This window comes from Streptomyces sp. WAC07094 (genome assembly GCF_036320405.1).
GTDB classification, from domain to species: domain Bacteria; phylum Actinomycetota; class Actinomycetes; order Streptomycetales; family Streptomycetaceae; genus Streptomyces; species Streptomyces lannensis.
Genome location: NZ_JAVMJZ010000001.1, coordinates 7,886,521 through 8,000,251, shown reverse-complemented (window position 1 = coordinate 8,000,251; position 113,731 = coordinate 7,886,521). Strand labels below are relative to the sequence as shown.

The following is a 113,731-nucleotide window of genomic DNA, read 5'->3' as shown; positions in this document are numbered from 1 at the left end:
GCGGGCACGTTGCGCCGCAGCGGGCGCGGCCGTCCAGTCGTGACGGTCACCCATCCCGAACCTCCTTAGGTAAGCCTTGCCTAAGTTATCGGAGATCGGGGCGCACGCCAACCGGCCTGGACATCCGAAGGGTGCTCGTCAGCGCTCGAGGACGCCCAGCAGCGCGCGGGCGCACAGATCGCGCACCTGCTCGCGGGACAGTTCCGCGCCGCGCAGCCACTCGAGACACACAGCCGTCGTGAACGCCAGCCAGCCGCGGACGGCGACTTCGAGATCCGGCCGCTCCTGCGGCACCGAGCCGAACTCGGGATCGGCCGCGAGAGCGGCCAGGATCTGCCGCTCCTGTGCCGCCAGCGACTGCCGATAGACCTTCCGCACGGCCTGGTCCCCCGCCGCGTCCGCACGATGGAACGCCCGGAAGCCGTGCGCGTGCTCGGCGACGTACGAAAGAAACGTGTCGAGACCGGTGGTGAGCTGCTCGCGCAGCGGGACCCCGGGGGCGGCCGCGGTCATCCGCAGCATGCGGGCGCTCTCCCGCTCCACGACCGCCGCGAAGAAGTCCCGCTTGGTCGGGAAGTAGTGGTAGAGCAGTCCGCGCGAGACACCGGCGATCTCCGCGACCTGCTCGATCCACACGTCGTCGTACGGGTTCTCCGAGAACAGCCGCGCTCCGACCGCGAGGAGCTGCTCCCTGCGCTCCCCGGTGCTGAGCCGGCGACGCGTGCGCTCCCCCTGGTTCGCGGCCATGCCCGCACTGTACTTGACGCCGGTTCAGCAACGGGACCACACTGAACCGCTATTGAACCCATGTACAACACGCGCGGGACGGGTGCCACGTCCTCCGCATCGAGGGAGCCGCACCATGGCGCAGACGACGGCGACCGCGCTGCCCAAGGGGTTTCGCGGGGCGGAACTCGGCTGGCCGGAGCTGGAGCGCATCCCTCATCCGCCGCGCCGGATCCCGCTCGTCGGCGATGTGTTCGGCGCCGACGTCCGTAGGCCGGTGCAGGACTCGATGCGCTACGGCCGACTGCTCGGGCCCGTCTTCCGGCGGAAGTTCTTCAGCAGGGAGATCGTGTTCGTCTGGGGCGGAAGCCTGGCGGCCGACCTCGCCGACGAGTCCAGGTTCGCCAAGCATGTCGGCCTCGGCGTCGCCAATCTGCGGCCCGTCGCCGGGGACGGGTTGTTCACCGCGTACAACCACGAGCCCAACTGGCAGCTGGCGCACGACGTCCTGGCTCCCGGATTCAGCCGTGAGGCCATGGCGGGCTACCACCCGATGATGCTGGACGTGGCCGAGCGTCTGACGGGCCGCTGGGACGCGGAGCGGTCCGCGGGCCGAGCCGTGGACGTGCCCGGCGACATGACCAAACTGACGCTGGAGACCATCGCGCGGACCGGCTTCGGTCACGACTTCGGCTCCTTCGAGCGCGCCAGGCCGCACCCGTTCGTGAACGCCATGGTCGGCACGCTCACGTTCGCCCAGCGGCGCAATGTCGTCCCCGGACCGCTGACCCCCCTGCTGCTGCGCGGCGCGGCCCGGCGCAACGAGGCGGACACGGCCTACCTCAACCACACGGTGGACGAGGTGGTGCGGACCAGGCGGACCACCCGCGGCGAGGGCGACCTGCTCGACCGGATGCTGGAGACCGCCCACCCGGTGACCGGGGAACGGCTCACCGCGGAGAACGTCCGGCGCCAGGTCATCACGTTCCTGGTCGCCGGCCACGAGACGACCTCGGGGGCGCTCTCCTTCGCCCTGCACTACCTCTCCCGGCACCCGGACGTCGCCGCACGGGCCCGCGAAGAGGTGGACCGGGTCTGGGGCGACGTGGACCGCCCCGGTTACGACCAGGTCGCCAGGCTGCGGTACGTCCGCCGGGTCCTCGACGAGTCGCTGCGGCTGTGGCCGACGGCTCCCGCCTTCGCACGCGAGGCACGTGAGGACACGGTCCTTTACGACACGCATCCGATGCGACGGGGCGCCTGGGCACTGGTCCTGACGACGATGCTGCACCGGGATCCGCAGGTGTGGGGTGCCGACGCGGAGCGGTTCGATCCCGACCGGTTCGACGCGAAGGCGGTACGGGCGCGGGCCGCGCACACCTTCAAGCCCTTCGGCACCGGGGCCCGGGCCTGCATCGGGCGGCAGTTCGCCCTGCACGAGGCGACTCTGGTGCTCGGCCTGCTGCTGCGCCGCTACGAACTGCGACCCGACCCCGGCTACCGGCTGCGCGTGGCCGAGCGGCTGACGCTCATGCCCGAGGGACTGCGGCTGCACCTCGACCGCAGGGCCCCCGTGGCGCGGACCCCGGCCGCCGTCGACGATCCGTCGTCACAGGCGCGCTGTCCAGTGACCGGGGCGCGAGACTGACGGCGGGAGCCTGGTGCCCACGCCGCCCCGGGCGGCGTTGACCTGAGGCTGCGTCAGGAAGAAGGCACCGGTCAGATCGGCGTCGGTGAGGTCCGCGTCGCGCAGGTCGGCTCCTATCAGATCCGCCCCGCGCAGGTCGGCACCCGTGAGGTCGGCCGCTATCAGACAGGCGCCCCGCAGATTCGCGCCCCTGAGGTCGGCGCCCTTCAGACGGGCACCGGCGAGATCGGCGCCCCGCCGATCCTTGACACGCCGCGCGCCCCCCGAACGGGCCAGCTCACTGACGTGCAGCAGCAGCACATTGACCTCCTGCCGATGCGCGCCCACGTCCAACTCCCCCAGTTCTTCGGGGGACAGCGCGGTGAGCCGTTCCGTCCTCTCCAGCATCCGGCGCAGGTCGCCGTGCACCGGGCGCACGGCGGGCATGCTCCGCGCCTCGGTCAAGTACCAGAGCATTTCGTGCAGTTGGCGCACCACGGCGAAGACGTCGTACATCCGCCGGGCGTGCTCCCGTCCTCCCGACCGCCAGTCCTGGCCGCGGAAAACGACCTGCGAGACCTTCTGTCCGGCGCCGAAGCAGTCGTAGACGGTACAGCCGGAGAAGCCGCGCGGCCGCAACTCGGAGTGGACACCGCAGCGGAAGTCGTCCTGGAGGTTCCGGCAGGGCGTGCCGGCGTCCTTGTCGACGGGGAAGTCGGCCGAGCGCGCGAAGGGCAGCGCCACACAGCACAGCGCGAAGCAGTTGCCGCAGTCGGCACGGAGTCCGGACGGGCCGACGGAGGTGACGTGCATGCCGTCCACCCTAACGACCCGGTCCATCGCCGCGGAAACCGTTTTCGGCGCCCCGGCGGAACGCTCACGAGGCCCGGGACCGCGCCCTCGACCATGGGCGCGTGTGACCCCGGAGTCGGCGTACACGCAGACCAAAGTCGTCCGCGGCCTCCTCGGATCCCCTTCGGGCACGCCCGGTACGTCGAGGGGCGAACGGCGCCGTCACCCGGGTACTGACCCGCCACCGTACTGCCGGGACGGGACGCCGCTCGCCCGGCGGGTGCGCCGTCGCCCTGCCCCCCGGCGGGCGACGGCGCGGGCCTGCCGCCGCACACATCACTGCGCGGCGGTGTCCGATCCGCCCGATCAGACAGCCGCGAAGTCCAGCCGCTCCAGCCGTTCCGGGTCCGCCAGGATGTAGATACCGGTGATCCTGCCGTCGACGACGGTGACGCCCATGACCGACATGGGCCGGCCCTCGAGCGCCATGACGAGCCCGATCGAACCGTTGACCAGCGCGAGCCGGGCGTGCTGAGCGTACTGGCGGAACATGAGCGCCCCCTTCGCCACGGTCGCCGCGCCGCGCGCCACCTTGGAAGCGGCCAGGCCGGTGACCAGCGGGCCGGAGTCGGCGCGCAGTACGACATCCGGGTCGAGCACGGCGACCAGGGCGTCGAAGTCACCGGCGCGCGAAGCCGCGAGGAACGCCTCGACCGCCTCGCGCTGGCGCCCGAGGTCCGGATCGGCTGCGGGCTCGGCGCTCTGGACCCGGTGGCGGGCACGGCTGGCCAGTTGCCGGGTCGCGGCGGACGTGCGCCCCGCGATCGGGGCGATGTCGTCGAACGGAACGGCGAACATGTCGTGCAGGACGAACGCCAGCCGCTCGGCGGGCTCGAGTGTCTCCAGTACGACGAGGAGGGCGAGTCCGACCGAGTCGGCGAGCAGCACCTCCTGTTCGGGGTCGACACGCTCCACAGGGGTGATCACGGGGTCCGGGACGAAGCTCTCCACCATGGGATCCTCACGCCGCGCGGTGCGGGAGCGCAGCATGTCGAGGCAGATCCGGCCGACGACGGTGGTGAGCCACCCTGCGAGGTTCTTCACCTCGCTCACGTCGGAACGGCTCAGCCGCAGCCAGGTCTCCTGGAGGGCGTCGTCGGCCTCGCTGAGTGATCCCAGCATCCGGTAGGCCACCGCCCTGAGATGCCCGCGGTGCGCCTGGAAGCGGTCCGCCAGCAGTTCTTCGTCGTCCATCGATCCCCGTTTCGAAAAGCCGTCCTCGTGGGCGCCGTCACGATCAGAACACGGCACCGGCACTCAGTCGAGGCCGCCTGCGGACGGCGGCCGAAAAGCCCGAGCCGCCGGGGCCGGTTCGCCCACAGCGCTCGCTCATGGTCTGCGTCCGGGAGGCCGTCATCGAATACGGGGACCGTGCCGCGCCGGAACGTCGCGGCGGCGACGGCCGCGCAGCCGTCCCGGAGGTCGTCGGGGTTCGGCGACGGCGGCGAGGGCCCGCCGCCGGTCGTCGGGCATGGACTCGAGCCGGGCGTTCTCGGGCTCGATCATGTCCACAGCCCGACGCCGCCTCGCCGAAGGCCGGTCGGGTGTGTGATGAACGGCCGCCGGAGAGCGGGGTGCGGCCGTTCACCGAGCGATGTGCCCCGGCCGCGTCAGACCTCGTCCCGGCTCAGTGCAACCAGCCGGTCCAGGACCCGGGGTCCGCCCGCACGGACGCCGTCGTGCTCGAACTCGTCGGTGATCCAGGTGCGCAGACCGCGGATCGAACGGGCCGTCCCAAGGGCGTGGGCGGTGTCGACGTACATGTCGTCGTGGTAGACCGCCGCGGCGACGGGCACCTCGTTGACGGCGAGGCGGGACGAGTCGTACAGCGGCGACCAATCGGTGCGCTCCGCGAGCAGGTCCGCGGTCTCGCGCAGCGGGCGCAGCGCCGGATCGTTGTCGAACGTCCACGGGTGCACGGACTCTCCGGTGAAGAGCACCGGTCCGTCGCCCGACAGGGCCTTCGCCGCGTCGAACTGCGGGAACTCCCCCCGCACCCGCTCCGCCGCCCAGGCGGTGGGCCGGTCGTCCTGGCCGTAGCTCGCCTCGTGGACCAGCGCGTAGAGGGGGTGGGCGGCATAGGAGAGCAGCCCGTGCACCTCCTCCTGGAAGGCGTCGGAGAGCGCAAAGCCCTGCGCGGTGCGGACAAAGGCGTCCTCCAGCAGGAAGTGGAGGCGGTGGCTGCCCTCGCTGCCGCCCAGGAGGATGCCGAGGGACTGGAAGGCCTCCGCGGTGAGGCGGTAGCCGCTGTTCAGGACGGGCTCGTGCTGGAGCAGGTACTCGACGATACGGCGAACCCGTTCGACGTCCTGCGGATAGCGGGCGTAGTGGGCGGCGACCTTGCGCTCGATGCGCGGGTACGCGGCACGGTAGACGTCGTCCGCGTGTGCGTCGAGTGAGGGCAGGCCGCCGGTGATCAGGGCGGCTCGCAGACCCTCGGGGGCCGCGGCGAGGTAGTTCACGGTGCAGAAGCCGCCGAAGCTCTGCCCGAGGACCGTCCACGGGGCACCGCCGGTGATCTGCGGGCGAATGGCCTCGCAGTCGCGGACGATGGAGTCCGCGCGGAAGTGCGTGAGGTAGTCGGCCTGCTCGCGGGGACCGCCGCGCAGCGGGAGCGTCTGCCGGTTGGCCGGCGTGGAGGCGCCGGTACCGCGCTGGTCGAGGAGGAGGACGCGGTACTCCTCGAGGGCCCGTCCGAGCCAGGCCTGCTGACCGATGAAACGATTCGCCCCGAAGCCGGGGCCGCCCTGGAGATAGAGCAGCCAGGGCAGGTCGGCATCCACCTTGGCACCGGCGACGACCTCCCGGGCGTAGAGCTCGATCGTCTCTCCGCCCGGGTTGTCGTGGTCGAGGGGCACGGTGAAGCGACGGTCGGTGAGGACGACGCCGGGCTGGCGATAGCTGAGGCTCAAGGGTGCTCCCGGGACGAACGATTTCAAGGCCGCGTCCCAGTTCAGCACATGGTCCTGTGGGGTCGGCGGCCGGGATCAAGAAAAATCACTACTGACCGGCCGCTCAGCCGGAATCGTGACACCCCACGGGGACCGGAACGCCCCGGGGGCAGCCGCAGGGGACGGGTCGGAACGGGGTTCAGCGCGCCCCGAGGCTGGAGCGGCGCACCACCAGCTCCGGCTGGAGCACGACCCGCCGGTGCTCGTGCGCCCGGACCCCGTCCTCCGCCTCGGTCTCCTCCAGCAGGAGTTCCGCGGCGAGCGCGCCCATGGTGACCGCGGGCTGCCGCACGGAGGTGAGCGGCACCGCCGCCGCGGCGGCGAACTCGATGTCGTCGTAGCCGACGATGGCCAGTTCCTCGGGCACGCTCACACCGGCGGCGTAGAGGGCCTGGAGGACACCGAGCGCGAGCAGGTCGTTGGCGCAGAACACGGCGGTCGGGCGGTCGGCGAGCCCGAGGAGGCGGGCACCCGCGTCCCGCCCTGCGGCGACGTCGAGCCGTTCGGTCGGCAGCTCCCGCAGTGCTTCGGGCCCGAGTCCCGCCTCCGCCAACGCGTTCAGGGCCCCCGTGCGACGGTCCCTGACCTGGTTGAGTCCGGGCGGACCGCTGACGTACGCGATGGAGCGGTGCCCCGCGTCGACGAGATGCCGGACGGCCAGCGCCCCGCCCGCCACGTCGTCGACCGAGACCGAGCACTCGGTGGCGCCCTCGGCCACCCGGTCGACCAGGACGAACGGGATACCGTGACGCCGGAACGTCTCGATGTTGCGCCCGGACGCGTCGGCGGGGGTGAGCAGCACTCCCCGCACCCGCTGCTCGGCGAAGAGCGACAGGTAGTCGGCCTCCTCCGCGGGACTCTGGGCGCTGTTGCAGACCATCACCCCGAGTCCCGCCTCGCGTGCTGCCCGTTCGGCGCCGCGTGCCACGTCCACGAAGAAGGGGTTGCCCATGTCGAGCACGAGCAGCCCCATGATGCGGCTGCGTCCCGCCCGCAGCTGCCGGGCCGACTCGCTGCGCACATAGCCGAGCCGGTCGATCGCGGACTGCACGCGGGCACGGGTCTCGGACGCGACCGTCTCGGGCCGGTTGATGACGTTCGAGACCGTACCCACCGAGACTCCGGCGGCGCGGGCGACGTCCTTGATACCCACCGACTGGGCCATCAGGCGGGGACCTCCATGAAGACGAGGGGCGGCAGGCAGGCCTTCACATTACCGTCACCGCCCCGTAGGAAAGAGCCGGTCACACGGGGCACGCGGCGGCCGTGACCGGGAGCGGGCCACCGGACCTCTCCCGGGCGTCCGCCTGCCGCCCCCCCTCGTCGGCCCCGTCGGGACCGAGGTCCGGCGTCCTCCCCGGCCTCGGGGAGGACACCGGACGGCAGGGGCGTCGTCTCGGCCCGGTGCTCCGCCGATCGATGCGTCAGGCGAGGTGGAACACCTCGCTGAGGGGTTTCATCGCCTCGTCGGGGCGGGCGCCGTCGAGCGACTCGAAGTACGGGGCCATGTCCGCCTGCCAGCGGGTGTTGACCTCGGTGGCCTCCATACCGGCGACGGCCGCCGAGAAGTCCTCCGTCTCGAGATACCCCACGAGCAGACCGTCGTCGCGCAGGAAGAGCGAGTAGTTGCGCCAGCCGGTGGCCGAGAGCGCTGCCAGCATCTCCGGCCACACGGCGGCGTGTCGTTCGCGGTACTCGGCGATCCGGTCCCCACGGACCTTGAGGAGGAAACAGACGCGCTGCATGAAGTACCGCTCCCGGATCAGAAGTTGAACTGGTCGATGTTCTTGGCGTCGAACACGGTCGGCTTGCCGAGGGTGATCACACCGTCCTTGCCGATGGTGTAGCTGCCCATCCCACCGGCGGTGAAGGTCTCGCCCTCCTTGCCCGTGATCTGTCCGGACGCCATCGCGACGGCGGTGCGGGCGGCCAGCTCGCCGAGCTTGGCCGGGTCCCACAGCTCGAAACCCTCCACCGTGCCGTTCTTGACGTACTGGCGCATGTCGTTCGGGGTGCCGAGACCGGTGAGCTTGACCTTGCCCTTGTACTTCGACCCGGACAGATACTGGGCCGCCGCCTTGATGCCGACGGTGGTCGGGGAGATGATCCCCTTGAGGTTCGGGTACTGCTGGAGCAGACCCTGGGTCTGCTGGAAGGACTGCTGGGCGTCGTCGTTGCCGTAGGCGATCTTGACGAGCTTGACGTCCTTGTACTTGGGGTCCTTGAGCTCGTCCTTCATGAAGTCGATCCAGGTGTTCTGGTTCGTCGCGGTCTGCGCGGCGGACAGGATCGCGATCTCGCCCTTGTAGCCGATCTGCTGGGCCAGCAGCTGCACCTCGGTGCGGCCGAGGTCCTCGGCTGCGGCCTGCGAGACAAAGGCGTTGCGGCACTCCGGCTTGGTGTCGGAGTCATAGGTGACGACCTTGATGCCGTTGCTCATGGCCTGCTTGAGCGCGGTGCAGAGCGCGCCCGGGTCCTGGGCGGAGACGGCCATCGCGTTCACCTGCTGCTGGGTGAGCGTGTTGACGTAGCTGACCTGGCCGCTGGTGTCGGTGGCGCTGCTCGGGCCCACCTCCTTGTACTTCTGGCCCAGTTCCTCCAGCGCCTTCTTGCCGCCGCTGTCGGCCGAGGTGAAGTAGGGGTTGTTGACCTGCTTGGGCAGGAAGGCGACGGTCAGCCCCTTCTTCAGGGCGGCGTTGGGGTCGGCCTTGCCGGCCGAGGCGGCGGAGCCGCCGCCCGAGTCCTTGACGTCGTTCTTGGTGGTGCCTCCGCAGGCCGTGGCGGCGAGCGCGAGGGAGGCGACGGCAGCGACGGTCACACAGGCACGACGGATCGATGTCTGGCGCATGAGGCGAGATCCTTTACGAGGGTGAGCGGAGTGACGAGGTCGGTGTCGAGGCGGCTTGGCGGCCCGCCCTCGCGACGGCTAGCCGGCGTGCGACCCGGGGGCCGAGCACGGAGACGACGAGCAGTACGCCGGTGACGACGATCTGCGACTGGGCGGAGACGTTCATGAGGCTCATCACGTTCTGCAGCGCGCCCAGCAGGAAGACCCCGGCGATCGCGCCGCCGAGCGTCCCCTTGCCGCCGTCGAAGTCGATGCCGCCGAGCAACACCGCCGCGACGACGGAGAGTTCGAGTCCCGTGGCGTTGTCGTAGCGGGCACTGGCGTAGTGCAGCGCCCAGAAGACACCGGTGAGCGAGGCCATGAACCCCGTGGCGGTGAACAGGATCAGCTTCGCCCGCCTGACCCGGATGCCCGCGAACCGGGCGGCCTCCTGACTGGCGCCGACCGCGAACAGGGACCGGCCGAACGGCGTGGCGTGCAGAACGACCACCGCGATGCCGAGCAGGACCAGGAAGGGCAGGAACGCCTGCGGGAGGAAGCTGTCCCCGATGCGCCCGGCAGCGAAGTCCAGGTACTGCGTGGGGAAGTCGGTCACGGCGTCGGAGCCGAGCACGATCTGCGCGATGCCCCGATAGGCGGCGAGGGTGCCGATGGTGACGGCGAGGGACGGCAGGCCGAGCCGGGTCACCAGCAGGCCGTTGACCAGTCCGCACACCACACCGAGCACCAGGCACAGCGGGATGATCGTCTCGATCGCCATGCCCTCGTTCCACAACTTGCCCATCACGGCGCCCGACAGGCCCGCTGTGGAGGCGACCGACAGATCGATCTCCCCCGCGACAACGAGGAGCGTCATCGGCAGCGCGATCAGCGCGATCGGCAGCGTGTTGCCGATCAGGAACGAGAGGTTGAGGGCGTTGCCGAAGCCGTCCACGAGGGAGAACGACAGCAGCAACAGGACCAGGAGAAGCGCGCCGACAACCGTGTCCCAGCGGACCGCGCGCGTCAAGGAGTCAGGCATGGCGGGCGTTCCTCTTCTTCAGGGCCAGGCCCACGCGCAGCGCGACGACACGGTCGACCGCGATGGCGAGCAGGAGCAGGATGCCGTTGATGGCGAGCACCCAGACGGAGCTGACGCCGAGGGCGGGCAGCACGCTGTTGACGGACGTCAGCAGCAGTGCGCCGAGCGCCGCGCCGTAGACGCTGCCGGAGCCGCCGGTGAAGACGACGCCGCCGACCACGACCGCGCTGACGACGGTGAGTTCGTAGCCGCTGCCGGTGCCGGAGTCGACGTTGCCGAACCGGGCCAGGTAGAGCGCGCCCGCGAGTCCCGCGAGGGCGCCGCAGAAGGTGTAGGCGGCCAGGATCCGCTTGCGTACGGGGATGCCGGCGAGCCGTGCGGCCTCGGGGTTGGAGCCGAGCGCGTACAGCTCGCGTCCGCTGCTGAAGTGCTTGAGGTAGTAGGCGGTGCCGACGAGGATCACCAGCGCGATGAGGGCGAGCCAGGGGATCGCCGCGATGCCTCCGGAGCCGAAGTCGACGAACCCGCCCGGGAGATCGGCCGCGGTGATCTGGCGCGCGCCGACCCAGATGGAGTCGATACCCCGGACGATGTAGAGCGTGCCGAGGGTGACGACGAGGGCCGGCACCTGGCCGAGGCTGACGAGCAGTCCGTTCAGCAGCCCGAAACCGATGCCGAGAAGTACGGCGAGGACCAGCCCGATCACCGGGTTTCCGCCGCCGTGCAACCAGGTGCCGGCCGCAAAGGCGCTGATACCGAGGGTCGAGCCGACGGACAGATCGACGTTCCGGGTGATCACGACCAGGGACTGGCCGGTGGCGACCAGCACGAGGATGGTCGCGTTCAGCAGCAGGTCCTTGATGCCCTGCTCGGAGAGGAACTCGCTGTTGCCCAGCTGGGTGACGACGATCATCACCAGGAAGACGACGAGGATGGCGAGTTCGCGCATCTTGAACACGCGGTCGACGAGCCGGGTGCCGCTCGACTTCGGCACGTCGGCGGTCGGGGCGGGGTTGGGTACGGTCACCGTCATGCGTCCGGCCTCCCGGTGAGCAGAGGGGCCCTCTTGTCGGCTGTCATGCGGCGGCCCTCCCGGTGGCTGCGGCCATCACCGTTTCCTCGGTGGCCTCGGAGCGCGGGATCTCGGCGGTGAGCCGTCCCTCGTGCATGACGAGCACGCGGTCGGCCATGCCGAGGATCTCGGGCAGGTCGGAGGAGATCATCAGGACGGCGACCCCGTCGGCGGCCAGTTCGCCGAGCAGCCGGTGCACCTCGGCCTTGGTACCGACGTCGATGCCGCGCGTCGGCTCGTCGACGATCAGCACCTTCGGGCCGGTGGCCAGCCACTTGGCCAGGACGACCTTCTGCTGGTTGCCGCCCGAGAGGGTGGAGACGGCGTCGGCGATCCGGGCGTACTTGACCCGCAGCTTGACGGCCCAGTCCAGGGACCGGCTGCGTTCGGCGCCGCGGTCCACGAGTCCGGCCCTGACCGTCGTACGCAGCCCGGTCAGGCCGATGTTCCGCTCGATGGACATGTCCATCACCAGGCCCTGGGCCCGCCGGTCCTCGGGGACGAGCGCGAGTCCTGCGGCCATGGCCGTGGAGGGCGCGCCGTTCGTCAGCGCCCGGCCGTCGACCTCGACCTCGCCCGCGTCCCACCGGTCGACGCCGAACACGGCCCGGGCCACCTCGGTGCGGCCGGCACCGACCAGTCCGGCTAGACCCACGATCTCCCCCTGCCGCACGTCGAAGGACACGTCGGTGAACACGCCTTCGCGGGTCAGCCGGCGGACGCTGAGGGCGATCCGCCCGGGCTCGACGTCCTGCTTGGGATACAACTCGTCCAGGTCCCGTCCCACCATCCGGCGGACCAGGTCGTCCTCGGTCATCCCGTCCAGTGGCTCGCTCGCGATCCAGGCGCCGTCGCGCAGGGTGGTGACGCGCCGGCAGATCTGGAAGATCTCCTCGAGCCGGTGGGAGATGAACAGCACCGCCGCGCCCTGCTCGCGCAGCGTGCGGACGACACCGAAGAGCCGGGCCACCTCGCTGCCGGTAAGGGCCGCGGTCGGCTCGTCCATGATCAGCACCCGGGCGTCGAAGGACAGCGCCTTGGCGATCTCGACGATCTGCTGGTCGGCTATGGACAGGCCGCGAGCCGGGCGCTCCGGGTCGAGTTCGACGCCGAGGCGCCGCATCAGGGCCGCGGTCGCCGCGTTCGTCGCCTTGTGGTCGATGCGGCCGAGCGCCCGCTTGGGCCGGCGGCCCATGAAGATGTTCTCGGCGATCGAGAGGTCGGGAAAGAGCGTCGGTTCCTGGTAGATCACGGCTATGCCGGCGTCGCGTGCGTCGCCCGGGCCGTGGAAGACGACCGGCTCGCCGTCCAGCAGCACCTGGCCGGCGTCCGGCCGATGCACTCCGGCGAGCGTCTTGATGAGGGTCGACTTGCCCGCGCCGTTCTCGCCGGCGAGGGCGTGCACCTCACCGGGGAACAGTTCGAGGGAGACGTCCCTGAGGGCGCGCACGGCGCCGAAGGATTTGGAGATGCCCTTGAGCGCCAGCACCGGGGACGGACCCGCGTCGGACGGGTGGGTCATGGAAGCTCCTCGACGACGTCGGCGGGGACATCCCTCACTGCGTCGTGAAAGGTTTCAACTCGGTTGCCGGGACGTTAGGCGCGCCGACCATGTCACGTCAATGGGGTCGCATCGAAAAACTTTCGATAGCCAGAGGTCGCCGCACGGTCTTCGTAGGCATCAGCTGCCGGAAGGCTTGACACCTCCGGGGAGGACTCATAGCTTCGCTCCCTGAATCGTTTCATGCAGCATGCTTTCAACTGACGCCTCAGGAGCCCCGAAGTGACCGAGCTCGCCGCGGTGAAGGCCGCTCTGAAGACACTGGCAGTCGAGACGCCGTCATGGGCGTATGCGAACTCGGGCACACGCTTCAAGGTCTTCGCGCAAGCGGGGGTGCCCCGCAATCCGCGCGAGAAGCTGGACGACGCCGCGAAGGTGCACGAGTTCACCGGTGCGGCGCCGACGGTGGCCCTGCACATCCCGTGGGACAAGGTCGACGACTACGCCGCTCTGGCGCAGTACGCGCGGGAGCGCGGTGTGACGCTGGGCGCCATCAACTCCAACACCTTCCAGGACGACGACTACCGGCTGGGCAGCATCTGCCACCCGGATCCGGGCGTGCGCCGCAAGGCCGTCGACCACCTGCTCGAGTGCGTCGACATCATGGACGCCACCGGCTCACGGGATCTCAAACTCTGGTTCGCCGACGGCACCAACTACCCCGGTCAGGACGACATCCGGGAGCGTCAGGACCGGCTGGCCGAAGGTCTCGCCGAGGTCTACGGACGACTCGGCGACGGACAGCGCATGCTGCTGGAGTACAAGCTCTTCGAGCCGGCCTTCTACTCGACCGACGTCCCGGACTGGGGCACCGCCTACGCCCACTGCCTCAGGCTCGGTGAGAAGGCCCAGGTCGTCGTGGACACCGGTCACCACGCTCCCGGCACCAACATCGAGTTCATCGTCGCCACGCTGCTGCGCGAGCGGAAGCTCGGCGGGTTCGACTTCAACTCCCGCTTCTACGCCGACGACGACCTCATGGTCGGTGCCGCCGATCCCTTCCAGCTGTTCCGCATCATGTACGAGGTCGTCCGCGGTGGCGGGCTCGGTCCGGGCGTCGCCTTCATGCTCGACCAGTGCCACAACATCGAGGCGAAGATCCCGGCCATCATCCGTTCGGTGATGAACGTGCAGGAGGCGACGGCCAAGGCGCTGCTCGTGGACCGGGACGCGCTGGTCGCGGCACAGCGCTCCGGTGACGTCCTCGAGGCGAACGCGGTGCTGATGGACGCGTACAACACCGACGTACGCCCTCTCCTCGCCGAGGTCCGCCAGGAGGTCGGCCTCGATCCCGACCCGATCGCCGCGTACCGGCGCTCAGGCTGGGCCGAGAAGATCGCGGTGGAGCGGGTGGGCGGGCAACAGGCCGGCTGGGGCGCCTGAGGCTCCCGGTCGCGACCCGACGCACCACACCGGGCGGGGCGCCGCGGCTCGTCGGGCCGACCCGACCCACCCCTACGGGAACGCCCGGGGCTCCTCGGGCCCACCCGGCACACCCGGCGCAGGACTCCCAGCACTCCCCCGGCCGACACCACCCGCCGGACGGAACGCCTCGCGCGGTCCCGTCCGTCTCCCGGACGACGTGGCATGCCGCGTGCGGAGTAATCGGCGCGGTGCTCCGTCCCGTCGTGTCAGGCTGTGGTGCTGTCGATCACGGTCGAGTCGGGAGGCCGCGGTGTACCGCTCGGGTGAGTGGCTGGGTGAGCGGATCCGCCGCGGTCGGTGGGCGGACAGGCACTTGTGATGGCCGGTGACAAGGAGGGGAAGGAGTCGAAGGAGCCCGGGCTTCCCGCCCTCCGCCTGCGTCTGCGCGAAGAGCTGGGCCGGATCGACGAGCAGTTGCGTGCCCTGCTCGCCGCGATGGACCGGCTGCAGGGCCTGCTGGACGCGGTGGTGGCCATCAGCCGCGAGGTGGAACTGCATGCGGTGCTGCACCGTATCGTGACCACCGCCATGGAACTGGTCGGTGCCCGGTACGGGGCGCTGGGTGTGCTCAACGAGTCCGGGGAGCACCTGGAGGAGTTCATCACCGAGGGTCTCACGGAGCAGGAACGTGCCGACCTGGCCGCCGTCGGCCTGCCGCTCGGTGAAGGTGTGCTCGGATATCTGATCCACCACCCCGAACCGCTGCGGATCGACGACGTCTCCGCGCACCCGGCCTCAGCCGGATTCCCCCCGGGCCATCCCCGCCTGCACACCCTGCTCGGGGTCGCGATCACCATTCGCGGCCGTATCTACGGTGATCTCTACCTCTCCGAGCGGCACGACGGACAGTCCTTCGACGTACACGACGAGAACATCGTGCTGGCCCTCGCCAGCGCGGCCGGTATCGCGATCGACAACGTCCGCCTGTTCGAACGGGTGCGCTCCGCGTCCGAGCAGTTCCAGCGGCTGCTCCTGCCGACCCTGCCCGATCTGCGGCCCTTCACCGCAGCTGCCATCTACCGGCCCGCCGCCGAACCCAGTCGTCTCGGTGGTGACTGGTACGACGCCATCCTGCTCCCGGACAACGTGGTGGCCGTCGTCATCGGCGACGTGGTCGGCCACGACATGCACGCCGCGGCCACCATGGCCTGCACCCGCAACATGTTGCGGGCCCTGCTCTTCGACCGCCGCAACCCGCCGGGGTCGGTCCTCGCCCACCTCGACCGCATCCTGCAGGCCGTCACCGACCCACCCGTCACGACGACGTGCCTGGCCCGCATCGAACCGGAAGGCGCGGCGTGGCGGCTGAACTGGAGCACCGCGGGCCACATCCCACCGCTGCTCCTCACCCCCGACCGGCGAACGGAGTATCTGTTCGCCGAGCCCGGGCTGCCCCTCGGGGTGGACACCGGCGAGCCCCGCCCCGAACACACCCATCCGCTGCCCCCGGACACCACCGTGGTGTTCTTCACCGACGGGCTCGTCGAGCATCCCGAACATCCCATCGACGAAAGTCTGAACGAGCTCGCCGCGCTCGCCGCCTCCCACGCCGATCTGCCCCTGGAGGACTTCGTCCAGGCCCTCGCCGACAGCCACCCCAGCGACGGGCACGACGACATGGCCATCCTGGCCATCAGGACGCCCAGGGGCTGAATCCCGCCGTGCGGTCCTGACCCCGCACACGGCCGCCCGCCGTCGACGTGGTGCATCCGGCGCCGGGGACGGACGATGGAGATCGGGGGTGAGCCGATGGGGAGACCTCCCGATGAGTGGCGTGCGGCGTGAAAGGCTCCGGCGCGGTGGCATCACCGCCCTGGAGATCTGCGCCGTGGCCGCGCTGTACTACGCCGTGGGCAGGCTGGGCCTCCTCCAGCAACTGGTGCGCGGACAGGTCACCCCGCTGTGGCCGTCGACCGGCATCGCGCTCGCCGGCCTGCTGCTCCTCGGCCGCAGGATCTGGCCCGGCATCGCGCTGGGCGCGCTCCTGATCAACCTGTGGCTCGGACCGTCGCTGCCCGCCGTGCTCGCGATCGTCGCCGGGAACACGCTCGCCCCTCTCTGCTCGTACGCGCTCCTGCGCCGTGCCGGTTTCCGCACGGAGATGGACCGGCTGCGGGACGCCCTCGCCCTGGTCTTCCTCGGTGCGCTCACCGGGATGCTCGTCAGTGCGACGGTGGGCAGCGTCACCCTGCTCCTCGCCGGTGTGCTGTCGGCCCAGGGGTTCTGGCCGACCTGGTCGGTCTGGTGGACCGGCGACGCCATGGGCGTCCTGCTGGTCGCCCCCGTGCTGCTCGTCCTCCGCTCGCTCCGCCGACCGCGGTCCGTTCCTGCGGCCCGTTGGCTGGAGGGGGCCCTGCTCGTGGCGGCGACCGTCTGCGTGGGCTTTCTCCAGACCAGCCCCGTTCCGCTCCTGTTCCTGGGCTTCCCGGTGCTGATCTGGGCGGCCTTCCGGTTCCAGCGGGCAGGGGCCGCACCCTGCGCACTGGCGCTGTCGACCTTCGCGATCGTCGCTGCCGCGGAGCGAACGGGCCCCTTCGCCGCGCACAACCTGCTCACGAACATGATCACGTTGCAGGCGTTCAACGGCTCCATCGCATTCACCGCGCTGCTCCTCGGGGCGGCGGTCGGCGAGCGCAATCAGACCCAACACGACATCCAGCAGGCCTGCAGCCAGCTTTCCGACATGGTCGACAGGATCGCGGCGGACGAGGGGCACCGAGGTCGTCCCGAGGGCGGGAGCAGCGAGGGCCGCGGCCCCTGACGGGTCCGGGGCGACGCGGCTCGAGTCCGGCGCTCACGGTACGCCCACCGTCGCGATCTGACGCCGCAGCCGTAGGCCTTCTCGTTCCTGTACATGAATCGTTTCATGCAGAGTGCCGAGCGATGTCCGTTATGTCACCGACGGGGGGCTTGCCGGCACCCCGCCCTCGAACAGACGGCGGCCGTCCGCCGACGACCGATGTCTTGACGTCGGACCCGGACGGCCATTACGTTCCTGAAACGATTCAAGCCGTCCCACCGGAGGACCGAGAAGCCATGGCACCTCACCCCGAAGCCGCCGCCCTCCTGGCCCGCTCCCATCGGCTCGGCGCCGATCCCCGCAACACCAACTACGCCGGTGGCAACGCCTCCGCGAAGGGCACCGACCGCGACCCCGTGACCGGTGGTGACGTCGAGCTGATGTGGGTCAAGGGGTCCGGTGGCGACCTCGGCACCCTCACCGAGGCGGGCCTGGCCGTATTGCGGCTCGACCGGCTGCGGGCGCTGACGGAGGTCTATCCGGGCGTCGAGCGCGAGGACGAGATGGTCGCCGCATTCGACTACTGTCTGCATGGAAAGGGCGGCGCGGCCCCCTCCATCGACACGGCCATGCACGGGATGGTCGACGCGGCCCATGTCGATCATCTGCACCCCGACTCCGGCATCGCGCTCGCCTGCGCCGCCGACGGGGAGAAGCTGACCGCCGAGTGCTTCGGCGACACGGTGGTGTGGGTGCCGTGGCGGCGCCCCGGCTTCCAACTCGGCCTGGACATCGCCGCGGTGAGGAAGGCCAATCCGCGGGCCGTCGGGTGTGTTCTCGGCGGGCACGGCATCACTGCCTGGGGGGACACCTCCGAGGAGTGCGAGCGCAACTCGCTGCACATCATCCGTACCGCCGAGGCCTTCCTCGCCGAACACGGAAGGCCCGAGCCGTTCGGACCGGTGATCGAGGGGTACGAGGCACTGCCGGAGGCGGAGCGGCGGGAGCGGGCGGCGGCCCTGGCCCCGCACATCCGTGCCGTCGCCTCCCAGGACCGGGCTCAGGTCGGCCACTTCACCGACGCGGACGCCGTCCTCGACTTCCTCGCCCGTTCCGGGCACCCGCGTCTGGCCGCGCTCGGCACCTCCTGCCCTGACCACTTCCTGCGGACCAAGGTCCGGCCGCTGGTCCTCGACCTGCCGCCGACAGCCCCGCTCGAGCAGGTGACGGCCCGGCTGAAGGAGCTGCACGCCGCCTACCGCGAGGAGTACGCGGCCTACTACGCGCGGCACGCCCTGCCGGACTCGCCCGCGATGCGCGGTGCCGACCCGGCGATCGTGCTCGTGCCGGGCGTCGGCATGTTCTCGTTCGGCAAGGACAGGCAGACCGCCCGGGTGGCGGGCGAGTTCTACGTCAACGCGATCAACGTGATGCGCGGCGCCGAGTCGGTGTCGACGTACGCGCCGATCGAGGAGTCGGAGAAGTTCCGCATCGAGTACTGGGCGCTCGAGGAGGCCAAGCTCCGGCGGATGCCGAAGCCCAGGCCGCTCGCCACCCGGGTGGCACTGGTGACGGGCGCGGGCAGCGGCATCGGGAAGGCGATCGCGCACCGCCTGGCCGCGGAGGGCGCGTGCGTGGTGGTCGCGGACATCGACGCCGACAGGGCCGCCGCCGTCGCCGAGGAACTCGGCGGCGCGGACAGGGCCGTCGCGGTCACCGTGGACGTCACATCCGAGGAGCAGATCGGCGAGGCGTTCAAGGCGGCGGTGCTGGCCTACGGCGGAGTCGACCTGGTGGTCAACAACGCCGGGATCTCCATCTCCAAACCGCTCCTGGAGACATCGGCGAAGGACTGGGACCTCCAGCACGACATCATGGCCCGGGGCTCCTTCCTCGTCTCGCGCGAGGCGGCCCGGGTGATGATCGCCCAGGAACTGGGCGGGGACATCGTCTACATCGCTTCCAAGAACGCCGTCTTCGCCGGCCCCAACAACATCGCCTACTCGGCGACCAAGGCCGACCAGGCACATCAGGTACGGCTGCTGGCAGCGGAGTTGGGCGAGCACGGCATCCGCGTCAACGGTGTCAACCCCGACGGTGTGGTGCGCGGCTCGGGCATCTTCGCGGGCGGCTGGGGCGCCCAACGGGCGGCCGTGTACGGGGTGGAGGAGGAGAAGCTCGGCGAGTTCTACGCCCAGCGCACCATCCTCAAGCGGGAGGTGCTGCCCGAGCACGTGGCGGCCGCGGTCTTCGCGCTGACCGGCGGGGACCTCACCCACACCACGGGACTGCACGTCCCGGTGGACGCCGGCGTGGCGGCCGCGTTCCTTCGATGAGTGCGGCCGTGAAGTCGTACGCCGCGGTCGACCTGGGCGCCTCCAACGGGCGTGTCATGGTCGGCCGCGTGGGCCCGGGCACCCTGGAACTCAGCGAGGCGCACCGGTTCCCGAACCGGCCCGTGCGGGTCCCCGAGGGGCTGCGCTGGGACATCCTCGCGCTGTACGCGGGTGTTCTCGACGGGTTGCGCTCGGCAGGCCGGGTCGACTCGGTCGGCATCGACAGCTGGGCGGTCGACTACGGCCTCCTGGACGCCGACGGCGCCCTGCTCGGCAATCCGGTCCACTACCGCGACACCCGCACCGAAGGGGCCGCGGAGAAGGTGTGGGCGACGGTCCCGCCCGGGGAGCTGTACGCCGCGACGGGGTTGCAGTACGCGCCGTTCAACACGCTCTACCAGCTGACGGCGGCGCGTGACACGCAGCAACTGGACCGGGCGAGGAGGCTGTTGCTCATCCCCGACCTGCTGATCCACTGGCTCACCGGCGAGCAGGGCACCGAGCTGACCAACGCGTCCACCACTCAGCTCATCGATCCCCGGACCCGGGACTGGTCCTACGACGTGGCGAGCCGTCTCGGCATCGATCTGAGCCTGTTCGCCCCGTTGCGGCGGCCCGGCGATCCGGCAGGTGTGCTGCGTCCCGAGGTATTGGAGGAGACCGGTCTGGCCGGCCCCGTTCCGGTGACGACGGTCGGGTCCCACGACACGGCGTCCGCGGTGGCCGCCGTACCGGCCGCCGGTGAGCGGTTCGCCTACATCTGCACCGGCACCTGGTCCCTGGCCGGACTCGAGCTCGCGGCTCCGGTGCTGACCGAGGCGGGCCGCGCCGCCAACTTCACCAATGAGCTGGGGCTGGACGGCACCGTCCGCTATCTGCGCAACATCATGGGACTGTGGCTGCTCCAGGAGTGTCTGCGGGAGTGGGGCGAGCCGGACCTGCCCGCGCTGCTGTCCGCTGCCGCAGGCGAGCCCGCCCTGCGGTCCGTCGTGGACGCGGGGAACGCGGCGTTCCTCGCCCCCGGGCGGATGGCGGCACGTGTCGCCGAGGCGTGCCGCGCCTCCGGTCAGCCGGTGCCGAACTCTCCGGCCGAGATCACCCGCTGCATCCTCGACTCCCTCGCACTCGCCCACCACCGGGCCGTCGCCGATGCCCAGCGGCTCGCCGACCATCCGGTCGACGTCGTGCACATCGTCGGAGGGGGAGCCCGCAACGCCCTGTTGTGCCAGCTGACCGCCGACGCGTGCGGGCTGCCGGTGGTGGCCGGCCCGACGGAGGCCGCGGCTCTCGGCAATGTGCTGGTCCAGGCACGGACCCACGGACTCGTCGGCGACCGTGCCGGGATGCGCCGACTGCTTGCCCGCACGCAGCGGTTGACGCGGTACGAGCCACAGGGCGACACGGGTCCCTGGCGTGATGCGCAGGCCCGGATCGCCACGCCGTGAACCGGGGTCTCGCCCAGACCACGCATGCCGATTACGCTGCACTCATCCGATGATCGACCACAAGGAGCCGCGATGCGTGTCGCCCTGTTCCTGACCTGCGTCAACGACACGCTCTATCCGAACACCGGGCGCGCCGTGGTGAAACTCCTGTCCAGGCTGGGCGTTGAGGTCGACTTCCCGATGGCGCAGACCTGCTGCGGGCAGGCGCACTACAACACGGGGTATCGCCATGAAGCGGAGCCGCTCGCGCTGAAGTTCTCCGATGTCTTCCGGGAGTACGACGCCATCGTGACACCCTCGGGGTCGTGCGGGGCGATGGTGCGGGAGCTGTACCCGCGGATGGGTGAGCGAGCGCGTGCGGAGGGGCGCGGAGAAGCCGTCGCGACCGCTCTGGCACCCGTGGTCCCGAAGACCTACGAGCTCACGGAGTTCCTCGTGGACGTGGTGGGCGTGACGGACGTGGGCGCCTACTACCCCCGCCGGGTCACCTACCACCCGACCTGTCACGGCCTGCGGAGCCTGGGCCTCGGCGACCGTCCCGAACGGCTGCTGCGGGCCGTCGAGGGACTGGAACTGGTCGAGCTGCCGGGCGCCGAGGAGTGCTGCGGTTTCGGTGGCACCTTCGCCCTGAAGAACTCCGATGTCTCGGCGGCCATGGGCGTCGACAAGGTGCGCAACGCCGAGTCCACGGGCGCCGAGACGCTGTGCGCGGCCGACAACTCCTGCCTGATGCACATCGGCGGGACGATGGCCCGGCTGCATGTCGGGATGCGCCCTGTGCACATCGCGGAGATCCTGGCGAGCACGAAGGGGGACCCGCTGGTATGAGGACCGTCGTCCGGGTGAAGGGGCTCATCGCATGAGCGGGACATTCGTCGGGATGCCGTCGTTCCCCGAGGCCGCGCACGCGGCGGTCGGCAACAAGACCCTGCGCGGGAATCTGCGGCACGCCACTCACACCATCCGGGCCAAGCGCGCCAAGGCGGTCGCGGAGCTGTCCGACTGGGCACAGCTGCGGGAGGCGGGCCGGCAGATCAAGGACCACACACTGCGTCATCTGGACCGCTATCTGATGCAGTTGGAGGAGGCGGTCACCGCCGCGGGCGGCACCGTCCACTGGGCGGCCGACGCGGACGAGGCCAACAGGATCGTCACCGGACTGGTCAAGGCGACCGGCGAGTCCGAGGTCGTCAAGGTCAAGTCCATGGCCACGCAGGAGATCGGCCTCAACGAAGCGCTGGAGGCGGAGGGCATCCGGGCGTACGAGACCGATCTCGCCGAGCTCATCGTGCAGTTGGGCAAGGACCGCCCCTCCCACATCCTGGTCCCCGCGATCCACCGCAACCGCGGCGAGATCCGCGACATCTTCCGCTCCGAGATGGGCGAATGGGGGCGCCCGGCCCCCGACGGGCTGACCGACACACCCGCCGAACTGGCCGAGGCGGCCCGGCTGCACCTTCGTGAGAAGTTCCTGCGCGCCAAGGTGGGCATCTCCGGTGCCAACTTCATGGTCGCCGAGACCGGCACGCTCGTGGTGGTCGAGTCGGAGGGCAACGGTCGGATGTGCCTCACCCTGCCAGAGACGCTGATCTCCGTCGTGGGCATCGAGAAGATCGTGCCGACCTGGCGGGACCTCGAGGTGTTCCTGCAGACACTCCCCCGCTCCTCGACCGCGGAGCGGATGAACCCGTACACCAGCATGTGGACGGGTACCACGGACGCCGAGACGGCCGACGGCCCCCGGGCCTTCCATCTCGTCCTGCTGGACAACGGCCGCACCGACACGCTGTCCGACCAGGTCGGACGCCAGGCGCTTCGCTGCATCCGCTGCTCGGCGTGTCTCAATGTCTGCCCGGTCTACGAGCGGGCGGGCGGCCATGCCTACGGGTCGGTCTACCCCGGCCCCATCGGCGCCATCCTCAGCCCGCAGCTGCGAGGGACCGAGAGCGAGATCGACGCCTCGCTGCCGTACGCGTCCTCGCTGTGCGGGGCCTGCTACGAGGTGTGCCCGGTCGCCATCGACATCCCGGAGGTGCTGGTGCATCTCCGGGAGCGGGTCGTGGAGGGCGGGACCGTGACACGGGCGGGCAACAAGGTCGTGCTGAAGCCGGCGAAGGGCCATGCCGCCGAGCGGGCGGCGATGCGGGCCGCACGCTGGGCCTTCGGCCACCCGGGCGCGCTGCGCTCGGGCCAGCGTCTCGCGTCGCGCTCGCGCCGCTTCCTGCCGCGGACCCTTCCGGGGCCCGGCAGGGCCTGGAGCGCGAGCCGGGAGCTGCCCGCGGTGCCGGCCGAACCGTTCCGCGACTGGTGGCAGCGTACGCACGGAGGGCAGGAGGCAAGGTGAGCAGCAGGGATCTCGTCCTGGGCCGGGTACGGCGCGCGCTGGCGGACACGGGCAGGGACGACACGCCGTACGAGCAGGCGATGTCCCGTGCCTATCTGCGGCGGCACGGCGACCGCACCGTCGAGGAGACCGTGGACCTCCTCGCGGAGAACCTGGCGGACTATCGCGCGATCGTGCACCGCAGCGACACGGAGCACCTCCCGGCGCTCCTCGCCCGGCTGCTTACCGCCCGGGGCGCACACCGGGTCGCCGTGCCGCAGGGGCTGCCGCCCGGCTGGCTCTCGGGCGTGGAGCAGGTCCCCGACCGCGCCGAGAGCACCCCGTACGAGCTGGACGGTGTCGACAGCGTGGTCACCGGTTGTGCGGTCGCCATCGCCGAGACCGGCACCATCGTGCTGGACGGCTCGCCGGACCAGGGCCGGCGCCGCATCACGCTCGTCCCCGACCACCACATCTGCGTCGTGCGCGTGCCCGGGCAGGTCGTGTCGTCCGTGCCCGAGGCGCTGGAGCGTCTCGACCCGGCGCGCCCGCTCACCTGGATCTCCGGGCCGTCCGCCACGAGCGACATCGAGCTGGACCGGGTCGAGGGGGTGCACGGTCCGCGCACCCTGGAGGTGGTGCTGGTGAGCGAGGAGTGACCGGCGCCGTTAGCGTGAGGGAATGATCCGGTTCGAGGAGGTCACCAAGCGGTATCCGGACGGCACCACGGCCGTGCGGGACCTGTCCTTCGCGGTCGCCGAGGGCGAGCTGGTCACCCTCGTCGGACCGTCCGGTTGTGGCAAGACGACAACGATGATGATGGTCAACAGGCTGATCGAGCCGACCTCGGGGCGGATCTTCGTGGACGGTGAGGACGTCGCGGCCGTCGACCCGGTGCGTCTGCGGCGGCGGATCGGCTATGTGATCCAGCAGGGGGGCCTCTTTCCGCACCGCACGGTTCTCGACAACACGGCGACCGTGCCCTCGCTGATCGGCTGGAAGAGGGCCAGGGCCCGGGCGCGGGCCGCCGAGCTGCTCGATCTGGTCGGTCTGGATCCGTCGACGTACGGGCCGCGCTATCCCGACCAGTTGTCGGGCGGCCAGCGGCAGCGCGTCGGCGTGGCGAGGGCGCTGGCCGCGGACCCGCCGGTGCTGCTGATGGACGAGCCGTTCGGGGCGGTGGACCCGGTGGTGCGGGAGCAGTTGCAGGACGAGTTCCTGCGGATGCAGGCGGCCGTCCGCAAGACGGTGCTGCTGGTCACGCACGACATCGAGGAGGCGGTCCGGCTCGGCGACCGGATCGCGGTGTACGGGCAGGGGAGCATCGAGCAGTTCGACACGCCGGGGGCGGTACTGGGCGCGCCCGCCACGTCGTACGTCGCCGACTTCGTGGGCGCGGACCGCAGTCTGAAGCGGCTTTCCGTGACCCGGATCGAACCGAGCGACCTGGCACAGCCACCGGTCGCACGCCTCGACGAACCCGCCGCACGGGCCGCGGACCGCCTGCGCGCGGAGGGCTCCCGCTGGGCCGTGGTGCTCGACGCCGTGGGCGATCTGCACGGGTGGGCCGGGGCCGGCGAACTCGGTACGGGCGGCCTGGTCCGCGACCACGCCCGCCGGATGAACGCCTGGGTCCCGGTCGGCGCCTCGCTCAAGCAGGCCTTCGGGGAGATGCTGCAGCACGACGCCGGGTGGGTGGCGGTGCTGGACGGGGCGCGCTTCCTCGGTGTGCTGACCCCGGCCAAACTCCATGAGGCGCTGCGCCGCTCGGTGGACGCGGATGCACGGGGCGTCCCGCGGGGGGAGGTTCGGTTCGAGTCGGTGGCGGACGCATAAAGGGCTCATGGAGGTGCGCCGTGTCATCGAGGGTGCGCGGCTGAACGGCGTCGGACCTCAGGGCGGCGAGCGAACCGTGAGGAGCGTCCTCGGTCCGGAGACGACAAAGGGCAAGGGGATCACTGCCCCTTACCCTTCTCAACGTATAGCGCACGGGGGGCCTTGCCGCAAGGCCCTGGTCGTACTGCAGAATCTCCAGCCGCGCACGGCTGCGGCTGTGCGCACCGCAGGGCTCCGCACAGCGGCCCGGCGGGAATGCACCGGATCGAATGGGGGATTTCTGTGATCGACGTGATCATCGCCGGCGGCGGACCGACGGGCCTGATGCTGGCCGGCGAGTTGCGGTTGCACGGCGTGCACGCGGTCGTTCTGGAGAAGGATGCCGAGCCGACGAGGGTCGTCCGCTCGCTCGGACTGCATGCGCGCAGTATCGAGGTGATGGACCAGCGCGGTCTCCTGGACCGGTTCCTCGCGCTCGGCAAGCAGCATCCGGTCGGCGGCTTCTTCGCCGGTATCAGCAAGCCCTCACCGGAGCGGCTGGACACCGCGCACGGTTACGTCCTCGGCATCCCGCAGACCGTCACCGACCGCCTGCTGGCCGAACACGCCGTGGAGGTCGGCGCCGAGATCCGCCGTGGCTGCACTTTGGTGGGGCTGAGCCAGGACGAGGACGGGGTGACCGTCGAACTGGCCGACGGCACACGGCTGCGCTCGCGCTACCTCGTCGGCTGCGACGGCGGCCGCAGCACGGTACGCAGACTGCTCGGCGTCGGCTTCCCCGGCGAACCCAGCCGGGTCGAGACGCTGCTGGGCGAGGTCGAGCTGACCGCCCCGCCCGAGGAACTGGCCGCCGTGATGGCCGAAGTCCGCAAGACCCAGTTCCGGTTCGGGTTCATGCCCCTCGGGGACGGGGTGTTCCGGTTCGTCGTGCCCGCCGAGGGCGTGGCCGAGGACCGCTCGGTGCCCCCCACCCTCGAGGAGGTCAGAGAGCAGCTCCGGGTGGTCGCCGGCACCGACTTCGGTGTGCACTCGCCGCGCTGGCTGTCGCGCTTCGGCGACGGCACCCGGCTGGCCGAACGCTACCGGGTGGGCCGGGTGCTGCTGGCCGGCGATGCCGCGCACGTCCACCCGCCGACGGGCGGGCAAGGACTCAACCTCGGTATCCAGGACGCGTTCAACCTCGGCTGGAAGCTGGCCGCCGAGGTCGACGGCTGGGCGCCGCGGGAACTGTTGGACAGCTACGAGACCGAACGGCGCCCCGTGGCCGCCGACGTACTGGACAACACCCGCGCGCAGATGGAGCTGATGTCCCTCGAGCCGGGAGCCCGCGCGGTGCGCAAACTGGTGACCGAGCTGATGGCCTTCGAGGAGGTGAACCGGTATCTGACCGAGAAGATCATCGCGATCGGGATCCGCTACGACTTCGGCGCGGGCCATGAACTGCTCGGCCGGCGACTGCGGGACATGGGACTGAAGCAGGGGCGCCTCTACGAGCGGATGCGCGCCGGCCGCGGGCTGCTGCTCGACCGGACCGGCCGGCTCTCGGTGGCGGGCTGGGAGGACCGGGTCGACCATGTCGTCGACGCCGCCGAGGAACTGGACGCACCCGCCGTGCTCCTGCGTCCGGACGGTCATGTGGTCTGGGCAGGCGACGACCCCGAGGAGCTGCTCGGCCGACTGCCGAAGTGGTTCGGTGCACCCACCGCCGTGTGAGCCGATCGGAACGACCGTGGACGCGGGCTTTCGCCGTACTGTCGGGAGGAGTTCGCGTCCACGACGCGCTCGACCGCCCCGGGAGGTCCCGGGCCCGGCGCCGTGGTCCGGTCGACCCTCGGAGGCCGCCGGACGCCGGAACGAGGCGCCGCGGCACGCCATGTGACGCATGACACATGACAGCGTGCAATTTTTACCCTGGGCAATGATGGATCGGAGCGACCGCTACGTACTCACTGGCATTACAGCCGCTCGCTCCTGGAGACAGCATGCCCATATCCCGCAACATGGCCGGAACCGTCTTCGTGGCCGGTGCGCTGGGCCTGACCCTCACTGCCCTCGCCTACCCCGCCATGCTCGGTGTCCAGACGACGTCCAGCTCCCCGGACCGCGTCATCGCCAACACCCGTTACGGCCCGCTCACCGAGGCGGACCGCGACTTCGTGGTCAAGGTGCGTGCCGCGGGACTGTGGGAGTACCCCCTGGGCGAGATCGCGCTGAAGAAGGGGGCGTCTCCGGAGATGAAGGAGGCAGGCAAGCATCTGATCGTCGGGCACGCCGGACTCGACGCTATGTGCCGCAAGATCGCCCCCGAGTTGGGCATCACCCTCCCGAACCAGGCGAGCCCGCAACAGCAGCAGTTCGTGGCGACCTCGGCGGCGGAGAACGGGAAGCAGTTCGACATCACGGCCGCCAACATCATGCGGGTGACCCACGGTCAGATCTTCCCGGTCATCGCCAAGATCCGCGGGACCACGAAGAACACCCTGGTGCGTCAGCTCGCCGACCTGGCCAACGACACCGTGCTCGACCACATCACCATGATGGAGAAGACCGGTGTGATCAACTTCGATCAGGTCCTCTTCCAGGAGACCACCCCGCCCAAGCTCCCCAAGGACCAGATGACGCCGCCCCCGCCCCAGGCGGGCGAACCGATGGTCGTCCTCACGCCGCGCCCCGACCTGAACGTGAACACCGCCGCCCCCAGTCCGGCTCCCAGCCCGACGGTCGGCTGAACCAGGAGCCCTGCGCCGGACGCCCGAGCGGGGTCAGGCGTCGTGCGCGGGCGACGGGTCCGCCCAGCCGAGCGGATGCGGCTCCGCGTCGGCCGCGCCGGGAACGGGCGGCTCTCCCCCGGCCTCGTTGAAGACGGTCAAGGCCTCGATGAGCGCCGCCCGTTGCCCTGGCGCGAGCTGTGCGACGATCGCGGCGATCTCGGCACGTCGCCTGGCGGTGACGTCGTCGACGGCCTTCCGCCCCTCGTCGGTGAGCCGCAGCAGCGTCTCGCGGCGGTTGTCGGGGTTGGTCTGCCGGTCGGCCAGACCGGCGGCGATGAGGCGGTCGACCATACGCATCGCCGTCGAGGGTGCCACCTGGAGCAGGTCGGCGAGCGCGACCAGCTTGGTGGCACCCTGCAGGGCCAGCACGACCAGCATGCGGAACTGCGGGAGTGTGACCCGCTCCTCGACCTCGGCCAGGGAGCGGGCCGAGACCGAGACCAGGAGGCGGGACGCGGTCAGGACCGCACGGGTGACCGCGTCGACATCGTCCATGGCCCCCGCTCGGGTCTCGCTCTGCGGCATGGCTCCTTTCTACCGCGCCGCACGCACCGCCCCCTCGCCCGATGGGAACAGATTTTCCTTCCGCATGACCTGCTCACGACCGGCCGGGCGGCATCGGCGCGTCACTTCAGCAGGCCCTTTTCCTGCAGATAGTTGCGCGCCACGTCCTCGGGCAGCCGCCGCCAGCTGTCCACCTGCCGGTTCATCGACGCCAGGTCCTGCGTGGTGAGTACGGGGGCCAGGGCGCCGAGCGCCTTGGCGACACGTGCGGTGCCCGCGCGGGCGCGGTTGACGACCGGGACGACGTAGTCCGCGTTCTGCAGATGTCTGTCGTCGGCGAGCAGCACGAGTCCGAACTCGTCGAGGGTCGCGTCCGTCGTGGTGGTCAGCACCATCTGGTCCCGCCCGCTCTGCACGGCCCGCTTCGCCTGGACCGTCCCCACGCCCTTGGGGTCCACGGCCGTGATGTCGATGCCGTACGTCTTCTTCAGGCCCGGTGCGCAGTACGGTCTGCGGACGCACTCGTCGCCCGCCGCGAGCCGCACCTTCAGTCCGGATCGGCCGAGGTCGCCGAGCGTTCTCAGCTGGTGCCGGCGCGCGAACGCGCGTGTCACCGCGAAGGCGTTCTGGGCGACCGCGCGGCCGGGGTCGAGCACGGAGAGTCCGCGCGGAGCGGCCAGTTCCCGCAGGGACCGCATGGTGGCGGCGAGGTCCGGCGAACCGACGGGCGGGGCGTCCGACCCATGGGTCCTGGTGTTGAGCCAGTCCGCGAAAGTGGCCGCGTACTCCGGTACGACGTCGATCTGCCCCGACTCCAGCGCGGGCTCGTACAGTTCGCGGTTGGCGACGGTGAGGACGGATGTGCGGTAACCGGCGTGGTTCAGCAGAGTTGCGTACATGTGGGCAAGCAGGTCGCTCTCGGTGAATCCCGCCGAGCCGACGGTCAGATGCCGGCTGTCCCCGGGCGGCGCGGTGACCCGGCCCCGTGTCTCCAGTGAGGGTCCCGTCGTGCAACCCGCGATCAGCAGCATTCCCACCGCCGCGGCCCACCACCTCACGGCGCGCCCCTGGTCCGGCGCAGTGCCAGCCGCTCGACGGTCTCGAAGATCCCTTCGACGATCAGCGCGAAGCCGGCCACGAGCAGGGCCCCGGCGACCACCTGCGGCGTACTGGCCAGATTGAATCCCGCGGTGATGATGCGTCCGAGCCCGCCGCCGCCCGCCAGGGCGGCGATCGTGGCGGTCGCGACGAGCTGCACGGCGGCGATCCGCACCCCGTTGAGGACCAGCGGCAGCGACAGGGGCAGTTCGACGCGGAACAGCGTCTGGCGGCCCGTCATCCCCATCCCCCGTGCGGCCCGCACCACATCCCGGTCGACCTCGCGCATGCCCACGTACGCGTTGGTGAGCAGCGGCGGCACGGCGAACAGGACGAGGGCGACGACGGTCGGTCCCTCGCCCCAGGCGCCGACCGGGGTGAGCAGCAGGAGCACCAGCACGGCGAACGTGGGGACCGCGCGGCCGACGTTGGAGATGTTGACCGCGAGCACGCCGCCCTTGCCGATATGCCCGAGGACGAACGCGACCGGAAGCGCGATCAGGCAGCTGACGACCAGGCACGTGACGGTCAGGACGAGGTGCTGCGCCAACCGGTGCCAGATGCCGTCGTCGCCCGCCCAGTGCGCGGAGTCGGCGAGCCAGTTCCAGGTGTCGTCGAGGGTCTTCATCCCCGTCTCGTCCTGGTCCAGGGGGTGATCAGGCGCTGCACCGCGAGCAGCAGCAGATCGGCAGCCACCGCGATCACCACGCACAGCACGGACGCGGTCAGCACCTGCGCCTTGAAATACGTGTTCATGCCCGCGTAGATCAGGTTCCCGAGCCCGCCGAATCCGACGATCGCCCCGACCGTGACCAACGAGACGGCCGAGACGGTGGCAATGCGCAACCCGGCCATGGCAGCGGGCAGAGCGAGCGGCAGTTCGACGGTGAGCAGCAGCCGCAGCGGACCGTATCCCATGCCGCGGGCGGCCTGCCGGGTCTCCTCGGGCACGGCACGCAGCCCCGCGAGGATGTTCCGCACCAGCAGGGTGAGCGAGTACAGGACGAGACCGGCCACCACCAGCGCCGCCGAGAGCCCGTAGAACGGAAGGAGCAGCGAGAACATCGCCAGCGACGGGATCGTGTAGAGGACCGTGGTGACGGCGAGGACGGGGGTGGCTGCCCACCCCCAGCGGCGCGCCAGCACGGCCAGGGGCACAGCGACGACCAGGGCGATGAGCACGGACACGCCGGTCAGCTCCACATGCTGCAGCACCGCGTCGAACAGGATGTGCCGGCGACTGCGCACATACTCGCCGCAGATCCACTCGTTGCGCGCGAGGCAGTCGTCCGGAGGCGCGGTCACCCGTCCATTGCACCGGCGGAGCGAGCGGTCACGCTCGTTGTGCTGAGCCGTCCGGGGCCCCTCCCACAGCCACCGGCCGTACGGGTGCCGCCCGCCGGGACGGGCGGGCGTCGACCGGTCCGCACGGGTCTAGGCACGCCCGTCGAGCACCCTCGCCACCACCTTCAGGTCGGAGACCAGCCCGGCGTACGCGGATTCCCGGTCGTCGGCCCGCAGGATCGCCGAGGGGTGCACGGTCGCGACGACGCACCGCTGATCGTCGGAGCCGGGCATCGGCATCACGCTCCCCCGGTCCCTGGTCACCCGGAAGGAGCTGCCCAGCAGCGCCTTGCCCGCGGTCGCGCCCAGCGCCACCACGACCTCGGGTCGCACGAGGTCCAGCTCGGCGCGCATCCACGGCCGGCAGGCGGACACCTCCCGCAGGCTGGGCGCCTTGTGGATACGCCGCTTGCCGCGTTCGGCGACGGTGAACTTGAAGTGCTTGACCGCGTTGGTGACATAGGCGGCGCCCCGGTCGATGCCTGCCTCCTCCAGCGCCCGGTCCAGCAGACGCCCGGCCGGGCCGACGAAGGGTTCACCCGTCCGGTCCTCCTGATCGCCCGGCTGCTCTCCCACCAGCACGATCCGCGCCGAGGCGTCACCCTTGCCGAACACCGTCCTCGTGGCGTTCTCGTACAGGGGGCATCCCCGACAGCCTTCGGCGGCGCGCCGGTACGCCTCGAGCCCGCCGCCATGCGGCAGGAAGGGGGTGGCGTCGTAGGCGCCGGCCCCGTAGTCGTCGGGACGGCTCACGACAGCATCACCTCCGTGGCCCGCTGTGCCGCCCCAGTACCCTCCCCCGGCTCGCACACACCTGGTCGAGTGGCGACGATGGGGGGTAAGCCAGACAGTGCCGAAGCCTCGCCACCCGGAGGGGACGATGACCACGAGACCCCGTCCGGGGAACGAGGAGCCGGACACCACCGCTTCCGAGTCGGAGCGGATCTTTCAGCTGGAGGAGGAGGTCGACCAGCTCAAGGAGGCCGTGGCCTCCCACGCGGTCGTGGACCAGGCGATCGGCATGCTCGTCGCCCTGGGGCATGTCAGCCCCGACCAGGGGTGGGAGGTACTCAGGGAGGTCTCCCAGCATGCAAACATCAAGCTGCGCAACGTCGCGGAGCTGATACTCGTCTGGGGCCGCGACGGAGAGCTGCCGGAACATCTGCGCGTTCTCCTCGAGGAGACACTCGACCGGTACGGCCCGACGCAGCTTCCGGAGGACCCGCCGACCCACTGAGACCGACCGCCCCGGTGGGGTCCCCGACGGCGGCAGCTCAGGGATTTCGCCTCTCCGTCCGGCGCAGGAGTGTTTCGAATACCTCCTCGCGGATAGTCCGGAAAGGGTCGGCGCACTGGCCAACCGTTCCCGGGAGGGTTCGGCAGTGAGCCCACCGCAAACGGCCGTCCGGTCGATGAGCGGCCGGGCGGCCGGATGCAGGCCGGACCCGGTGAGGTGGCGGAGCGGGTGGGTTTCGGCATCAGGATCTGTCGGCAAGCGCTTCTTCACGCACTCGCGCGCAGCACCCGCTGAGCAGACGCGAGACATGCATCTGGGAAATGCCGAGCTGACTCGCTATCCGGCTCTGGGTCATGCCACGGAAGTAGCGGAGATAGAGGATCGTGCGCTCGCGTTCCGGCAGGGACTGCAGGCACGGCTTCACGGCCTCGCGGTCCACGATGAGGTCGTATCCGGAATCGGACTCACCCAGGGCGTCGCCCAGCGCGTAGCCGTCGTCACTCCCCGCCACCTCCGCGTCCAGGGACAGGGCGGTGAAGCTGTCCATCGCCTCCAGGCCCACCCGGACGTCCTCCTCACTGAGGTGGGCGTGCTCGGCGATCTCGTCGACGGTCGGGCCGTGACCGGGTGTCTCCTGCGAGATCTCCTTGACCGCGACACGTACCCGATTGCGCAGGTCCTGGACGCGCCGAGGCACGTGCAGCACCCACATGTGATCGCGGAAGTGCCGCTTGATCTCCCCGGTGATCGTGGGTATGGCATAGCTCTCGAATGCGTACCCGCGACCGGGGTCGTAACGGTCGACCGCCTTGACCAGGCCCAGCGCGGCGACCTGGCACAGGTCCTCGATGGACTCGCCCCGGCCTCGGTAGCGGCGTGCGATGCGCTCGGCCATGGGGAGCCACGACTGGACGATCCCGTCACGCAGGGTGTGCCGTTCGGGGCCGTCGGGCAGAGCCCGGAGCCGGGCGAAGGCCTCGGCCGTATCGGGAGCGTCGTCGTGCGGATGCTGCTTGGTCTTGACCGTGATGCGCATGGTGCTTTTCAACTCCCTCAAGGGGCTGACTGGACAGTCACCGTGGGAGGGCGCGCACACGCGAACAGGACGGACACCCGGGATCCGGTGGGGCCGGCTCCCACGAACGTGCCTCCTGTCCGAAGCACTTGATAAGGCCATTCCCGAATTCCATTCCGGCAAACAATTACACCACCGGATGACTCTCGGCGTTCATTCGATTCCGGCACGTGACACCGGGAAGAGAATTCACGAAAAACGGTCCGGGAATTCCTCTGTGAATGGTGGATTCACCGTTCCGAGAGCGGCTGCGCCCCGCCGTCGATGTATGGAACGGCGGGTCGCAACCAGACGGTGGCGAGGGGAGGGAGGGTGAGGCGCACACCGTGTCCGCGACCGGGTTCGGAAGGAATCGGGTCGGGGTTGTGGATGTCGCTGCCGCCGTACTTGGCCAGGTCGGTGTTGAGCAGTTCGTGCCAGGCGGGGATGTCGTCGGGGACGCCGAGGCGGTAGTCGTGGCGTACGACGGGGGAGAAGTTGGACACGGCCAGCACGGGTGTGTCCTCGTCGTCGTAGCGCAGGAACGCGAACACGTTGTCCTCGGCGGCGTCCCCGACCGTCCACCGGAATCCGGAGGGTTCGGTGTCCCGCTGCCACAGGGCCGGGGTGCGCAGGTAGACGGCGTTCAGGTCGCGTACCAGGTCGCGTACGCCGCGGTGGTCGGCCTGTGCGCCGTAGGCCGGGTCCAGCAGCCACCAGTCGGGGCCGTGGGCCTCGGACCATTCCGCGCCCTGGGCGAACTCCTGTCCCATGAACAGGAGCTGCTTGCCCGGGTGGGCCCACATGAAGCCCAGGTAGGCGCGGTGGTTGGCGCGCTGCTGCCACCAGTCGCCCGGCATCTTCGACACCAGCGAGCGTTTTCCGTGCACGACCTCGTCGTGGGAGATCGGCAGCACGTAGTTCTCGCTGTAGGCGTACACCATCGAGAACGTCATCTCGTGGTGGTGGTACCTGCGGTGGACCGGCTCATGACTCATGTACTGCAGCGAGTCGTGCATCCAGCCCATGTTCCACTTCAGTCCGAAGCCCAGACCGCCGAAGCCGCTCGGGCCCCTGTGGTGCGTGGCGCGGGTGACGCCGTCCCAGGCGGTGGACTCCTCGGCGACGGTGACGACGCCGGGGCAGCGGCGGTAGACGGTGGCGTTCATCTCCTGCAGGAAGGCGACCGCGTCCAGGTTCTCCCGGCCGCCGTGCTCGTTCGGGCTCCACTGACCGGGCTCGCGGGAGTAGTCCAGGTAGAGCATCGAGGCGACCGCGTCCACCCGCAGCCCGTCGATGTGGAACTCCTCGCACCAGTACACGGCGTTGGCGACCAGGAAGTTGCGCACCTCGCGCCGGCCGTAGTCGAACTCCAGGGTGCCCCAGTCCGGGTGGGCGGCCCGCAGCGGGTCCTGGTGCTCGTACAGGGCGTGCCCGTCGAACTCGGCCAGCGCCCAGTCGTCGCGCGGGAAGTGCGCCGGCACCCAGTCCATCAGGACACCGATACCGGCCTGGTGCAGCGCGTCGATGAGGTACTTGAAGTCGTCGGGGCCGCCCAGCCGGGCGGTGGGCGCGTAGAAGCCGGTGACCTGGTAGCCCCAGGAACCGCCGAAGGGGTGCTCGGCGACCGGCATCAGCTCCACATGCGTGAAGCCCAGCTCCTTCACATACGCGGGAAGCTGCCCAGCGAGCTGACGGTAGGTCAGCCCCGGCCGCCAGGACGGCAGATGCACCTCGTACACGGAGAACGGCGCCCGGTGCACCGCGGTGTCCGCGCGATGCGCCAGCCACTCCCCGTCCCCCCACTCGTGATGCGACGCATGCACGATCGAGGACGTGTTCGGAGGAGTCTCCGTACGGCGCGCGAGCGGGTCGGCCCGCAGCGTCCTGGACCCGTCGGGCCGGGTGATGTCGTACTTGTAGAGCGCGCCCTCGCCGACGCCCGGCACGAACAGCTCCCAGACACCGCTCGAGCCCAGCGAACGCATCGGGTGGCCGGTGCCGTCCCAGAAGTTGAAATCACCGGACACGCGTACGCCCCGGGCGTTCGGCGCCCACACCGTGAATCGTGTACCGCGGACTCCTCCATGCGTCATCACACGGGCACCGAGCGCCTTCCAGAGCTGCTCGTGGCGCCCTTCACCGATGAGGTGCAGATCGAGTTCGCCGAGGGCCGGCAGGAAACGGTAGGCGTCGTCCGACTCCAGTACGGTGTCCTCGTAGGCCACCAGGAGCCGGTACTCCGGAATCCCGGGCAGCGCCAGCAACCCCGAGAAGAAGCCGCCACCGTCGTCATACAGCTCGGCCCAGGCGTCCTCCGTCACGACGGTGACCGAGAGCGCGGCCGGGCGCAGTACACGGAAGACGATCCCGCCCGCCACGGGGTGGGCACCCAGCACCGAGTGCGGATCATGGTGCGTCCCCGACAGCAGCCGGTCCCGGTCGCCCGGTGTCGCGGGCGCGGCCATCGGAGTGCCCAACTGCGGTGAGGTGTGCGGCGGTTGTGCAGCGGTCTCGAGCGTCACGAGGTCAGCCTCCTTCGTCCGCGGCGCCGGCCAGTCGCGCGACCGCCGTCATCGGGACCGGCAGCCAGTCGGGGCGGTGCCGGGCCTCGTACACGACCTCGTACACCGCACGGTCCGTCTCGTAGGCGCGCAGCAAACCCGGTTCCGCCCGGGGATCCCACCCCGCTGCGGCTGCATAGCCCGCGCAGTACGCCTCGCGGCAGCGCAGCGCCCACTCGGGGTCCCAGGGCCGTCGGGCGTGGGCGGCGTAGTCGAAGGAGCGGAGCATGCCCGCGACATCGCGCACCGGGGACTGAGAGCGCCGCCGCTCGGGCAGGGGGCGGGCCGGCTCGCCCTCGAAGTCGATGACATGCCACTTCTGTTCCGCGCGCAGTACCTGGCCCAGGTGCAGATCGCCGTGGATGCGCTGAGCGGGCCGTGGCACATCCAGCGCCGCCAGTTCGGTGAACGCCGACCGCAGTCCGGACGCGTACGGCAGCAGGTCCGGCACGGCGTGGATGGCGTCCCGAAGGCGCTCCACCATCCGGGACGCGAGCCGACTGCTCTCGGCCGGGCCCTGCGGCTTCAGGGGGAACGCGGCGGCCAGCGCCAGATGCACCTCGGCCGTGGCCCGCCCCATCTCGAAGGCCTCCTCGGTGAACTCGTGCGACGAGGCGAGTGCCTCGAGAGCCTGGGTCCACCCGTCGACGCCGCCGCGCAGGAACGGCTGGAGCACACCGAGCGTCGCGTTCCACGGGCTCGTCGTGCGGAACCAGGCCACCGGGGCGGGCACCCGGGTGCACCCCTGCCGGGCCAGCGCCCAGGGCACTTCCAGATCCGGATTGATTCCCGGGCGTACCCGCCGGAAGATCTTCAGGATGTAGGAGTCCCCGTACACCAGCGAAGAGTTGGACTGCTCGGCTTCGAGGAGCCGCGGAGCCAGTCCGGCGGGGATCGACACCCGCCAGTCACGCTCGAAGCGGAGCGCGCCCGTGGTGTCCGACGTGCGCAGCCGCTCCAGGAGCACGGATGCCGAGCGTGGTTCCTGGAGAGCGTCGTACACCGGCAGACCTGCGAGGGGGCCCTCGGTCGCACGCCCTATGAGGGCCGGGGAGGGCCGCGGTGACGGCGACTCCCCCGCGTTCAGGAAGAGTTGATAGCAGTCGTGCGCCGGGGCGCCGCCCGGCCCGCGTATCGCGGGCGGTTCGGCGTGATCGGCGCGGATCAGGACGTGCAGGCAGTCCGGATGCAGCTCGGTCACCGACAACAGCGCCAGATCCGTGACGGGCCGTCCCTTTCCCGCGAACCAGCGCTGACGCGGCAGCCACTCACGCAGCAGGCCGGAGAGCGAGGGCAGCAGCGCAGCGGCACCGAGGCTGTCCGGGCGGAGCGTTGCGGTCTGGGTCTTCGCCATGGCGTCGCGTCCTTTCCCTGACGGCCGGCGGATCAGCGCGGAGTGTCAACCGCCCACGAACAGGTTCACCGTGGTGGTTTGTGGGACGTTCTTGCGGAGTCGGAACCAGTAGAAGCCGTGGCCTGCGAGGGTGAGCAGGTAGGGGAGTTCGCCGATGGCGGGGAAGCGGACTCCGCCGATGAGTTCCACCGGGTGGCGGCCGTTGAAGCGGCTGAGGTCGAGTTCGGTGGGCTGGGCGAACCGGGAGAAGTTGTGCACACACATCACCAGGTCGTCCTTGTACTCGCGCAGGAAGGCCAGCACGGCCGGGTTGGAGGACGACAACTCCGTGAAGGAGCCCAGACCGAACGCCGGGTTCTGCTTACGGATCTCGATCATGCGGCGGGTCCAGTGCAGCAGCGAGGACGGCGACGACATCGACGCCTCCACGTTCGCCACCGGGTAGCCGTAGACCGGATCCATGATCGTGGGCAGGAAGAGCCGGCCCGGATCGCACGAGGAGAAGCCCGCGTTGCGGTCCGGGGTCCACTGCATCGGGGTGCGGACCGCGTCCCGGTCCCCGAGCCAGATGTTGTCGCCCATACCGATCTCGTCGCCGTAGTACAGGATCGGCGAGCCGGGCAGCGACAGCAGCAGCGCGGTGAACAACTCGATCTGGTTGCGGTCGTTGTCCAGCAGCGGAGCCAGCCGGCGGCGGATCCCGATGTTGGCGCGCATACGGGGATCCTTGGCGTACTCCGCCCACATGTAGTCGCGTTCCTCGTCGGTGACCATCTCCAGGGTCAGCTCGTCGTGGTTGCGCAGGAAGATGCCCCACTGGCAGTTGGAGGGGATCGCCGGGGTCTTGGCCAGGATCTCCGAGACCGGATAACGCGACTCACGCCGCACCGCCATGAAGATGCGCGGCATGACGGGGAAGTGGAAGGCCATGTGGCACTCGTCGCCACCACTGCCGAAGTCCCCGAAGTAGTCGACCACGTCCTCCGGCCACTGGTTGGCCTCCGCCAGCAGCACCGTGTCCGGATAGTGGGCGTCGATCTCCTTGCGCACCCGCCGCAGGAACTCGTGCGTGGCGGGCAGATTCTCGCAGTTGGTGCCTTCCTGCTGGTAGAGGTAGGGGACGGCGTCGAGGCGGAATCCGTCGATGCCCAGGTCCAGCCAGAATCTCAGCGCGGAGATGATCTCCTCCTGCACGGCCGGGTTCTCGTAGTTGAGGTCCGGCTGGTGGGAGAAGAAGCGGTGCCAGTAGTACTGCTTGCGGATCGGGTCGAAGGTCCAGTTGGAGGCCTCGGTGTCCACGAAGATGATCCGCGCGTCCTGGAACTGCTTGTCGTCGTCGGCCCATACGTAGTAGTCGCCGTAGGGGCCGTCGGGATGGGCGCGCGATTCCTGGAACCACGGGTGCTGGTCGCTGGTGTGGTTCATCACGAAGTCGATGATCACGCGCATGCCGCGCTGGTGGGTGGCGTCCACGAACTCCACGAAGTCCGCCAGGTCACCGAACTCCGGCAGCACCGCCGTGTAGTCCGACACGTCGTAACCGCCGTCCCGCAGCGGCGACTTGAAGAACGGCGGCAGCCACAGGCAGTCCACACCAAGCCACTGCAGATAGTCCAGCTTCGCGGTCAGCCCCTTCAGATCACCCACACCGTCGCCGTTGCTGTCCTGGAAGGACCGGACCAGGACCTCGTAGAAGACGGCACGCTTGAACCACTGCGGATCACGGTCCGCGGCGGGAGTGTCCTCGAAGGTGTCCGGGACGGGCTCGTTGACGATCATCGTGTGGGTGACCCTCCGGTCTGCAGTGAGGACGGTCGCAGGACGGTCAGCACGTGCGCGGGAGCCTCGCCCGGCGAAAGACGCACGTAGTTGGTCCTGCCCCAGTGGTAGGTGACACCGGTGAGCTCATCACGCACCGGCACCGACTCGTGCCAGTCCAGACCGAGCCGCGGCATGTCCAACGACACCGTCGCCTCCTGGGTGTGGTGCGGATCGAGGTTCGCCACCACCACAACCACGTCCGGACCCGAACGCTTGCTGTACACGATCACCTCGTCGTTGTCGGCGTGGTGGAAGTGCAGATTCCTGAGCCGGCGTGACGGGAGGCGCACCGCCACGGCGCACGGCCTGCCCTTCCATGGACTTCGCCTCCTCCGCCGTCATCGAGCCTCGGTGGACACCGGCTCTCCGGTCCCCTCGGGTCGCAGTCGGCCCTCCGGCCTTCGCTCCTCCGCCGCATGCGGGCGCCCCGCTACGCGTTCGCGGACGGTGCGGCCCAGACATCACTGACGGGTCGCTCACGGGGCTCACGGGTGTTCAGATAAAGCTCGGCGGCGTCGACGGCCTCGCGCGCGCAGCGCTTGCCCATCAGCACGCACAGCGTGTAGCCCGTGTCCTCGAAGCTGCCGCGTACCGCCCGGTTGTCGGGGGACGCGAGCATCAGGCGTTCCCACGCCCGGTACCGCTCGAGATGCCTGGCGACCTCGTCTCTGGCTGGCAGCAACATGGCACCGGTCACCTCCCAACCTCTTCGCCCGAGCACGGATCCGGACGGTTCGCGGGGTCGCGGTCCGGAAAGGTGCGCGAAGGCCGTGCACGGAGTGGGGTTGGTCCGTTACGGCGCTCGAGACCTTCACCCATGGTGCACGGTGGGCGACGCAGCGTCCTGTTCGGAATTGAACCACTTTGGGTGGGTGTGCTTCGTGTTGCACGAATGGAGTAGTGCTCGCACCCTGGGACTGACTCAGGAGCGATGAATGCTCACGCTTCGTGTTCGGGGCTCGGCCCGCAGGGACGAGCAGGAGCGCGAGTTTCACCGGTGAGGAGCCAACGACGATGAAGACCGCAGCGCCCTACTACTACCACCTCGACGTGGAGATCAGCCCCGAGCGGATCGGGCATGTCAGGCGGATCCTGGCCGCCCATCTCCGGTACTGGGACCTGGAGATGCTCGTCGAGCCCGTCTGCCGGTGTTCGGACGCACTGTTGCGCACCATCGACGCACACGCGGCGGACAAGAACGCCACCATCGAGATGTGGTGGAACGGACATCACCTCATCACCGCGGTACAGGACAGCGAGCGGGACATCCGGCCGCACTACGCGCCGAGCGGCTGCCTGGCGCAGATCGCGGCGCTGAGCAACGGCTGGGGGTGCTGCGCGACCGATACCGGGGGCAAGATCATCTGGTTCTCGCAGCGGGCACGGTCCGGCGATCACGCCCTGCTCGTACCCGTGGCTCCTTCGCCGAGCCTGCGGGAGACACGTCCGCTGCCCCGCGCCCTCCCCCTCACGGCGGACGCCGCCGCGCGGGAGCGGGAGGATGTGTCGACCGAGTGGGCGGAGCCGGCGACGGCCCTCGTCTGACGCCGTCCTCCGGTGGGGCCGGGCCCCGTCGGAGCACGACCGAGTTCGATGAGTCCCACCGGTACGACGGTGCCCGCGCCCCACGGCGCGGGCCCGCCCTTCGTCTGCACGCGCAGGACGGGCCGGCGCAGCCACCTGAAAGTCGCGCCGCCGTCCGTAGACGACGGGTACCCCGTGAGCTGCTGTCGGGCAGTCAGATGTGCGTCTGGGAAGGTTCGTTACCCGTGCCCGTGCGCTTCGGCGGGTGTGGGCACGCGACGCGGGGCACGGCCGTCACGAACGGCGCCGGGAAGCCGTCAGTCATCGTCAAGTGCCCCCGTTCAGGAACCCTCCGTCCCCACGTCGCGCGTCACCGACGAGGGCCGTGCGCAGACGCTGACCGGCCGGTTCGACGAGCCGGCACCTACCGGACAGGACCGTCTCTACCTGCGAAGCGGCCCGATGACGCGAGCCGAGCTCCAGGCCTGCTCGTCCCCCCGGCCAAGTTGAGGCCCTTCTTGACGTAAGGCGCTCAGGGGCCCGTGGGCGCGGGCACAGTGCAGACACGGGCCGGTGGTCCGGGGCGGGGCCCAGAACGCAACTGAGCGGGTCCCTCCCGCCGGAACATCCGGCGGGAGGGACCCGCTCACGTGCGGCCCTTCCCGAGGCTCAACGAGCAGGGCAGTCAGTTAGGTTGTGGCCGGGCACAGGCATGGGGAGCAGACGGTCAGCGAGGTTCGTCGATGACAGGGTTCTCCAGCGTCCCGATTTTCTCGATCTCGACGCGAACGGTGTCCCCGGCCTTGAGATACATGCCGGGTCGATGCCAGGCGATGCCGCTCGGGGTCCCGGTGGACAGCACGTCGCCGACCTCCAGGGTGAACGCACTGGAGAGGTAGGGGACTTGCTCGTACAGGTCGTAGAGCATGTCCGCTGTGTGGCCGTCCTGGCGCAGGTCGTCACTGACGTACGTGCGCAACCGGAGATCGAGAGGGTCGCCGATCTCGTCCGGGGTGACGATCCATGGACCGATCGGGCCGTGCGTGTCGAATGACTTGCTGACGACCATGCCCGGCTCGAGTGTCTGCCAGTCGCGCACACTCACGTCGTTGACGATGGTGAAGCCCGCGGTCACATCCAGCACCGCGTGCTTGTCGTTCGGGACGTTCTTGCACCGTTTGCCGATGACCAGTCCGAGTTCGCCTTCGTAGTCGATCTCGTCCGGGGCGATTGCCGGAATCCAGATGGGATCGCCGGGCCCGATGATGCTGGTCTGCTGCTTGTTGAACCAGGCCTGCCGGGTCGGCCGCTCCATATGGGTCTCTTCGAGATGGGCGGCATAGTTGTAGCCGATGGCGAGAAACTTGGGCGGCCTTGGCACCGGAGCGCACAGTTTCACCTCCGAGAGCAACGCCCTCGGGGCCGAGCCGGAGGTGGCCCCCACGACCTTCGGATCGCGCTCCAGTAGTTCGATCATCGTGCCCAACGACGGGTCGGCGGCCGTCAGGTCCACCATCTCGTCACCGTCGATGAAACCGACGTGCTGTCCCGTACCGCCGTCGAACGTCGCGAGTCTCATCGCTACACCTTTCGTAGCAGTGGCCGTTCGACCGGCTTGAGCCGTTCGGAGATGCGCGTCTCTCAATTGCGCCGCGGGTCAAGACCTCCGGCAACTCAGGGACTGACCGCCCAGGCGTTTGACAAGCGTGGTTGTCGACAAGCAACTCGCGAGCTGGCCGATGCGAGGCGTTCTGCTGTCGGCCGATACTGTCGCGCCCCGATGACATGGGCGACAGGATCGTCACCATGCAGCCGATCTTCGTTCTCGTGCACAGCCCGTCCGTGGGCCCCTCGACCTGGGGTCCCGTGGCCGAACACCTCACGGCTGCCGGACATCAGGTACTGGTGCCGTCCCTGCTGCACGTCGGCGCCGGTTCTCCGCCGTTCTGGCCCCGCATCGTCAGTGCGGTCCGCGACGGCATCCGGCAGGTCCCGGCCGACAACCCCGTCGTGTTGGTGGCACACAGCAATGCCGGATTGTTTCTTCCGGCGATCCGCTCAAGCCTGGACCATCCCGTGACCAGCTCGGTCTTCGTCGACGCCGCGCTGCCGGCCCGGATCGGACCCACCGCTGTCGCCTCACCCGAGGTGCTGGAGTTCCTCGGCCCGATGGCCGTGAACGGCAGGCTTCCACGCTGGACCGACTGGTGGGACGAGGCGGAGGTCGCACCCATGTTCTCCGATCCCACGATGCGACAGACCGTGATCGAGGAGCAGCCCACCCTGCCGCTGTCCTACTACCGGCAGCGCGTCCCGGTCCCCGGCGGCTGGGACGACCATCCCTGCTCCTACCTGCTGTTCGGCCCTCCGTATGACGAATTCGCCGCCGAGGCACGTGAACGCGGCTGGCGTGTGGCACACCTGCCCGGCGCACACCTGCATCAGATCGTCGATCCCGCCGGCACCGCCCGGCATCTCGTCGAATTGGCCACCGCGACGTGATCCGATTCCGGGCAAGGTCATGAAGACGAGGGAGGCCTGCCCTCAGTATCCGGGCGAGGGGGGTGGCTCCAAGGCTCCTCTGAATCCTCGATGCTCAGCTCGGTCGACATCACCGACGAAGTGCCCTTCGGACGTCAGGCCTTCGACGAATGAACGGAAGTCCGCAGCAAGGCGCAGCTCCAGGTCGAAGTCAGCATCGAGCCAGGTGACCGCGGGCTCGCCCAGTCTTCCGCAATCCCGGTAGTCAAGGGCAATCCAACAGTGCCCATCGCCGGAGAGCAGCACGACCGGTGAGGGAAGGCCCCATTCATCCACCAGGTATGGAGTGTCCAGGAGAGAGACCATGCGCTCTCGGCGACCTATGCCCATCAATTCACCGAAGGGCACATGGTCCGCACTCCAGGAAGTCGGCTGGTCGGTCGGGAAGGCGTCCCGTCCGGAGGACACCTCGCCACCGTTTTGGACTCTCAGAAGTTCGAGCAGCGACACGGGAAGCCGCACGCCAAGCACCTGCTCGGCTTCTGTGACGGCCTCGTCCGTCAGCGACGGCTGGACACCGTACGTTCCACCGCTCCACAACGCCGCCTTGACTTCCTCAAATCGCGCCACGATCGGCATCCTACGAACTGTCACCGCACCGGCCGACCCGGGAGACGTGAGGACTCCGGCTCCTTGGAAAATGCCCAGGCGACCACACTGTCCGCAGCACGACACTGGAGACGTGCTGATCATGGAGCCCGTTCTGGAGACCTACGAGGCCACCGACTTCGCTCCGTGGCCCGTTGCCGACCCGCCCGCAGACCACCTCCCGCCCCTGTCCGGCCAGCTGTCCGTGCGTGAGCTGGGCACGGCCATGGCAGTCCTGACCAGTTACGACAACAGCGATCACGAGCGCCGGGACCTCGACTCCAAGGACGGAAGGGCGCAGGTCAGACATCTTGTGACGACCGAACGTGTCATCGCTCCCGGCGGCCTGTTGATCCGGGACACCGAAACCGGAATCACAGCATCGCCCGGATGCTGCTTCGGTCTGGAGAACTGGCGAGACTGGCTCGTTCTGATGGACGGCGAAGAGCCGTGGCTCGGTCACGATCCCACGCCGCGCGTCGAGCACGTCGGAGCGATCGTCCGGTTGTGGCCCGATGCGGATCGCCTGGAAGGGCTCCCCATCGAGCTGCCTCGGGCGCTGCTGCCGGAGCTCCTGGGCTCGGTCCGGAACCAACTCGTCGGTTTCCTCGCGTGTGTGGAAGAGTGGGCAGCCCGTTACGCCCCGCCCCTGGCTGCCGCCGTGGTCGCAAAGCTCGACGAGGACCTGACCATCGGAGCCCCCCTCCTGGAAAGCCGGAGCTGAGACGCCGGCCTCATGAGCTGTCGCGTCGATGCGGCAACGCGGCATCGGACAGACGACGGCGGTCGCGGAGCGAATACGGCTCGTCGTGTCCGGCGCTGGGATGCCGGTCGATCAATGCTGGACGACGCGCCGCGCGCGTACCGCTCAACGCCAAAGCCCCGCCGTCTCCGCGCTCAGCTGCATGTCCGTATGCCTGTGCGCTGCTGGACGGTGTCGTGGCCCAAGCCCCGGCCAGTCTGCGCCCTCCCCATCGGAACCGCGTCCTGGCAACGGAAGGCACTCGTCCGAACACCCAGCGGATCCGGCCGCCGCCACCACCGTCTCGCGGGCGAGAGAGCGCCACGTCGGAGCCAGGGGCAGGCTGGGTAGTGGAGGTGGGTTGCCGTGGCTCAAGACGAAACCATTTCGCCCGCCGAGGACGCGGCAGTTCTGGAAGCCCTGTTCGACCATTCGCCCACGGGCCTGTTGATCCTGGATCCCGAACTGCGAATCCTGAGGATCAACCTCACCAGGCCGGCCCTCCACAACGTCGACCTCGCCCAGATCGTCGGCCGGCACATCACCGATGTCTACGACCTTTCGGCTCCCGGTGAGGTGCAGGAGATGCTGGACGGGGTGCTGGAGAGCGGCGCGCCCGCACAGGGACACCTGGTGAGGGTGCGTCCCAAGGGAGCGCCAGGGCCGGAGTACCTGTTCTCCGTCTCCGTCTCTCGTCTGGAAAGCCCCCGGGGAAGGGTCTGGGGGCTGCTGGCGGAGATGCTCGATGTCACCGAGCGCGAAAAGGTGAGCGCCCGTGTGCACGTCTACGGTGCGGTGCGACAGTACGTGGGACAGACCCTCAATGTGGTGACCACCTGCGAGGAACTCGTGCGCGAGTTGGTGCCCGGCGTCGCCGACATCGCCGTGGTGGAGGTGGTGGACGCGGTGGTCCGTGGTGAGAACCCTCCGCCGTCCCCGCTGCAACGGGAGGTGCCGCTGCGCCGTGCCGCCGTCTGTCGCAGTGGCGGCGAGGAGCAGATTCAGGCGCATCCGGTGGGTGACGTCCGCGCCCTGCCCTTCACGACGCCCTACGCCCAGACCCTGGCCGATCTCGAGCCCCGCCTCGTGGCGCTGGGCCCGGACACTCCCTGGCTGGCGGCCGACCCGCGACGGGCCGAGGCGATCCGTGCGGCCGGGGCCCACAGTCTGATCACCGTGCCCCTGACGCTGCGTGGGACCGTACTGGGACTGCTCAGCCTGTACCGCACCCGCCATACGGACGGCTTCGAAACCGGTGATGTCACCCTCGCCGTGGCGGCCGCCGCTCACACCGCGCTGTGCATCGACAACGCACGCCGCTTCACCCGTGAACACACCATCGCCCTGACGATCCAGCGCCATGCGCTGCCTCTCCGCCCGGCGACCCCGACCACGGTGGAGACCGCGCACATGCACGTGCCCTCCGAGACGGGCGGAGGCGGCGGGTTCGACACCTTCGCCCTGTCCGGCGCCCGGACCGCGCTGATGGTCGGCGAGGTCGCGGGCCAGGGTGTCCACGCGGCGACCACACTGGGACAGATACGAACGGCCATCCACTCCCTGGCGTCACTCGACCTGGAGCCCGACGAACTGCTCGCACGCCTCAACGACACCGCCCTGAGCCTGGCGGAGGAACGTGTGGTGCTGCCTCCCGCCGACCGTCCGCCGCTCGCCGGAACCTGTGTGTACGCCGTGTACGACCCGCTCCCCCAGACCTGCACCATCGCGCTGGCCGGACACCCGCCACCCGTCGTCGCCCATCCCGACGGGACCACCGAGATCCTTCAGGCGCCGAGCGGACCCCCCTTGGGCAGCGCCGAAGGACCGCCCTTCGCCACCACCACTCTCTCCGTCGCCGACGGCAGCGTCCTCGCCTTCTACACCGCGTCCCTCCCGCAGATCTCACCGTCCCCGGACACCCTGCAACGGGTGCTGCGCCACCCCGAGCGGCCACTGCAGGATCTCTGCGACGACGTGCTCTACCGGCTGCGGAACGACCCCTGCCACGGCGACGTGTTCCTCCTGCTCGCCCGCACCCACGCGTTGCCCGACGACCAGGTCGCCGCGTGGCACCTCGAATACGCGCCCAGAGCGGTCGGCACGGCCCGCAGGCACGCCCGACACCAGCTCGCTCATTGGGGAGTGGACGAGGAGACCGCCTACACCACCGAGACGATCGTCAGCGAACTTGTCACGAACGCGGTCCGCTACGGCACTCCGCCTCTCCGGTTGCAACTCATCAAGGACCGCACACTCACCTGCGAGGTCCATGACGGCAATCCCCTCGCACCGCGGTTGCACCACGCGAAGACCATCGACGAAGGCGGGCGCGGCTTGTTCATCGTCGCCCAACTCGCCCAGAACTGGGGCGTGCGCTACGGCCTCGACGGCAAGGCCGTCTGGGCCGAGCAGCCTCTGTCGACGACCCGACGCTGAAGCGCAGGGTTTGCACGTCGAGTTGATGGATGGACCCGGCACGGGCACCTCTCACCGCCAGCGGCGCGCCCGGCGCTTGGTCTTTCGTCGGGCGCGTTCACGCAGCAGCGCTTGGTAGTGGATCGACTTCTCGCCGCCCGGATCGAGGTACTCGCAGATGTCGGCCACCATGTCGGCGTCGTCCGCGCTGCCCGTCAGACCGATCCCGACGAGCACCCAGAAACCCTCCAGGGCCGTGGCGCGGCACTCGTCCCCCAGTGCCCACCCTGACGGCCACGCACCGCCGTCCCCCGCGCCGGCGGCTATGTACAGCAGCGTCTGCAGCAGAGCACCACGGGCCGACGACGAGAGCTCACCTGCCAGGGCGGCCATGATCACGCCGACGGCCGGTGCCGTGCACTCCGTGATGTTGGTGTCGCCCTCCACATGACCGTCGAGGGTGTACCCGATCATGTCCCGAGGCGTCTCCGCGGTGATGACGGTCTCGAAGAGCAGAGGTACATGCTCGGCGGAGTCACCGCACATACATGCCAGGGACTTCCAGTCGTGCCGCGCCAACTCGGCGCGCACCAGGGCACTGACTGCCATCCGCAGTCCCTCCGGAAGGTCGGTGGCCGGCGACGGACTTCATGTTCTCCTCACGCCCGGCGCGCGAGCGTCTCGGGGCCCCTCGCCGCGCTCCTCGATATCGAGGTTCGGGGCCGTCGGCCGGCACCTAGGATCAGCCCATGATCGCTGACGTGCAGTGTGTGGTGCTCGACTGTTCCGAGCCGACGGAACTCGCGGAGTTCTACCGGGCGTTGCTGGGTGGGGCCGTCAATCGGGAGGATCGGCGATGGGCCCTGGGCGACGGCTGGGCGACCTTGCACACGCCGTCCGGACTCGTCCTGGCCTTCCAGCGGGTGACCGACTACTTGCCGCCGCGATGGCCCGACACGACCCGTCCGCAGCAGTTCCATCTGGACCTCGGTGTCGCGGACCTGGACCGAGCGGAGGAACAAGCACTGGCCTCGGGGGCGACGGTGCTGGACGGCGGTTCCGGAGGGCGGAGTTGGCGTGTCTACGCCGATCCGGCGGGGCATCCGTTCTGCCTGGTGCGGCACTGAGGACAGGGAGTCAGCCGCGGTCGCGCCACCGCGCTGTCACGAGCGAAGCCGGATGTGGAGGCGGCGGCCGTCGCGGTGTCGACGTGGACACACCCGCGCTCGCAGGGCGGGGAGGACAGGAACACTGTTCTCCCAAGCGTCTCTCCGACGGTTTTCCGCAGCCCGGAGCGTTTGACGTCCTGATCCGGAGGACCAAGTCCCGACCATCCCGTGACCACTCGACGACACCCCGACACCCAGGTCATGGAATCGGCTCAAGTCTGCTTCATACAAGCCGAGTTGGTGTTCCGGCGTCACATGGTGCGCCACACTTCCTTCCATACGCGGCACCACAGGGCGGGAGCGCGTTCCATAGGGGTGGGGAGCTGGGATGGCCGAGTGGAGACCGGTCCTGGCCACGGTGGCGGGGGCGCTGCTGCTGGCCGGGTGCACCAGTGGGACGGACGGCGATCCAAGATCCGAAGCCACGACCGGCGCGGCGCCGAGCGCAAGCGGAGAGCCCGGTCCGGGCCCTTCGTCCTCGGCGTCGGCCTCCACGGCTGCCGAGGACGAGCAGCGCCGTCCCGCGTCAGTGGGGCAGGAGTTGCTGGCCGCCGTCGATGTCGTACGTCGCGCCGGTCAGCGCGTCGTTGCACATGATGTGCACGGCGAGTGCGGCGACATCGGCCGGGCCGACCACCCGTCGGATGGGCAGAGTGGCGCGCAACTCCTCGCGGCGGGCCTCGAGCCGATCGCCGAGGAGCGCGGCCGACAGCGGGGTGTCGACGAATCCGGCGGCGATGAGGTTCACTCTGATCGGCGCCAGTTCCAGCGCCAGGTCGGCGACGAGGGCGGGCAGCGCCGCGGTGAGGGCGGACACGACCGCCATACCGACGGCGGGGCGCCGGGCACCGGTACCGCCCATGAACACCAGCGTTCCTCCGGCCCTGACCCTGTCACGACTGCAGAGGGCGACCCCGAGTGTCATGGCGAGTCGCCGGCTGAAGTCGCTGCGGGCGGCGGCGAGGTCCATCTCCGCCAAGGGCGTGTACGTGGGGCCGCTGCCGGTGACCATCACATGGTCGATCGGCCCGGGCAGGTCCTGGAAGAACTGCTCGAGGCGGTCGGTGTCGGTGACGTCGAACGCCGCCGTACCGACGGGCTCCAGCTCGTGTGCGGCTCGCTCCAGCTTCTCGGGGTCGCGGCCGACCAGGATCACCTGCCCGCCGTCCGCGCGCACCTGACGGGCGGTCTCCAGGCCGATACCCGCGGAGCCGCCGATCACGGCGACGGTCTGGTCGGCGAGTCCGGGTCTGCGATGGCTTCCGGTGACGCCGGATGCGGCCGTCACGTCGCATCGCCGCCCAGCACGGTCGCGTCGCCCTGATGGTCCCGTCCGCTGCCCGTCATCCGTACCTCCGGATATCGGTCCCTCGTCCCATCGTCGCGCCTCGGGCCGCCGTTCGCCTGCCGGCCGGGAACGGCCGCCGTCCCGCCGTCGCCGACGGCGCCGTCATCACGGACCTCCCCAGCGCCCGGGCTGCGGGGTCCAGGGCCGGAAGTCCCGGCAGTTCGGCCCGATCGCCGCCGCATCCGCCCTGGCGGTGGAAGGATCGCCCTGCCGAGTCGAGGAGGGGTCCCGGGTGCCGTCCGCCGAGCTGCAGCACACCTTCCACATCGCCGCGCCGCCGGAGGAGGTCTTCGCGCATCTGGCCGAACCGTCGCACTACATCGGGCTGTCGCCGCTTCTGGTCGCCGTCCGCGATGTGCGCCGCGACGGCGGCACCGTGCGCTACACGGCCGTGGAACGCTTCCGGTTCCTGGGCCTCCTGCGGCACGACAACATCATCGGTGTCACGCTCGTCGCCGCTCCGGACGGTCTCCCGGAGTCCGCCGAGATCTCCGGCGAGGTCCGCAGCCCGGGCCGGGTCCGGATGGGCTACCGGTTCACCATCGACCGCCATGACTCGGGCAGCGTCGTCATCGACACCCTGAACCTGCGGACGCCCCCGGGCCTGCTGCGTTTCGCCGCCACCCAGGCAGGCGCGGTCCAGCGGGCCCGGGCCCGTGTGCTGACGGAACGCCTGGCGCGGCCCGCCTGACGGCCTTCCGGCGCGCCGCGTCCGGCGGCACCCTGAGGGTGGACCCCACGGGAGGCATGTGACACGTTCCGTCACTGCGGGACCGCCCGCGGCGCGGGGGCACTCGCGGCACCCGTCCCGCCAACTCGGCTCTTTCGGCCAGGGGCTCTGGCCTGTCAGACTCCGGAGCGTGCCCGACTTCGACATGCTCGTCATTGGATCCGGCCCGGGTGGCCAGAAGGCCGCGATAGCCGCGGCCAAGCTCGGCCGCCGGGTCGCCGTCGTCGACCGCCCCGACATGGTCGGCGGAGTCTCCATCCACACCGGGACCATTCCCTCCAAGACCCTGCGCGAGGCCGTCCTCTACCTCACCGGCCTGACCCAGCGCGATATGTACGGACAGAGTTACCGCCTCAAGGAGGACATCACCGTCGCCGACCTGATCACGCGCACCCGTCATGTGGTGAGCCGCGAGGTCGACGTCATCCGCAACCAGCTCGCCCGCAATCAAGTGTCCCTGTTCGCCGGTACCGGCCGGTTCGCGGACCCGCACACCGTCTCCGTCCTCGAACTGAACGGCAACGAAAAGCTGTTGAGTGCCGAGCACATCGTGATCGCCACCGGGACCCGGCCGGCCCGGCCGACGAGCGTCGAGTTCGACGGGCGGTCGATCATGGACTCCGACAACGTTCTCGACCTGGAACGGGTACCGCGTTCGATGGTCATCGTCGGGGCAGGGGTGATCGGCATGGAGTACGCCTCCATGTTCGCCGCCCTGGGCAGCAAGGTCACCGTGGTCGAGAAGCGGCCGGGAATGCTCGACTTCTGCGACGTCGAGGTGATCGAGTCGCTGAAGTACCACCTGCGGGACCTGGCGGTCACCTTCCGTTTCGGCGAGACCGTCGCGGCCGTCGAGCGGCACCCCAAGGGCACCCTGACCATTCTGGAGAGCGGCAAGAAGATTCCTGCCGACGCCGTGATGTACTCGGCGGGACGGCAGGGGCTCACCGACGGACTCGACCTGGACAAGGCGGGTCTCACCGCCGACAAGCGCGGCCGCATCAAGGTCGACGAGCACTACCGCACCGAGGTGCCGCACATCTACGCGGTCGGCGATGTGATCGGCTTCCCGGCCCTGGCGGCCACCTCCATGGAGCAGGGCCGTATGGCGGCGTACCACGCCTGCGGCGAGCCGGTGCACGGGATGTTCGACCTCCAGCCGATCGGCATCTACACCATCCCGGAGATCAGTTTCATCGGCCGGACCGAGGACCAGCTCACCGAGGACCGCGTGCCTTTCGAGGTCGGCATCTCCCGCTACCGGGAGCTGGCCCGCGGGCAGATCATCGGTGACTCGCACGGCATGCTGAAGCTGCTGGTCTCCCCGGAGGACCGGACCCTGCTCGGTGTCCACTGCTTCGGCACCGGCGCCACCGAGCTGATTCACATCGGCCAGGCCGTGATGGGGTGCGGCGGTACGGTCGACTATCTCGTCGACGCGGTCTTCAACTATCCGACGCTCGCGGAGTCGTACAAGGTCGCCGCGCTGGACGCGACCAACAAGATCCGGCAGATCGACCGGCTCAAGGACTGAACCGTCGGTCATGACGGTCCTGTGTGCCCGGCCACCGTATGTCGTGGCCGGGCACGCAGGATCGCAGGACAAAGCAGCCGGGCACGCAGGATCGCAGGACGGAGTGTCCGACACGCCGGGCGTCCGGCGTCTTCACGCTCCCGAGGGGTCTTCGCGTGGACAGCACCCCCTCCGGTCGTCGAGACTCGGCGGATGGCCAAGTACTTCGACGTTCACCCCGACAACCCCCAGCCACGCACGATCGGCCAGGTCGCCGACAGCATTCGTGACGGCGCGCTCGTGGTCTATCCGACGGACTCCTGCTTCGCGCTGGGCTGCCGCCTGGGCAGTCGTGACGGCATCGACCGTATCCGGGCCATCCGCCATCTCGACGACCGGCACCACTTCACGCTCGTGTGCCGGGACTTCGCGCAGCTGGGCCAGTTCGTGCACGTCGACAAGGACGTGTTCCGAGTGATCAAGGCGTCGACACCGGGCAGTTACACGTTCATCCTCCCGGCCACGCGCGAGGTGCCGCGCAAGCTGCTTCACCCGAAGAAGAAGACGGTCGGCGTCCGTATCCCCGATCACGTGGTGGCACAGGCGCTGCTGGCCGAGCTCGGCGAGCCGCTCCTGTCCAGCACGCTGCTCCTGCCGGGCGAGGAGGAGCCGATGACGCAGGGCTGGGAGATCAAGGAGCAGCTCGACCACGTCGTGGACGCGGTCGTCGACTCCGGTGACTGCGGCACCGAGCCGACCACCGTCGTCGACTTCTCCAGCGGGGAACCCGAGATCGTGCGCAAGGGTGCGGGCGACACATCACGGTTCGAGTGAGGTGCGGGCCGCGCCGGTGCCCCGGCGGAGTTCGCGCCGGCCCCCGCCGTCGGGCGCGGTGACCGCGTCGGGGTGTGCGGCCGCCGGGCACGTCGGCGGCCGCCGATCACCCCGGTGCGCCGATCGGCGGGCATCCGGACGACTGGACCGGTGCCCGTCGGCAGGCGCAGGCTGAGAAGGGGGACGCCCGACGCGGGACACCCGGTTCGGAGGACCCGCGGGCAAGGCTCTCGGCGCGCGCCCTCGAGCCTTTCGGCCGCGCCGCACCTCAGCGCACGGAAGTGATCACCATGGAAGCCAAGCAGTGGACCGTGCAGATCTACATCACCGAAGAGGGCGACGACACCCATGCGCGTGCCGTGCTCAGCACCCAGGACACGTCGATCGTCACGGGCCGGGGCACCGCCCGGCGCAATCCGACCGACCGGCCGATCCCGGAGATCGGCGACGAACTCGCCGCCAGCCGCGCGCTGGAGGACCTCGCCATCAGGCTGCACGACGTCGCGTCCGACGACATCGTGGCACTGGCGGGCCACGTCGTGCCCTGACCGCGCACCGAGCACCGACCCGGTGCGCGCACGGTGACGGGAGTGGGCAGCCCGGCCCGCGGGGACCGCGTATGGCGCGGGCCCTTCAGTCGGGGAGCTGCACCCGGCGTGTCTCCCCCGGCTCGATACGCAGCGCCCGGCCCGGCAGCCGGATGTCGATGGAGGTGCGGTCGGACGGCGGCACCGCGATCTCGAGCCCGCCGCAGTCCACCCGCATGCGCACGCCCCAGTGGCTGCGGTAGCGCACGGAGAAGCCGAACGACGACAGCTCCGGCAGCGGCACGGGGTTGAGCAGGAGTGCTCCGTCGCGGGACTCGAAACCGGTGAGTCCGCGCTGGACGAGGTCGAGGGTGCCCGCCATGGCCCCGAGGTGGATGCCCTCCCCCGTGGTTCCGCCCTGCACATCGGCCACGTCGCCGAGCAGCGCCTCCTGGCAGCACGACCATGCGTCGGCGCGCCTGGCCCGGGCGAGGACCCAGCCGTGGACCAGGCCGCTGAGGGTGGATCCGTGACTGGTGCGGGCCAGGTAGTAGTCGACGGTGCGCCGCCAGACGTCCTCGTCGAGCCGATGGCCCAGCCGGGCGAACAGCTCCCGGAGCTCGTCGGGCCCGAACAGGTAGCCGAGCATCAGCACGTCTGCCTGCTTGGACGCCTGGTAGCGGTTGGCGCTGTCGCCCTCCGCCTCCAGGATCCGGTCCAGGCGGCGGATGTCGCCGTACCGCTTGCGGTAGCCGCCCCAGTCGAGTTCCGCGAGATCGCCGTAGCCCTGGAACTGGCTGATGACGTCGTCGTGGAACGGCACATGGAGCGTGCGGGACAGCTCCTCCCAGCGGTCCGCTTCGCCGGCGTCCAGCCGGGCTCGCTCGACGAGTTCCCGCCGGCGCGGTTCGGGGAGCTCGCGCAGCACCTGCAGCGCGCGGGTGAGCACCCATGCGGCGGTGACGTTGGTGTACGTGTTGTCGTCGATGCCGGGGGCGGGCGCGTCCGGGTAGGCGTCGTGGTACTCGTCGGGTCCGACGACGCCGAGGATGCGGTGCCGGCCGAGGCCCTCGTCATAGGTCGCCGAGTCGGCCCAGAAGCGGGCGATCTCGAGCAGCATCTCGGCACCCTTGGTGTGCAGGAACTCCGCGTCGCCACTCACCTCGCAGTACTGCCACACGTTGTACGCCACGGCCGAGCCGACGTGCCGCTGCAGCCTGGTGTGGTCGGGCAGCCAGCGTCCCGAGCGCGGGTTGAGGTGGACCTCCTGGGACTCCTCGCGCCCGTCGCTGCCGCTCTGCCACGGGTAGAGCGCCCCGCGACGGCCGAGGGTCCGTGCCGCGGCACGGGCCTGGTCCAGACGCCGGTGGCGGTAGCTCAGCAGGGCGCGGGACACCTCGGGGAAGTGCAGGTTGAGGTACGGGAGCACGAACAGCTCGTCCCAGAAGACGTGCCCGCGGTACGCCTCACCGTGCAGTCCCCGTGCGGGTACCCCCACGTCCAGTTCCGCGGTGTGCGGCGAGAGTGTCTGCAGGACGTGGAAGAGGTGCAGCCGCAGCACCCGTCCGGCCTCCCCGGGCACGTCCAGGTCCGCACGGCGCCACAGCTGGTTCCAGGCGGTGAGATGAGTGGCGAGCAGTTCGTCGAAGCCGGGGGCCGCGGCCACCCGGTCGATCGCGGCGTCCAGCGGGTCGCTGATGGCGCGGTCGCGCGAGGTGTGCAGGGCGACGGTCTTGTCGACGGTGACGGTCCGTCCGGGTGGCAGGTGCAGACGTGCGGACTGCACGGCACGGGCGGCGGGGTGCCGCGTGGTGACGGAGGCGTCGACGGTCAGGCGGCCCGCCAGACCGACCCGGATGTCGGAGGTGCGGGTGCGGCAGCGCAGCCACGCCGTGTCCGGAGCCGCGGTGCCGGTGTGCACATGGACCAGATGGCAGCCGTCCAGGTCCTGGTAGCGCGGCACGCCCGCATTGGTGACGCCGCCGTCGAGTGCGGCCTCGACCTCGAGCTCGACGGCGGTGCCTTCGGCGGTGAACTCGGTGCGCAGCGCGGCGAGATGAGGGTCGGCCATGTGCACAAGACGCCACTGGCGTACCGACAGTGTGCCCGGCTCGCCGTGGCCGTACCGGGTCCGGCGCTCCAGCAGGCCCGAGGACAGATGAAGCGTCTGGTCGTGGCCGAGCACGGTTCCGCTGTCCGGCGTCAGCCACTGTTCCCCTGCCGGGCGGAACCGCAGCGGAAGCCAGTTGGGAAGGTTGACCAGATCCTCGTTCTCGATCCGGCGTCCCTCGACTTCCGAGGTGAGCCGGTCGTAGCAGCCGGCCACATAGGTTCCCGGATAGTGCACATCGTCGGCGACGCATTCGGGCAGTGCGCCGCGCGTGGCGAAGTAGCCGTTGCCCAGTGTGCACAGGGATTCCCGCAGTCGTTCCTGCACAGGGTCATAACCCTCGTACTTCCAGGTCCAGCCGGTCACTGCGGGGTCCTTCCGCGAGCGCTGCTGCGAGGTCGGGTACTAAGCCGTCGGCACCAGTCTCGACCGTTTCGGACCGTCACACCCGTCGCGGCACGACCGCGACCGGGCAGTCCGCGTGGTGCAGCAGTGTCTGGGCCACCCTGCCGAGCCGGAGGCCGAAGCGGACCGGCCGTCGCCGAGCGCCTATGACGACGAGGTCGGCGGCGGCCGAGCGCTTCAGCAGCACCGTGCGGGCCGGGCCCTCGACCGTGTCCCGGCGTACCGTGACGTGCGGGTGGTCCCGGATCGCGTCCTGGAGCAGGACGTCGAGGAGGGCGGACGCCCGTTGCTCGCACCGGCGTGCGAATGCCTCGGTGAGCCGGGGGTGGTCGGTGCTCTCGTGGGCCGGGAAGCGCCAGGCCCGAACGACGTCCAGGACGCAGCCGCGCGCCTCGGCCTCACGGAAGGCGAAGGACAGGGCCTCGCCGATCGCGGCCGGATCCGCGGCCCCGAGCAGGATCCGCTCGTGCACGCCGGTCAGGCCGGCCTTGTCGCCGCGCACCACGATCACCGGGCAGCGGGCCCTGGCGGCCACGGCCCGGCTCACGGAACCGAGGAGCAGGCCCTTGAACTCGCTGCGGCCGCGGGATCCGGTCACCAGCGCGACGGCGTGGTAGCCCTCGCGCAGGAGGGCGTGGACCGCGCCCTCGGCCTGGACCTCCGAGGTGACCCGCACCCGGGGGTCCCGCCGGCGAGCGCGCTCAGTCGCCGAGCCGATGATGTTCTCCGCCATCATCCGCCCGGCAGGCCGCTCCCGGCCTTCGGGCGACGTCGAGCCGTCCCCGGGTTCCGGGAGGGCCGCGTGCACCACCCGGAGCGGCAGACCGCGCCGGACGGCCTCGTCCACGGCCCAGTCGACGGCCGCCAGGCTGAAGTCCGATCCGTCGACGCCCACGACCAGGGGCAGCTCCATCCTCTCCACCGCCTTTCGCCGGGCCGCCGAGGCGAGCACAGGGCTCCTCCGTCTCACGGTCGCACCCGGGCCCCCGCGCACTGCAGGGGCGGTTCGGCCCTCGGAGGGGACGTTCGGCCCCGGCGGCCGCAAGGAGGCGGCGGGCACGGCATCAGGGCCGCTCCCAGCGCCACGGGGGCCGGTCGGCCCTGGCGGTTCCACGGCACACGTGGTGTCCTGAAGACGACGGGAAGGACCCGGCGACCGACGCGGAGAAGCGGCTGACGGCCGCGCACCGCGCAATCTGGATCCGGGAGAACCGGATGGGGTCCTTCCCGCCTCGCCCCGCCGCCTTCGAGGACTCCGGTGTGCCCCTTCGGCGGGAACGTCCGTCGGCCGCAGCCCGCGTCGGCATCACGTCCGCTCGCGGTTCCGGCGGCCTCGACCGTGGACGGCATCGCCCGCACCCCCTGGAGGGGGCGTCGTGACACAGCGCCCGATGGGCCCGTTCGTCCCGCTCATCGGGCGGGGCGGCGCGCTGCCTCGAAGGTGGGGCCGAAAGACCCCCCGCCGGGACCGGGCGGCCCGTGTTGCCGTACACCGTGGGACGCCCACGCTGGAGTCAGGAAGTCCACGGCATTCCGGAGGGGCACGATGACGAGCCGTCCTGCGAGCGCCGTCCCGGACCGGACGGGGCTCGATGTCCCGGTCGAGCCCGTGGCCGCGCGGGAGGGGCGTCCGCTCCCCCCGACGGCGGTCCGCTGTGCGCGTGGGCCCGGCGACCGGCTGCGTCGCCCGGAACGAAAGGACACGGAGCGATGACCTCTGCCACCACCATGACCGCGGCTCTGCCTGCCGCCTACCGTGAACGGCTGATGCGGATCGCCCGCGAGGTGTCCTTCGACGAGGGGACGCGGCTGTTCGAGGAGGGTCGGCACGCCGACCGGTTCTGGATCGTCCGAACCGGCACCGTGGCGCTCGACCTGCATGTGCCCGGCCGTCGTTCGGCCGTCATCGAGTCGCTGGCCCGCGGTGAACTGGTCGGGTGGTCGTGGCACTTCACCCCCCATGTGTGGCAGATGGGGGCGGAGGCGATGACTCCGGTGCGCGCCTACGAGTTCGACGCGGCGACCGTCCGGACGTTGTGCGACGAGGACGCCGAGTTCGGCCGCGCCATCGCGGTGTGGGTCGGCCGGGTGCTCGCTCACCGACTGCACGCGGCCCGCACCAGACTGCTCGACCTGTACGCCCCCTACGGCAGCGGATCCCGCTGAGAACCGATACCACCCGACCGCACCCGACGCCCCGAGGAGGAGACCGTGACCGGCAGCCCGCACCACGTGGACGATGTGATGACCCACTCCGTCGTCGCCGTCGGCCGTGCCGCCCCGTTCAAGGACATCGTGAGGCTCATGGAGCAGTGGCAGGTCAGTGCCCTGCCCGTGCTGGAGGGCGAGGGACGCGTGGTGGGTGTCGTCTCCGAGGCGGACCTGCTGCCCAAGGAGGAGTTCCGCGACACCGATCCGGACCGGTACACGCAGCGGCAGCGCCTGTCCGACCTGGCCAAGGCCGGAGCGATGACCGCCGAGGAGCTGATGAGCGCGCCGGCCGTCACCGTGCGCCCGGGGAGCACCCTGGCCCAGGCGGCCCGCATCATGGCCCGGCTCGGGATCAAGCGTCTCCCGGTCGTCGACGGCGAGGGCATGCTCGAGGGCGTCGTCAGCCGCGCGGACCTGCTGAAGGTGTTCCTGCGACCGGACAACGACATCGCCGACGAGGTCCGACGCGATGTCGTCGACATCCTCTTCCAGGCTCCGGCCGAGCCCGTCCACGTCATGGTCACCGAGGGTGTCGTCACCCTCACCGGGAAGGTCCCGGACGCAGCCCTGATACCGGTGGCCGTCCGCCTGGCACGCGCCGTCGAGGGAGTCGTCGACGTGGACTGCCATCTGTCCGGGAGCGAGATGGGATGACCCGCGCCGGGGCGGACGCCCGGTCCGTCCCGGCGCCGATCACCGGCCCGGTCAGCCGATCGTCCTGCGCCACCTGGGGCCGACGGACTCCCACTCCCGGTCCCATTCCTCCATCCGCCGTCGATCCAGCCGTCCGCGCGCGAACAGTCCGCACACCAGCATCCCGCCTGCGGCACAGGCCCCGACGAGCGAGCCGACGAGTCGGGCCTGCACACGGGCCTGATCGTCACCGACCGGCCTGGCGACCAACTCGCCGCCACGACTCGTCCACACCGTGACCGCGGTGCCGGCCCGCTGCCCCGGCTCGACCTTCGTCAGACCGGTGTGCGTGACTCCGGCGACGGTCCAGCTCACCTTGGCCCACACACTGCCGTCGCTGTACTCGGGGACCCCCTGCGGTGCCCTTGCCGCGTCCTCCACCTGGACGGCCTGCACCGGGTGCGCATGGGCGTTGCGCACGGCCACCGCGTGATCCGCCGCTGCGGCCGCCGTCCGTCCCGCCACCACTCCGGCCAGCAGGACGAACACCCAGGTCGCGAGCACGATCCACGCTTCCATACGGTCGCTGCTACGGCGGAGCGGATTACGCCGCCACCGCCATGTCCACGCCCGTGACCTTGCCTTCGCCCTCACCTTCCAACTGCGACGTGTCCTCGCCATGGGTCGTCACCTTCTTCCGCGGCTGCGGACCGTGACGTCTCCCGCCCGAATGCGGAGGACGCCCCTGCGGTGCGCGTCGGTTCACGTGATGCTTCCGGCTCTCCAGGGCCATCGGGCGGTGTCGCCCTCGGGGAGGTCGGGGTCCAGGTCCGGTACTCGAGGCGGTCCCGCGAGCGCGCAGTCCACGTCCACCACGCCCTCGATGCCCAGAATGAGCCGGGAGACGACGGGTACGAGCGTGGTGTCCCGGACGCGGCCGGTGAGCCGTACCACGCCGTCGTGCACCTCCACCCGGACCGGCTCCGGCGGGGCGGGGAAGAGATGGGCGACGACCTCGTCCCGGATCTCCTCGGCGATGTCCTCGTCATCCCGAAGGAACACCTTGAGCAGATCGGAGCGGCTGACGATGCCGAGCAGCGTGCCCTCGTCGCTCACCACGGGCAGCCGCTTGACCTTGGCCCGCGCCATGGTGCGGGCGGCCTGACCCAGGGTGTCGTTGGCACGGACGGTGACGGCCGGCGCGGTCATCAGCTCCTCCGCGGTCACGGCGCCGGCCTTCACCAGGTCGGACAGGCGGTCGAGGCGGTCGTAGCGGTCCGGATCGCCGCCACGGAACTCTTCCTTCCGCAGCAGATCGGCCTCCGAGACGACGCCCACGACCCGGTTCTCCTCCCCCACGACCGGCAGCGCGCTGACGTTCCACTGCCGTATCGCCTTGACGATGTCCTTGAAGGTGGCGGATCGGCCGAGCGCGACGACCCGCTGGGTCATCACATCGCTCACGAGGTGGGGAGTGCCGTGCATGGTGTCCTCCGGTGATGCTGCTGGGCGGGGACAGGGTTACGACACCTTCAGGGTGGATCACCGGCCGCAACTCTGCATGGGCCAAGTGGCCCTGCACCCTGTCCCGACCGGCTCTCGATCGGCGTATCGCGCCGCGAAACGCCTGGTCAGCGGGGTGACGTGGGTCGTTCGAACACCTTTGACGAAGGATCTCGCGGGGCCGTGACCGCACCGCCTCGCCCCAGATGTCGCGACACGGACGCGGACGGCACCGTCCGTGGGCGTCCGCCGTGGCCCGGGCGCGTCCGGGATGCGTCACCGCAGGGCCGCCGCGGTGCCGTCGGTCCGCTCAGTGGGAGGGGTCGAGCCCTCGCAGAGTGCGCCCGCCCATCAGCGCCCGGCCCGTCACCAGCTCGGGCTCGATGCGTACGAAGACCTCCTCCGGCGACGTCACCCAGGAGCGCGGTCCCGTCCGGGTCAGTCGCTCGCGTTCCACGGGATCGGTGACCACCGCGGCCGGCCCGGTCACGACGACGCTCCAGCCCGAGTGCGCGACCGCGTCGACCTCGTCGGCCTCGAAGGCGACCACCGACCCGTCGATCGCGCGGACGAGCTCCGAGGCCGCCGATGTGCGCAGCAGCACCGCGCCGTCACCGTCGAGGCTGAAGTTGAGCGGAAGGACCGCGGGCAGCGCCTGGCGGGTGTGGACGATACGGCCGACCGGGACCTTCGCCAGCAGACGCAGGCACTCCTGGCGGTCGAGTTCACGGAAGCCGTCGTTCGGATACATGAGTCAGTCCGTCTTTCGCCTGGGGCGGCGGCGCGGCCGCCGAGACCTCGTCCTCGGCGCTGCTCGGAGGCATCAGGTCACGGTGATGCGCCGCCCGGTGATGGTGTCGGGGTCGATGCGGATCCACAGGTCACGCTCTCCGCCCGCCCATGGGGCGCTGTACGCCTGCTCGTCCAGGCGCCGTATCTCTTCCGGGTCGGTCACGGTGTCGGCGGTGCCGCGCACCAGGACGCTCCAGCCCTGGCTGAACGCGGGGTCGATCCGGTCGACCTCGAAGGCCACCCGGGCGCCCGCCACCCGTGACGTGGCGTGTTCGGGGGCGGTTCTGAAGACGATGGCTCCTGCGTCGACCCCGTAGTTCACGGGGAGGATCTCCGGCCCGGTGGCCGTGTCGATCGCGAGTCGCCCCACACCGTGTGTGGAGAGCAGGTCGTGACATTCCTCCGGGGTCAGCTCGGTGAACTGCGGGTGCCGCCCCGCCTGTCCCAGACCGGGCGGCAGATCGACGTCGCCGCCGGTCAGTTCGAGCACGGTGGTCTCCAGCGCGCCGGCCAGACTGAGGAGGCTGCTCATGCCCGGCGCTGCGGTCGGCTGCGACTCCAGGTACTGGAGGTAGCTGGGTGCCATGCCCGCCCGGTCGGCGGTCTCCTCCAGGGACAGTCCGAGTTCTTCGCGTCGCAGAGCGATCCGGCGTCCGAGGTTGCCCGCGGGATGGCCCGCCACCGCGCCCGACGGTCCCCGTGCGGCCATGGTCCGTCACATCCTCTCTCCGGCCGCCCGGACGGCGACCACCTCGTGCTGCTGACCGCCCAGTACCACCTTGAGGGCACCGGTGTCGGCGCCCCGGCCGAAGACGTCGTACGCCTCCTCCATCCGGTCCAGCGGGAAGGTGTGCGTGACCAGGGCGGAGGTGGGCAGCCGGCCGGCGGCCGCCATCTTCAGCAGGGTGGCCGTGGAGTAGGTGTCGACCACCCCCATGGTGATCGTCACGTTCCTGATCCACAGATCCTCGAGGTGCAACGTGACGGGCTTGCCGTGCACACCGACGTTGGCCACGTGTCCGCCGGGCCGCACCATGCGGGTGCACAGCTCGAAGCTCTCCGGCGCGCCGACCGCTTCGATGGCCACGTCGGCGCCGAGACCGTCGGTGAGGTCGGCGACCAGTTGCTCGGGGGCCTCCCCGGGATCCGCCACGGCATCGGCGCCCAGGCTCTTGGCCGCCTCCAGCCGGGTGCCGGCGATGTCCACGGCGATGACACGTTCGGGGGCGAACAGCCGGGCCGTGGCGATCGCGGCGAGCCCGACGGGACCGGCCCCCACGACGGCGACGGTGTCACCCGGCCGCACATGCCCGTTCAGGACACCGACCTCGTAGGCCGTGGGGAAGATGTCGGCGAGCAGTACGGCGTCCTTGCTGTCCACCGTGCCGGGCAGCGCGTGCACCGACAGGTCGGCATAGGGGACGCGCACGTATTCGGCCTGCGTACCGTCGATCACATGGCCGAGGATCCAGCCTCCGCCGCCGCGGCACTGGCCGTACGTTCTCTCCCAGCAGTAACCGCACCGGCCGCAGGCGGTGATGCAGGAGACCAGGACGCGGTCCCCGGGCTGCACGGTGTGCACGTCACGACCCGTCTCGACTATCTCGCCGACCGCCTCGTGCCCGAGGACCGTGCCGGGGCGCACCTCGGGCACATCGCCCTTCAGGATGTGCAGGTCCGTGCCGCAGACGGTGGCGGTGTCGACGCGGACGATGGCGTCGGTCGACTCCTTGATGTCGGGGTCCGGAACCTCCTCCCAGGAGGAACGTCCCGGGCTGTGGAAGACGAAGCCCTTCATGTCGAACCTTCCTTCCTCTCCCCGGGTCGCAGTCCCGGGGACTGTCCGGAAGCCGGAACGGCGCGGGCGACCGGCACGGCGCCGGTGTCGCCCAGTGGACCCAGCTTGTTCCGGCCCTCCGGGGATCCGCTTGGGCCGGTCGGCCCTCATCAGGCGCCGGACGGGACCGTTCCGGGCGGGGCACTTGCCGGCTCAGGGCCGGGGCGTCGGTGGGTGGCTTCCGGTCGGCTCCGGCGTCTCCCCGACGTCCGAGCCGCCCGTCCGGGTGTGCTGCGACCGGGCGGACCCGGACCATGAGCGATCATGCCGGTCGCCGCTCGCGGACATGTCGAGCGTTGTGGGGCCACCAAGCGACATGCCGCCGCGAAGCCCCGCCGGTTGCGCTGAGACGACCCCCGTCGAACTCCTCGCCCCGGCCGCCTCCACGCCCACCACACCGAACACCGCAACGCCTACGCCCACAAGCAGCGGGTCCGACCCCTGGGCGCCGGACTCGACCTGTACGGACTGCGCAAGGACGGCACCGAGTTCCAAGTCGAGATCAGCCTCAGCCCCCTCGAGACCGCCGACGGCCTCCTCGTCTCCGCCGCCGTACACGACGTCACTTCGAGACGCTGCGCGTCACGCGTTGCGCCCCAGCCGCGCCTCGCGGCGGACGACGACGAGTCCGGCCGCGGACCGCTGCTCGTACGTGCGCTCGCCCACGACTGGGGTGTGCGCCCCACGGACGAGGGCAAGACGACGTGGTTCGGTCTCACACTGTGAGGACCCGGTGCTCCCGCTCGGGGACCGCGTCCGTCCGGGCCGGGGCGTGCCGTTCGTCGGCACGAACTCCCCCTGCGCGCAGGGGGAGTCAGGACGTCCAGCTCCAGTCGGCGACCTCAGGCAGGTCCGTGCCGTGTTCGCGGATCCATGCGTGGTGGCGGGCGCGGACGTCAACCATCTGCTGACGTACGCCGGCCGCCCGCACGGCCAGTCCGGGCACGCGGTCGATGACATCCATGACCAGTCGGTAGCGGTCCAGGTCGTTGCGGACCACCATGTCGAACGGCGTGGTCGTGGTCCCCGACTCCCGGTACCCACGCACATGCAGGTTGCCGTGGCCGTGCCGGCGGTAGGCGAGCCGGTGAACCAGCCACGGATAGCCGTGGTAGGCGAAGATGACTGGCTTGTCGGCGGTGAAGAGGCCGTTGTACTCGAAGTCCGTCATGCCGTGCGGGTGTTCCTCCTGCGGCAGCAGCCGGGTCATGTCGACGACGTTGACGACGCGCACGGCCAGCTGGGGAAGGTGACGGCGCAGCAACTGCGCCGCGGCAAGCACCTCCTGGGTCGGTACGTCGCCCGCGCAGGCAAGGACCACGTCCGGCTCGGAGCCGTTCTCGGTGCCCGCCCACTCCCAGATGCCGGCGCCGCGCGCGCAGTGGACGCGGGCCTGGTCCATGGAGAGCCAGTCGAAGCACGGCTGCTTGCCCGCCACGATGACGTTGACGTAGTCGCGGCTGCGCAGGGCGTGGTCCGCCACCGACAGAAGGGTGTTGGCGTCCGGCGGGAGATAGACGCGGACGACCTGCGGGCTCTTGTTGAGGACGTGGTCGACGAAGCCCGGGTCCTGGTGGGAGAAGCCGTTGTGGTCCTGGCGCCACACATGGGACGTCAGCAGATAGTTGAGGGAGGCGACGGGCGCACGCCAGTTCAGCTCGCGCGATGTCTTCAGCCACTTGATGTGCTGGTTCACCATCGAGTCGACGATGTGCACGAACGCCTCGTAGCAGGAGAACAGGCCGTGCCGTCCGGTGAGCAGATAGCCCTCCAGCCAGCCCTGGCACAGATGCTCGGAGAGGATCTCCATCACCCGGCCGTGCCGGTCCAGGTGCTCGTCCACCGGGAGCACCTCGGCCTGCCATGCCTTGCCGCTGGCGCCGAAGACGGCATCCAGCCGGTTGGAGGCCGTCTCGTCGGGCCCCACCAGGCGGAAGTCGCGGCGCGCCGTGGTGTCCTTCATGATCTGTTCGAGCAGGCCGCCCAGGACGCGGGTGGGTTCGTGCAGGGTCGCGCCGGGCTTGTCGACGGGCACCGCGAAGTCGTCCAGGGAGGCGATCGGGAGTTCACGTACGAGCAGCCCGCCGTTGGCGTACGGGGTGGCGCCCAGCCGCCGCGCTCCGTCGGGCACGCAGGCCAGCACCTCGGCACAGGGCCGGCCGTCGGTGTCGAAGAGTTCCTCCGGCCGGTACGACCGCAGCCAGGCCTCCAACTGCCGCAGGTGCTGCGGGTTCTCGCGGACGCCCGCCAGCGGGACCTGGTGCGCCCGCCAGGTGTTTTCGACGGGCACGCCGTCCACCTCGGCCGGCCCGGTCCATCCCTTCGGGGTGCGCAGCACGATCATCGGCCAGTGGGGTCGCTGCGTGACGTCCTCCTCGCGCGCCGTGCGCTGCAGCAGTGCGATGCGGTCGAGTGCCTCGTCGAAGGCCTGCGCCAGCGCGCGATGGACCTGGACGGGGTCGTCACCGGCGACGGTGATGGGCTCGTGCCCGTATCCCCGCAGCAGCTCGTCGAGTTCGGGCTCCGGGAGCCGGGAGAGCACGGTCGGATTCGCGATCTTGTAACCGTTGAGGTGAAGGATCGGCAGGACCGCACCGTCGTGCACCGGGTCGAGGAACTTGTTGGAGTGCCAGGACGCGGCCAGCGGTCCGGTCTCCGCCTCTCCGTCACCGATCACACAGGCGACCAGCAGGTTCGGATGGTCGAACGCGGCGCCGTAGGCGTGTGCGAGGGAGTAGCCGAGTTCACCCCCCTCGTGGATCGAGCCGGGCACCTCCGGAGCGACATGACTGGGTACTCCGCCCGGGAACGAGAACTGCCGGAACAGCCTCTCCATCCCACGGGCGTCCCGTGTCACGTCCGGATAGGTCTCGCTGTAGCTGCCTTCGAGCCAGGAGTTGGCGAGTACCGAGGGCCCGCCGTGTCCGGGCCCCCATACGCACAGGGCGTCGATGCCGCGCTCCTTGATGACCCGGTTGAGGTGGGTGTGGACGAGGTTGAGCCCGGGCGAGGTGCCCCAGTGGCCGAGCAGCCGCGGTTTGATGTGCTCGGGCTTCAGGGGCTCGGTCAGCAACGGGTTGGACATGAGGTAGATCTGTCCCGCGGCGAGGTAGTTGGCGGCCCGCCAGTGGGCGTCGAGCGCGCGCAGTTCCTCGTCGGTCGGTGCGGTGCCGTGGTGCTGTGCGGCCTCGGGCATGGGTGACTCCACGGGTCGTCGACGGTGCTCATCGGGGCGGCGGGTCCGCCACGGTGGGTGCGGGTTGCTGCGGACACTGCCGGTCACGCTCTTCGGGCAACGACGGCGACCGGGGCTGCCGCGGCACCGGCAGGGCACGAGGGGTCCGGTTCGTGCTCGTCGGGCGCCTGCGTCGCGGCGTGTGCCGGTACCACCGCGTGCGCCGGGGCGGCGCGTGCGACCCGACCGGTCGGGAAGCCCTCGACGCCGCTCGTCGTTCCGGTGCCGAGAACCAGCGGTTCGGCCGCCTTCGCCGGATCCGCGGGTGCCGCGTCCGGGCCGCGGTTCCGGTACCCGATGCTCACTTCACCTTCGCGGCGGCCCCGGCGCCTCGAGGGCGTACGCGCCCCCACTGCGGCCGGCCGGATCCCGGCCGCTGTGTCGAGGCCGACGACGGGCGGGGCATGGCGTCCACCTCCTGGTCGTGGTTCCCGGTCCCGGTGTCCGATTCCAGCGTCATGGCGCCGGGGGAAGGCGGGGCAGGGGCCGCAGGTCCCGAACCGGGGCCGATCGGCCCATGAGCCGCCGCCCCGGGCAAGGCGGACGTGAGGAGGGTGGTCCTGCCGGCAGCGTCGGCGGACCCGGACGATCGGCGTGCGGTGGCGGCGTACGGGTCGAGGACGGGCGACCGCGGCGGGTGGTCCGTACGGACCGGGACGCGGTTCAGGAGTGCGGGACGACGGCGACCGGGCAGCGGGCGTGATGGAGCAGGGCGTGGGTCACGGAACCGAGCTGCGTGCAGAGCCGGGTGTCCCGAGTACGGCGCCCCACGACCACGAGGGAGGCATGGGCGGACTCCCGGACCAGCTCTGCTGCGGGCCGCCCCGCGGTGACGGTCTCGGACATCGTGACACCCGGGCACTTCTCCGCCCAGGGGCGGAGCATCGCCGCCATCAGGTCCTCCTCGTCGGCGAGCAGTTCCGTGTCGTGCCCCGCGCCGGAGCGCCCTTCGGCGGCGTTGTCCAGCGCGGCACCGAGGGCGTGGACCACGCGAAGCGACGCCCCGCGGCGCCGGGCGGCGTCGAAGGCGAACGCGATCAGTTCGTCGCAGGGGTGCCGGGTGTCCATCCCGAGGACGACGTCGCGGTACGGGGTCTCGGGTATCTCCTCGGGGGAGACGCCGTCCAGGGCCGGCAGATGCTCGTCGGTGCACGCCTCGAGGGCTCTGACGAGCACGACGGGGCCTGGGGACCTGGCGACGACACGCTGGGACACCGACCCCATCACGAACCCGGCGGCACGGCCGAGGCCACGGGACCCCAGTACGAGCAACTCCGCGCCCTCGGCCTCCCCGAGCAGCACCGTGACCGGGGAGTCGGGCACCAGCAGATCCTCCACCGGCAGTCCCGGATGGGCGGCACGGACACTGCGGACCGCCCGCTCCAGGGTCTGCTCCGCCCAATCCCGCGGGCCGGGTTCCTCGGCCGCGGACGGCGCAGGCGACACCGGCCACTCACCGGCGTGCACGAGTCGGAGCGCGGCACCACGACGCAGCGCTTCCCGGGCCGCCCAGTGGGCGGCCGCGAGGCTCTCGTCGGTCTCGTCGACTCCCGCGGTGACGTGCCGAACCATGGTCCGCACCTCCTGCGTCCGAGTTGTTCCGCTCTTGCCCTCGAGCCTCCTGCGTGTACGGCCCGTGCCCGGTGCGCCGGTCGACGCCCGATCCGCCGGGACCGGGCCCGTCGTCCGCGGCGGCGAGGTCCGTCCGCGGTGCCGAACAGCCGGGCCCGGGGCCGGGCGGCCCATGGCCCGCACCCGGATCCGGAGAGACGCTGGAGTCGACGGGTCCCCGCACCTGGAGACCGTCGTGAACGACCCTCCGACAACCAGCATGCTCCGCGGGCAGCCCACCGGGCACCGCGAGCGCCTGATCCGCACGACCCGCGGGGTGCGATTCCCGCTTGGAACACGACCCCGGGAGCACTCCCGGCTCTCCCGGACAGCCTGCGGCGACCGCCGCCCCCGACCGGAGGAGACGCCATGTACGGCACCCCTCACATCGTCAGCGATGTGATGACCCAGACGGTCGCCGCGATAGGCCGCCGTGCCCCCTTCAAGGAGATCGTGCAGATGATGCACGACTGGAGGGTCAGCGCCCTGCCCGTCCTCGAGGGCAAGAGCCGCGTCGTCGGCGTGGTGTCGGAGGCCGACCTCCTGGCGAAGGAGGAGTTCCGCGACAACGGCTCCTCGGGACACCGCCCGCCCGGAGGTTCCCCGTTCACCCGGTTGCACGGGCCCGCGGACCCGGCCAAGGCGGACGCGGTGACGGCCGAGCAGCTGATGACCTCGCCGCCGCTGACCACCCGTGCCGACGCGACGCTCGCACAGGCCGCGCGGACCATGGCGCGCCACGAGGTGAAAAGGCTCCCCGTCGTCGACGAGCTGGGCGACCTCCAGGGCATCGTCAGCCGCGCGGACCTGCTGAAGGTGTTCCTGCGGGACGACGAGGAGATCGCCGAGGAGATCCGGCGCGAGGTGGTGGCGTATCTCTTCCGGCCCCCGGCCTCGTCCGTGCGCGTCGAGGTCGAGGACGGGGTGGTGAAGCTCGGCGGCCGGATCCGGGACACCTCCTTGGTGCCGGTGGCCGCACGTCTGGCCCGGTCCGTCGAGGGTGTCGTGGACGTGCAGTTCCAGCTCGCGGAACCTCAGGCCGCTCCGACGTAGGCGGCGCGGCACCGCATCCGGCGTGCCGATGTCCGCCGGATGCGGTCGCCCCGGTACGTCGGCCGTCGCACACACCCTGCGCGGGACCGGCCGTGCGCGGCCGTGCGCGGCCGTGCGGCGCGACGGCATGAGTCGCTGGTCCGGTACGAGGGGGCCGGTGAGGGAGCATGGTGGTACCGGGGGCCGGTCGGCCCTAGTGCTCACCGTGCCCGCCGGACGACGATCGTCGGCGCGGGCAGTCCGCGGTCCGCCCTCCACCGGGAAACGAGAGGTACCCATGGCCGAGGCACGCACCTTCAGCGAGCAGCATCCGATCCGGGTCTTCCTGCTGGACGACCACGAGGTCGTACGACGCGGCCTCGCCGATCTGCTGGACACGGAACCCGACATCTGCGTCGTCGGCGACGCCGACACGGTCGAGCACGCGCTCGCCCGCGGCCCGGCGGTTCGGCCGCACGTGGCCGTCCTGGACGTACGCCTTCCGGACGGCGACGGCATCACCGTGTGCCGCGAGCTGCGCAGCCGGATGCCGGAGCTGGCCTGCCTCATGCTGACCTCGTTCGACGACGAGGACGCACTGCTCGACGCGATCATGGCGGGAGCCTCGGGTTACGTGCTCAAACAGATCAAGGGGGCCGACCTGGTCTCCGCTGTCCGGACCGTCGCCTCCGGGCAGTCCATGCTCGACCCCGCGACGACCGCCCGGCTGATGCACTCGCTCCGCGCCGATCCCGCCGAGCAGCCCGCCGTGGCACCCGAGCTGGCGGGTCTTTCGCCCCGCGAGCGGGACATTCTCGCGCTCATCGGTGACGGTCTGACCAACCGGGAGATCGGCAAGAAGCTCTACCTGTCGGAGAAGACCGTCAAGAACCACATCTCGCGGCTGCTCGCCAAACTCGGCGTGCAGCGCCGGGTCCAGGCCGCGGTCCTCGCCTCGCAGCTGGAGGGGCCCGTGCCCGGGGACCACTCCGCCCACTGAGCCGCGGCGTCCGGGGCCACAGGGCTCTCATCGTGGGGTGCGGCGTTGCGGCGCCGCACGATCGGGCCGCGGGCTCAGCGCACCGGCACCCGCCACATCAGGCGTGTGCCGCCGCCGGGACGGTCGCCCACGGTGAGAGTGCCGCCCAGCGCGTCGGCCCGTTCCTCCAGGTTCCGCAGCCCGCTGCGGGCCACGCCCTGCGGTACGCCGCAGCCGTCGTCGGCCACCGTCAGGGTCAACTCGCCGCCGGCGAACCGCAGGTGGACGTCCACGGAATTCGCACCCGAGTGCCGTGCCGCATTGCTCAACGCCTCGCCGAGTACGGCGAGCGCATGGTCGGCCACGTCGCCGGGGACATCGGTGTCCACCAGTCCCTCGATGCGCAGCGCGGGAGTGAAACCGAGCGTGCCTGCCGACACCTGCACCGCCTCCGACACACGCCTGCGCAGACCGGCCTTCTCCGGCCCGCCGCCGTGCGCGCGCAGCCCGAAGATCGTCGAACGGATGATCTTGATGGTCTCGTCCAGGTCGTCGACGGTCCGTGACAGCCGCTCGGCGGCTTCCGGGTGGTCCACGAAACGCTGGGTGCTCTGCAGGGTCATCCCGGCCGCGAACAGCCGCTGGATCGCGAGGTCGTGCAGATCGCGGGCGATCCGGTCGCGGTCCTGCAGCAGCGCGATCTGCTCGGCGTCCCGGCGCCGCTCGGCCAGTTCCAGCGCCAGAGCGGCCTGCCCTGCGAAGCCCAGGAGGGGGCCCGCATCGGTGTCGGTGAACGGCGTTCGCCCCGCGGTGCGCCCCAGCACCAGCACCCCGATGGACTTGCCGCTCGCCACGAGCGGCACGCCCACCACGGACCCCAGCCCGGCCCACAGGACGGAACCCTGGTCGATCCGCGGGTCCTGCTGGATATCGGGGCTGATCACCGGCTCCGCCGTGCTGAATGCGGCTTCCACGAAACCGTCCTGCCCCGACATCACCAGACCCCTGCGCCGCTCGGCTTCGGCACCGACGGCGAACAGCGGCCGCAGCACCTCCTCCCCGGCGACCCGCTCGGCGATCATCCCCACATCGGCGGAGACGATGCCCCGCGCCTGCTCCACGATCAGTTCCAGCACGTCCGCGCTGGGGGCGCCCGACAGCAGCGCGCTGGTGACCTGGGAGCTCGCCCGCAGCAGGCGCTCACGCAGCCGCGTCTCCTCGTAGAGCCGGGCGTTCTCGATGGCGACGCCGGCCGCCACCGCCAGGGTGGCGAGCACGGCCTCGTCCTCGGCGTCGAACTCCGCGGCGGCGCGCTTCTCCGTGAGGTAGAGGTTTCCGAAGACCTTGTCGCGCACCCGGATGGGCACGCCGAGGAAGGAGTGCATCGGCGGATGGTGGTCGGGGAAGCCGTAGGACGCCGGGTGGTCCGAGAGCTCCGCCAGACGCAGCGGCTCCGGGTGCCGGATCAGCTCACCGAGGATGCCGTGCCCGCTGGGCAGCGCGCCGATCTTCTCCCGTTCCTCGTCGCCGACGCCGATGGTGAGGAATTCGGAGAGCATGCGGTCGTCGCCGATGACGCCCAGGGCGCCGTACTCGGCGTCGACGAGCACGACCGCCGCCTCGACGATGCTCCTCAGCGCCTGCGGCAGATCGAGTTCCCGCCCGACCGACAGCACGGCCTCCAGGAGGCGGTGCACCCGGTCCTGGGTGCCGCGCGCCGCATCGATACGGGCCTGCAGCTCGTCCAGCAACTCGTCCAGCCGCAGCTTGGGCAGATACTGCTCGGCCGGGCCACGTCCTTCCGCGCTCATCGCTCTCCTCCGACCGAATCACTCAGACAAGGTGCGGATCACCGGCAACTTCCCGGCCCTTACGATACTGGCTGACGGGCCGGAGCGAGGGTCGTCGCTCACCTGGAGTGACCAGCCGTCCGGCCGCCCGAGCCGCGGGAGCTCTCTCCCGCAGGGCCTCCCCCGACGTGCGCGGGCGCGTTGCACGCAGCCCCATGTCCGCTTTGCCCCTACTGTGCTGTGGAGTGACCGACAGTCAGGACGCGGGAGACGCGGTGGCGGATGCGGGCGACCCGGGGCGAGAACGCAGGAAGGGCGCTGTGGTGCTCGGCAGCCGGCCACCCCGCTCCGTTCGTGTCACCCGCCGCGCCCCGGCCGCCCCTCGAGTCGTCCCGGCCGAACACACGGTCCCCTGGCTGCGGGTCGCGGCCGCCTACGCGTGGCGCCTCGTCCTTGTCGGGGTCGCCGTCTACGGCGTCTTCATCGTGCTGGGGCGCTTCCACCTGGTTGCCGTGTCCCTGTTCCTCGCCCTGGTCGTCACCTCGGTTCTGCACCCCGTCGCCGACCTGCTGAACCGGTGGCTTCCGCGGCCCCTGTGCGTGGCGATCTCCCTGGTCGGCAGCCTTGTCCTGGTCCTGGCGCTGCTCTCCCTGGTGGGCGAGGCGGTGGCGGGCGAATGGTCGGGGCTGACCGGGGAGTTCCGCGGCGGCATCCGTCAGATCCAACGCTGGCTCGAACGGCCGCCGTTCCGGGTCAACCGCGGCACCCTGGCCGGCCTCCAGGACCAGATCTCCTCCTACCTCGCCTCCCACCGCGCCGACCTGCTCAGCAGAGCCGTCAGCGGCCTGGGCAGGGTCGTAGAACTGATCACCGGGGCCGCCCTCGCGCTGTTCTCCTCCGTGTTCTTCATCCACTCGGGCGAACGCCTGTGGTCGTGGGCACGCGACACGTTCCTGCCCGTCGGCGCGCGCCCGACGTGGGACCGGGCCGGACACGCGGCCTGGCGGACGTTCGCCGGGTACACCCGGGGCATCATCATCGTGGCGGCCACCAACGCCGTTCTCGTGGGGATCGCCCTGTTCGCGCTCCGGGTGCCGCTCGCGCTGCCGCTCACCCTGCTGGAGTTCTTCGCCGCGTTCGTGCCCCTGGTCGGCTCGCCGATCGCCCTCGGTGTGGCGACCGTCGTCGCGCTCGCCGGCCGCGGCCCCCTCACGGCCGCGGCCGTTCTGCTGCTCATCGTGGTCATCGGGCAGATCGAGGGACATCTGCTGCATCCCCTGGTGATGAGCTGGGCCGTTCGCCTGCACCCGCTCGTCGTCGCGGTGTCCGTCATCGCGGGCGGCATCGTCGCGGGGGTGATCGGCGCGGTCGTGGCCGTCCCCTTCGTCTCGGTCGCCTGGGCGGTGATACAGGCGCTGCGCTCCGCACCCTCGTAGCGTCCGGCGGCCCGGGGCGCGCGGCCCGCGGCGCCGTGCCACGCTGGCCTCGGAGCGGTGACGCGTCGGCCGGAGGCACGGGAGGCGATGTGGGCCCCGAGGAACGAGGCACGCCGGAGGACGGCCGACCACACCCGTGGCCACTGGGACGCAGGCGCTTCGTCGGTGCGTGCGCCGCCGCCGGGATCGCCTCGGTGACGGCCGCCGCCTGCGATCCGGCACCGCCGGCGCGTGGGCACCCGAAGACCTCCCACCTCCCGGAGGTGGAACGGGACCTTCGTGGGTCACCCGACTGGCGTATCGGCAGCGAGGGCCCGGCGACGGCCGTGGCCGGCTACGCCGACCGGGTGAGCGTCGTGCCGGGCGAGGAGTGCGGCCTGTACGTCTCGACCACCGCGCGCTCCTTCAGAGTCTCGGCCTTCCGCGTCGGCTGGTACGGCGGGGCCGGGGCCCGCCTCGTCTGGCGCTCGCCCCGCGTACCGGGCCGCGTCCAGCCCGAGCCGCGCCTGCTGCCGCAGACCCGCACGGTCCGCGCCGACTGGCCCCGCACGCTGACCTTCAGCACGACCGGCTGGCCCGAGGGCGCGTATCTGCTGCGCCTGGACGCGGACAACGGCCATCAGCGCCATGTGCCGCTGATCGTGCGTTCCACCCGGGGCGCGGGGCGGACGGTGCTCATGCACGCCCCCGCCACCTGGCAGGCCTACAACCGGTGGGGCGGCTACAGCCTCTACGACGGCGCCTCCGGCGGTTACGCCACCCGCTCCCTCGCCGTCACCTTCGACCGGCCCTACGACGCCGACGGCGCGGAGAAGTTCCTGGTGTACGAACGGGCGGTGGTGGTGCTGGCCGAACGGCTCGGCATACCGCTGGCGTACACCACGGGCACCGACGTGCACCGCGACCCGGAGGTTCTGCGCGGCGCGGCGGCCGTGATCGCTCTGGGCCACGACGAGTACTGGACCCCCGAGCAGCGCCGGCATGTCACCCTGGCCCGCGACGCCGGCACCAACGTCGCCTTCCTCGGCGCCAACACCTGCTTCCGCCGGGTCCGCATCGAGCGGGGCGAGACGCTGCCCGACCGCACCGTGGTCTGCTACAAGTCCTCGGTCCGGGACGACCCCTGCTACGCCACCCGGCCGGCCCTCGCGACCACCGACTTCCGCCAGGCCCCGGCGGCCGATCCCGAGTCCTCACTCACGGGCGTGCTCTACGAGGGCTACCCGACGGACGCGCCGTACGTCGTCCACGCGGCGGACCACTGGCTGTACGAGGGAACCGGGGTGCGTCCCGGCGACGGCTTCGACCACCTGGTCGGTGTCGAGTACGACCGGGTCACGCCGGGCGCCAACGTGCCCGGACCGCTGGAGATAACGGCCCATTCGCCCCTGGTGTGCAACGGTCTGCGCAGCCACAGCGACTCCGCCTACTACACGGTCCCGGGCGGTGCCGGCGTCTTCGCCACGGGCACCATGCGCTGGGTGGAGGCGCTCATGGCGGGCACCGCCGACGGCGGTCGCGACCACGGCATGGACGCCCGTACCGGGGTCTTCGTGACCCGCACGACGGAGAACCTCCTGCGCGCCTTCGCGGAGGGTCCCGCCGCCCGCCACCGGCCCGTTCCGCGGCCGAACACGGACGAGGTGTACGGGAGCACGGGCTGAGGAAGGCGCCCGGGGAGCCGCGGGCGGACGGTTCGCGCGCCGGCACGGCCGTCAGCCCGCAGCCGCGGGGCGCTGACCGGCGATCGGTGTGAGGTCCGGTGTGACAGCATGAGCCGGTGATCAAGCCACCGCCGGGATCCTCCGGCGTCGACCTCCTGGACGTACGCAGCATCCGCTTCGTCGAGACCGCCGCTCCGTGGCTGTCCTGCGAGGAACAGGCGGCCCTGGACCGCGTCTGGGAGGACGCGGTCCAGGCCAACCCGAACCTCTTCGACGGCCCCGTGGCGGCCTGCGCCGGGCTGGAGCGCGAGGACCCGCACGGCCTGGTCATCACCTGGGCGCGGACGACGTACCGGCACTACGCCCTGCGGCGGGTGAACGGAACAGCCCGCCGTCTGCCGGCCATCTTCGTGAGCGCGCTCCAGCCGACGGAGGACGGGCGTCTGATGGTGGGAAGGATGTCACCGGCCACGGCCGCACCCGGCCGCTGGCAGTTGCCGGGTGGTTCCCTGGAGCCTCCGGTCGGCGACGGGCTGCTCGATCTGGCCGCGCTCCGCGGGCACGCCGCACGGGAACTGGTCGAGGAGACCGGGGTCGACACACCCGCCGAGGACCTGACCCTGTGGCGTGTCACGCTCGGCGCCGGCGGCAACGTCGGCGCTCTCTTCACCGCGCCCAGCCGGCCTGTGTCCTTGCTGCACGACCGCTTCCAGGCTCTCGTGGTCTCGGAGAAGGCGCTGGGCCGCGAACCGGAGCTGGACCGGTTCGCCCTGGTCCGCTCACCCGCCGACCTGGCGCGGCTGGCCGGACCGCACGTGGACTACCTGGAACCGGTCGTCCGGCTGTACACGGCAGCCACGCCCCCTGGATGACCCGGCCGCACCCTTCCTGAGGCCCGACCCTCGGGGCTACCGGAGCTGCTCGTACAGCGACTCCAGGTCCCCGGCCAGTGCCGCCTTGAGACCGCGTGTGACGTCGTCGACCAGCACCTCGTGGGCTCCCGCCTCGATGCCGTCCAGTGCGGCCACCGCAACGTCGCGGGGGCTGGACTTGGGGGCGTCGACGTGCGCCGCCATGTCGGTGTCGACATACGCCACATGCAGGCCGGTGACCGTGATGCCGCGCGGCTTCAGGTGCAGGCGCAGGGAGTTGGTCTGCGACCACAGCGCGGCCTTGGAGGCGCTGTAGGGGGTGCCGTCGGCCAGCCAGGACAGGGCGGAGTGGAAGTTGAGGACGTGACCGCCGCCGTTGCCCTCGATGATCGGCACGAACGCGCGTGTGACCAGCAGCGGACCGTAGAAGTTGATCTCCATGTCGCGGCGTACGTCGTCGATCGACGAGTCCAGGTACGAGGCGTGGCTCGAGGCGCCGGCGTTGTTGATCAGGACGGTGACGTCCCCGGCCTGAGCGGCCACGGCCGCCACGGAGGCGGGGTCGGTGACCTCCAGCGCCAACGGCACGGCGTCGGGATGCGTCACCGTGCGGGGGTCGCGCGCCGTGGCGTAGACCTTGCCCGCGCCGCGTGCGTACAGCTCTTCGACCAGGGACTTTCCGATGCCCCTGTTGCCGCCGGTGACGAGGACGGCCGCGCCCTTGAGAGCAGTCATTTCTTACCTCCAAGACAGAAAACCGATCGGTTTCACGACACCGTAAACCGATCGGTTTCCCGCATGCAAGACGTGGCCCCGCTTTTTAGTTTGTTTTTCCAACCCAAGGTCTGCGGGGCTGCCCGCCGGTCCCGCTCACGGCCCTCGCACCCGTCATCGACGGGTCAGCGCACGCCCGCGGCGTCGAGGAGGGTGTCCACCATCGGGCCGACGAGGCCGACCAGGGAGTCGGCGCGAATCCCCGCACGGGCGCTCGCCCCGTCGAAGACCAGCACCAGCTGGCGGGCCAGCAGCTCGGGATCGACGGCCCCGCCCCGTTCGGCCTCGGCGCGGAAGAACTCCGCCAGCTCCTGCTTGATCCGGCTCGCGACGCGACTGGCCGGGTGGTCCGGGTCCTTGAGCTCGACCTGGACGGCCAGATACGGGCAGCCGCGATAGTCCGGCAGGGCGGCCTGCGACTCCACCTGCTCGAAGACGTACCGGATCCGCTCGCCGGGTGAACGCTCTTGGTCCGCGCCGGGCAGGAGCGGCGCCATGGCGGCGGGGGCACGCTCCTGCAGGCTCGCCGCCAGCAACTCGTCCTTGCTCTCGAACAGCTGGTACATCGAGCGTTTGGAGACGCCCGCCGCCTTGCACAGTGCCTCGACACCGACGCCGACACCCTGCAGATAGGTGAGCGTGGCCGCCGCTTCCAGCAGTCGCTCCCGGGAGCTCTGCTTCACGTCAGTGGTCATATGCCGAGGCTAACTCCGTACCGCCCGAGAGGAAACCGACCAGTTTACGGTCATGAACACAAGGGCTGCCCGGTCAGACGGCCCGGCCGAGCGGGGCGGGTGCGAAGGACTCCCAGCGGTCGAGCTCGGCGAGGCGGGAGCGCAGCGACTCCCGGATACCCTCGACGGCGTCTGCGCCGACGGCAAGGCGCAGGGGCGGCTCCTCCATCGCCACGACCGCCATGACCGCGTCCGCCACGGTCTCGGCGTTGCCGAACGCCGAGGGGGGCAGCGACGAGAAGTCCGCGAGGAACTTCCCCACGGTCGGTGCGTACACGTCGTGCGGGGCGACGACATCAACACGGGCGGCGAACTCGGTGGCGAAGACGCCGGGTTCGACGATCGTCACCTTCGCACCCGTGGGGGCGAGTTCGTGCGCGAGTGCTTCGCCGGCCAGTTCCACGGCGGCCTTGGAGGCCGAGTACAGACCCGATGAGGCCCACGCGAACTGGCCGTTGAGCGAGGAGATCTGGACGATACGACCGCGGGATGCGCGCAGCGCCGGGAGCGTGGCGCGCAGGACGGCGAGGTTGGCCAGCACGTTGGTCTCGAAGATCGCACGCGCCTTGTCCGCGTCGATCTGTTCGACCGGTCCGAACAACCCGTAGCCGGCGTTGTTCACCAGGACGTCCAGCCCGCCCGCCGCCTGCACCGCGTCGGCCAGGACCTGTTCCGCGTCGGGCGCGGTGATGTCCAGCGGCAGCTCGGTGACGTGCCCCTCGGTGGCGCTGTCCGCCAGTTCGGCGAGCCGGTCGCTGCGGCGGCCGACGGCGATCACGTGTGCTCCGGCGGCGAGCGCACGCTCGGCGACCAGCCGGCCGAAGCCCGAGGTCGCACCGGTGATGAGCCAGGTCGAAGTCATGAGGGGATCTCCTTGTGGAGGGCCGTGCGGTGCGCACGGCGAAGTGGGATGCGGGAGCGCGAGGTGGGCGTCCCGCATCCCAGCAAACCGCCGGCGGACATCCATGACGGCCATGGAACCGGCCCGCCCCTTCCTGGGATCCGGAGGGCCACCTTCGCCGCCACATGCGCGTCGGCGGGAGGGACCATGGGGACATGGAGCGGAACGAAGGGCTCGGCGAGTTCCTGCGCGCCCGGCGCGCGGCGATGGATCCGGAGGAGCTCGGCCTGCGCGATGTGGCGCCGCGACGGGTCCCCGGGCTGCGCCGGGAGGAACTGGCCGCGCTGGCCGGCGTCAGTGTGGACTACTACACGCGTCTCGAACAGGGCAGGCCCATCAGCCCCTCGGACTCCGTCCTCGACGCCCTGGCGAACGCCCTGCGACTCGACCCGGCGGAACGCAGCTACCTCAACGCGGTGGCGCGCCCGCGTCCCGGTGGGCGCCACCGTGGTCACCGTGCCGTGCAGAAGGTGCGTCCCGGGGTCCACGCGCTCCTGGCTCGGCTCGAGGGCACCCCGGCCCTCGTGCTGGGACGTCGCACCGACATCCTGGTGACCAACCGGATGGCCCGTGCCCTGCTCCACGACTTCGACGCGATGCCCGTCCGGAACCGCAACGCCGCTCGCTGGATGGTCCTCGACGAGGCGGCGCGATCACTCTTCGCCGACGGCTGGGAGAGGGTCGCCTCCGAGTTCGTGGGCACGCTGCGCATGGATGCGGCCCGCCATCCCGACGACACCCGCACCGCCGAGCTGGTGGGCGAGCTGTCCATGAAGAGCGATCCCTTCCGCCGCTGGTGGGCCGCACAGAAGGTGATGCAGTTCAGCCATCACACCAAGCAGATCCACCACCCGGTGGTGGGCCGTCTCACCCTCCACACCGAAACACTGGCCTTCCCCGGCGACCCGGACCTGACCCTGCTCACGTTCCTCGCCGACCCCGGCTCACCCTCCGACGAGGCACTGACGGTGCTGTCCGCATGGGCCACCGACCAGAGCAGCGCTGGGAGCGGCGCGTCGGCCCGCGCCTTGCCGCTCGAGTGAGCCGACGGCCCGCTCGCCGCGAGCAGGCCCCGGCCGCACGGCGACACATGAAAGCGGTCGTCGAGACAGCACGGTACGCGCGGACCGGCACCTCTCACGTCGTCCCGGACTCGCCACCGCGCATCCCCCGTCGAGAACCGCGGTGGCGCCGGCGTGCGGCCGGGTGCCTCCGGTGAGATGTCCCCCCCTCGAACCGGAGGCACCCGGCCTCGACCGGTCGCTACCAATCGATCCCGGCCAACCTGAACGGCTCGCTCTCGGGCGCCTCCTTGCGCGCCTTCAGTGCTCGCTCGGCGGGCATTCCGGCGGGCACACGCAGGGGAGGCTCGGGCCGTTCGACCGTGTCGGCCACGACCGCGGCCACCTGCTCGGAGGTGATGACCTCGCCGCGCAGAGCCGCGAGTTGGCGATACAGCGGGGCGTAGGGGCTGTCCTGCTCGACGAACGTCCGAGCCTGCTCGGCGCCGTTCGTGGACACCGCGCCGGGCTGCACGATGCTCACCTTGATGCCGAAGCGGCCCGTCTCGATGGCGAGTGTCTCGGCGATTGCCTCCAGCGCCCACTTGCTGGCGCCGTACGGGCCGATCATCGGCAGCACCAGTCGTCCTTGGATGCTGGAGACGAAAACGAGGCGGCCGGATCCTCGTTCCCGCATCGCCGGCAGCACAGCCTGCGCCACTCGCAGCGCGCCCAAGGTGTTGAGCCGGTAGAGCCGTTCGACCTCCGCGAGCGGAACACTTTCCAGCGGTGCGCGCACCGTCGCACCGGCGTTGCTGATCAGCACATCGATCTCGCCGGCGTCCTTGACGGCCTGGTCGACGCTTGCCTGATCGGTGACGTCGAGGGGCAGACGCTGGTCCACGGGGAGATCCGCCAGGGTTTCGGGCCGGCGAGCGGTGGCGATCACCCGATGACCACGATGTGCCAGTTCGACGGCGATGGCCCGGCCGATTCCTCTGGACGCGCCGGTGATGAGCACGGACGACATGGGAGTTCTCCTCGTCGATCGATTCGGTGCTTGTGTGCCCGGCTCCGCGGTGACGTCGGAGCCGCATGTCGAGCCCGTCGGATCCCGGGGGCACGGCCGGTGATCCAGCGGGAAACCCCGAAGCAGCAGCCGTCGGCGTGCGCGCTGAACGCGCAGGCGCCCACATGGATCCCACGACCCCCGGGATGCCAGTTCAGTCAGTGAACCAGGCCAGCGTAACACCGTCAGTTCAGTGAGTGAACTGCACGAGGTAAACTTCGGGGCATGACCCTCCCCAGCACCTATCCGGACCGCAACTGCTCGCTTGCGCGGACATTGGAGGTCGTCGGAGAGCGATGGACACTCCTCATCGTCCGTGACGCGTTCTACGGGGTCCGCCGGTTCGGGGACCTCGCCACCCAGCTCGGGATCCCTCGTGCCGTCCTGACCAACCGGCTGAAACTCCTCGTCCGGGAGGGAGTACTCACCCGGGACGACGACGGAGCGGGAACCGTCGAGTACCTGCTGACCGACAAGGGCACCGCCCTGTGGCCGATCGTGCGCGCCATGATGGCCTGGGGGGACGCCTTCTACTCCCCGGCCGGGGCGAAGCGCGACCTGCGCCACGACCGAGACGGGGGCCTGCTCGACCACGACGGGCGCTGCGAGCAATGCGGTGCAGCGGCGCCGGTCCCGGAGATCCGCATCGAACCGGGCCCCGGGTACCAGGCGGGGGACTCCCCGCTCGATCCCGTGTCCGCCATGCTCAGCGGGTCGCGACGGCTTCTCGAACCGATCGCGATCCCGAGTACGCGCCAGGCCGACGAACGTGGCGGCGGCACCGATGCCGGTCGTTGAGCGCGGTCGGCACACCGTCCCGTCATCTGCGCACGGCGACGACCGCCGGGGCGCGATCCATACCCGTTGTCACACGTGAGGACACCGAAGTGCCTTCGCATCCGTTGGACAATTCGATCCACTCGGCGCTGAGCGGGCCGCACGCCCACTTCGCGCAGCGGCGCGGCAACGCACTGCGCTACCCGGTCGACATGTCACCGTTCACGGCGCTGCCGGACCGCCCCGATGAAGCCGACTGGAAGGACCTGGCGGCGCTCACCGGCCCCGGCGCGCGGGTCGTGCTGAGCGGCCCTGCCGTGCAGCCGCCGGACGGCTGGGAGGTCAGGGCGCTCGTCCCCCTGCTGCAGTTCGTCGACGACGGGATCGCCGCCGCACCGGACGAGGAGGCGGTCCGCCTTCGTCGGACGGACGTTCCCGAGATGCTCGCTCTGGCCCGACGCACCGAGCCGGGCCCGTTTCTGCCACGGACGATCGAGATGGGCACATATCTGGGTATCCGGCACGGCGGTCGACTGGTGGCCATGGCCGGCGAACGGCTGCACGTGCCGGGTTGGACGGAAATCAGCGGGGTCTGCACCGATGCGGGATGGCGAGGGCGAGGGCTCGGGACACGTCTTCTCCTGGCCGTCGCGGCCGGCATCCGGGAACGCGGCGAGACTCCGTTTCTCCATGTGCTGTCGTCGAATGAGAACGCCGTCCGCCTGTACGAGTCCCTCGGCTTCCGGCTTCGCCTGCGCACCGCGAACCTCGTCCTCACCTCGCCCGCTTCTCCGGAGCCGAGTGAGGTCGGCGACGAGCCGTGAGCCGGCATCGGGCCCTTGCGGCCATGGATCGAGCGCCGATCCGGTCGTGCCGGCCGCAGGCGCCGAAGGGGTAGCGGCCGGTACCGGTACTCCTCCGGCCCTCCCCCGCCGCCTGCGCCAGGCGGCAGGGGAGGCCTTGGGCCGGGCGGCCTCGGCGCGCGGCCGGACCGCGATCCAGCTGAGGCCGGCCGGTCACATACGCGATGACGTCCGCCGCGGAGGACGCGCGGAGTTGTGGGCCCCCGGCCGACACCGATCAGCAGATCCTCGGCAACTGCTCCCCGATCGGCATGTCCACCACGCGTGTACCGCCGAGGCCGGTGCGGGCCACCACCATGCCCGGATGGACCGCCACCGCCTCGCCGATGATCCTGGACTCCAGGCCCAGGGGATGGGCGCGCATGGCCTCCAGGACCGCGTCGGCGTGCTCGCGCGGGACGAACGCCACCAGTTTTCCCTCGTTGGCCACGTACATGGGGTCAAGGCCCAGCACGGCACAGGCACCGGCCACCGCCTGCGGGACCGGGATCTCGCGTTCCGTGACGACCACCCCCGTGCCCGAGGCCGTGGCGATCTCGTTCAGTGCCGCCGCCAGGCCGCCCCGGGTGGGGTCGCGAAGCACGTGCAGGTCCGGGGTGACGGCGAGCATGGTCTCCACCAGTCCGCCGAGGGCCGCGCAGTCGCTCTCGATCTCCACCCCGAACTCCAGGCCCTCGCGAACGCTCAGGATGGCCACACCGTGCACGCCGATCGGACCGCTGACGATCACCACGTCCCCCGGGACCACCCGCTGCGGGCGCAGGTCCACTCCGTCGGGGATGAGGCCGACACCGGCCGTGTTGATGAAGATCCCGTCGCCGTGGCCCGCCTCAACCACCTTCGTGTCGCCCGTCGCCACCTCGACCCCGGCCACTCGCGCGGCCCTGCCGAGCGCGTCGGCGACCCGGGCGACGCGTTCCATCTCGACGCCCTCCTCCAGAATGAACCCGCAGGAGAGGTAGGACGCGCGGGCACCGCTCATGGCGAGGTCGTTGACCGTGCCGTTCACGGCGAGATCGCCGATGCTGCCGCCGGGGAAGAACATCGGTCGCACGACGAAGGAGTCGGTGGAGAACGCCAGCCGGACACCGCCGAGCGACAGGGCTGCGGAGTCGCCGAGCTGGGCGAGCGCGTCCCCGCCGAAGGCGGGGGCGAAGACGTGCCGGACCAGCTCGGCGGAGAGCGTCCCGCCCCCGCCGTGGCCCATCACGATGCGGGACTGGTCGCGCAGCGGAGCCGGGCAGGTCCAGGCCGCCGGGTCCACGGACGGTGTGGTCAGGTCGATCGTGTCAGACAACGGAGGTCGCCTCCCGGGGCGCTGGGGTGAGGTCCAGGCGCCGGTAGAGGTAGTACGCGGCGCAGGCGCCCTCGCTGGAGACCATGGTGGCTCCGAGCGGGGTGCGGGGTGTGCACAGGGTGCCGAACGCCTCGCACTCGTGCGGCTTGATCAGGCCCTGGAGGACCTCGCCGCTGCGACAGGCGTCCGGTTCACGGGTCTTGATGTCCTCGACCGAGAAGCGGAACTCGGCGTCGAAGTCGCGGTACTCGGCGGACAGGCGCCAACCGCTCGCCGGGATCACGCCGATGCCCCGCCAGGCGCGGTCGGTGACCTCGAAGACGTCCGCCAGCATGGCCTTGGCGGCCAAATTCCCCTCGGGGCGCACGGCGCGCGGATAGGCGTTGTCGACGGTGTGCTCGCCGCGCTCCAGCTGGGCCACGGTGCGACGTACGCCTTCGAGGATGTCCAGGGGCTCGAATCCGGTGACGACGATCGGGACGCGGTGGCGCTCCGCCAGCTCCGGGTACTCGTCCACGCCCATCACGCTGCACACGTGACCTGCGGCGAGGAACCCCTGTACCCGGCAGCTGGGGGACCGCATGATCGCCTCGATCGCGGGGGGCACCCGCACATGGGAGACCAGCAGGCTGAAGTTGGGGATGCCGAGCCTGCGCGCCTGGTACACCGTCATCGCATTGGGCGGCGCCGTCGTCTCGAAGCCGATGCCGAAGAACACCACCTGCCGGTCGGGGTTCTGCTGCGCGATCCTCAACGCGTCGAGCGGCGAGTAGACGACGCGTACGTCACCGCCCTCGCCCCGGACCTGGAACAGGTCCCGTCCGGTGCCGGGTACACGGAGCATGTCCCCGAACGAGCAGAAGATCACGCCGGGCCGGGAGGCGATCTCCAGCGCCTTGTCGATGACCTCCAGCGGGGTCACGCACACCGGGCAGCCCGGCCCATGGATCAACTCGACCTGCTCAGGAAGCAGTTGGTCGATGCCGTGACGGATGATGGAGTGCGTCTGCCCGCCGCAGACCTCCATCAGCGCCCAGGGTCGGGTCACCGTGGCATGGATCTCGTCGAGCAGGCGTCGGGCCAGCTCCGGGTCCTGGAATTCGTCGATGTACTTCACTTCCGCGCCTCCTCGTGCGAGGGCGGAGGCGTTCCCGCCGCCTCCGCGGCCATGTCCCAGGGATCGCCGAACTCCTCCTGCAGCATGCCGAGGGTCTCGAAAAGTTCGAGCGTCTGCTTGGCCGACTCCTCGTCGAGGCGCTGCAGGGCGAAGCCGACATGGACGATGGCGTACTCGCCGACCTGAAGGTCGGGCAGGTACTCCAGGCACACCTCCTTGACCACGCCGCCGAAGTCGACGCTGGCCATCCGCGTGCCGTCGCGTTCCTGGATGTCCAGCACTCTGCCGGGTACCGCAAGGCACATGGGCCTCTCCTCGCTGATGGTGGTGGGGCGTAGCCCGGCGCTGCCCGGGCGGTCGGTCAGTCGGATCCCGTCGCGGCGCGTGCGGCCACCACGAGCTGGCCGAGGGCCAGTCCGCCGTCGCCCGGCGGGACCTGGTGGTGGCGCAGCACCGTGAAGCCGTCCTCGCGCAGGACCTCGGCGCAGGCCGAGGAGAGCAGACAGTTGAGGAACACACCGCCCGTCAGGGCGACGGTGTCCACACCGTGCCGCTCGCGCGCCAGGACGCACAGCTGGTGCACGAGGCCGGTGACGGCCCGGTGGAAGCGGGCGGCGACCGGAGCGGGGCCCACACCGGAGCGCAGGTCCGCCGCGATCGCGGCCAGCAGGGGGGCCGGGTCGGCGAGCACCGGACCACCGTCCGCCGCCGGTGGGCGAAGGGCGAACGGGTACGCCGTGCGGTCCCCGTCCGGTGCGAGCAGCGCCGCGGCCTCCAGCTCCACGGCGGCCTGGGCCTCGTACCCCGCCCGATGGCACACACCCGCCAGGGAGGACACCGCGTCGAAGAGGCGGCCCATGCTCGAGGTGGGGACGCAGTTGAGGTCGCGCTCCAGCTGGCGTTCGAGAACGCGCAATTCGCCCGGCGGGCACGCGGTCACGCAGGCCAGTTCGGGCGACCAGTCGATCCGGGCCGTACGCAGATGGGCGAGCGCCATCCGGTAGGGCCGGTGCACCGCGGCGTCGCCGCCGGGCAGCGGTACGTAAGCCAGGTGCGCGAACCGGGTGAAGCCGTCGTAGTCGGCGAGCAGGAACTCCCCGCCCCACACCGCCCCGTCGTCGCCGTAGCCCGTGCCGTCGAAGGCGACCCCGATCACCGGGCGGCCGCCGTCGAGACCGTTCTCGGCCATGGCCGCGGCGATGTGCGCGTGATGGTGCTGGACGCGGACGAGGGGCCGGCCCGCCGTGTTGCGGGCGGCCCACCGGGCAGAGCGGTAGGCGGGATGCGGGTCCGCCGCCAGCAGCCCGGGCCGCACCGGGGTGATCGACTCCAGTTGAGCCACGGCGCGTTCGAAGGCCCGCTGGGTGGCGAGGTCGTCCATGTCGCCGATGTGGGAGGACAGCCAGGCCCGTCGGCCCTCGCCGAGGCAGAAGACGTTCTTGAGGTCTCCCCCGACGGCGAGGGCGGGGCGCACGGGGACCGGAAGCGCGATCGGCAGGGGCGCATATCCCCGGGCGCGGCGTACGACCAGCGGCCGACCGTCGCACACGCGCACCACGGAGTCGTCGCAGGGCACCTGGATCGGCCGGTCGTGGGTGAGCCAGGCGTCGGCCAGATGCGCCAGCCGTGTCAGTGCCTCGCCGTCGTCGGTGACGATGGGTTCGCCGGACACGTTGCCGCTGGTCATGACGAGCAGCCGGGGACCCGCGGGGTCACCGGGCAGCCCGAACAGCAGTTGGTGCAACGGGGTGTAGGGCAGCATGACACCGAGGTCGGGGCTGCCGGGTGCCACAGCGTCGACCGGGTGGGGCCCCTGTGCCGGGAACGGCGGGTCAGTGCGGCGGCGCAGCAGCACGATGGGACGGGTTCCGCCGGTGAGCAGGTCGCGCTCCTCGGGGCCGATCCGTACGACATGCTCGATGTCGTCGGGGCTCCCGGCCATGAGCGCGAACGGCTTGTCCCCCCGGGCCTTGCGGCGGCGCAGCCGGGCGACCGCGACGGGGTCGGTGGCGTCGCACGCCAGGTGGTAGCCGCCCAGTCCCTTGACTGCGAGGACCGCGCCGCTCGCCAGGAGCGCGCGTGCCCCCGCGACGGGGTCCGTCTCCGCGGACGGCAACGGTGGCCCGTCGCCCTGCGGCGGTGGGACCAGCAGCCGCAGCCGCGGCCCGCAGGCGGGGCAGGCCACCGGCTGGGCGTGGAAACGGCGGTCGGCCGGATCGGCGTACTCGCGGGAGCAGTCGGCGCACATCGGGAAACCGGCCATGGTGGTGTGCGCCCGGTCGTAGGGCAGGCCGGTGACGATCGTGAACCGCGGGCCGCAGTGGGTGCAGTTGACGAACGGGTGACGGTGCCGACGGTCGGCGGGGTCGGCCAGTTCACGCAGGCACGCGGCGCAGGTGGCGGTGTCCGGCGGGATCAGGGTGCCTCCGGGACCGTCCGTGCGGGACGCCAGGATGGCGAATCCGGTGTCCCCGCCGACGACGGGCATCTCCTCGTGCTCCACGGCGTCCACGCGGGCCAGGGGCGGTACGTCCACGGCGATGCGTTCGCAGAACCGGACGACCGCCTCCGACGGGCCCTCGACCTCCGCGACGACGCCCTCGGGCGTGTTGGTCACATGCCCGGACAGCTGGAGCGCGGTGGCCAGGGAGTAGACGTACGGCCGGAAGCCGACGCCCTGCACCACACCCCGCACGGTGACCCGGCGGCGCTGCGGCGCGCGGACGCCGACGGCCGTCGGCGGGACACCGCTCACGAGTGGGGCTGCGTCAGAACGCCGGCGCCGTCGGCGTGGTCGTGGGTGTGACCGTGGCCGTGGCCGTGTGGCTCACGGGCCATGACGGGCGCGTGCACGGGAGCGCCGTCCGCGGCGGCCAGCGCGCGGTCGAGCAGCGTACCGAGCCCCAGGCCGCGACGGGCCGAGGTGAGCACCACCTCCACGCCGGGGTTGACCCGCTCGACGTTCGCCCGGAACTCCGCCTCGTCGAACTCGACGGCCTCGGCGATGTCGGTCTTGGTCACCACCACCAGGTGGGCGAGGCCGAAGGCCGTCGGGTACTTGAGCGGCTTGTCCTCGCCCTCGGTCACGGAGGCGAGCACGACCCGCAGGGTCTCCCCCAGGTCGTACGAGGCCGGGCAGACGAGGTTGCCCACGTTCTCCACGAACAGAAGCCGGGCCGCGTCCGGCAGCCACCCCTCCAGATGCCGGGCCAGCATGCCCGCCTCCAGATGGCACAGCCCGTCGGTGAGGATCTGCTTGACCGGGACGCCCGAACGTGCGAGCCGCGCCGCGTCGTTCTCGGTGGCGAGGTCGGCGGTGAGCGCCGCGACCGGCACGGAGCGTTCCCGCGCCAGACCCAGCTCCCGTTCCAGGAGGGCGGTCTTGCCGCTCCCGGGGCTCGACAGCAGGTTGACGACGGTCGTGCCGCGGGCGGCCAGGCCGGCCCGCAGGGTGTCCGCGGCCCGGTCGTTCTTGGCGAGCACGGCCTGCTTCAGGTCCACCACACGGCACATGGTTCAGCGCTCCTCTGGGATCGGTTGGGCGGTGGGAACGGGCGTGCGGCCGTCCTCCCACTGCACGCCGACGATCTGCAGTTCACGGCCCGACAACAGATCGGTGGCTCCGCCGTCGCACAGGGGGCAACTCAGCAGGGGCGGCATACCGACCGCCCATTCGTGCGCGCACGGCGTGCACCGGGCCCGTCCGGGCACCGTGTCGGTCACCAGCTCGGCGCCCTCCAGCAGCGTCCCGGCACAGGCGAGTTCGAAGCAGAAGGACAGGGCATCGGGTACGACACCGGCCAGTTCGCCGACCTGGAGCCGCACCGAGCGCACCGCCGTGACGTCCCCGGCCCGCTCGGCCGCCTCTTCCACCTGGCCGATCACCGCCATCGCGATGGACATCTCGTGCATGGCTCTCCGTCCCGGCGAACCCGGGCTCCCGCCGTGTGGGGCGAGGCGTGCGTGCGCGGCCCGCCGGGCTCCATTAGAGGCGAGGCACCACGGTCCGCCGGACCGGCACGCCGTGGCCGCCCGGCCGCGTACACCGTTCGCCGCAACCGCGACGCCCGGCCGTACGCCGGGTCATCTCATCGCTCCAGGGCCCCCGGCGCAGGCGCGTGGCGTGGCCCGGGCTCTCCGGAGCGCAGCAGTTCTTCGATGACCCGGACGGCCTCCGGCACCGCCGCGGACACCGAAGGGCTCAGGCCGATGCGCTCCTCCACAACGGCGGGTTCGCACCCCACCACCAGCGTGCGCCGTGGCGGTCGGGCGCCGGTTCCGGCGCAGAGCGCGCCGAGCAGGCCGAGTACGGCGTCGGGCGTCATCCGATGGCCGTCGAGCGGCACGGGCTGCGCACCGTCCGTCTCCGCGACGTCGTGCTCGATGACGTACACCGTGCCGGGCTCCCCGCCGCGCCGGGTGGCGTCCACCAGGATCAGGGTGTCGTAGCCGTCGAGGAGCTGGTAGGCGAGGTGCACCCCCCGCACCCCGATGTCCAGCAGCTCCACGCCCTCGGGCAGGTCGCGCTCCTTCAGTGCGCGCACGGCCTCCACGCCGAAGCCGTCGTCCCCGAGGAAGATGTTGCCGATACCGGCGACGAGGACCGGGCCCTCGTGCGGGCAAACGCTCATGCGTCGTCCTCCAGTGGTGTGACCTCGTCGGGCCGGAAGTAGAGGAAGACCCCCTGTTCCCTGCGGATCTCGGCACCGGGGTCGTCCTCGACCGTCACCGCCAGGTGCACCGAGCCGTCGACGTCGTTCAGCACGGCCTCGACGGTGGCGGTGCGGCCCCGCAGGAAGAAGTCCTGGGCGTCGGTGCGCCGCAGGCCCGGGTTCAGCAGCACCCGGCACCCGGCGACCACGTGCCGGCCGTTCACCACAACCCGCTCGGGTGCCGGGGCGGGGCCGGAGCCGGTCGCCTCTCCCGGCTCCCGCCATTCGGGGGGCGCTGAGTCGGTCGTGGCGAGGACCGCGTCGAGGTCGGTGGCCTCGAGCCCCGTACGGCGGGTGTGCGGACCCACCACCGGGTGGTCCCCGAGAATGACCGGGGAGGACAGCATCACGTCCGCGCGGCCGGGTTCACCGGCGAGCACCGGCCAGGTGTGCAGATTGCGGCAGGCCGCGCTCACGCCTCGCGCCCACTCGGGCGGTTCGGTCATCGACAGGAACGACCCGGCGCTGAGTCCGATGAGCAGGTGGGTGGCGACCAAGGAGTGCCGCAGAGCCGCGTCGCGGTCGGTGTTGCCGTTCTCCTCGGGGGTCCAGGAGCCGGTGTTCTCGACGACCGCGGTCAGCCGCATCAGCCGGTAGGGCCCCTCGATGCGGCGTGCCGCGAGCCGCAGTACCCCGCCGATCTCCTCGTGCCGGAAGATGCGGTGACCGACGACGCGGCCGTCCTCGTCCCGGATCGGCTCGCTCTCCTCGCCCGCCGCGCGGACGAAGGGGATCGTGATCCCGTCGCCCTCGGCGAGTCGGTCCACCGCCACAACCGCCTCGACGCGTTCCTCGGTGCCCCCGGCCGGAGCGGCCGGCGACTCGCCGCCCGGTCCGCGCCCGGGCGCGGTCTGCGAACCGCCGTCGGAACGGGTCGGTTGCGCAACGGAACGCCGGGCGCGCAGGAAGCGCAGCTCGACCGCCAGGGTGGCACCCGTACCCGGCTCCATCAGGCATTCGGTGTGCTGGAAGTCGTACTCGTCGTCGTCGGCGTTCCAGGCCGGTGGCACAAGCACGCCGAACTGCCGGCGCAACCCGTTCCTGGCGGCGGAGGCGCGGTACGGGTGGAGCGGCGAGCCCTCGAAGAGCACGGCGTCGGCGACCTGCCGGGCGAGGGCGAAGCGCGCCTCGGTCTCGGGGGTGAACGAACTGACGCTCACGGCGTGGTCCTTCCGGTGGCCGCGCTCCCGAACCGGAACGGTTCCGCCGTCGTCCGGCCGCCCGTCGCGCGGGCGAGGTGCGGGGGTGTACACGTCGCCTTCTCCTTGTGGACGAAGGCGCGCCTCAACTCGTGATAGGGGGCGGCGGGGTCGTGGAAGACCCGGTGCATCTCGGCGAGCTCCCGTTCCCGGAAGGCGGACAGCGGCTCGACGCTCTCCTGCCGGTCCAGTTCGGCCTTCTTCGCCGCGATACGCGTGCGGGTACCCGGCAGGGACACAAGTCGCGCCGCCATCCGGCCCACCTCGGCCTGGAAGTCCTGCGGCCGGCAGTCGACGACCCGGTCGACGAGTCCCAGTCCGCAGGCGCCGGCGGCGCTCGTCGGCAGTGCCTCGCGCCGGAGTCGGTCCGCCGCGGCGGCACCCACTCGACGGGGAAGCGTGTAGGTCCAGTACTCCGAGCCGGTCAGGCCCATCAGTCGATAGTGCGGGTTGAGGACGCAGCCGCCGCGGCACCACACCTCGTCCGCGGCCAGGGCGAGCATCACCCCGCCTGCCGCCGCGTTGCCCGCGAGCGCGGAGACCACCAGCCGGTCCGTGGTCCTCAGAACGGCCTCGACCAGGTCGTCGATGGCGTTGATGTTCGCCCACGACTCGGCCGCAGGATCCTCGGCGGCCTCGATGACACCGAGATGGATCCCGTTGCAGAAGAAGTCGCGTTGCCCGCCCAGCACAAGCACCGACGTCGGACGCGTACACGCCTCCCGGTACGCGTCCAGCAGGCGCCGGCACTGCGTGGTGCTCATCGCGCCGCCGGGAAAGGAGAACGACAGGAAACCGACACTGCCCTCCTCCCGGTAGCGGATGTCCGTCCAGGTGCGCCATCCCGGCTCCGGCAGCGCGGGCAGACGCGGCACGGGCGGCAGCAGGTCGCCGAGGGCGCTCACGGCAGGACGTCTGAACGTGGACGGCTGCCCCGGACGACGCCGGCGGCGCAGCTCGGGAATCCACACGGCCCCGTCCGTGGTCGCGCGGCAGATCGCCCCGACGCGGGTGGCCAGCAGTTCCCCCGGTGCACCGCACAGGACGTCCTCGGGGTGGCCTCCGTGCAGGTACCACTCCTCGCCGAGCAGCGTGTCGAGCACACCGGGCTGCGAGTCGGCCGCGCGCAGCTTGCGCACCACGGTCTCCGTGGAGTCGGCGTGCCAGTCGATCCGGCGCACGCTCTGATCGAGGTACGGCCGGGCCCGAGAGGTGTCCTGCCGGACCGGGGTGTGGGTACCCGAGGCGAAGCGCTCCACGGCGAGCAGGACGGCCGCGAGTGCCGCGTCGGCGATCTCGTTGCGGTACAGATCGCTCTTGGGCACCGGAGGAAGAGGACACGCGACGGACGCCCACACGTCACCGGCGTCCATCTCCTCCACCGCCTGCAGGACCGTCACGCCCCAGCGCTCCGCGCCCTCCTGGATCGCCCAGTCGAGGGAGGACGGCCCCCGGTCCCCCACCGGGCCCGGGTGGACCACGAAGCACGGATACGTCTCCCACACCTCGCGGGGGATCGCCGTCCTCAGCATCGGAGCGAGGACGAGCTGCGGCGCGTGCCGTCGTACGGCGTCCGCCAACGAGCCGTCAGGAAGGGCGAGTTCCACCGTCACGAGGTGGCCCCGGTCACGCAGTTCGGCATGGACGCGCTGGGTCAGGCTGTTGAACGCGCTGGCCACGAGCAGAATGTGCACGACAGACCCCCGACGGACGTGCGGCGAACGACGGTGCGGGCGCGGTGGTCCCGCCGAGTGCGATGGTGTAGCACACCCACGCGCCCCGTTCGCAGAAAGGCTGCCGGTTCACCCGAAAGCGGGTTTCGAAGCGCCACTCGGGCCTGAGGTCCCGTGCGAGTGAGTAGGGGCCCGGTGGCGCACGGTCGAGGGACCGCTCGCTCCCGGCCCGTGAACCCCGCACGGCCCTGGCGCCGTTCGTGGCCGCCGGAACCGGCCGACGGCGCATGTGACGCCCCTCGCCTCCCGGGGCCCGGCAGTGTAGACATGGCACATGGTCCGGCTCCTGCGTCGAACCGGGACTCGGTCGACCCGTCCCGGCGATCCGCGTGCGCACCGCCCCGCCCGAGCGCCCGAGAACGACGCCCGGCACACATCGCAGGGGGAACGCCCTGGCCCCGGGCGGCAGTCGCGCCCCCCGTGGTCGGACCCCCGCGCCGGACTGCAGACGGCACTGGGCGGACGCAGCGTCGCCGGGCAGGTCTTCTTCCTGCAAGTGGTCATCGTTCTGTTGCTGGTGGTGTCCGCGGTGCTGGCTCTGGTGCTGCAGGTGCGGCACGACACCACGCAGGAGGCCCGCAACCGTTCCCTCGCCGTCGCCCAGTCCTTCGCCAACGCGCCGGGCACACGGGAGGCGCTGAGCGGCCCGGACCCGACAGCGGTGCTGCAGCCACGGGCCGAGGCGGCCCGCGAGGGGTCGAGGGTCGATTTCATCGTCGTGATGAACACCGAGGGGATCCGCTACACGCACCCCCGGCCGGACCGCATCGGCAAGAAGTTCGTGGGGAACATCGCGCCGGCGCTGGCCGGTGGCACCGAGGTCGAGGAGATCGACGGCACCATCGGCCGGCTGGTGCAGGCAGTGGTACCGGTCAAGGCACCGGACGGCGACGTCGTGGGCCTGGTGTCCGCCGGGATCACCACCGAACACGTGGGCGGCGTCGCCGACCGGCAGCTGCCGCTGGTGCTGGCCGCGGCCGCCGCGGGACTCGCACTCGCCACGGCGGGGACGGCGCTCGTCAGCAGACGTCTGATGCGCCAGACGCACGGTCTGGGACCGCGCGAGATGACCCGGATGTACGAACACCACGACGCGGTGCTGCACTCCGTCCGGGAGGGGGTGATCATCGTCAGCGGTGACGGCGACCTGCTGCTGGCCAACGACGAGGCGCAGCGTCTGCTCGATCTGCCGTCGGACGCCGAGCGCCGGCAGGTGACCGAACTCGGCCTTCCCACCGATACCGCCGAGCTGCTGGCGTCCGGGCGGGTCGCCACGGACGAGGTGCATCTGGTCGGGGACCGGCTGCTGGCCGTGAACCAGCGGCCCACGGATCTGGAGGGAGGGCCGCCCGGCCATGTCGCCACCCTCCGTGACTCGACCGAACTGCGCGCCCTGTCCGGCAAGGCGGAGGAGGCACGGGAGCGCCTCACCCTGCTGTACGACGCCGGTGTGGGCGTGGGGACCAGCCTGGATGTGACCCGCACCGCCGAGGAGCTGGCCGCGCTGGCCGTGCCCCGGTTCGCGGACTTCGCCACCGTGGACCTGTTCGAGGCGGTACTGCACGGCGGGGAACCGGAGGCGGCCGGCGGGCTGCGTCGCGCGGCGTTCAGCGGGATCCGGGACGATCCGCCCCTGTATCCGGTGGGCGAGCGGATCCGCTTCGTCGAGACCTCCCCCCAGGCCCAGGCCCTCGCCGGCGGCCCGGCCACCGTCGAGCCATGCCTCGCCGAGGCGCACGGATGGCTGGCTCAGGACCTCCAGCGCTCCGCGCAGGTCGTGGAGTACGGCATCCACTCGATGATCACCGTGCCGGTTCGGGCCGGAGGGCTCCTGCTGGGGGTGGCCAACTTCTGGCGTTCCGAGAAGCCCGGCCCCTTCGACGAGGAGGAGCTGGCTCTGGCGGAGGAGCTGGTGGCCCGGGCCGCGGTATCGATCGACAACGCGCGCCGGTACACGCGCGAGCACGGTCTCGCGGTGACCCTGCAGCGCAGTCTGCTGCCGCGGAAGCTGCCCGAACAGGGCGCCCTGGACATCGCCTACCGCTATCTCCCGGCGCGGGCCGCGGTGGGCGGTGACTGGTTCGACGTGCTGCCGCTGTCCGGCACCCGGGTGGCGCTGGTCGTCGGTGACGTGGTGGGCCACGGGCTGCACGCGGCGGCCACGATGGGGCGGCTGCGCACGGCGGTGCACAACTTCTCGGCACTCGACCTGCCGCCCGACGAACTCCTCGGCCTGCTGGACGAACTGGTGGGCAGGATCGACCAGGACGAGGCGGCCGAGGGCGGCGCACCCGTCACGGGCGCGACCTGCCTGTACGCGGTCTACGACCCGGTGACCCGACGCTGCGCCATCGCCCGCGCCGGTCATCCACCGCCCGCCGTGATCCGGCCCGACGGCCGGGTGGAGTTCCCAGAGGTGCCCGCCGGTCCGCCGCTCGGCCTCGGGGGACTCCCCTTCGAGACGGCCGAACTGGAGCTGGAGGAGGGCAGCCGTATCGTCCTCTACACGGATGGGCTCATCGAGGGCCGCGGACAGGACATCGACGCCGGATTCGAGCTGCTCGGCGCCGCCCTGGCCGGATCGGGACCCTCACCCGAGGAGACCTGCCGGGCCGTGCTCGACGCCCGGCTGCCGCACCGTCCGAGCGACGACGTCGCGCTGCTCGTCGCACGCACCCGGGCCCTGCCGGCCTCCCACGTCGCCCAGTGGGAGGTGCCGCAGGATCCCGCGGCCGTCGGCGAGGTACGCGCGGCGGTGACACGGAAGTTGACGGAGTGGGGGCTCGAGGAGCTGTTGTTCACCACGGAGCTCGTGCTCAGCGAGCTGGTGACCAACGCGATCCGTTACGGAAGCGCGCCCGTCCGCGTACGTGTGCTGCGCGACCGCGCTCTCGTCTGCGAGGTCTTCGACGCCAGCAGCACCTCGCCGCATCTGCGGTACGCGGCGATGACCGACGAGGGCGGGCGCGGGCTGTTCCTGGTCGCTCAGCTCGCCGAACGCTGGGGGACCCGCTACACGCCGACGGGCAAGGTCATCTGGGCCGAACAGCCGCTGCCCTGAGGCCGATCGTTCGGACCGGCGCCGCCACGAGAACCTGTTGCTCGACGGGTACCCAACACGCCAGGGATCTGATAGGAAACCTTCCTATCAGTACAACCCCCCACCCCCCGAACCCACTTGGAGTCCCAGTGGTGCATCCGTCCCCCGACGCGGCAGGCGCCCGCAACGCCTCCCGCCGCACCGTACTCGCCCTGTTCGGTGCGTCTCTCGCGGCGATACCGCTGCTCGACGCCGCGAACGCCGCGGCCGCCCCCACCGCCGCCCGCGCGACAGGACTCGACGACCCGGCGAAGAAGGAGATCGCCATGAAGCTGGTCTCGAGCGCGGAGAACTCCTCGCTCGACTGGAAGGCCCAGTACAAGTACATCGAGGACATCGGCGACGGGCGCGGTTACACCGCCGGCATCATCGGATTCTGCTCCGGCACCGGCGACATGCTCGACCTCGTCCAGCTCTACGCCGACCGCAAGCCCGGCAACGTCCTCGCCAGGTACCTGCCCGCGCTGCGCGATGTGAACGGCACCGACTCCCACGACGGACTCGACCCGAACTTCCCCAAGGACTGGCGCACGGCGGCGCAGGACACGGTGTTCCAGCAGGCGCAGAACGACGAGCGCGACCGTGTGTACTTCAACCCCGCCGTCCAGCAGGGCAAGGCCGACGGCCTGGGAGTGCTCGGGCAGTTCACCTACTACGACGCCATCGTGATGCACGGCGACGGTGACGACGCCACGAGCTTCCGCAACATCCGCAAGCGTGCGCTGCGTACGGCGAAGCCCCCGGCGCAGGGCGGCGCCGAGGTGGCGTACCTCAACGCCTTCCTCGACGCACGGGTGTGGGCGATGAAGCAGGAGGAGGCCCACAGTGACACCACCCGTGTCGACACCGAGCAGCGTGTCTTCCTGCGCAACGGCAACCTGAACCTCAACCCGCCGCTGGACTGGAAGGTGTACGGAGACAGCTACCACATCGGCTGACGCCCCGGCGTCCGCTCACAGCAGTGACACGCTCATCGGCCGGAATCGGACCACTGAGCGTGCCCCGTCGCCGGCCCACGTCACCTCGACGCCGTCGCCGTCGACCGCCACGGCGGCGACGGCGTCCACGAGAGGCGTGGGTTCGGCTTCGGCGGTCAGGGTGGCCAGGCACACGTGCACCGAGGTGCCGCCGGCCCGCCCGCCGAGACGGGGGACCCGGGCCCATCGGGTCCAGGCCGTGCCCTGGGGGGCGCGCAGCGGTTCGGGACCGTCGTCCCAGCCGTGCAGCCCGTGCAGGGCCGAGACCGCGGTGTCGTCGGGTCCCGTGGCCCAGCCCGTGAGACTCACCCGTGCTCCGTCCGGGGCACCGACCACGCGATGGACGCGCAGTTCGTACCGGCCCCGCGCCACCGTGACGCTCTCCACCCGAAGGCCCGGCGCCATCGGGGGGCCGGCGACGAAGACGGGCCGGTGCCAGGACGCGGCCCAGCCCCATCCCTCACCGTGCCCTGCCCCCAGGGGGTGGATGCGGCGCCGGACGCTTGCCCGGCCGTTCACCTCCACCGAGAAGTGGTTGTCGGCGACGTTCCCGGGCGCCGTGGGCCCGGTGCGGGTGGAGTACGCGAGCCGCCCGTAGTGCGGATCGTTCCCGTCCGCCGACTCGCCCTCGTGATGGCGTACGTCGTCACTGCCGTGATTGTGCAACCGTACGGTCCCGTCGGCGCGCGTCGACTGCACCAGGAGGCCCGGTGCGGGCAGAGCGAGGACCCGGTCGGCCTCCTCGACCGGTCCCGGCTCCTCCCTTGCCGTCCACAGCGGATGGCCGGCCGGCGCCAGGAGGGACACGAACGCCTTCGACGCCCAGTACGGGGAGGCGGGACCGGAGTACGCCTGCAACGTGGCCTCGTGCGGGCCGTGCCAGCCGAGGCCGAGCAGACCGTCCCCGGTCAGCGCTCCCCGGTCCAGGAAGTAGCGCAGGGTGCCGCTCGTCAGCCGGCGGGAGGTGCCCGCGGTCAGCGGGGTGTGCCCGGTGACCGCGCCCAGGGCGACGGCCGTCGCGGCGGCGAACCGGTACACGAGCGACCGGCCGAAGTGCAGCGGTGCGCCATCGGCACCGAACATGAGCGAGAACCCTTCGAGATACTCGCTCAGCCGGGCGCCGTAGTGGGCGGACCGCTCACCGTCCCCGGCCAGGTGGGCGTCGAGCATCGGATACAGGTGCAGGGCCCAGCCGTTGTAGTGGTCGAACGCCTGGTGGTCCCCGTCCGTGTACCAGCCGCCGCCGCGGTACCAGCCCTCCAGCAGGTCCACCGCACGCTGCCGGGCCGCCGCGGTCTCCGCGTCCCCGCGGCCCACCGATTCCAGGAACCCGGCGACGGTGAACGGGAACAGGTACCAGTTGTTCGGCGCGGGCGAACGGCGCAGCGCACCGCGCAGCCATTGCTCCGCCCGGTCCTGGACGCCGGGATCGAGGTTCTTCCACAGCCAGGGGGCGGTCAGCCGCAGTCCGAGCGCGACCGAGGCCGACTCCACCATCGGCTGGCCCTGCACATCGTGGTCCAGGATCAGGGGCCAGGACTCGGTGTCGTCACGGCCCGGGGTGCAGGTACCGGACGCGATACCGCGGGCGTACCGCTCCAGCCATCCGTGCGGATCGTCCCCGTCCGCGCCCGCCACGCGGAACGCGGCGGCGAGGAACGTGCGGGCATAGCCTTCCAGACCGTCGGAGCGCACCCCCGAGCGCGATGGCCGTCCGGGCAGGTGGAGCAGGGCGTCACCGGGTGTGCTCCAGCGCCACGCGGACGCCAGCAGCCCGTCCGCGACGGTCTCCCAGTGAGCGCGGGTGTACCCGGTGTACGGGCTCGACCCACGGTCCTCCGGCGGCAGTTCGAAGGGGGTGCTCATGCCTGGATCGCCGCCCTCTCGCGTCGTACGGGATGCAGGAAGCCGGCGCCCGAGGCCCATCGGGCGGTCTCGGCGAGGGCGAGATCGGCCAGCCGGCGCCACTCGTTGCCCTGGGAACCTGCCAGGTGGGGGGTGATGAGCACGTTGTCGCACTCCCACAACGGGTGCTGCGGAGGCAGTACTTCGGGGTCGGTGACGTCGAGGACGGCCCGGACGCGGCCCGCCGCGGCGGCCTCGGCGAGCGCGTCCTGGTCGACGATCGCTCCGCGTGCGGTGTTGATCAGAACGGCGCCGGGGCGCATCGACTCGATCAGTCGGCGGCCGACCAGACCGCGGGTCTCGGGGAGCAGCGGTGTGTGCACGCTGACCGTGTCGCTGCGCGCGAAGAGTTCGTCCAGCCCGACGGGGGTCACGCCGAGTCCGGCCGCCTCGGTCTCGGAGACGTACGGATCGTGGAGGAGCACGTCGAGGTCGTGGGGACGCAGCAGTTCGATGACACGGCGCCCGATGAGCGATGCCGACAGGATGCCCACCGTGCGGCGGAAGTTGCCGACGGTGCGCGGGGTGCCCAGCCACTCGTCGCGGCTGCGGGACGTGCGGTAGTCACGGGCGCGTTCGAGGACGTGTTTGCCGGTGAGCAGGATCATCGCGAGGGTGTACTCGGCGACCGGCACGGCGTTGGCCGCGGCGGCGGAGGACACCTCGATGCCGCGCTCCCAGCAGGATTCGGTGATGTGGTGCCGCACACTGCCCGCGGTGTGCACGACCGCTTTCAGCCGGGGGGCCGACCTGAGCACGGACTCGTCCAGCGGAGGACAGCCCCAGCCGGTCACCAGCACGTCGACATCGGCGAGGACCGCGACGGCCGCGGGTGTGGTGAGGTCGTCGAGTACGGGGAGTGCCAGGTCGCAGACGGCGGCGAGGGCGTCCAGCGACTCGCGGTCGAGCACGGCCGCGGCGGCCTCCTGGGACATGGCGAGTGCGGCACGGGGGCGCGGACCGGGACCGGGCTGGGAGCGGGTCATCTGGGCGCGGCAACTCCTGACTCGGTGGTGCTGTGCACATGAGCCACCTGTGTGTCCGTGCGGACACGGCCTGTGCGGGTCACGGGAATCCTCACGGCCCGGACGGGACGCGGTCAAGACGCCGCCCAGCGGGATGCGGAACAGCCGGGCGCCCTTCGACGGACGTCCGCTCACCGGGCGGAGCCCCGGGCATCGGCGCCCGGACGTACCGGCTGCCCATGCCTGCGCACGTGTCGCCGTCCAGACTGGTGGGAAGGCAGGTGCTCCGCCGGTGGCCCGAGCCGGCGGGTACGCACCCGTGGAGAGGGGCCGGGCCTCGGGCGAGGCAGGCGTCCCGTACGAGCGGCTGGAGCTGGCGATGACCCGACCGGACGACCGCCGGCCGATCGTGGTCGGTGTCGATCCCGACCCGGGGAAACGGGTGGCGCTGGCCTGGGCCGCCGACGAGGCCGCGCACCGTCGGGTGCCCCTGCGTCTGGTGCACGCCGACACCGTGCCGACCACGGAGTTCCGAAGGTGGGAACTTCCGCATTCCTGGCAGGTGCGTGATCGGGTGCTCCAGGAGGCCGGCCGTCATGTGCTGGAGGCTGCCGTGGCCTTCGCGGAGCGGCGGCAGCCCCGGGTCCGGGTGTCGGGACTGCTGGCTGACGGTAACCCGGTGCCCGTCCTTCGCGAAGAGAGCCGCGATGCCACGGCCGTCGTCCTGGGCTCGTGGCGTCTGAGCCGGATACGGGAGCTGTTCGGCTCGGAATCCATCGCCCTGCCCGTCATCTCCCATGCGCACTGCCCGGTGGTCGTCGTGCCCGAGCCGGCACACCCCGTCGAGGGGCCCGGGTACGTGGTCGTCGGCGTGGACGGCAGCGCACCTTCCGTGGCGGCCGTCGAATTCGCCTTCGAGGAGGCCGCACTGCGGGGCGCGGCCGTGCGGGCACTCCATGTGCGGCATCCCGGGCCGCTGGCGGGGGCCGACGCGGACACGGCGCAGCGGGAGGGCGGCCGGCTGCTGTCCGGCACGATGGCCGGTCCCGGCGCCGCCCACCCGGATGTCGAGGTGCACCACGAGGTCGTCGACGGCCACCCCGTGACCGTGCTGGCCGATGCCTCTGCCCACGCGCTGGCCCTGGTGGTGGGCACACGGGGCCACGGCGGCTTGACCGGCATGCTGCTGGGCTCGGTGAGCCAGGGTGTGCTGCGCCAGGCCCGTTGTCCCGTCGTCACCGTGCCGCTTCCGGTCACCTCGGCCGGCGGGCACCGGTCCTGAGGCGCGTCACGGGGACCGCCGGGTGTCCGTCCCGGCCCAGCCGCCGGAAGACGAACGCGGGCCCGCCCCGAACGACGTCCGCGTCCCGCGCCCTGGGCCGTTGGCGTGCGTAATCTGGACACATGGTGTCGCGCACCACCGGGCGGCATGTGGTCCTGCCCGTGCTCAAGGCGCGGTGGCTCAGTCAGACCTTTGTCCACTGGCCCTACGAACCGCGGTTCGTGCAGGCTCTGCTGCCACCGGGTCTGACGGTCGACACGTACGACGACGCGGCGTGGGTGGGATTCACGCCCTTCGTGATGGCGGCCCTGCGCCCGGGCGTTCTACCGACCGCCCCGTTGTCCTTCGCGGAGACCAACCTGCGCACCTATGTGCGCCGTCGCGACGGCCTCGACGGCGTGTGGTTCCTGTCCGTCGAGGTCACGACGCGGGCCATGATGGCGGCGTGGCTGATCGGGGCGCCCTGTCACCTCGGCGCTCTCCAGGTGCGCCACGAGGACGGTGCCGTGCGCTATGCCGGCGTACGCCGCGGGGGCTTTCCGTCCTACCGCCTGACCGTTCGCCCGGGCGGACCCTTCACCCCGGACGCGAGAGACCTGTGGCTGACCTCCCGATGGCACGCCTTCACCCGTATCGGGCCCGTGCTGTGGCGGACCACCGTGGACCACGACCCATGGACGCTGTGCCGCGCCGAGGTGGTGGATCTCCGCCAGACGCTGACGACGGCGGCCGGGCTTCCGCCACCGTCAGGGCCCGCCGTGGTGCACTTCTCGCCCCAGGTGCGCACGGTGCGTTTCTCGCTGCCCCGTCCGGCGCGCAGCCGCTGACCGGCGCCGGACCGGGATCGTTGCCGCCGGTTCTGCCGGCGCGGACTACGGCGCGGCCGGCTCCAGCAGCCCGGGACCGTTGTGGTGGACGTCGTTGACGGCCGTGGACACCGGGCGCACGTCGAGACGGCCGTCTGCCGGAGGGGTCAGCAGGGCACGCAGCCGGTCCGGGTCCTGGTGCTCCGGAGCGAGCCAGGCGTCGTGCCGGTCCGGCGCCACCGCGAGCGGCATCCGCGGGTGGATGCGGCCGGCGGCGTCGGTGGCCTCCGTGGTGATGATCGTGCAGGTCGTCCACCAGGCCGCGGGGTCGTCGTCCTCGGCCACCGAGGGGTCGCGCCAGAACTCGTACAGCCCCGCGAGGGCCATCACCTCACCGTCCTCCTGGCTGATGAAGTAGGGCTGCTTGCGGACCTTGGACCGGTCGCTCGCCCTGATCTGCTGCCACTCGTAGAAACCGTCGGCGGGCAGCAGACAGCGCCGCTTGACGAACGCACTGCGGAATGCCGGTTTCTCGGCGACCGTCTCCACCCGCGCGTTGATCAACCTGGCGCCGGACTTCGCGTCCTTCGCCCAGGACGGCACCAGGCCCCAGCGAAACGGCCGTAGTTGCCGCCGGACGGTGCCGCCGCCGCGGGGCGCGCGTTCCAGCACGGCCCACACCTCGTCGGTCGGCGCCACGTTCCAGCTCGGCTCCAGGACCTCCTCCCGGTTCCAGTCGGTGACGTGGAAGCGGCGGACCAGGTCCTCGGGGCTGCGGGTGGACACATAGCGACCGCACATGGGCTCACTGTGCCACGCACGGTGGGGCACCACCCGGCTCCCGGACGGGATCACGGATGGGCGCCACCGCCTCCCGGGGCGGAGTGCCGATGGCCCCCGGGCGGGGCGACGGAGGCGAAGGCCATGCGGAACAGGTCCCAGGCGCTTGCATCACCGACCGCGGTGCTCCCGCCCTGCGCGGCTCGAACGCGCCGGTACGCCGACTCGGTGACCGTGCCGCCGGCACCGGCCGGGTGGGCCGAGTCGATGGGGATCGTCTCCACGAGCACCCCTCCTTCCGTACGCGCTCCGAAGCGGCCGACGGCCCCCGCGGCGCGCGAGCACGGTGCCGCCCGGCAAGGCCGTGACCCGCCGGGGCGGTCGCGGTCCGCGCCCGCAGACTGCCACTGCGACGGCATTCGCGCCTCCCGCGCCCCTCGTACGCGCCGCGACCAGCGCCTCGCGACCACCCGGTTGGCGGAACGGGCGGCGCGCCGCCGCGGCGTGGTCGGCCGCTCGCGCTCGCCGGAAGACGGTCCCGGCACCGACGGCGGCTGTCGGACGGCTGATCCCGCCGACGGTGCACCTACGCGGGGCCGTCACCGCGGTGGGCCGGTCCCGGTTCGGCGTGTGTGGCGGCCCTGTCCGTCCGGTCGAGGGCGTCCGCCGGCCGCCCCGGCACGGCGCACATGCGCTTGCGGGCGGCCTGGGCGAGGGCCAGGGCTCCCACGGCGTAGGCACTGCCGAGCACGGCGGATGCGCGAGCGCCCGGCAGGATCGGCTCCAGCGACCGCACCAACGTCTCGTGCGCCGACCACAGCGCCAGGACACCGCACACCCCGGCGGCGCCCGACAGCGCTCCGCCCGCACCGATGCGCCGGAGCGCGGCCCTGACCTCGCTCTCGACCGCGAGCAGCTCGTTCCGCGCCAACTGCGCGGTGTCCTGGGCCAGGCGGGCCGCCGCATCGCCGACCGGACTCCTGTGGTCCGGCGAGCCGTCGCCTTGCATGCCCATCACCGCCGCCTCCGTCTTCTCGCGCATCGCATTCCGTGCCTCTCGACGCCGGGGCCGACAGCCGGGAGTCCACTCCCGCAGTACCCCCTCACACCGCACCGACACGGCACCGATCGACGGTCCCGCGACCCGCTCAGGCCCGGGACCGAAGCGTCCCTCACCCGTCCGCCGCCAATACGCGCCGCCGACGAAAAATGGTGTGATCGTTGTAAATCACTGCAATATGGACATGCCGTGAGTGAGGAGCGACGGTGAGCGACCCTGACCGGACGTCCGAAGGCACGCGTGCCGCTGGTTCCGCGGTCGATGAGGCGTGCGCGGTCGCCGACGCCGTCCTCTACGAGGGCTACCTCCTCTATCCGTACCGGCGGTCGTCGGCCAAGAACCGGGTGCGCTGGCAGTTCGGCATCCTCGCTCCGCGCGCCTGGGCGGAGGCACACGGTCCGGTGGCACCGAGCATCTCGGGCTCCGTGGAGGCCTGGCGGCAGCAGACCGAGTGCCTGCTGCGGGCGGAGCCCGGCGCGGCGGTCCGGGTACGCGTGCGCTACCTGCAGCTGCAGCACAGGGCCGTGGAGCGACGGGACCAGGAGGGCCACTGCGTACCGGCGGACTCCGTGGAGGCCTCCGGGGCGGTGTATCTGGCCTTCGACGAAGCGGTGCCCCGCGAGCGGGACTTCGTCGTTCCGCTGCACGATCTCGTGGCCGGGGAAAGGGAGTTCGACTTCGACGCCCCGGCCGGCGAGGAGACCGAGGAGCTGCCGGGTGGTGCCGGACGTCTGGTGCGCCGGCGCCGTCCGGTCCGGGCCAGGACGACGCTGCGCGCGGAGCGGCTCCCCGGCCCCGGAGCGCTGTACCGGCTGCGGGTGCGCACCGAGAACACCTGCGCCGGTGTGCCCGCCGAGTCCGGACGCGACGAGGCCCTGGCTCATGCCCTCATCGCCACGCACACCTTCATCGGCGGCGAGCAAGTCGCCTTCTTCTCCTCCATCGATCCTCCGGAGGAGGTCGCGGAGCACACCCGCGACTGCGCCAATCTGCACACGTTCCCGGTGCTGGCGGGCGCCGAGGGGTCGGACGACCTCGTGCTGTCGTCCCCGATCATCCTGCCCGACCATCCCCGGGTGGCGCCCGAGAGCCCGGGCGACCTCCATGACGCCGCGGAGATCGACGAGATCCTGACCCTGCGGACGCTGGTGCTCACGGACGACGAGAAGCGCGAGGCGCGCGCCACCGATCCCAGGGCCGCGCTGATCCTGGACCGGGTCGAGGCCATGCCGCCGGAGGTGATGGCCCGGCTGCACGGCGCCATCCGCTCGCTGGCTCCCGCCGACCGCACCGCCGGGCCGGCGGACGACCACCGTCCTGGACCGGGAAGGGTGTCATGGACGCCATCGAGTTGCTGAAGCACGACCACCGAGTGGTCGAGCAGCTGTTCCGCGACTATCACGCCGCCGCCTCGGGGCCGCAGCGCCGCGCCGTGGTCGAGACCCTCGTACGGGAACTGTCCAGGCACACGACGGTCGAGGAACTGATGGTGTATCCGCTGGCCAGGGAGGTGCTCCCGGACGCGGAGCAGGTGATCGACGACCATCTGGCCGAGCACATCACGGCGGAGAAGACCCTTCTGGCCCTCGACCGGCTCGGCGAGGACGACACACGCGAGAGCGAACTCGTCGCGCGGCTGCGCCAGGAGATCGAGGAGCATCTGCGCGAGGAGGAGGGCGAGCTGATGCCCATGCTCCGGGACGCGGTCTCCCAGCGAGAACTCGACGAACTGGGGCGGCTCCTCGTACGGGCCAAGCGGACCGCCCCGACCCGACCACACCCCAACGCGCCCGTCGAGCCCCCCGCCCTGGCGTTCGCCGGACCGGTGGCCGCGGCCTACGACCGACTCCGGGACCGACTGCAAGGGAGGCCGAGCACATGAGCGGGACCACGAAGGTCAGCCAACACCCCGACAGGGCCGATCAGAGAAGCGGCTTCGACGAGATCCATGTCCTGTGGATCTCCGAGGGCATGAGCTGCGACGGCGACACCATCTCGATGACGGCCGCCGGTCAGCCGGCCATCGAGGACATCGTCCTCGGACTCGTGCCGGGCCTGCCCAAGGTGAACCTGCACAACAAGGTGCTCTCACCCGCCATGGGCGGAGAGGACTTCCTCGCGCCCTTCCGCGCCGCGGCACGGGGCGAGTTGGAGCCGTTCATCCTGGTCATCGAGGGGTCGATCCCCAACCAGAAGATCATTCAGGGGGACGGCTACTGGACGTCGTTCGGCAACGACCCGGACACCGGCAAACCGCTCACCCTCAACTGGTGGATCGACCACCTCGCGCCTCGCGCATGGGCCGTCGTCGCGGTCGGGACCTGTGCCACCTACGGCGGGATCCACGCGATGGCGGGCAACCCGACCGGCTCCATGGGTCTGGCGGACTACCTGGGCTGGGACTTCAGATCGCAGGGTGCCCTGCCGATCGTGAACATTCCGGGCTGTCCGATCCAGCCCGAGAACTTCATGGAGACGCTGACATGGCTCCTGTACCACGCGGCCGGGTCGGCACCGCCGCCCCCGCTGGACCACATGCTGCGTCCGCAGTGGCTGTTCGGGAAGACGGTGCACGAGGGCTGCGACCGCGCCGCGTACTACGAGCAGGCCGACTTCGCCAAGGACTACAACTCCCCCAAGTGCCAGGTCAAGGTGGGCTGCTGGGGTCCGGTCGTCAACTGCAACGTGCCCAAGCGCGGCTGGATGTCGGGCGTGGGCGGCTGCCCGAACGTGGGTGGGATCTGCATCGGCTGCACGATGCCCGGTTTCCCGGACGCCTTCATGCCGTTCATGGACGAACCGACGGGCGCCACTTTCTCCGCGGCGCTGATCAGGCCCTACGGGGCCGTCATCCGCCGACTGCGCGGCATCACCAACATGGCCGTCAACCGAGAGCCCAAGTGGCGTCACGCCAAGGCCGAGCTGACGAGCGGTTACGACGCGCACTGGCGCCCCTGAGACACACCCAGCGAAAGAGAGCGAGGAAAGCACGGACATGACGGCAACCGAGGCGCGGGGCGCCAAGCGCAAACCCGCGCAGATCGTGGACATGTCCTGGGATCCGATCACGCGGATCGTCGGCAATCTCGGCATCTACACGAAGATCGACTTTGCTAACCGGGAGGTGGTGGAGTGCCACAGCACTTCGTCGCTCTTCCGCGGCTACTCCGTCTTCATGAGGGGCAAGGACCCGCGCGACGCGGGCTTCATCACGTCACGCATCTGCGGGATCTGCGGCGACAACCACACCACGTGTTCCAACTACGCCCAGCAGATGGCCTACGGCGTCAAGCCCCCGATGCTCGCCGACACCATCGTCAACCTGGGCGAGGCGGCCGAGTACATCTTCGACCACACGATCTTCCAGGACAACCTTGTCTTCGTCGACTTCTGCGAGGCCATGGTCAAGTCCACCAACCCGAGCGTGCTGGCCAGGGCCGAACGCACCGAGGCGCGCAACGGCGCGATCCACGGCTACAAGACGATCGCCGACATCATGCGCGCCTTCAACCCCTTCGAGGGCGAGGTGTACAAGGAGGCGCTGAAGGTCAGCCGGATCACCAGGGAGATGTTCTGCCTGATGGAAGGGCGCCATGTGCACCCGTCCACCCTGTATCCGGGCGGCGTGGGCACCATGCCCGAGCCAACCACGTTCACCGACTACCTCTCCCGTCTGGTGCGGGTGATCGACTTCGTCAAGAAGGCCGTCGCGATGAACGACGACGTCTTCGACTTCTTCTACGACGCACTGCCCGGCTACGAGGAGGTCGGCCGCCGCCGCATCCTGCTGGGCTGCTGGGGCGCCTGGCAGAACCCGGACGTGTGCGACTACCGCTACGAGACGATGAGCGAGTGGGGCAAGGCGATGTACGTCACCCCCGGCATCGTCGTGGACGGCAAGCTCGTCACCAACGACCTCGTCGACATCAACCTGGGCATCCGGGTGCTGCTGGGCAGTTCCTACTACGAGGACTGGGTCAACGAGCAGGCGTTCGTCACCCACGATCCGCTGGGCAACGCCGTCGACATGCGCCACCCCTGGAACCAGACCACGGTACCCATGCCGCAGAAGCGGGACTTCAGCGGCAACTACAGCTGGGTGATGAGCCCACGCTGGTACGACAAGAAGAGCGAGGAGCACCTCGCCCTCGACACCGGCGGCGGCCCGCTGGCCCGGCTGTGGTCGACGGCGCTGAACGGCCTGGTCGACACGCCGTACGTCAAGGCCACCGGTCACAGCGTGCAGATCTCGCTGCCCAAGAGCGAGCAACTGCCCGAGATGACGCTGGAGTGGAAGATCCCCCAGTGGAGCAACACGATCGAGCGCGACCGGGCCCGGCCGTACTTCGTCGCGTATGCCGCCGCCATGGCCTTCTACTTCCTGGAGAAGGCCATGGGCTTCGTCCGCGCCGGCGAGACCAAGGTCTTCGAGAACTACGAGGTGCCGGACGAGGCGATCGGCTGCGGTTTCCACGAGGCGGTGCGCGGTGTGCTGTCCCACCACCTGGTGATCAAGGACAAGAAGATCGCGAACTACCACCCCTACCCGCCGACACCGTGGAACGGCAGTCCGAGGGACATGTACGGCACTCCCGGCCCGTACGAGGACGCCGTCATGGGCCAGCCGATCTTCGAGGAGAACGGTCCCGACGACTTCAAGGGCGTCGACATCATGCGCACCGTCCGCAGCTTCGACCCCTGTCTGCCCTGCGGCGTACACATGTACCTCGGCAAGAACCAAACGCTGACCAAGTTGCATTCGCCCACGTACGGAGCGGCCCATGCCTGAAACCGCACGGCTCGACGAGGCGACGGTCGCGGAGCGACTGGCGCGGCTCGACGAGGCGACGGTCGCGGAGCGACTGGCGCGGCTCGACCTGCTGCTCGAACAGCTCGAAGGCGCTCCCGGCCCCATGACCGGCGCGGCGATCGAAGCAGTGCAGGTCCTCGCCGCGGTCTACGGCGAGGCCCTGGCCCGGGTCATGGACGGCGCGCACCCCCACCTGGTGGAGCGCATGGTCGGTGACGAACTCATCGGTCACCTCCTCGTGCTCCACGGCATCCACCCCGAACCGCCCGAGCGCCGGGCCGAGCGCGCCGTCGCCGGTCTGCGCCCCTCGGTGCGCGAACGGGGCGGGGACGTCGAGCTGATGGGCGTGGACGAGGGCGTCGCCCGGGTGCGGCTGGCCGCCAAGGGATGCGGGTCCTCCACCACCGAACTGGAGAGTGCGGTCCGCGAGGCCGTGCTCACCCTGGCCCCCGAGCTCTCCGGCGTCGAGCGTGCGCCGGGGGCCGAGGGCCGGCCGAGCACCTTCGTACCGCTCGAAGCACTCACCCTGCGTACGGCGCCCGTCGGAGACCGGTCATGACCTCCGGCGCGCTCGCCCGTGTCATCCGCTCCGCCGCCGACCGGCGCACGGACGTGGAGCGCTGCGACCTGTGCGGCGCGGACGTCCCCTCCGAACACCGCCATCTGCTCGACGGCGGCGGCGAGGAGGTGCTGTGCGCCTGCCGGCCCTGCTCCCTGCTCTTCACCGAGACGGGAGCGAGTGAGGGGCGGTACCGGCTGGTGCCGCAGCGGCGGGTACGCCTGCCTCCGGTGGGTACTCGGGGGCTGGGTGTCCCCGTGGGGCTCGCCTTCTTCGTGCGGCGCGCGGACGGCACCGTGACCGCGCACTATCCGAGCCCGGCGGGTGCCACCCGCTGGGAGGCGGATCCGCAGGCATGGAGTGACGTCGTCACGGACTGCCCGCCGCTCGCCACTCTGGAGCCCGACGTGGAGGCGCTGCTGGTGAACACGGCGCACTCCGCACGGGAGCACTGGATCACCCCGATCGACGACTGCTTCCGGGTGGTCGCGATCGTACGGCGGGAGTGGCGGGGCCTGTCCGGCGGCAGCCGGGTATGGCCGGCCGTCGACCAGTTCTTCGCGGAACTGACCGAACAACCGTAGACCGGCAAGGAGCGGACGATGGGAAGCATCCGAGTGGGCAAGCCGGACGTGCGGCCCGACACACCGACCCACGTCTCCGGACTGCACCAGGGCAACCTGGGCCCGTACAGCCGTCAGACCGGACATCACAAGGACGGGACGGCCGACGCGCGGCGCTCGACCGGAGTCCACTGGAGGAAGCACAACGCGATCGCGAGGACCATGCCGAATCTCCCCCCGGGGTGACACGGCACCCACGACCGCGGACGACGACCTAGGAGTACGAACATGGCCAAGCGAGTACTGATCGCCGAGGCGCTGCTCGTGGCAGGCCTGGCGACCGCCGTGCTGCTCAGGGAGATGCCCGGGCTGGTGCGTGAAGTCAGGATCTGGCGGATGGTGGGACTGCCCGGCGTCACCCGGCGCCGCCGCTGACCACCCGCCCTCGGGGCGCCTTCGGCCGGGCCGTGCAGCTTCACTGCACGGCCCGGCTCGTTGCCTGCCGGCCGCGCGGGCGGCGGGGGTGGGAGCGCCGTCCCGTCGTCGGCGGCCGGACGCCCGTCCGTGCGGCCGTGTGCGGAACGTCGATCGCGTATCCGGGCCCCTCCCCCGGCCCGGCTCGGCGACCGAGGGCGCGGCGGGCGGCGCTCAGCCGAGGCTCGCCAGGAGTTCGCGGTAGCGCTTGGCGTGCAGGGCGAGCTCCTCGTCGCCGGTGCCGCGCGCATCGTGCAGGACCAGGGGTTCCGCGTACGCCAGGCCCATGCGGTGCGCCGTCTGTTCCAGCGGCCGCAGCAGCTCCGCCATGGTGAAGCGATGGAAGCCGCCGGGGCGGTAGGCCTCCTCCACACCTCCGGTGGAGGTGACCAGCTGGAGGGTCTTGCCCCCGAGCAGCGGCCCGGAGTCGTAGGCGAAGTCGCGCAGCATCACTTCGTCCAGCCACTGCTTGAGAAAACCCGGGACGGAGTACCAGTGGAAGGGGAACTGGAAGACGATCACGTCGTGCTCGCGCACCAGTCGCTGCTCGGCGGTCACATCGATGACCCGGTCGGGGTAGGCGGCGTGGATGTCGTGCAGCGTCACATGGTCCAGGTCCCGTACGGCGTCGGCCAGCGCGGAGTTGATCCGGGACCGGCCCAGGTCGGGATGGGCGAGCAGGACCAGGGTGCGGACTGTCATGGTCGGTCTTTCCTTTCGGACAGACAGGTCTGTCTTGTCGAGGGGTCGGGCCGCCCCCCGGCGCCGGGCCGGGGGCGAGGTCGGGGATCAGCGGCCGGCGGGTACGGCCAGGGCGACCAGGGCGCGCGCCGCGGCCTTGGCGGCCGTCGGCATGGCGGGGTTCTGCTCGAGCTTGCCCGCCGCCAGCGTGCCGTCGATGAGCAGCGTGAGCTGAAGCGCCAGCTCGTCCGGGTCCTCGGCGCCGGCCTCCTCGGCCAGGGAGCGCACCCAGTCGCGGACGGACCGCTTGTGCTCGACCGTCACGGTGTACGGCGCGCTGCCGGGCTCGCTCTCGGCGGCCGCGTTGATGAACGGGCAGCCGTGGAATCCGTGGCGGCGGTAGGACTCGGCGACGGCGTCGAACATGCCGACCAGTTGCTCACGGGGGTCGCCTCCCGCGGCGAGTGCCGCCCGGCGCAACTTGCCGCGCCAGGAGTCGTCGGTACGGCTCAGATACGCCGCCGCCAACGCGTCCTTGGACGGGAAGTGCGCGTACAGGGTGGCCTTGGCGACGCCCGAGTCCGCGATGATGCGGTCCACGCCGACCCCGCGCAGCCCGTGCGCCGCGAACAGTTCACCGGCCGTGCTCAGGATCCGCTCCCGGGCGGGAAGTCGCTTCACTGTCGCGGGCATGACGGCCACCTCGTTCCGTGCGGGGCCCGACAACGCTCGGGCACACGCACAAACTAACAGACAGGTCTGTCTATTCCAGAAGCCCCTGCCCCTCCGGCTCCGGCCTCGGGACGCCGGCGAACAGGCCACGGCCCCATCGGCCCGACCCGACCCGACAGAACTATTGTTTCGCACTACACCTAGATGCATAATGCGGTTATGCATAATCGGGTTATGGACCCTGAGACCCCCGCGGCATCACCCGAGGACCTGATGATCGCGGTGGAGCAGTTGGTGCGTTATGTACGCTCCAGCGCCACCACCGCGAGCTTGAGCATCGCGGCAGCGTCCGCCCTGGGCCGACTGAGCCGCGAAGGTCCGTATCGGCTGACCGAACTGGCCCGTGCCGAACGGGTCTCCCAGCCGAACATGACCCAGCTCGTCACCCGTATGGAGCGCGCCGGTCTGGTGCGGCGCGTCGCCGACAGCAGCGACGGGCGAGGCGTACTGGTCCAGGCCACCGAGACCGGCCTCGAGGTCTTCCGGCAGCGCCGCACCGAGCACGCCGAGGCGCTGCAGGAACTGGTCGAGGAACTGACCGGTCCCGAGCAGCGTGCGGTCAAGGCCGCACTTCCGGCTCTCGCCCGGGCGATCCAGCAGCGCCAAGCCCGCTCCTGAACCCTGCCTCCTTCACTCCCATCACGCGCACTCCCGACACCGCTCGAACTCAACGACTCCGCTCGAAAGAGAACACTGCAATGAGTGCATCGCACGGGACGGCCGCCAGCCCGTTCAAACAACCCAAGGCCGTCTGGGCCGTCGCGTTCGCCTGCGTCATCTCGTTCATGGGCATCGGACTGGTCGACCCGATCCTGCCCGCCCTCGCCGAGAGCCTGCACGCCACGCCCAGCCAGGTCTCCCTGCTGTTCAGCAGCTACCTGATCGTCACCGCGGTGGCGATGCTGATAGTCGGCTGGGTCTCCAGCCGCTTCGGCGCCAAGCGCACCCTGGTCATAGGCCTGGTCATCATCGTCGTGTTCGCCGCACTGGCCGGAACCAGCGGCTCCATCAACGGCATAGTCGGCTTCCGCGCCGGATGGGGGCTCGGCAACGCGCTCTTCATCGCCACCTCACTGGCCGTCATCGTCGCCTCGGCCAGTGGCGGCTTCGGCGGCGCGATCATCCTGTACGAAACGGCCCTGGGCCTCGGTATCGCCGTGGGCCCGCTGCTGGGCGGCGAGTTGGGAGCCATCAGCTGGCGCGGCCCCTTCTTCGGGGTCGCCGTCCTCATGGCGATCGCCCTGGCCGCGACCATCGCCTTCGTACCCTCCCTGCCCAAACCGCAACACCGGACCTCGCCCCTGGCCCCGCTCAAGGCGTTGCGCCACCGCGGACTGCTGACCATGGGCATCATGGCCCTGCTGTACAACTGGGGCTTCTTCACCATGCTCGGCTACGCCCCCTACCCCATGGAGCTGGACGCGCATCAGCTCGGCCTGGTCTTCACCGGCTGGGGCCTGCTGGTCGCGGCCTTCAGCGTCTTCTTCGCGCCGCGCCTGCAGGCCCGTTACGGCACCGCCCCGGTCCTGTACGCCAACCTGCTCGGACTCGGCATCGTGATGGCCGTCATCGCCACCGGTGTCAGCACTCCGGGCGTGGTCATCGTGGCGGTCATCGTCAGCGGCGCCTTCATCGGGATCAACAACACCCTGACCACCCAGGCCGTCATGCTCGTCTCCCCCGTCGAGCGTCCCGTTGCCTCCTCGGCCTACGGCTTCCTGCGCTTCATCGGCGGCGGCCTCGCCCCCTACGTCGCCGGCAAGCTCGCCGACGCCACCGACCTGAGCGTCCCCTTCTACGTCGGCGCCGCGACGTTCGTGCTCGCCATCCCCGTCCTGGCCACCGGGCACGGCCTGCTCCGCCGGGCCGAACAGCAGACCGTGGACGGACCGCCCGTCACCGCGACGCTCACCCCGGTCGGCGCCGCGGCCGCGCCCGGCACACCTCCGCTCATCGTCGCCGTCGGCGCACACGACCGGGCCGCCGTCATCGTCGACGCCGCGGCACAGCTCGCCCGTGACGCAGGCAGCCCGCTGGAGGTCGTCCATGTGCAGCAGACCGCCGTCGTCGAGGAACAGGCAGTCGACACCGAGGACACCGAGCAGGCGCGCGCCGCGGTGACCGTCCACCTCGACCGGCTCGCGGCACACGGCATCCCCGCCACCGGCCAGATCCTCACCAGCGTCGGGGACCACGCGACCGCCGGTCGCGTGCTGGCCCAGCACGCCTCGGACGTCCACGCCCGCACCGTCGCCGTGGGCCGCTCTCCACGTGGCCCGCTCGCCCAGTTCGCCGACGGCAGCTTCACCACCGCCCTCACCCACACGGCCGACTGCACCGTCGTCCTCGTCGATCCGGACCACAGCCCTCGACCGCTGACCGCGGCGACGCTGACGGAGCTGCGCAACAGCCCGGCCTGAGCCGGGCGCGCGAACGGGCCGGACGGAAGCCGCCGTCGGCAGTCGGATCCCCGACTGCCGACGGCGGCTTCCCGTCTGCGTGGCACGGCCGCTCCCGAACCACCGGTGGCCGTCGTGCCCGAGCGGGCCTACGGCAGATCTGTGTCCGGGCCGGCCGACGGTCCGAGACCCGGTACCGACACACCCAGGCGCGACAGCGCGCCGCCCAGCCAGGTCAGGGGGACCATGGCGAGGGCGGTCGCGGCCGACTGCGGCGGTGCGGAGCCGCCGGCGTCGCTCTCCGCGGACTCCGCGTTCAGCAGGCCGATTCCGGCCAGGCGGCACGAGAGCGGCTTCAACGCCGAATGCAGCAGCATGGCGCCGGTGATGGCCGTCAGGGCGATGCCCCAGCCCACCGGCCCGAGCGGGGTGGACCCGAAGAACTGGCTGATGCCCGGGGTCTGGATGATCCCGACCAGGACCGCGGCGGAGCCGATGGTGGCGGCCAGCACCTGACGGTCCGTACCGCCGCTGATGAGGGTCTGTGCGAGCTGGGTGCCGACCACCGCGGCCAGCGCCACCGTGGCGGCACGGCGCTGTGTGCCCGTGAAGCGCGCGCCCGTCCAGGCGAGCCCCGCGCCGAGGGCGGTGGTCAGCCCGCGCTGGAGCATCTCCTGGGTGAGCGCGGTGCCGAGCGACTGCTGGGGACCCTCCTCCAGCAGTTGCTCGCCCGTGCTCTCGGCCGGGGTGCGGACGGCGATGGACAGCGCGGGAGCGAGATCGGTCAGCAGGTTGACCAGCATGATCTGGCGTGCGCTCAGCGGTGAGCTGCCCGCGATCGCGGAGGTGAGCACTCCGAAGGTGACCTCGCCGAGGTTGCCGCCGATCAGGATGGCGAGCGCCGTCCTGACCGAGGCCCACATCGCCCTGCCCTCGGTGAGAGCGGTGACGATCGTCTCCAGACGGTCGTCACCGATGACCAGATCGGCCGCGGCGGTGGCCGCGGGCGTGCCCCGCCGCCCCAGGGCGATGCCGACGTCGGCGAGACGGATGGCGGGGGCGTCGTTCGCGCCGTCACCGGTCATCGCCACGACCCGTCCGAGACGCTGGAACGCCTGGACGATACGGACCTTGTGGCGCGGGGTGCACCGGGCGATCACATCCACCTTGGGCAGCAGCACGTCGAGCGCGTCGTCGTCCAGGTCGTCCAACTCCGGTCCGGTGCACACCGTCTGGTCCGGATCGCCGGTGACCGCGGCCGCGATGGCCTCGGCGGTGGCGGCGTGGTCCCCGGTGAGCAGAACCGTGTGCACACCGGCCGCGCGCAGCCGGGCGGTGGCCGAGGCGGCGCCGGGGCGCACCGGGTCGGCCAGCACCACGAATCCGAGGAAGACCAGGTCCTGTACCGCGTCGTCGGTGAGCTCCTCACCGGGTCGCATGGTGCGTTCGGCCACGGCGAGCACACGGCGTCCCGCACCCGCGAGTTCCTCGGTCGCCGCGGTGAGCGCGCCGCGTCCGGATCGGTCGAGCAACGTCTCGGCGCCGTCCAGGCGCCTGAGCCTGCAACGCTCGAGCACCGTCTCCGGGGCGCCCTTCACGCTGAGCAGGATGCCGTCCTCGGTGCGGCCCACCGTGGCGTGGTAGGCGCGGGAGGGGTCGAACGGAAGGGTGTCGGTGCGCCGCCAGCGGGGCGCGCCGCGGCCGGCCGGCACCCGTGCCCGGCGGGCGCCCGCGTCCACGGCCCGATCGGTCTGATGGGCCATCGGCTCGGACTGCCGGGCGGCGGGCGTGGCCCGTAGCGCGGCCGCCAGGATCGCCTTGTGCGGCGCGCCGAGCCGGTCGACGGGGAGCATACGGTCCCCGTCGCTGAGGGCCGCGAGCTGCAGATTCCCCTCGGTGAGCGTGCCGGT

General features: G+C 71.0%; 102 protein-coding genes and 3 pseudogenes (2 of these 105 running past the window's edge). 47 read left to right on the top strand and 58 right to left on the bottom strand.

Going from position 1 to position 113,731, the window contains the following annotated elements:
- Positions 1 to 54 carry the 5' end (the start) of a DUF2470 domain-containing protein gene (locus RCR19_RS35860; protein WP_331268914.1) on the bottom strand. 669 nt of this gene lie to the left of the window's left edge, so 54 of the gene's 723 nt are visible here — the first part of the coding sequence; it begins with the start codon at positions 52 to 54; its stop codon lies off the left edge, out of view.
- An 84-nt stretch (positions 55 to 138) separates the two neighbouring features.
- Positions 139 to 747, bottom strand: coding sequence for a helix-turn-helix domain-containing protein (locus RCR19_RS35855; protein ID WP_331268913.1), 609 nt, complete (start codon positions 745 to 747; stop codon positions 139 to 141).
- 115 nt (positions 748 to 862) lie between these two features.
- Between RCR19_RS35855 and RCR19_RS35850 the strand changes: the two genes are divergently transcribed.
- The gene (locus tag RCR19_RS35850) at positions 863 to 2,374 is read left to right on the top strand and encodes a cytochrome P450 (protein WP_331268912.1); all 1,512 of its coding nucleotides are present in this window, start codon (positions 863 to 865) and stop codon (positions 2,372 to 2,374) included.
- On the opposite strand, the gene RCR19_RS35845 is transcribed toward RCR19_RS35850, so the two are convergent.
- The 9 genes from RCR19_RS35845 to RCR19_RS35805 form a co-directional block, all read right to left on the bottom strand.
- A complete protein-coding gene (locus tag RCR19_RS35845) occupies positions 2,336 to 3,166 on the bottom strand; it encodes a pentapeptide repeat-containing protein (protein WP_331268911.1) in 831 nt (276 codons plus the stop codon). The two genes, RCR19_RS35850 and RCR19_RS35845, sit on opposite strands and share 39 nt — an antisense overlap.
- Before the next feature lie 345 nt (positions 3,167 to 3,511).
- Positions 3,512 to 4,399, bottom strand: coding sequence for an RNA polymerase sigma factor SigJ (gene sigJ, locus RCR19_RS35840; protein WP_331268910.1), 888 nt, complete (start codon positions 4,397 to 4,399; stop codon positions 3,512 to 3,514).
- A 416-nt stretch (positions 4,400 to 4,815) separates the two neighbouring features.
- A complete protein-coding gene (locus tag RCR19_RS35835) occupies positions 4,816 to 6,117 on the bottom strand; it encodes an alpha/beta fold hydrolase (RefSeq protein ID WP_331268909.1) in 1,302 nt (433 codons plus the stop codon).
- 178 nt (positions 6,118 to 6,295) lie between these two features.
- On the bottom strand, positions 6,296 to 7,321 hold the full coding sequence (locus tag RCR19_RS35830; protein ID WP_331268908.1) for a LacI family DNA-binding transcriptional regulator: 1,026 nt from the start codon (positions 7,319 to 7,321) through the stop codon (positions 6,296 to 6,298).
- Positions 7,322 to 7,580: 259 nt separating this feature from the next.
- Positions 7,581 to 7,901, bottom strand: a complete 321-nt coding sequence (locus RCR19_RS35825) for an L-rhamnose mutarotase (RefSeq protein ID WP_331268907.1) — start codon at positions 7,899 to 7,901, stop codon at positions 7,581 to 7,583.
- 17 nt (positions 7,902 to 7,918) lie between these two features.
- Positions 7,919 to 9,004: a rhamnose ABC transporter substrate-binding protein gene (gene rhaS, locus RCR19_RS35820; protein WP_331268906.1), complete on the bottom strand. Its 1,086-nt coding sequence runs from the start codon at positions 9,002 to 9,004 to the stop codon at positions 7,919 to 7,921.
- A gap of 13 nt (positions 9,005 to 9,017) precedes the next feature.
- The gene (locus RCR19_RS35815; protein ID WP_331268905.1) at positions 9,018 to 10,025 is read right to left on the bottom strand and encodes an ABC transporter permease; all 1,008 of its coding nucleotides are present in this window, start codon (positions 10,023 to 10,025) and stop codon (positions 9,018 to 9,020) included.
- Positions 10,018 to 11,058, bottom strand: a complete 1,041-nt coding sequence (locus tag RCR19_RS35810; protein ID WP_331268904.1) for an ABC transporter permease — start codon at positions 11,056 to 11,058, stop codon at positions 10,018 to 10,020. The genes RCR19_RS35815 and RCR19_RS35810 overlap by 8 nt, the downstream gene beginning before the upstream one ends.
- Positions 11,059 to 11,101: 43 nt before the next feature.
- The gene (locus tag RCR19_RS35805) at positions 11,102 to 12,619 is read right to left on the bottom strand and encodes a sugar ABC transporter ATP-binding protein (protein ID WP_331268903.1); all 1,518 of its coding nucleotides are present in this window, start codon (positions 12,617 to 12,619) and stop codon (positions 11,102 to 11,104) included.
- A gap of 261 nt (positions 12,620 to 12,880) precedes the next feature.
- On the opposite strand from RCR19_RS35805, the gene rhaI reads away from it, so the two are divergent.
- From rhaI to RCR19_RS35750, 11 genes are all read left to right on the top strand, one after another.
- The gene (gene rhaI, locus RCR19_RS35800) at positions 12,881 to 14,041 is read left to right on the top strand and encodes an L-rhamnose isomerase (RefSeq protein ID WP_331268902.1); all 1,161 of its coding nucleotides are present in this window, start codon (positions 12,881 to 12,883) and stop codon (positions 14,039 to 14,041) included.
- Positions 14,042 to 14,401: 360 nt separating this feature from the next.
- On the top strand, positions 14,402 to 15,736 hold the full coding sequence (locus tag RCR19_RS35795; RefSeq protein WP_331268901.1) for a GAF domain-containing SpoIIE family protein phosphatase: 1,335 nt from the start codon (positions 14,402 to 14,404) through the stop codon (positions 15,734 to 15,736).
- Between the two features lie 112 nt (positions 15,737 to 15,848).
- The gene (locus RCR19_RS35790; RefSeq protein WP_331268900.1) at positions 15,849 to 16,844 is read left to right on the top strand and encodes an MASE1 domain-containing protein; all 996 of its coding nucleotides are present in this window, start codon (positions 15,849 to 15,851) and stop codon (positions 16,842 to 16,844) included.
- Positions 16,845 to 17,119: 275 nt separating this feature from the next.
- Entirely contained in the window at positions 17,120 to 19,159 is a 2,040-nt protein-coding gene (locus tag RCR19_RS35785) for a bifunctional aldolase/short-chain dehydrogenase (protein ID WP_331268899.1), read from the top strand.
- Complete coding sequence (locus tag RCR19_RS35780; protein ID WP_331268898.1) at positions 19,156 to 20,604, top strand: rhamnulokinase family protein; 1,449 nt, start codon at positions 19,156 to 19,158, stop codon at positions 20,602 to 20,604. The genes RCR19_RS35785 and RCR19_RS35780 overlap by 4 nt, the downstream gene beginning before the upstream one ends.
- Positions 20,605 to 20,676: 72 nt before the next feature.
- Positions 20,677 to 21,432 (top strand): (Fe-S)-binding protein, encoded by a 756-nt coding sequence (locus RCR19_RS35775; protein WP_331268897.1) that lies wholly within the window; start codon positions 20,677 to 20,679, stop codon positions 21,430 to 21,432.
- A 31-nt stretch (positions 21,433 to 21,463) separates the two neighbouring features.
- Complete coding sequence (locus tag RCR19_RS35770) at positions 21,464 to 22,948, top strand: LutB/LldF family L-lactate oxidation iron-sulfur protein (protein ID WP_331268896.1); 1,485 nt, start codon at positions 21,464 to 21,466, stop codon at positions 22,946 to 22,948.
- Positions 22,945 to 23,586 (top strand): LUD domain-containing protein, encoded by a 642-nt coding sequence (locus tag RCR19_RS35765; protein ID WP_331268895.1) that lies wholly within the window; start codon positions 22,945 to 22,947, stop codon positions 23,584 to 23,586. The genes RCR19_RS35770 and RCR19_RS35765 overlap by 4 nt, the downstream gene beginning before the upstream one ends.
- 22 nt (positions 23,587 to 23,608) lie before the next feature.
- A complete protein-coding gene (locus tag RCR19_RS35760; protein ID WP_331268894.1) occupies positions 23,609 to 24,763 on the top strand; it encodes a betaine/proline/choline family ABC transporter ATP-binding protein in 1,155 nt (384 codons plus the stop codon).
- Between the two features lie 282 nt (positions 24,764 to 25,045).
- Positions 25,046 to 26,476 carry a rifampin monooxygenase gene (rox, locus tag RCR19_RS35755; RefSeq protein ID WP_331268893.1) on the top strand — a complete coding sequence of 477 codons (1,431 nt, stop codon included), beginning with the start codon at positions 25,046 to 25,048 and terminating at the stop codon, positions 26,474 to 26,476.
- A 269-nt stretch (positions 26,477 to 26,745) separates the two neighbouring features.
- Positions 26,746 to 27,492, top strand: coding sequence for a DUF4142 domain-containing protein (locus RCR19_RS35750; protein WP_331268892.1), 747 nt, complete (start codon positions 26,746 to 26,748; stop codon positions 27,490 to 27,492).
- Positions 27,493 to 27,525: 33 nt separating this feature from the next.
- Here RCR19_RS35750 and RCR19_RS35745 read toward each other — a convergent pair whose 3' ends face one another.
- The 5 genes from RCR19_RS35745 to RCR19_RS35725 form a co-directional block, all read right to left on the bottom strand.
- Positions 27,526 to 28,059, bottom strand: a complete 534-nt coding sequence (locus tag RCR19_RS35745) for a MarR family transcriptional regulator (RefSeq protein WP_331268891.1) — start codon at positions 28,057 to 28,059, stop codon at positions 27,526 to 27,528.
- Positions 28,060 to 28,160: 101 nt separating this feature from the next.
- The gene (locus RCR19_RS35740) at positions 28,161 to 29,069 is read right to left on the bottom strand and encodes an ABC transporter substrate-binding protein (RefSeq protein ID WP_331269647.1); all 909 of its coding nucleotides are present in this window, start codon (positions 29,067 to 29,069) and stop codon (positions 28,161 to 28,163) included.
- A 23-nt stretch (positions 29,070 to 29,092) separates the two neighbouring features.
- Positions 29,093 to 29,764: an ABC transporter permease gene (locus RCR19_RS35735; RefSeq protein ID WP_331268890.1), complete on the bottom strand. Its 672-nt coding sequence runs from the start codon at positions 29,762 to 29,764 to the stop codon at positions 29,093 to 29,095.
- Positions 29,761 to 30,441: an ABC transporter permease gene (locus RCR19_RS35730; protein ID WP_331268889.1), complete on the bottom strand. Its 681-nt coding sequence runs from the start codon at positions 30,439 to 30,441 to the stop codon at positions 29,761 to 29,763. Before RCR19_RS35730 ends, RCR19_RS35735 begins: the two co-directional genes overlap by 4 nt.
- Positions 30,442 to 30,570: 129 nt before the next feature.
- Complete coding sequence (locus tag RCR19_RS35725; protein ID WP_331268888.1) at positions 30,571 to 31,233, bottom strand: UdgX family uracil-DNA binding protein; 663 nt, start codon at positions 31,231 to 31,233, stop codon at positions 30,571 to 30,573.
- Between the two features lie 127 nt (positions 31,234 to 31,360).
- Between RCR19_RS35725 and RCR19_RS35720 the strand changes: the two genes are divergently transcribed.
- A complete protein-coding gene (locus tag RCR19_RS35720) occupies positions 31,361 to 31,717 on the top strand; it encodes an ANTAR domain-containing protein (RefSeq protein WP_331268887.1) in 357 nt (118 codons plus the stop codon).
- A gap of 241 nt (positions 31,718 to 31,958) precedes the next feature.
- Here the strand turns inward: RCR19_RS35720 and RCR19_RS35715 are convergent, their stop codons facing one another.
- From RCR19_RS35715 to RCR19_RS35690, 6 genes and pseudogenes are all read right to left on the bottom strand, one after another.
- Positions 31,959 to 32,753: a SigB/SigF/SigG family RNA polymerase sigma factor gene (locus tag RCR19_RS35715; protein WP_331268886.1), complete on the bottom strand. Its 795-nt coding sequence runs from the start codon at positions 32,751 to 32,753 to the stop codon at positions 31,959 to 31,961.
- 269 nt (positions 32,754 to 33,022) lie between these two features.
- Positions 33,023 to 35,239, bottom strand: a complete 2,217-nt coding sequence (glgB, locus tag RCR19_RS35710) for a 1,4-alpha-glucan branching enzyme (RefSeq protein ID WP_331269646.1) — start codon at positions 35,237 to 35,239, stop codon at positions 33,023 to 33,025.
- Between the two features lie 61 nt (positions 35,240 to 35,300).
- Positions 35,301 to 36,689: a maltokinase gene (locus tag RCR19_RS35705; protein WP_331268885.1), complete on the bottom strand. Its 1,389-nt coding sequence runs from the start codon at positions 36,687 to 36,689 to the stop codon at positions 35,301 to 35,303.
- Positions 36,690 to 36,734: 45 nt separating this feature from the next.
- On the bottom strand, positions 36,735 to 38,468 hold the full coding sequence (gene treS / locus RCR19_RS35700) for a maltose alpha-D-glucosyltransferase (protein ID WP_331268884.1): 1,734 nt from the start codon (positions 38,466 to 38,468) through the stop codon (positions 36,735 to 36,737).
- Positions 38,465 to 38,785: pseudogene (locus tag RCR19_RS35695) on the bottom strand (alpha-1,4-glucan--maltose-1-phosphate maltosyltransferase); the annotation flags it as partial. The pseudogene RCR19_RS35695 and the gene treS, both read right to left, overlap by 4 nt.
- Positions 38,786 to 38,940: 155 nt before the next feature.
- The gene (locus RCR19_RS35690; RefSeq protein ID WP_331268883.1) at positions 38,941 to 39,195 is read right to left on the bottom strand and encodes a DUF5133 domain-containing protein; all 255 of its coding nucleotides are present in this window, start codon (positions 39,193 to 39,195) and stop codon (positions 38,941 to 38,943) included.
- A 329-nt stretch (positions 39,196 to 39,524) separates the two neighbouring features.
- On the opposite strand from RCR19_RS35690, the gene RCR19_RS35685 reads away from it, so the two are divergent.
- Positions 39,525 to 40,055: a pep a2 gene (locus RCR19_RS35685; RefSeq protein WP_331268882.1), complete on the top strand. Its 531-nt coding sequence runs from the start codon at positions 39,525 to 39,527 to the stop codon at positions 40,053 to 40,055.
- A gap of 706 nt (positions 40,056 to 40,761) precedes the next feature.
- Here RCR19_RS35685 and RCR19_RS35680 read toward each other — a convergent pair.
- A complete protein-coding gene (locus RCR19_RS35680; protein ID WP_331268881.1) occupies positions 40,762 to 41,613 on the bottom strand; it encodes a fumarylacetoacetate hydrolase family protein in 852 nt (283 codons plus the stop codon).
- A 206-nt stretch (positions 41,614 to 41,819) separates the two neighbouring features.
- Between RCR19_RS35680 and RCR19_RS35675 the strand changes: the two genes are divergently transcribed.
- Positions 41,820 to 42,536 (top strand): alpha/beta hydrolase, encoded by a 717-nt coding sequence (locus RCR19_RS35675; protein ID WP_331268880.1) that lies wholly within the window; start codon positions 41,820 to 41,822, stop codon positions 42,534 to 42,536.
- A 42-nt stretch (positions 42,537 to 42,578) separates the two neighbouring features.
- Here the strand turns inward: RCR19_RS35675 and RCR19_RS35670 are convergent, their stop codons facing one another.
- Entirely contained in the window at positions 42,579 to 43,154 is a 576-nt protein-coding gene (locus RCR19_RS35670) for an SMI1/KNR4 family protein (RefSeq protein ID WP_331268879.1), read from the bottom strand.
- Between the two features lie 103 nt (positions 43,155 to 43,257).
- Here RCR19_RS35670 and RCR19_RS35665 point away from each other — a divergent pair, with 103 nt between their 5' ends.
- Positions 43,258 to 43,887: a hypothetical protein gene (locus RCR19_RS35665; RefSeq protein ID WP_331268878.1), complete on the top strand. Its 630-nt coding sequence runs from the start codon at positions 43,258 to 43,260 to the stop codon at positions 43,885 to 43,887.
- 384 nt (positions 43,888 to 44,271) lie between these two features.
- Positions 44,272 to 46,341 (top strand): SpoIIE family protein phosphatase, encoded by a 2,070-nt coding sequence (locus RCR19_RS35660; RefSeq protein WP_331268877.1) that lies wholly within the window; start codon positions 44,272 to 44,274, stop codon positions 46,339 to 46,341.
- Between the two features lie 51 nt (positions 46,342 to 46,392).
- Here RCR19_RS35660 and RCR19_RS35655 read toward each other — a convergent pair whose 3' ends face one another.
- The gene (locus RCR19_RS35655; RefSeq protein ID WP_331268876.1) at positions 46,393 to 46,929 is read right to left on the bottom strand and encodes a hypothetical protein; all 537 of its coding nucleotides are present in this window, start codon (positions 46,927 to 46,929) and stop codon (positions 46,393 to 46,395) included.
- A 140-nt stretch (positions 46,930 to 47,069) separates the two neighbouring features.
- On the opposite strand from RCR19_RS35655, the gene RCR19_RS35650 reads away from it, so the two are divergent.
- A complete protein-coding gene (locus RCR19_RS35650) occupies positions 47,070 to 47,447 on the top strand; it encodes a VOC family protein (protein WP_331268875.1) in 378 nt (125 codons plus the stop codon).
- 568 nt (positions 47,448 to 48,015) lie between these two features.
- Here the strand turns inward: RCR19_RS35650 and RCR19_RS35645 are convergent.
- Positions 48,016 to 48,777, bottom strand: a complete 762-nt coding sequence (locus RCR19_RS35645) for an SDR family oxidoreductase (RefSeq protein ID WP_331268874.1) — start codon at positions 48,775 to 48,777, stop codon at positions 48,016 to 48,018.
- A gap of 292 nt (positions 48,778 to 49,069) precedes the next feature.
- Here RCR19_RS35645 and RCR19_RS35640 point away from each other — a divergent pair, with 292 nt between their 5' ends.
- From RCR19_RS35640 to RCR19_RS35625, 4 genes are all read left to right on the top strand, one after another.
- Entirely contained in the window at positions 49,070 to 49,528 is a 459-nt protein-coding gene (locus RCR19_RS35640) for an SRPBCC family protein (RefSeq protein WP_331268873.1), read from the top strand.
- 169 nt (positions 49,529 to 49,697) lie between these two features.
- Positions 49,698 to 51,101 (top strand): Si-specific NAD(P)(+) transhydrogenase, encoded by a 1,404-nt coding sequence (gene sthA, locus RCR19_RS35635; RefSeq protein WP_331268872.1) that lies wholly within the window; start codon positions 49,698 to 49,700, stop codon positions 51,099 to 51,101.
- A 192-nt stretch (positions 51,102 to 51,293) separates the two neighbouring features.
- Positions 51,294 to 51,914 (top strand): L-threonylcarbamoyladenylate synthase, encoded by a 621-nt coding sequence (locus tag RCR19_RS35630; protein WP_059131903.1) that lies wholly within the window; start codon positions 51,294 to 51,296, stop codon positions 51,912 to 51,914.
- A 290-nt stretch (positions 51,915 to 52,204) separates the two neighbouring features.
- Entirely contained in the window at positions 52,205 to 52,462 is a 258-nt protein-coding gene (locus RCR19_RS35625; protein WP_059131904.1) for a DUF1876 domain-containing protein, read from the top strand.
- A gap of 85 nt (positions 52,463 to 52,547) precedes the next feature.
- On the opposite strand, the gene RCR19_RS35620 is transcribed toward RCR19_RS35625, so the two are convergent.
- A complete protein-coding gene (locus tag RCR19_RS35620) occupies positions 52,548 to 54,917 on the bottom strand; it encodes a glycosyl hydrolase family 65 protein (protein ID WP_331268871.1) in 2,370 nt (789 codons plus the stop codon).
- Positions 54,918 to 54,993: 76 nt separating this feature from the next.
- On the bottom strand, positions 54,994 to 55,869 hold the full coding sequence (locus RCR19_RS35615; protein ID WP_331268870.1) for a universal stress protein: 876 nt from the start codon (positions 55,867 to 55,869) through the stop codon (positions 54,994 to 54,996).
- A 797-nt stretch (positions 55,870 to 56,666) separates the two neighbouring features.
- Between RCR19_RS35615 and RCR19_RS35610 the strand changes: the two genes are divergently transcribed.
- Entirely contained in the window at positions 56,667 to 57,122 is a 456-nt protein-coding gene (locus RCR19_RS35610; protein WP_059131906.1) for a cyclic nucleotide-binding domain-containing protein, read from the top strand.
- Positions 57,123 to 57,167: 45 nt separating this feature from the next.
- On the top strand, positions 57,168 to 57,821 hold the full coding sequence (locus RCR19_RS35605; protein ID WP_331268869.1) for a CBS domain-containing protein: 654 nt from the start codon (positions 57,168 to 57,170) through the stop codon (positions 57,819 to 57,821).
- Positions 57,822 to 57,872: 51 nt separating this feature from the next.
- Here RCR19_RS35605 and RCR19_RS35600 read toward each other — a convergent pair whose 3' ends face one another.
- From RCR19_RS35600 to RCR19_RS35580, 5 genes are all read right to left on the bottom strand, one after another.
- Positions 57,873 to 58,379 carry a hypothetical protein gene (locus RCR19_RS35600; protein WP_331268868.1) on the bottom strand — a complete coding sequence of 169 codons (507 nt, stop codon included), beginning with the start codon at positions 58,377 to 58,379 and terminating at the stop codon, positions 57,873 to 57,875.
- 183 nt (positions 58,380 to 58,562) lie between these two features.
- The gene (locus tag RCR19_RS35595; protein ID WP_331268867.1) at positions 58,563 to 59,285 is read right to left on the bottom strand and encodes a CBS domain-containing protein; all 723 of its coding nucleotides are present in this window, start codon (positions 59,283 to 59,285) and stop codon (positions 58,563 to 58,565) included.
- Between the two features lie 328 nt (positions 59,286 to 59,613).
- Entirely contained in the window at positions 59,614 to 60,054 is a 441-nt protein-coding gene (locus RCR19_RS35590) for a pyridoxamine 5'-phosphate oxidase family protein (RefSeq protein ID WP_331268866.1), read from the bottom strand.
- Positions 60,055 to 60,126: 72 nt separating this feature from the next.
- Positions 60,127 to 60,804: a pyridoxamine 5'-phosphate oxidase family protein gene (locus RCR19_RS35585; protein ID WP_331268865.1), complete on the bottom strand. Its 678-nt coding sequence runs from the start codon at positions 60,802 to 60,804 to the stop codon at positions 60,127 to 60,129.
- Between the two features lie 6 nt (positions 60,805 to 60,810).
- Entirely contained in the window at positions 60,811 to 61,893 is a 1,083-nt protein-coding gene (locus tag RCR19_RS35580; RefSeq protein ID WP_331268864.1) for a zinc-dependent alcohol dehydrogenase family protein, read from the bottom strand.
- A 441-nt stretch (positions 61,894 to 62,334) separates the two neighbouring features.
- On the opposite strand from RCR19_RS35580, the pseudogene RCR19_RS35575 reads away from it, so the two are divergent.
- Positions 62,335 to 62,508, top strand: a pseudogene (locus RCR19_RS35575) (PAS domain S-box protein); the annotation flags it as partial.
- 238 nt (positions 62,509 to 62,746) lie between these two features.
- On the opposite strand, the gene RCR19_RS35570 reads toward RCR19_RS35575, so the two are convergent.
- The 3 genes from RCR19_RS35570 to RCR19_RS35560 all read right to left on the bottom strand — a co-directional run bounded on the left by RCR19_RS35570 (position 62,747) and on the right by RCR19_RS35560 (position 66,739).
- Positions 62,747 to 65,128, bottom strand: a complete 2,382-nt coding sequence (locus RCR19_RS35570; protein WP_331268863.1) for a phosphoketolase family protein — start codon at positions 65,126 to 65,128, stop codon at positions 62,747 to 62,749.
- An 83-nt stretch (positions 65,129 to 65,211) separates the two neighbouring features.
- On the bottom strand, positions 65,212 to 65,472 hold the full coding sequence (locus RCR19_RS35565) for a hypothetical protein (protein WP_331268862.1): 261 nt from the start codon (positions 65,470 to 65,472) through the stop codon (positions 65,212 to 65,214).
- Positions 65,473 to 65,830: 358 nt separating this feature from the next.
- The gene (locus tag RCR19_RS35560; protein ID WP_331268861.1) at positions 65,831 to 66,739 is read right to left on the bottom strand and encodes a universal stress protein; all 909 of its coding nucleotides are present in this window, start codon (positions 66,737 to 66,739) and stop codon (positions 65,831 to 65,833) included.
- A 408-nt stretch (positions 66,740 to 67,147) separates the two neighbouring features.
- Here RCR19_RS35560 and RCR19_RS35555 point away from each other — a divergent pair, with 408 nt between their 5' ends.
- Positions 67,148 to 67,831: a CBS domain-containing protein gene (locus RCR19_RS35555; RefSeq protein WP_331268860.1), complete on the top strand. Its 684-nt coding sequence runs from the start codon at positions 67,148 to 67,150 to the stop codon at positions 67,829 to 67,831.
- 277 nt (positions 67,832 to 68,108) lie between these two features.
- Positions 68,109 to 68,810, top strand: coding sequence for a response regulator transcription factor (locus RCR19_RS35550; protein ID WP_331268859.1), 702 nt, complete (start codon positions 68,109 to 68,111; stop codon positions 68,808 to 68,810).
- A 74-nt stretch (positions 68,811 to 68,884) separates the two neighbouring features.
- On the opposite strand, the gene RCR19_RS35545 is transcribed toward RCR19_RS35550, so the two are convergent.
- Positions 68,885 to 70,600, bottom strand: coding sequence for a GAF domain-containing protein (locus RCR19_RS35545; protein ID WP_331268858.1), 1,716 nt, complete (start codon positions 70,598 to 70,600; stop codon positions 68,885 to 68,887).
- Positions 70,601 to 70,824: 224 nt separating this feature from the next.
- Here RCR19_RS35545 and RCR19_RS35540 point away from each other — a divergent pair, with 224 nt between their 5' ends.
- From RCR19_RS35540 to RCR19_RS35530, 3 genes are all read left to right on the top strand, one after another.
- Positions 70,825 to 72,015 carry an AI-2E family transporter gene (locus RCR19_RS35540; RefSeq protein ID WP_331268857.1) on the top strand — a complete coding sequence of 397 codons (1,191 nt, stop codon included), beginning with the start codon at positions 70,825 to 70,827 and terminating at the stop codon, positions 72,013 to 72,015.
- Between the two features lie 89 nt (positions 72,016 to 72,104).
- Entirely contained in the window at positions 72,105 to 73,679 is a 1,575-nt protein-coding gene (locus RCR19_RS35535) for a N,N-dimethylformamidase beta subunit family domain-containing protein (protein WP_331268856.1), read from the top strand.
- A gap of 116 nt (positions 73,680 to 73,795) precedes the next feature.
- Complete coding sequence (locus RCR19_RS35530; RefSeq protein ID WP_331268855.1) at positions 73,796 to 74,551, top strand: NUDIX hydrolase; 756 nt, start codon at positions 73,796 to 73,798, stop codon at positions 74,549 to 74,551.
- Positions 74,552 to 74,587: 36 nt separating this feature from the next.
- On the opposite strand, the gene RCR19_RS35525 is transcribed toward RCR19_RS35530, so the two are convergent.
- The 3 genes from RCR19_RS35525 to RCR19_RS35515 form a co-directional block, all read right to left on the bottom strand.
- Positions 74,588 to 75,286, bottom strand: coding sequence for an SDR family oxidoreductase (locus RCR19_RS35525; RefSeq protein ID WP_331268854.1), 699 nt, complete (start codon positions 75,284 to 75,286; stop codon positions 74,588 to 74,590).
- 164 nt (positions 75,287 to 75,450) lie between these two features.
- On the bottom strand, positions 75,451 to 76,020 hold the full coding sequence (locus RCR19_RS35520) for a TetR/AcrR family transcriptional regulator (RefSeq protein WP_331268853.1): 570 nt from the start codon (positions 76,018 to 76,020) through the stop codon (positions 75,451 to 75,453).
- Positions 76,021 to 76,093: 73 nt separating this feature from the next.
- Positions 76,094 to 76,921, bottom strand: coding sequence for an SDR family NAD(P)-dependent oxidoreductase (locus tag RCR19_RS35515; protein ID WP_331268852.1), 828 nt, complete (start codon positions 76,919 to 76,921; stop codon positions 76,094 to 76,096).
- A 194-nt stretch (positions 76,922 to 77,115) separates the two neighbouring features.
- On the opposite strand from RCR19_RS35515, the gene RCR19_RS35510 reads away from it, so the two are divergent.
- Positions 77,116 to 78,003, top strand: coding sequence for a helix-turn-helix transcriptional regulator (locus RCR19_RS35510; RefSeq protein ID WP_331268851.1), 888 nt, complete (start codon positions 77,116 to 77,118; stop codon positions 78,001 to 78,003).
- A 220-nt stretch (positions 78,004 to 78,223) separates the two neighbouring features.
- Here the strand turns inward: RCR19_RS35510 and RCR19_RS35505 are convergent, their stop codons facing one another.
- Complete coding sequence (locus tag RCR19_RS35505; RefSeq protein WP_331268850.1) at positions 78,224 to 78,991, bottom strand: SDR family oxidoreductase; 768 nt, start codon at positions 78,989 to 78,991, stop codon at positions 78,224 to 78,226.
- Positions 78,992 to 79,255: 264 nt separating this feature from the next.
- Here RCR19_RS35505 and RCR19_RS35500 point away from each other — a divergent pair, with 264 nt between their 5' ends.
- Together RCR19_RS35500 and RCR19_RS35495 are read left to right on the top strand one after the other, a co-directional pair.
- Positions 79,256 to 79,828 (top strand): helix-turn-helix domain-containing protein, encoded by a 573-nt coding sequence (locus RCR19_RS35500; RefSeq protein WP_331268849.1) that lies wholly within the window; start codon positions 79,256 to 79,258, stop codon positions 79,826 to 79,828.
- 89 nt (positions 79,829 to 79,917) lie between these two features.
- Positions 79,918 to 80,631 (top strand): GNAT family N-acetyltransferase, encoded by a 714-nt coding sequence (locus RCR19_RS35495; protein WP_331268848.1) that lies wholly within the window; start codon positions 79,918 to 79,920, stop codon positions 80,629 to 80,631.
- A gap of 256 nt (positions 80,632 to 80,887) precedes the next feature.
- On the opposite strand, the gene hypE is transcribed toward RCR19_RS35495, so the two are convergent.
- The 9 genes from hypE to RCR19_RS35450 form a co-directional block, all read right to left on the bottom strand.
- Positions 80,888 to 81,967, bottom strand: a complete 1,080-nt coding sequence (hypE, locus tag RCR19_RS35490; RefSeq protein WP_331268847.1) for a hydrogenase expression/formation protein HypE — start codon at positions 81,965 to 81,967, stop codon at positions 80,888 to 80,890.
- Complete coding sequence (gene hypD / locus RCR19_RS35485; RefSeq protein ID WP_331268846.1) at positions 81,960 to 83,084, bottom strand: hydrogenase formation protein HypD; 1,125 nt, start codon at positions 83,082 to 83,084, stop codon at positions 81,960 to 81,962. Before hypD ends, hypE begins: the two co-directional genes overlap by 8 nt.
- Entirely contained in the window at positions 83,081 to 83,389 is a 309-nt protein-coding gene (locus tag RCR19_RS35480; protein WP_079050640.1) for a HypC/HybG/HupF family hydrogenase formation chaperone, read from the bottom strand. The genes hypD and RCR19_RS35480 overlap by 4 nt, the downstream gene beginning before the upstream one ends.
- Positions 83,390 to 83,445: 56 nt before the next feature.
- Complete coding sequence (gene hypF / locus RCR19_RS35475; protein WP_331268845.1) at positions 83,446 to 85,839, bottom strand: carbamoyltransferase HypF; 2,394 nt, start codon at positions 85,837 to 85,839, stop codon at positions 83,446 to 83,448.
- Positions 85,836 to 86,597: a hydrogenase nickel incorporation protein HypB gene (gene hypB / locus RCR19_RS35470; RefSeq protein WP_331268844.1), complete on the bottom strand. Its 762-nt coding sequence runs from the start codon at positions 86,595 to 86,597 to the stop codon at positions 85,836 to 85,838. Before hypB ends, hypF begins: the two co-directional genes overlap by 4 nt.
- Positions 86,598 to 86,600: 3 nt before the next feature.
- Entirely contained in the window at positions 86,601 to 86,996 is a 396-nt protein-coding gene (locus RCR19_RS35465) for a hydrogenase maturation nickel metallochaperone HypA (protein WP_331268843.1), read from the bottom strand.
- A gap of 176 nt (positions 86,997 to 87,172) precedes the next feature.
- Positions 87,173 to 87,715 carry a hydrogenase maturation protease gene (locus RCR19_RS35460; protein WP_331268842.1) on the bottom strand — a complete coding sequence of 181 codons (543 nt, stop codon included), beginning with the start codon at positions 87,713 to 87,715 and terminating at the stop codon, positions 87,173 to 87,175.
- Positions 87,712 to 88,956, bottom strand: a complete 1,245-nt coding sequence (locus tag RCR19_RS35455; protein WP_331268841.1) for a hypothetical protein — start codon at positions 88,954 to 88,956, stop codon at positions 87,712 to 87,714. The genes RCR19_RS35460 and RCR19_RS35455 overlap by 4 nt, the downstream gene beginning before the upstream one ends.
- On the bottom strand, positions 88,953 to 90,689 hold the full coding sequence (locus tag RCR19_RS35450; RefSeq protein WP_331268840.1) for a hydrogenase maturation protein: 1,737 nt from the start codon (positions 90,687 to 90,689) through the stop codon (positions 88,953 to 88,955). The genes RCR19_RS35455 and RCR19_RS35450 overlap by 4 nt, the downstream gene beginning before the upstream one ends.
- 313 nt (positions 90,690 to 91,002) lie before the next feature.
- Between RCR19_RS35450 and RCR19_RS35445 the strand changes: the two genes are divergently transcribed.
- Complete coding sequence (locus RCR19_RS35445) at positions 91,003 to 93,789, top strand: SpoIIE family protein phosphatase (RefSeq protein WP_331268839.1); 2,787 nt, start codon at positions 91,003 to 91,005, stop codon at positions 93,787 to 93,789.
- Between the two features lie 128 nt (positions 93,790 to 93,917).
- Entirely contained in the window at positions 93,918 to 94,766 is an 849-nt protein-coding gene (locus RCR19_RS35440) for a chitosanase (protein WP_331268838.1), read from the top strand.
- A 15-nt stretch (positions 94,767 to 94,781) separates the two neighbouring features.
- Here the strand turns inward: RCR19_RS35440 and RCR19_RS35435 are convergent, their stop codons facing one another.
- Together RCR19_RS35435 and RCR19_RS35430 are read right to left on the bottom strand one after the other, a co-directional pair.
- On the bottom strand, positions 94,782 to 96,671 hold the full coding sequence (locus RCR19_RS35435; protein ID WP_331268837.1) for a DUF2264 domain-containing protein: 1,890 nt from the start codon (positions 96,669 to 96,671) through the stop codon (positions 94,782 to 94,784).
- The gene (locus RCR19_RS35430) at positions 96,668 to 97,696 is read right to left on the bottom strand and encodes a hydroxyacid dehydrogenase (protein WP_331268836.1); all 1,029 of its coding nucleotides are present in this window, start codon (positions 97,694 to 97,696) and stop codon (positions 96,668 to 96,670) included. Before RCR19_RS35430 ends, RCR19_RS35435 begins: the two co-directional genes overlap by 4 nt.
- 271 nt (positions 97,697 to 97,967) lie before the next feature.
- On the opposite strand from RCR19_RS35430, the gene RCR19_RS35425 reads away from it, so the two are divergent.
- On the top strand, positions 97,968 to 98,957 hold the full coding sequence (locus RCR19_RS35425; RefSeq protein ID WP_331268835.1) for a universal stress protein: 990 nt from the start codon (positions 97,968 to 97,970) through the stop codon (positions 98,955 to 98,957).
- A 122-nt stretch (positions 98,958 to 99,079) separates the two neighbouring features.
- Entirely contained in the window at positions 99,080 to 99,784 is a 705-nt protein-coding gene (locus tag RCR19_RS35420; protein WP_331268834.1) for a DUF2071 domain-containing protein, read from the top strand.
- 45 nt (positions 99,785 to 99,829) lie between these two features.
- On the opposite strand, the gene RCR19_RS35415 is transcribed toward RCR19_RS35420, so the two are convergent.
- The 3 genes from RCR19_RS35415 to RCR19_RS35405 form a co-directional block, all read right to left on the bottom strand.
- Positions 99,830 to 100,564, bottom strand: coding sequence for an SOS response-associated peptidase (locus RCR19_RS35415; RefSeq protein WP_331268833.1), 735 nt, complete (start codon positions 100,562 to 100,564; stop codon positions 99,830 to 99,832).
- Positions 100,565 to 100,614: 50 nt separating this feature from the next.
- The gene (locus RCR19_RS35410; protein WP_331268832.1) at positions 100,615 to 100,827 is read right to left on the bottom strand and encodes a hypothetical protein; all 213 of its coding nucleotides are present in this window, start codon (positions 100,825 to 100,827) and stop codon (positions 100,615 to 100,617) included.
- 302 nt (positions 100,828 to 101,129) lie between these two features.
- A complete protein-coding gene (locus RCR19_RS35405) occupies positions 101,130 to 101,585 on the bottom strand; it encodes a phage holin family protein (RefSeq protein WP_331268831.1) in 456 nt (151 codons plus the stop codon).
- A gap of 224 nt (positions 101,586 to 101,809) precedes the next feature.
- Between RCR19_RS35405 and RCR19_RS35400 the strand changes: the two are divergent.
- The 8 genes and pseudogenes from RCR19_RS35400 to RCR19_RS35365 form a co-directional block, all read left to right on the top strand.
- Positions 101,810 to 102,886, top strand: a pseudogene (locus tag RCR19_RS35400) (hypothetical protein); the annotation flags it as partial.
- A gap of 53 nt (positions 102,887 to 102,939) precedes the next feature.
- Positions 102,940 to 103,485 (top strand): hemerythrin domain-containing protein, encoded by a 546-nt coding sequence (locus RCR19_RS35395; RefSeq protein WP_331268830.1) that lies wholly within the window; start codon positions 102,940 to 102,942, stop codon positions 103,483 to 103,485.
- Positions 103,482 to 104,561 (top strand): hydrogenase expression protein HypE, encoded by a 1,080-nt coding sequence (locus RCR19_RS35390; RefSeq protein WP_331268829.1) that lies wholly within the window; start codon positions 103,482 to 103,484, stop codon positions 104,559 to 104,561. Before RCR19_RS35395 ends, RCR19_RS35390 begins: the two co-directional genes overlap by 4 nt.
- 37 nt (positions 104,562 to 104,598) lie before the next feature.
- The gene (locus tag RCR19_RS35385; protein WP_331268828.1) at positions 104,599 to 106,392 is read left to right on the top strand and encodes a nickel-dependent hydrogenase large subunit; all 1,794 of its coding nucleotides are present in this window, start codon (positions 104,599 to 104,601) and stop codon (positions 106,390 to 106,392) included.
- Complete coding sequence (locus RCR19_RS35380; RefSeq protein WP_331268827.1) at positions 106,385 to 106,972, top strand: NifU family protein; 588 nt, start codon at positions 106,385 to 106,387, stop codon at positions 106,970 to 106,972. Before RCR19_RS35385 ends, RCR19_RS35380 begins: the two co-directional genes overlap by 8 nt.
- Positions 106,969 to 107,556, top strand: a complete 588-nt coding sequence (locus tag RCR19_RS35375; RefSeq protein WP_331268826.1) for a DUF5947 family protein — start codon at positions 106,969 to 106,971, stop codon at positions 107,554 to 107,556. The genes RCR19_RS35380 and RCR19_RS35375 overlap by 4 nt, the downstream gene beginning before the upstream one ends.
- An 18-nt stretch (positions 107,557 to 107,574) precedes the next feature.
- Positions 107,575 to 107,781, top strand: a complete 207-nt coding sequence (locus tag RCR19_RS35370; protein ID WP_059130863.1) for a hypothetical protein — start codon at positions 107,575 to 107,577, stop codon at positions 107,779 to 107,781.
- Between the two features lie 42 nt (positions 107,782 to 107,823).
- Positions 107,824 to 107,970: a hypothetical protein gene (locus RCR19_RS35365; protein WP_181922964.1), complete on the top strand. Its 147-nt coding sequence runs from the start codon at positions 107,824 to 107,826 to the stop codon at positions 107,968 to 107,970.
- 213 nt (positions 107,971 to 108,183) lie between these two features.
- On the opposite strand, the gene RCR19_RS35360 is transcribed toward RCR19_RS35365, so the two are convergent.
- On the bottom strand, positions 108,184 to 108,711 hold the full coding sequence (locus tag RCR19_RS35360) for an NAD(P)H-dependent oxidoreductase (RefSeq protein ID WP_331268825.1): 528 nt from the start codon (positions 108,709 to 108,711) through the stop codon (positions 108,184 to 108,186).
- 87 nt (positions 108,712 to 108,798) lie between these two features.
- The gene (locus RCR19_RS35355) at positions 108,799 to 109,383 is read right to left on the bottom strand and encodes a TetR/AcrR family transcriptional regulator (protein WP_331268824.1); all 585 of its coding nucleotides are present in this window, start codon (positions 109,381 to 109,383) and stop codon (positions 108,799 to 108,801) included.
- Between the two features lie 213 nt (positions 109,384 to 109,596).
- Between RCR19_RS35355 and RCR19_RS35350 the strand changes: the two genes are divergently transcribed.
- Together RCR19_RS35350 and RCR19_RS35345 are read left to right on the top strand one after the other, a co-directional pair.
- The gene (locus tag RCR19_RS35350) at positions 109,597 to 110,040 is read left to right on the top strand and encodes a MarR family transcriptional regulator (protein WP_331268823.1); all 444 of its coding nucleotides are present in this window, start codon (positions 109,597 to 109,599) and stop codon (positions 110,038 to 110,040) included.
- 80 nt (positions 110,041 to 110,120) lie between these two features.
- Positions 110,121 to 111,842 carry an MFS transporter gene (locus RCR19_RS35345; RefSeq protein ID WP_331268822.1) on the top strand — a complete coding sequence of 574 codons (1,722 nt, stop codon included), beginning with the start codon at positions 110,121 to 110,123 and terminating at the stop codon, positions 111,840 to 111,842.
- 128 nt (positions 111,843 to 111,970) lie between these two features.
- On the opposite strand, the gene RCR19_RS35340 is transcribed toward RCR19_RS35345, so the two are convergent.
- Positions 111,971 to 113,731, bottom strand: partial view of a cation-translocating P-type ATPase gene (locus RCR19_RS35340; protein ID WP_331268821.1) — the 3' end only. 2,853 nt of this gene lie beyond the right edge of the window; the window shows 1,761 of its 4,614 coding nt (coding positions 2,854-4,614); the start codon falls outside the window, past its right edge; it ends in the stop codon at positions 111,971 to 111,973.

Excerpts from the sequence above, each read along its gene's own strand:
- RCR19_RS35380 (WP_331268827.1), top strand. The coding sequence starts at position 106,385 with ATGCCTGAAACCGCACGGCTCGACGAGGCGACGGTCGCGGAGCGACTG.
- RCR19_RS35685 (WP_331268882.1), top strand. The coding sequence starts at position 39,525 with ATGAAGACCGCAGCGCCCTACTACTACCACCTCGACGTGGAGATCAGC.
- RCR19_RS35675 (WP_331268880.1), top strand. The coding sequence starts at position 41,820 with ATGGGCGACAGGATCGTCACCATGCAGCCGATCTTCGTTCTCGTGCAC.
- RCR19_RS35525 (WP_331268854.1), bottom strand. The coding sequence starts at position 75,286 with ATGACTGCTCTCAAGGGCGCGGCCGTCCTCGTCACCGGCGGCAACAGG.
- RCR19_RS35480 (WP_079050640.1), bottom strand. The coding sequence starts at position 83,389 with ATGTGCCTTGCGGTACCCGGCAGAGTGCTGGACATCCAGGAACGCGAC.
- RCR19_RS35600 (WP_331268868.1), bottom strand. The coding sequence starts at position 58,379 with ATGGAAGCGTGGATCGTGCTCGCGACCTGGGTGTTCGTCCTGCTGGCC.
- RCR19_RS35370 (WP_059130863.1), top strand. The coding sequence starts at position 107,575 with ATGGGAAGCATCCGAGTGGGCAAGCCGGACGTGCGGCCCGACACACCG.
- RCR19_RS35615 (WP_331268870.1), bottom strand. The coding sequence starts at position 55,869 with ATGGAGCTGCCCCTGGTCGTGGGCGTCGACGGATCGGACTTCAGCCTG.
- RCR19_RS35405 (WP_331268831.1), bottom strand. The coding sequence starts at position 101,585 with ATGCGCGAGAAGACGGAGGCGGCGGTGATGGGCATGCAAGGCGACGGC.
- glgB (WP_331269646.1), bottom strand. The coding sequence starts at position 35,239 with ATGGCCGCGCCCGCGACACCGGGCGACCGGGACCGGCTGCTGTCGGGG.
- RCR19_RS35775 (WP_331268897.1), top strand. The coding sequence starts at position 20,677 with ATGCGTGTCGCCCTGTTCCTGACCTGCGTCAACGACACGCTCTATCCG.
- RCR19_RS35740 (WP_331269647.1), bottom strand. The coding sequence starts at position 29,069 with ATGCTGCTGATCGCGGGTTGCACGACGGGACCCTCACTGGAGACACGG.
- RCR19_RS35785 (WP_331268899.1), top strand. The coding sequence starts at position 17,120 with ATGGCACCTCACCCCGAAGCCGCCGCCCTCCTGGCCCGCTCCCATCGG.
- RCR19_RS35445 (WP_331268839.1), top strand. The coding sequence starts at position 91,003 with ATGGTCCGGCTCCTGCGTCGAACCGGGACTCGGTCGACCCGTCCCGGC.
- RCR19_RS35430 (WP_331268836.1), bottom strand. The coding sequence starts at position 97,696 with ATGACCCGCTCCCAGCCCGGTCCCGGTCCGCGCCCCCGTGCCGCACTC.
- RCR19_RS35720 (WP_331268887.1), top strand. The coding sequence starts at position 31,361 with ATGACCACGAGACCCCGTCCGGGGAACGAGGAGCCGGACACCACCGCT.
- RCR19_RS35360 (WP_331268825.1), bottom strand. The coding sequence starts at position 108,711 with ATGACAGTCCGCACCCTGGTCCTGCTCGCCCATCCCGACCTGGGCCGG.
- RCR19_RS35590 (WP_331268866.1), bottom strand. The coding sequence starts at position 60,054 with ATGTATCCGAACGACGGCTTCCGTGAACTCGACCGCCAGGAGTGCCTG.
- RCR19_RS35825 (WP_331268907.1), bottom strand. The coding sequence starts at position 7,901 with ATGCAGCGCGTCTGTTTCCTCCTCAAGGTCCGTGGGGACCGGATCGCC.
- RCR19_RS35500 (WP_331268849.1), top strand. The coding sequence starts at position 79,256 with ATGACCCTCCCCAGCACCTATCCGGACCGCAACTGCTCGCTTGCGCGG.
- treS (WP_331268884.1), bottom strand. The coding sequence starts at position 38,468 with ATGATCGTCAACGAGCCCGTCCCGGACACCTTCGAGGACACTCCCGCC.
- RCR19_RS35845 (WP_331268911.1), bottom strand. The coding sequence starts at position 3,166 with ATGCACGTCACCTCCGTCGGCCCGTCCGGACTCCGTGCCGACTGCGGC.
- RCR19_RS35520 (WP_331268853.1), bottom strand. The coding sequence starts at position 76,020 with ATGACCACTGACGTGAAGCAGAGCTCCCGGGAGCGACTGCTGGAAGCG.
- RCR19_RS35375 (WP_331268826.1), top strand. The coding sequence starts at position 106,969 with ATGACCTCCGGCGCGCTCGCCCGTGTCATCCGCTCCGCCGCCGACCGG.
- RCR19_RS35510 (WP_331268851.1), top strand. The coding sequence starts at position 77,116 with ATGGAGCGGAACGAAGGGCTCGGCGAGTTCCTGCGCGCCCGGCGCGCG.
- RCR19_RS35680 (WP_331268881.1), bottom strand. The coding sequence starts at position 41,613 with ATGAGACTCGCGACGTTCGACGGCGGTACGGGACAGCACGTCGGTTTC.
- sigJ (WP_331268910.1), bottom strand. The coding sequence starts at position 4,399 with ATGGACGACGAAGAACTGCTGGCGGACCGCTTCCAGGCGCACCGCGGG.
- RCR19_RS35460 (WP_331268842.1), bottom strand. The coding sequence starts at position 87,715 with ATGAGCGTTTGCCCGCACGAGGGCCCGGTCCTCGTCGCCGGTATCGGC.
- RCR19_RS35420 (WP_331268834.1), top strand. The coding sequence starts at position 99,080 with ATGGTGTCGCGCACCACCGGGCGGCATGTGGTCCTGCCCGTGCTCAAG.
- RCR19_RS35385 (WP_331268828.1), top strand. The coding sequence starts at position 104,599 with ATGACGGCAACCGAGGCGCGGGGCGCCAAGCGCAAACCCGCGCAGATC.
- RCR19_RS35650 (WP_331268875.1), top strand. The coding sequence starts at position 47,070 with ATGATCGCTGACGTGCAGTGTGTGGTGCTCGACTGTTCCGAGCCGACG.
- RCR19_RS35580 (WP_331268864.1), bottom strand. The coding sequence starts at position 61,893 with ATGAAGGGCTTCGTCTTCCACAGCCCGGGACGTTCCTCCTGGGAGGAG.
- RCR19_RS35790 (WP_331268900.1), top strand. The coding sequence starts at position 15,849 with ATGAGTGGCGTGCGGCGTGAAAGGCTCCGGCGCGGTGGCATCACCGCC.
- RCR19_RS35465 (WP_331268843.1), bottom strand. The coding sequence starts at position 86,996 with ATGCACGAGATGTCCATCGCGATGGCGGTGATCGGCCAGGTGGAAGAG.
- RCR19_RS35815 (WP_331268905.1), bottom strand. The coding sequence starts at position 10,025 with ATGCCTGACTCCTTGACGCGCGCGGTCCGCTGGGACACGGTTGTCGGC.
- hypB (WP_331268844.1), bottom strand. The coding sequence starts at position 86,597 with ATGTGCCGTGTGGTGGACCTGAAGCAGGCCGTGCTCGCCAAGAACGAC.
- RCR19_RS35560 (WP_331268861.1), bottom strand. The coding sequence starts at position 66,739 with ATGGTTCGGCACGTCACCGCGGGAGTCGACGAGACCGACGAGAGCCTC.
- RCR19_RS35795 (WP_331268901.1), top strand. The coding sequence starts at position 14,402 with ATGGCCGGTGACAAGGAGGGGAAGGAGTCGAAGGAGCCCGGGCTTCCC.
- RCR19_RS35715 (WP_331268886.1), bottom strand. The coding sequence starts at position 32,753 with ATGCGCATCACGGTCAAGACCAAGCAGCATCCGCACGACGACGCTCCC.
- RCR19_RS35810 (WP_331268904.1), bottom strand. The coding sequence starts at position 11,058 with ATGACGGTGACCGTACCCAACCCCGCCCCGACCGCCGACGTGCCGAAG.
- RCR19_RS35345 (WP_331268822.1), top strand. The coding sequence starts at position 110,121 with ATGAGTGCATCGCACGGGACGGCCGCCAGCCCGTTCAAACAACCCAAG.
- RCR19_RS35750 (WP_331268892.1), top strand. The coding sequence starts at position 26,746 with ATGCCCATATCCCGCAACATGGCCGGAACCGTCTTCGTGGCCGGTGCG.
- RCR19_RS35555 (WP_331268860.1), top strand. The coding sequence starts at position 67,148 with ATGTACGGCACCCCTCACATCGTCAGCGATGTGATGACCCAGACGGTC.
- RCR19_RS35830 (WP_331268908.1), bottom strand. The coding sequence starts at position 7,321 with ATGGCCCAGTCGGTGGGTATCAAGGACGTCGCCCGCGCCGCCGGAGTC.
- RCR19_RS35745 (WP_331268891.1), bottom strand. The coding sequence starts at position 28,059 with ATGCCGCAGAGCGAGACCCGAGCGGGGGCCATGGACGATGTCGACGCG.
- RCR19_RS35610 (WP_059131906.1), top strand. The coding sequence starts at position 56,667 with ATGACCTCTGCCACCACCATGACCGCGGCTCTGCCTGCCGCCTACCGT.
- RCR19_RS35595 (WP_331268867.1), bottom strand. The coding sequence starts at position 59,285 with ATGCACGGCACTCCCCACCTCGTGAGCGATGTGATGACCCAGCGGGTC.
- RCR19_RS35350 (WP_331268823.1), top strand. The coding sequence starts at position 109,597 with ATGGACCCTGAGACCCCCGCGGCATCACCCGAGGACCTGATGATCGCG.
- RCR19_RS35545 (WP_331268858.1), bottom strand. The coding sequence starts at position 70,600 with ATGAGCGCGGAAGGACGTGGCCCGGCCGAGCAGTATCTGCCCAAGCTG.
- RCR19_RS35770 (WP_331268896.1), top strand. The coding sequence starts at position 21,464 with ATGAGCGGGACATTCGTCGGGATGCCGTCGTTCCCCGAGGCCGCGCAC.
- RCR19_RS35670 (WP_331268879.1), bottom strand. The coding sequence starts at position 43,154 with ATGCCGATCGTGGCGCGATTTGAGGAAGTCAAGGCGGCGTTGTGGAGC.
- RCR19_RS35365 (WP_181922964.1), top strand. The coding sequence starts at position 107,824 with ATGGCCAAGCGAGTACTGATCGCCGAGGCGCTGCTCGTGGCAGGCCTG.
- RCR19_RS35805 (WP_331268903.1), bottom strand. The coding sequence starts at position 12,619 with ATGACCCACCCGTCCGACGCGGGTCCGTCCCCGGTGCTGGCGCTCAAG.
- RCR19_RS35515 (WP_331268852.1), bottom strand. The coding sequence starts at position 76,921 with ATGACTTCGACCTGGCTCATCACCGGTGCGACCTCGGGCTTCGGCCGG.
- RCR19_RS35435 (WP_331268837.1), bottom strand. The coding sequence starts at position 96,671 with ATGAGCACCCCCTTCGAACTGCCGCCGGAGGACCGTGGGTCGAGCCCG.
- RCR19_RS35550 (WP_331268859.1), top strand. The coding sequence starts at position 68,109 with ATGGCCGAGGCACGCACCTTCAGCGAGCAGCATCCGATCCGGGTCTTC.
- RCR19_RS35735 (WP_331268890.1), bottom strand. The coding sequence starts at position 29,764 with ATGAAGACCCTCGACGACACCTGGAACTGGCTCGCCGACTCCGCGCAC.
- RCR19_RS35630 (WP_059131903.1), top strand. The coding sequence starts at position 51,294 with ATGGCCAAGTACTTCGACGTTCACCCCGACAACCCCCAGCCACGCACG.
- RCR19_RS35585 (WP_331268865.1), bottom strand. The coding sequence starts at position 60,804 with ATGGCCGCACGGGGACCGTCGGGCGCGGTGGCGGGCCATCCCGCGGGC.
- RCR19_RS35690 (WP_331268883.1), bottom strand. The coding sequence starts at position 39,195 with ATGTTGCTGCCAGCCAGAGACGAGGTCGCCAGGCATCTCGAGCGGTAC.
- RCR19_RS35705 (WP_331268885.1), bottom strand. The coding sequence starts at position 36,689 with ATGGCGAAGACCCAGACCGCAACGCTCCGCCCGGACAGCCTCGGTGCC.
- RCR19_RS35390 (WP_331268829.1), top strand. The coding sequence starts at position 103,482 with ATGAGCGGGACCACGAAGGTCAGCCAACACCCCGACAGGGCCGATCAG.
- RCR19_RS35355 (WP_331268824.1), bottom strand. The coding sequence starts at position 109,383 with ATGCCCGCGACAGTGAAGCGACTTCCCGCCCGGGAGCGGATCCTGAGC.
- RCR19_RS35855 (WP_331268913.1), bottom strand. The coding sequence starts at position 747 with ATGGCCGCGAACCAGGGGGAGCGCACGCGTCGCCGGCTCAGCACCGGG.
- RCR19_RS35505 (WP_331268850.1), bottom strand. The coding sequence starts at position 78,991 with ATGTCGTCCGTGCTCATCACCGGCGCGTCCAGAGGAATCGGCCGGGCC.
- RCR19_RS35395 (WP_331268830.1), top strand. The coding sequence starts at position 102,940 with ATGGACGCCATCGAGTTGCTGAAGCACGACCACCGAGTGGTCGAGCAG.
- RCR19_RS35570 (WP_331268863.1), bottom strand. The coding sequence starts at position 65,128 with ATGCCCGAGGCCGCACAGCACCACGGCACCGCACCGACCGACGAGGAA.
- RCR19_RS35625 (WP_059131904.1), top strand. The coding sequence starts at position 52,205 with ATGGAAGCCAAGCAGTGGACCGTGCAGATCTACATCACCGAAGAGGGC.
- RCR19_RS35415 (WP_331268833.1), bottom strand. The coding sequence starts at position 100,564 with ATGTGCGGTCGCTATGTGTCCACCCGCAGCCCCGAGGACCTGGTCCGC.
- RCR19_RS35780 (WP_331268898.1), top strand. The coding sequence starts at position 19,156 with ATGAGTGCGGCCGTGAAGTCGTACGCCGCGGTCGACCTGGGCGCCTCC.
- RCR19_RS35655 (WP_331268876.1), bottom strand. The coding sequence starts at position 46,929 with ATGGCAGTCAGTGCCCTGGTGCGCGCCGAGTTGGCGCGGCACGACTGG.
- rhaS (WP_331268906.1), bottom strand. The coding sequence starts at position 9,004 with ATGCGCCAGACATCGATCCGTCGTGCCTGTGTGACCGTCGCTGCCGTC.
- RCR19_RS35850 (WP_331268912.1), top strand. The coding sequence starts at position 863 with ATGGCGCAGACGACGGCGACCGCGCTGCCCAAGGGGTTTCGCGGGGCG.
- RCR19_RS35760 (WP_331268894.1), top strand. The coding sequence starts at position 23,609 with ATGATCCGGTTCGAGGAGGTCACCAAGCGGTATCCGGACGGCACCACG.